The sequence below is a fragment of the Ralstonia sp. Ralssp110 genome (assembly GCF_047325135.1).
GTDB classification, from domain to species: Bacteria; Pseudomonadota; Gammaproteobacteria; order Burkholderiales; family Burkholderiaceae; genus Ralstonia; species Ralstonia mojiangensis.
Genome location: NZ_CP168610.1, coordinates 3,160,685 through 3,273,018, shown reverse-complemented (window position 1 = coordinate 3,273,018; position 112,334 = coordinate 3,160,685). Strand labels below are relative to the sequence as shown.

The 112,334-nt window shown below is 62.5% G+C and carries 112 protein-coding genes (2 of these 112 running past the window's edge); 65 read left to right on the top strand and 47 right to left on the bottom strand.

Annotation, left to right across the window (positions count from 1 at the left end; translation table 11 throughout):
- The 3 genes in view from ACEN9T_RS24315 to ACEN9T_RS24305 are tightly spaced (at most 7 nt apart) and all read left to right on the top strand, a layout consistent with a single transcriptional unit that may run on beyond the window.
- Positions 1-836 carry the 3' portion of an ABC transporter ATP-binding protein gene (locus ACEN9T_RS24315; protein WP_413707302.1) on the top strand. The gene continues 136 nt to the left of window position 1, outside the view, so 836 of the gene's 972 nt are visible here — the last part of the coding sequence; its start codon lies off the left edge, out of view; the stop codon is at positions 834-836.
- Complete coding sequence (locus ACEN9T_RS24310) at positions 833-1,999, top strand: ABC transporter permease (protein ID WP_413707301.1); 1,167 nt, start codon at positions 833-835, stop codon at positions 1,997-1,999. The genes ACEN9T_RS24315 and ACEN9T_RS24310 overlap by 4 nt, the downstream gene beginning before the upstream one ends.
- A 7-nt stretch (positions 2,000-2,006) precedes the next feature.
- The gene (locus ACEN9T_RS24305; protein ID WP_413707300.1) at positions 2,007-3,758 is read left to right on the top strand and encodes an efflux transporter outer membrane subunit; all 1,752 of its coding nucleotides are present in this window, start codon (positions 2,007-2,009) and stop codon (positions 3,756-3,758) included.
- A 281-nt stretch (positions 3,759-4,039) separates the two neighbouring features.
- On the opposite strand, the gene panE is transcribed toward ACEN9T_RS24305, so the two are convergent.
- Positions 4,040-4,993 carry a 2-dehydropantoate 2-reductase gene (gene panE, locus ACEN9T_RS24300; RefSeq protein WP_413708507.1) on the bottom strand — a complete coding sequence of 318 codons (954 nt, stop codon included), beginning with the start codon at positions 4,991-4,993 and terminating at the stop codon, positions 4,040-4,042.
- Positions 4,994-5,159: 166 nt separating this feature from the next.
- Here panE and ttcA point away from each other — a divergent pair, with 166 nt between their 5' ends.
- From ttcA to ACEN9T_RS24275, 5 genes are all read left to right on the top strand, one after another.
- Positions 5,160-6,107, top strand: a complete 948-nt coding sequence (gene ttcA, locus ACEN9T_RS24295) for a tRNA 2-thiocytidine(32) synthetase TtcA (RefSeq protein WP_413707299.1) — start codon at positions 5,160-5,162, stop codon at positions 6,105-6,107.
- Between the two features lie 339 nt (positions 6,108-6,446).
- Positions 6,447-7,814: a bifunctional UDP-N-acetylglucosamine diphosphorylase/glucosamine-1-phosphate N-acetyltransferase GlmU gene (gene glmU, locus ACEN9T_RS24290; protein WP_413707298.1), complete on the top strand. Its 1,368-nt coding sequence runs from the start codon at positions 6,447-6,449 to the stop codon at positions 7,812-7,814.
- A 116-nt stretch (positions 7,815-7,930) separates the two neighbouring features.
- Complete coding sequence (gene glmS / locus ACEN9T_RS24285) at positions 7,931-9,769, top strand: glutamine--fructose-6-phosphate transaminase (isomerizing) (protein WP_092974405.1); 1,839 nt, start codon at positions 7,931-7,933, stop codon at positions 9,767-9,769.
- A gap of 593 nt (positions 9,770-10,362) precedes the next feature.
- Positions 10,363-10,989: a hypothetical protein gene (locus tag ACEN9T_RS24280; protein WP_413707297.1), complete on the top strand. Its 627-nt coding sequence runs from the start codon at positions 10,363-10,365 to the stop codon at positions 10,987-10,989.
- Between the two features lie 2 nt (positions 10,990-10,991).
- Complete coding sequence (locus ACEN9T_RS24275; protein ID WP_413707296.1) at positions 10,992-12,125, top strand: hypothetical protein; 1,134 nt, start codon at positions 10,992-10,994, stop codon at positions 12,123-12,125.
- 101 nt (positions 12,126-12,226) lie between these two features.
- Here the strand turns inward: ACEN9T_RS24275 and ACEN9T_RS24270 are convergent, their stop codons facing one another.
- From ACEN9T_RS24270 to ACEN9T_RS24255, 4 genes are all read right to left on the bottom strand, one after another.
- A complete protein-coding gene (locus ACEN9T_RS24270; RefSeq protein ID WP_413707295.1) occupies positions 12,227-13,435 on the bottom strand; it encodes a hypothetical protein in 1,209 nt (402 codons plus the stop codon).
- A 74-nt stretch (positions 13,436-13,509) separates the two neighbouring features.
- Complete coding sequence (locus ACEN9T_RS24265; RefSeq protein WP_413707294.1) at positions 13,510-14,355, bottom strand: serine/threonine-protein kinase; 846 nt, start codon at positions 14,353-14,355, stop codon at positions 13,510-13,512.
- Positions 14,355-15,080: a hypothetical protein gene (locus ACEN9T_RS24260; RefSeq protein WP_413707293.1), complete on the bottom strand. Its 726-nt coding sequence runs from the start codon at positions 15,078-15,080 to the stop codon at positions 14,355-14,357. Before ACEN9T_RS24260 ends, ACEN9T_RS24265 begins: the two co-directional genes overlap by 1 nt.
- A 167-nt stretch (positions 15,081-15,247) precedes the next feature.
- The gene (locus ACEN9T_RS24255) at positions 15,248-15,568 is read right to left on the bottom strand and encodes a hypothetical protein (protein WP_413707292.1); all 321 of its coding nucleotides are present in this window, start codon (positions 15,566-15,568) and stop codon (positions 15,248-15,250) included.
- A 215-nt stretch (positions 15,569-15,783) separates the two neighbouring features.
- Between ACEN9T_RS24255 and ACEN9T_RS24250 the strand changes: the two genes are divergently transcribed.
- The 13 genes from ACEN9T_RS24250 to ACEN9T_RS24190 all read left to right on the top strand — a co-directional run bounded on the left by ACEN9T_RS24250 (position 15,784) and on the right by ACEN9T_RS24190 (position 25,138).
- Complete coding sequence (locus ACEN9T_RS24250) at positions 15,784-16,194, top strand: PHA-granule associated protein 4 (RefSeq protein ID WP_413708506.1); 411 nt, start codon at positions 15,784-15,786, stop codon at positions 16,192-16,194.
- A 112-nt stretch (positions 16,195-16,306) separates the two neighbouring features.
- On the top strand, positions 16,307-16,642 hold the full coding sequence (locus ACEN9T_RS24245) for a hypothetical protein (protein WP_413707291.1): 336 nt from the start codon (positions 16,307-16,309) through the stop codon (positions 16,640-16,642).
- A 32-nt stretch (positions 16,643-16,674) separates the two neighbouring features.
- A complete protein-coding gene (locus tag ACEN9T_RS24240; RefSeq protein ID WP_413707290.1) occupies positions 16,675-17,199 on the top strand; it encodes a DUF2314 domain-containing protein in 525 nt (174 codons plus the stop codon).
- Between the two features lie 2 nt (positions 17,200-17,201).
- Positions 17,202-17,645, top strand: coding sequence for an inner membrane-spanning protein YciB (locus ACEN9T_RS24235; protein ID WP_413707289.1), 444 nt, complete (start codon positions 17,202-17,204; stop codon positions 17,643-17,645).
- 14 nt (positions 17,646-17,659) lie between these two features.
- Positions 17,660-17,977, top strand: coding sequence for an SMI1/KNR4 family protein (locus tag ACEN9T_RS24230; RefSeq protein ID WP_413707288.1), 318 nt, complete (start codon positions 17,660-17,662; stop codon positions 17,975-17,977).
- 50 nt (positions 17,978-18,027) lie between these two features.
- Positions 18,028-18,699: a hypothetical protein gene (locus ACEN9T_RS24225; RefSeq protein ID WP_413707287.1), complete on the top strand. Its 672-nt coding sequence runs from the start codon at positions 18,028-18,030 to the stop codon at positions 18,697-18,699.
- A gap of 5 nt (positions 18,700-18,704) precedes the next feature.
- Entirely contained in the window at positions 18,705-19,316 is a 612-nt protein-coding gene (locus ACEN9T_RS24220) for a hypothetical protein (protein WP_413707286.1), read from the top strand.
- A gap of 118 nt (positions 19,317-19,434) precedes the next feature.
- Positions 19,435-19,869 carry a hypothetical protein gene (locus ACEN9T_RS24215; protein ID WP_413707285.1) on the top strand — a complete coding sequence of 145 codons (435 nt, stop codon included), beginning with the start codon at positions 19,435-19,437 and terminating at the stop codon, positions 19,867-19,869.
- Between the two features lie 4 nt (positions 19,870-19,873).
- Positions 19,874-20,386: a DUF2199 domain-containing protein gene (locus ACEN9T_RS24210; protein ID WP_413707284.1), complete on the top strand. Its 513-nt coding sequence runs from the start codon at positions 19,874-19,876 to the stop codon at positions 20,384-20,386.
- Between the two features lie 34 nt (positions 20,387-20,420).
- The gene (locus ACEN9T_RS24205; RefSeq protein ID WP_413707283.1) at positions 20,421-21,017 is read left to right on the top strand and encodes a hypothetical protein; all 597 of its coding nucleotides are present in this window, start codon (positions 20,421-20,423) and stop codon (positions 21,015-21,017) included.
- A 45-nt stretch (positions 21,018-21,062) separates the two neighbouring features.
- On the top strand, positions 21,063-21,674 hold the full coding sequence (locus ACEN9T_RS24200; RefSeq protein ID WP_413707282.1) for a DUF6985 domain-containing protein: 612 nt from the start codon (positions 21,063-21,065) through the stop codon (positions 21,672-21,674).
- 6 nt (positions 21,675-21,680) lie between these two features.
- Positions 21,681-24,200, top strand: coding sequence for a hypothetical protein (locus tag ACEN9T_RS24195; RefSeq protein ID WP_413707281.1), 2,520 nt, complete (start codon positions 21,681-21,683; stop codon positions 24,198-24,200).
- Positions 24,197-25,138: a hypothetical protein gene (locus ACEN9T_RS24190; protein ID WP_413707280.1), complete on the top strand. Its 942-nt coding sequence runs from the start codon at positions 24,197-24,199 to the stop codon at positions 25,136-25,138. Before ACEN9T_RS24195 ends, ACEN9T_RS24190 begins: the two co-directional genes overlap by 4 nt.
- Before the next feature lie 46 nt (positions 25,139-25,184).
- Here ACEN9T_RS24190 and ACEN9T_RS24185 read toward each other — a convergent pair whose 3' ends face one another.
- Genes ACEN9T_RS24185 through ACEN9T_RS24175 form a run of 3 tightly spaced genes read right to left on the bottom strand, consistent with a single transcriptional unit; the run spans position 25,185 to position 26,628 of the window.
- The gene (locus ACEN9T_RS24185; protein WP_413707279.1) at positions 25,185-25,466 is read right to left on the bottom strand and encodes a hypothetical protein; all 282 of its coding nucleotides are present in this window, start codon (positions 25,464-25,466) and stop codon (positions 25,185-25,187) included.
- Between the two features lie 11 nt (positions 25,467-25,477).
- A complete protein-coding gene (locus ACEN9T_RS24180; protein ID WP_413707278.1) occupies positions 25,478-26,170 on the bottom strand; it encodes a hypothetical protein in 693 nt (230 codons plus the stop codon).
- A complete protein-coding gene (locus ACEN9T_RS24175) occupies positions 26,167-26,628 on the bottom strand; it encodes a PAAR domain-containing protein (protein ID WP_413707277.1) in 462 nt (153 codons plus the stop codon). Before ACEN9T_RS24175 ends, ACEN9T_RS24180 begins: the two co-directional genes overlap by 4 nt.
- A 390-nt stretch (positions 26,629-27,018) precedes the next feature.
- Here ACEN9T_RS24175 and ACEN9T_RS24170 point away from each other — a divergent pair, with 390 nt between their 5' ends.
- Entirely contained in the window at positions 27,019-27,306 is a 288-nt protein-coding gene (locus tag ACEN9T_RS24170; RefSeq protein WP_103518842.1) for an H-NS family nucleoid-associated regulatory protein, read from the top strand.
- A 110-nt stretch (positions 27,307-27,416) separates the two neighbouring features.
- On the opposite strand, the gene ACEN9T_RS24165 is transcribed toward ACEN9T_RS24170, so the two are convergent.
- Positions 27,417-28,007, bottom strand: a complete 591-nt coding sequence (locus ACEN9T_RS24165) for a hypothetical protein (RefSeq protein WP_413707276.1) — start codon at positions 28,005-28,007, stop codon at positions 27,417-27,419.
- Between the two features lie 184 nt (positions 28,008-28,191).
- On the opposite strand from ACEN9T_RS24165, the gene ACEN9T_RS24160 reads away from it, so the two are divergent.
- From ACEN9T_RS24160 to ACEN9T_RS24115, 10 genes are all read left to right on the top strand, one after another.
- Entirely contained in the window at positions 28,192-28,617 is a 426-nt protein-coding gene (locus ACEN9T_RS24160; protein WP_413707275.1) for a hypothetical protein, read from the top strand.
- Between the two features lie 8 nt (positions 28,618-28,625).
- On the top strand, positions 28,626-29,015 hold the full coding sequence (locus ACEN9T_RS24155) for a hypothetical protein (RefSeq protein WP_413707274.1): 390 nt from the start codon (positions 28,626-28,628) through the stop codon (positions 29,013-29,015).
- A gap of 87 nt (positions 29,016-29,102) precedes the next feature.
- The gene (locus tag ACEN9T_RS24150; protein WP_413707273.1) at positions 29,103-29,699 is read left to right on the top strand and encodes a hypothetical protein; all 597 of its coding nucleotides are present in this window, start codon (positions 29,103-29,105) and stop codon (positions 29,697-29,699) included.
- 54 nt (positions 29,700-29,753) lie between these two features.
- Positions 29,754-30,080, top strand: coding sequence for a hypothetical protein (locus ACEN9T_RS24145; RefSeq protein WP_413707272.1), 327 nt, complete (start codon positions 29,754-29,756; stop codon positions 30,078-30,080).
- An 83-nt stretch (positions 30,081-30,163) separates the two neighbouring features.
- Positions 30,164-30,799, top strand: coding sequence for a HEAT repeat domain-containing protein (locus ACEN9T_RS24140; protein ID WP_366171664.1), 636 nt, complete (start codon positions 30,164-30,166; stop codon positions 30,797-30,799).
- Positions 30,800-30,830: 31 nt separating this feature from the next.
- Positions 30,831-31,061: a hypothetical protein gene (locus ACEN9T_RS24135; RefSeq protein WP_366171666.1), complete on the top strand. Its 231-nt coding sequence runs from the start codon at positions 30,831-30,833 to the stop codon at positions 31,059-31,061.
- Positions 31,062-31,524: 463 nt separating this feature from the next.
- Complete coding sequence (locus tag ACEN9T_RS24130) at positions 31,525-31,911, top strand: hypothetical protein (RefSeq protein WP_413707271.1); 387 nt, start codon at positions 31,525-31,527, stop codon at positions 31,909-31,911.
- Positions 31,912-31,953: 42 nt separating this feature from the next.
- Positions 31,954-32,487 (top strand): hypothetical protein, encoded by a 534-nt coding sequence (locus tag ACEN9T_RS24125; protein WP_413707270.1) that lies wholly within the window; start codon positions 31,954-31,956, stop codon positions 32,485-32,487.
- 132 nt (positions 32,488-32,619) lie between these two features.
- Entirely contained in the window at positions 32,620-32,952 is a 333-nt protein-coding gene (locus ACEN9T_RS24120) for a hypothetical protein (protein WP_413707269.1), read from the top strand.
- 198 nt (positions 32,953-33,150) lie between these two features.
- The gene (locus ACEN9T_RS24115; protein WP_413707268.1) at positions 33,151-33,537 is read left to right on the top strand and encodes a hypothetical protein; all 387 of its coding nucleotides are present in this window, start codon (positions 33,151-33,153) and stop codon (positions 33,535-33,537) included.
- Between the two features lie 101 nt (positions 33,538-33,638).
- On the opposite strand, the gene ACEN9T_RS24110 is transcribed toward ACEN9T_RS24115, so the two are convergent.
- The 3 genes from ACEN9T_RS24110 to ACEN9T_RS24100 form a co-directional block, all read right to left on the bottom strand.
- On the bottom strand, positions 33,639-33,836 hold the full coding sequence (locus ACEN9T_RS24110) for a hypothetical protein (protein ID WP_413707267.1): 198 nt from the start codon (positions 33,834-33,836) through the stop codon (positions 33,639-33,641).
- Positions 33,833-34,636, bottom strand: coding sequence for a Fic family protein (locus ACEN9T_RS24105; protein WP_413707266.1), 804 nt, complete (start codon positions 34,634-34,636; stop codon positions 33,833-33,835). Before ACEN9T_RS24105 ends, ACEN9T_RS24110 begins: the two co-directional genes overlap by 4 nt.
- Before the next feature lie 317 nt (positions 34,637-34,953).
- Positions 34,954-35,469: a DUF6471 domain-containing protein gene (locus tag ACEN9T_RS24100; RefSeq protein WP_413707265.1), complete on the bottom strand. Its 516-nt coding sequence runs from the start codon at positions 35,467-35,469 to the stop codon at positions 34,954-34,956.
- 1,488 nt (positions 35,470-36,957) lie between these two features.
- Here ACEN9T_RS24100 and ACEN9T_RS24095 point away from each other — a divergent pair.
- The 11 genes from ACEN9T_RS24095 (at position 36,958) to ACEN9T_RS24045 (ending at position 53,998) form a co-directional block, all read left to right on the top strand.
- Complete coding sequence (locus ACEN9T_RS24095; RefSeq protein ID WP_413707264.1) at positions 36,958-37,863, top strand: hypothetical protein; 906 nt, start codon at positions 36,958-36,960, stop codon at positions 37,861-37,863.
- Positions 37,860-39,314 (top strand): TnsD family Tn7-like transposition protein, encoded by a 1,455-nt coding sequence (locus ACEN9T_RS24090; protein WP_413707263.1) that lies wholly within the window; start codon positions 37,860-37,862, stop codon positions 39,312-39,314. Before ACEN9T_RS24095 ends, ACEN9T_RS24090 begins: the two co-directional genes overlap by 4 nt.
- A 554-nt stretch (positions 39,315-39,868) precedes the next feature.
- Entirely contained in the window at positions 39,869-40,753 is an 885-nt protein-coding gene (locus ACEN9T_RS24085; protein ID WP_413707262.1) for a hypothetical protein, read from the top strand.
- Between the two features lie 3 nt (positions 40,754-40,756).
- On the top strand, positions 40,757-41,611 hold the full coding sequence (locus ACEN9T_RS24080) for a TnsA endonuclease N-terminal domain-containing protein (protein WP_413707261.1): 855 nt from the start codon (positions 40,757-40,759) through the stop codon (positions 41,609-41,611).
- Complete coding sequence (locus tag ACEN9T_RS24075) at positions 41,602-43,986, top strand: hypothetical protein (protein ID WP_413707260.1); 2,385 nt, start codon at positions 41,602-41,604, stop codon at positions 43,984-43,986. Before ACEN9T_RS24080 ends, ACEN9T_RS24075 begins: the two co-directional genes overlap by 10 nt.
- A gap of 612 nt (positions 43,987-44,598) precedes the next feature.
- The gene (locus ACEN9T_RS24070) at positions 44,599-45,645 is read left to right on the top strand and encodes a hypothetical protein (RefSeq protein ID WP_413707259.1); all 1,047 of its coding nucleotides are present in this window, start codon (positions 44,599-44,601) and stop codon (positions 45,643-45,645) included.
- A gap of 507 nt (positions 45,646-46,152) precedes the next feature.
- Entirely contained in the window at positions 46,153-48,804 is a 2,652-nt protein-coding gene (locus tag ACEN9T_RS24065; protein WP_413707258.1) for a hypothetical protein, read from the top strand.
- Entirely contained in the window at positions 48,801-50,489 is a 1,689-nt protein-coding gene (locus ACEN9T_RS24060; protein ID WP_413707257.1) for a hypothetical protein, read from the top strand. Before ACEN9T_RS24065 ends, ACEN9T_RS24060 begins: the two co-directional genes overlap by 4 nt.
- 614 nt (positions 50,490-51,103) lie before the next feature.
- Positions 51,104-52,570, top strand: coding sequence for an FAD-dependent monooxygenase (locus tag ACEN9T_RS24055; protein ID WP_413707256.1), 1,467 nt, complete (start codon positions 51,104-51,106; stop codon positions 52,568-52,570).
- 127 nt (positions 52,571-52,697) lie between these two features.
- Positions 52,698-52,970, top strand: a complete 273-nt coding sequence (locus tag ACEN9T_RS24050; protein WP_413707255.1) for a DUF1145 domain-containing protein — start codon at positions 52,698-52,700, stop codon at positions 52,968-52,970.
- Between the two features lie 107 nt (positions 52,971-53,077).
- On the top strand, positions 53,078-53,998 hold the full coding sequence (locus ACEN9T_RS24045) for a patatin-like phospholipase family protein (protein ID WP_413707254.1): 921 nt from the start codon (positions 53,078-53,080) through the stop codon (positions 53,996-53,998).
- A gap of 100 nt (positions 53,999-54,098) precedes the next feature.
- Here the strand turns inward: ACEN9T_RS24045 and rtcR are convergent, their stop codons facing one another.
- Positions 54,099-55,697 carry an RNA repair transcriptional activator RtcR gene (rtcR, locus tag ACEN9T_RS24040; RefSeq protein WP_413707253.1) on the bottom strand — a complete coding sequence of 533 codons (1,599 nt, stop codon included), beginning with the start codon at positions 55,695-55,697 and terminating at the stop codon, positions 54,099-54,101.
- Between the two features lie 194 nt (positions 55,698-55,891).
- Between rtcR and ACEN9T_RS24035 the strand changes: the two genes are divergently transcribed.
- Genes ACEN9T_RS24035 through rtcA form a run of 5 tightly spaced genes read left to right on the top strand, consistent with a single transcriptional unit; the run spans position 55,892 to position 59,977 of the window.
- Complete coding sequence (locus ACEN9T_RS24035; RefSeq protein ID WP_413707252.1) at positions 55,892-56,305, top strand: zinc-ribbon domain-containing protein; 414 nt, start codon at positions 55,892-55,894, stop codon at positions 56,303-56,305.
- Positions 56,302-57,516: an RtcB family protein gene (locus tag ACEN9T_RS24030; RefSeq protein WP_413707251.1), complete on the top strand. Its 1,215-nt coding sequence runs from the start codon at positions 56,302-56,304 to the stop codon at positions 57,514-57,516. The genes ACEN9T_RS24035 and ACEN9T_RS24030 overlap by 4 nt, the downstream gene beginning before the upstream one ends.
- Positions 57,517-57,527: 11 nt before the next feature.
- Positions 57,528-58,043 carry a hypothetical protein gene (locus ACEN9T_RS24025; protein WP_413707250.1) on the top strand — a complete coding sequence of 172 codons (516 nt, stop codon included), beginning with the start codon at positions 57,528-57,530 and terminating at the stop codon, positions 58,041-58,043.
- Positions 58,044-58,063: 20 nt separating this feature from the next.
- On the top strand, positions 58,064-58,873 hold the full coding sequence (locus ACEN9T_RS24020) for a nucleotidyltransferase domain-containing protein (protein WP_413707249.1): 810 nt from the start codon (positions 58,064-58,066) through the stop codon (positions 58,871-58,873).
- Positions 58,874-58,918: 45 nt separating this feature from the next.
- Positions 58,919-59,977 carry an RNA 3'-terminal phosphate cyclase gene (gene rtcA / locus ACEN9T_RS24015; protein WP_413707248.1) on the top strand — a complete coding sequence of 353 codons (1,059 nt, stop codon included), beginning with the start codon at positions 58,919-58,921 and terminating at the stop codon, positions 59,975-59,977.
- Between the two features lie 23 nt (positions 59,978-60,000).
- On the opposite strand, the gene ACEN9T_RS24010 is transcribed toward rtcA, so the two are convergent.
- Together ACEN9T_RS24010 and ACEN9T_RS24005 are read right to left on the bottom strand one after the other, a co-directional pair.
- Positions 60,001-61,797 carry a thiamine pyrophosphate-requiring protein gene (locus ACEN9T_RS24010; RefSeq protein ID WP_413707247.1) on the bottom strand — a complete coding sequence of 599 codons (1,797 nt, stop codon included), beginning with the start codon at positions 61,795-61,797 and terminating at the stop codon, positions 60,001-60,003.
- 30 nt (positions 61,798-61,827) lie between these two features.
- On the bottom strand, positions 61,828-62,304 hold the full coding sequence (locus ACEN9T_RS24005) for a hemerythrin domain-containing protein (RefSeq protein ID WP_092974431.1): 477 nt from the start codon (positions 62,302-62,304) through the stop codon (positions 61,828-61,830).
- Between the two features lie 199 nt (positions 62,305-62,503).
- Here ACEN9T_RS24005 and ACEN9T_RS24000 point away from each other — a divergent pair, with 199 nt between their 5' ends.
- Both ACEN9T_RS24000 and ACEN9T_RS23995 read left to right on the top strand, forming a co-directional pair.
- The gene (locus ACEN9T_RS24000; protein WP_092974434.1) at positions 62,504-62,974 is read left to right on the top strand and encodes a PRC-barrel domain-containing protein; all 471 of its coding nucleotides are present in this window, start codon (positions 62,504-62,506) and stop codon (positions 62,972-62,974) included.
- A gap of 61 nt (positions 62,975-63,035) precedes the next feature.
- On the top strand, positions 63,036-63,224 hold the full coding sequence (locus ACEN9T_RS23995; RefSeq protein WP_092974437.1) for a hypothetical protein: 189 nt from the start codon (positions 63,036-63,038) through the stop codon (positions 63,222-63,224).
- A 71-nt stretch (positions 63,225-63,295) separates the two neighbouring features.
- Here the strand turns inward: ACEN9T_RS23995 and ACEN9T_RS23990 are convergent, their stop codons facing one another.
- The gene (locus ACEN9T_RS23990; protein WP_413707246.1) at positions 63,296-63,649 is read right to left on the bottom strand and encodes a glyoxalase superfamily protein; all 354 of its coding nucleotides are present in this window, start codon (positions 63,647-63,649) and stop codon (positions 63,296-63,298) included.
- 126 nt (positions 63,650-63,775) lie between these two features.
- Here ACEN9T_RS23990 and ACEN9T_RS23985 point away from each other — a divergent pair, with 126 nt between their 5' ends.
- Genes ACEN9T_RS23985 through ACEN9T_RS23970 form a run of 4 tightly spaced genes read left to right on the top strand, consistent with a single transcriptional unit; the run spans position 63,776 to position 66,181 of the window.
- A complete protein-coding gene (locus ACEN9T_RS23985; protein ID WP_413707245.1) occupies positions 63,776-64,984 on the top strand; it encodes a PLP-dependent aminotransferase family protein in 1,209 nt (402 codons plus the stop codon).
- 23 nt (positions 64,985-65,007) lie between these two features.
- Complete coding sequence (locus tag ACEN9T_RS23980; RefSeq protein WP_413707244.1) at positions 65,008-65,514, top strand: helix-turn-helix domain-containing protein; 507 nt, start codon at positions 65,008-65,010, stop codon at positions 65,512-65,514.
- Complete coding sequence (locus ACEN9T_RS23975) at positions 65,514-65,930, top strand: VOC family protein (protein ID WP_260784752.1); 417 nt, start codon at positions 65,514-65,516, stop codon at positions 65,928-65,930. The genes ACEN9T_RS23980 and ACEN9T_RS23975 overlap by 1 nt, the downstream gene beginning before the upstream one ends.
- Positions 65,927-66,181: a hypothetical protein gene (locus tag ACEN9T_RS23970; protein ID WP_413707243.1), complete on the top strand. Its 255-nt coding sequence runs from the start codon at positions 65,927-65,929 to the stop codon at positions 66,179-66,181. Before ACEN9T_RS23975 ends, ACEN9T_RS23970 begins: the two co-directional genes overlap by 4 nt.
- A 252-nt stretch (positions 66,182-66,433) precedes the next feature.
- Here ACEN9T_RS23970 and ACEN9T_RS23965 read toward each other — a convergent pair.
- The 10 genes from ACEN9T_RS23965 to ACEN9T_RS23920 form a co-directional block, all read right to left on the bottom strand.
- Positions 66,434-67,584 (bottom strand): IS3 family transposase gene (locus ACEN9T_RS23965; RefSeq protein ID WP_413706277.1). Its coding sequence is split into 2 segments (ribosomal slippage): positions 66,434-67,338 and positions 67,338-67,584, totalling 1,152 coding nucleotides; the frame shifts between segments, so codons are not numbered across the junction.
- A 222-nt stretch (positions 67,585-67,806) separates the two neighbouring features.
- Positions 67,807-69,003 (bottom strand): MFS transporter, encoded by a 1,197-nt coding sequence (locus tag ACEN9T_RS23960; RefSeq protein WP_413707242.1) that lies wholly within the window; start codon positions 69,001-69,003, stop codon positions 67,807-67,809.
- A gap of 61 nt (positions 69,004-69,064) precedes the next feature.
- Positions 69,065-69,772 (bottom strand): glutathione binding-like protein, encoded by a 708-nt coding sequence (locus tag ACEN9T_RS23955; RefSeq protein WP_413708505.1) that lies wholly within the window; start codon positions 69,770-69,772, stop codon positions 69,065-69,067.
- 94 nt (positions 69,773-69,866) lie between these two features.
- Positions 69,867-71,060: a low temperature requirement protein A gene (locus ACEN9T_RS23950; protein ID WP_092974461.1), complete on the bottom strand. Its 1,194-nt coding sequence runs from the start codon at positions 71,058-71,060 to the stop codon at positions 69,867-69,869.
- Between the two features lie 34 nt (positions 71,061-71,094).
- Complete coding sequence (locus ACEN9T_RS23945) at positions 71,095-71,742, bottom strand: LysE family translocator (protein ID WP_092974464.1); 648 nt, start codon at positions 71,740-71,742, stop codon at positions 71,095-71,097.
- Positions 71,743-72,384: 642 nt separating this feature from the next.
- Entirely contained in the window at positions 72,385-73,365 is a 981-nt protein-coding gene (locus ACEN9T_RS23940; protein WP_413707241.1) for a DMT family transporter, read from the bottom strand.
- A 116-nt stretch (positions 73,366-73,481) separates the two neighbouring features.
- The gene (locus ACEN9T_RS23935) at positions 73,482-74,204 is read right to left on the bottom strand and encodes a helix-turn-helix domain-containing protein (RefSeq protein ID WP_413707240.1); all 723 of its coding nucleotides are present in this window, start codon (positions 74,202-74,204) and stop codon (positions 73,482-73,484) included.
- A gap of 164 nt (positions 74,205-74,368) precedes the next feature.
- Positions 74,369-74,725 carry a DUF427 domain-containing protein gene (locus ACEN9T_RS23930; protein WP_045202279.1) on the bottom strand — a complete coding sequence of 119 codons (357 nt, stop codon included), beginning with the start codon at positions 74,723-74,725 and terminating at the stop codon, positions 74,369-74,371.
- A 79-nt stretch (positions 74,726-74,804) separates the two neighbouring features.
- The gene (locus tag ACEN9T_RS23925; protein WP_092973728.1) at positions 74,805-76,007 is read right to left on the bottom strand and encodes an ammonium transporter; all 1,203 of its coding nucleotides are present in this window, start codon (positions 76,005-76,007) and stop codon (positions 74,805-74,807) included.
- A 254-nt stretch (positions 76,008-76,261) separates the two neighbouring features.
- Complete coding sequence (locus ACEN9T_RS23920; protein WP_092973725.1) at positions 76,262-77,287, bottom strand: hypothetical protein; 1,026 nt, start codon at positions 77,285-77,287, stop codon at positions 76,262-76,264.
- A gap of 266 nt (positions 77,288-77,553) precedes the next feature.
- On the opposite strand from ACEN9T_RS23920, the gene icmF reads away from it, so the two are divergent.
- Positions 77,554-80,841, top strand: coding sequence for a fused isobutyryl-CoA mutase/GTPase IcmF (gene icmF / locus ACEN9T_RS23915; protein ID WP_413707239.1), 3,288 nt, complete (start codon positions 77,554-77,556; stop codon positions 80,839-80,841).
- Positions 80,842-80,853: 12 nt separating this feature from the next.
- Here the strand turns inward: icmF and ACEN9T_RS23910 are convergent, their stop codons facing one another.
- The 6 genes from ACEN9T_RS23910 to ACEN9T_RS23885 form a co-directional block, all read right to left on the bottom strand.
- Positions 80,854-81,576: an aspartate/glutamate racemase family protein gene (locus ACEN9T_RS23910; RefSeq protein WP_413707238.1), complete on the bottom strand. Its 723-nt coding sequence runs from the start codon at positions 81,574-81,576 to the stop codon at positions 80,854-80,856.
- 22 nt (positions 81,577-81,598) lie between these two features.
- Positions 81,599-82,495, bottom strand: coding sequence for an ABC transporter permease (locus tag ACEN9T_RS23905; RefSeq protein ID WP_413707237.1), 897 nt, complete (start codon positions 82,493-82,495; stop codon positions 81,599-81,601).
- A 1-nt stretch (position 82,496) separates the two neighbouring features.
- Complete coding sequence (locus ACEN9T_RS23900; protein ID WP_413707236.1) at positions 82,497-83,405, bottom strand: ABC transporter permease; 909 nt, start codon at positions 83,403-83,405, stop codon at positions 82,497-82,499.
- A 25-nt stretch (positions 83,406-83,430) separates the two neighbouring features.
- The gene (locus tag ACEN9T_RS23895; RefSeq protein WP_102064322.1) at positions 83,431-84,696 is read right to left on the bottom strand and encodes an ABC transporter substrate-binding protein; all 1,266 of its coding nucleotides are present in this window, start codon (positions 84,694-84,696) and stop codon (positions 83,431-83,433) included.
- 75 nt (positions 84,697-84,771) lie between these two features.
- On the bottom strand, positions 84,772-85,809 hold the full coding sequence (locus ACEN9T_RS23890; protein ID WP_413707235.1) for an ABC transporter ATP-binding protein: 1,038 nt from the start codon (positions 85,807-85,809) through the stop codon (positions 84,772-84,774).
- A 147-nt stretch (positions 85,810-85,956) separates the two neighbouring features.
- Positions 85,957-87,024: a porin gene (locus ACEN9T_RS23885; protein WP_175537165.1), complete on the bottom strand. Its 1,068-nt coding sequence runs from the start codon at positions 87,022-87,024 to the stop codon at positions 85,957-85,959.
- A 273-nt stretch (positions 87,025-87,297) separates the two neighbouring features.
- On the opposite strand from ACEN9T_RS23885, the gene ACEN9T_RS23880 reads away from it, so the two are divergent.
- The gene (locus ACEN9T_RS23880) at positions 87,298-88,020 is read left to right on the top strand and encodes a GntR family transcriptional regulator (protein WP_252691965.1); all 723 of its coding nucleotides are present in this window, start codon (positions 87,298-87,300) and stop codon (positions 88,018-88,020) included.
- A 12-nt stretch (positions 88,021-88,032) separates the two neighbouring features.
- On the opposite strand, the gene ACEN9T_RS23875 is transcribed toward ACEN9T_RS23880, so the two are convergent.
- The 7 genes from ACEN9T_RS23875 to ACEN9T_RS23845 form a co-directional block, all read right to left on the bottom strand.
- Positions 88,033-88,749 (bottom strand): YoaK family protein, encoded by a 717-nt coding sequence (locus ACEN9T_RS23875; protein ID WP_254775695.1) that lies wholly within the window; start codon positions 88,747-88,749, stop codon positions 88,033-88,035.
- Positions 88,739-90,577 carry an amidohydrolase gene (locus tag ACEN9T_RS23870; RefSeq protein ID WP_413707234.1) on the bottom strand — a complete coding sequence of 613 codons (1,839 nt, stop codon included), beginning with the start codon at positions 90,575-90,577 and terminating at the stop codon, positions 88,739-88,741. The genes ACEN9T_RS23875 and ACEN9T_RS23870 overlap by 11 nt, the downstream gene beginning before the upstream one ends.
- A gap of 4 nt (positions 90,578-90,581) precedes the next feature.
- On the bottom strand, positions 90,582-91,001 hold the full coding sequence (locus ACEN9T_RS23865; RefSeq protein ID WP_413707233.1) for a DoxX family protein: 420 nt from the start codon (positions 90,999-91,001) through the stop codon (positions 90,582-90,584).
- Positions 91,002-91,005: 4 nt separating this feature from the next.
- Entirely contained in the window at positions 91,006-91,323 is a 318-nt protein-coding gene (locus ACEN9T_RS23860; protein WP_413707232.1) for a XapX domain-containing protein, read from the bottom strand.
- A 57-nt stretch (positions 91,324-91,380) separates the two neighbouring features.
- Complete coding sequence (locus tag ACEN9T_RS23855) at positions 91,381-92,202, bottom strand: alpha/beta fold hydrolase (RefSeq protein WP_413707231.1); 822 nt, start codon at positions 92,200-92,202, stop codon at positions 91,381-91,383.
- A gap of 111 nt (positions 92,203-92,313) precedes the next feature.
- The gene (locus tag ACEN9T_RS23850; RefSeq protein ID WP_413707230.1) at positions 92,314-92,997 is read right to left on the bottom strand and encodes a hydrolase; all 684 of its coding nucleotides are present in this window, start codon (positions 92,995-92,997) and stop codon (positions 92,314-92,316) included.
- A 230-nt stretch (positions 92,998-93,227) separates the two neighbouring features.
- Complete coding sequence (locus ACEN9T_RS23845) at positions 93,228-94,160, bottom strand: LysR family transcriptional regulator (RefSeq protein WP_092973695.1); 933 nt, start codon at positions 94,158-94,160, stop codon at positions 93,228-93,230.
- Positions 94,161-94,336: 176 nt separating this feature from the next.
- Between ACEN9T_RS23845 and ACEN9T_RS23840 the strand changes: the two genes are divergently transcribed.
- Together ACEN9T_RS23840 and ACEN9T_RS23835 are read left to right on the top strand one after the other, a co-directional pair.
- Positions 94,337-95,191, top strand: coding sequence for a 3-hydroxybutyryl-CoA dehydrogenase (locus ACEN9T_RS23840; protein ID WP_413707229.1), 855 nt, complete (start codon positions 94,337-94,339; stop codon positions 95,189-95,191).
- 157 nt (positions 95,192-95,348) lie between these two features.
- The gene (locus ACEN9T_RS23835; protein ID WP_413707228.1) at positions 95,349-96,206 is read left to right on the top strand and encodes a PhzF family phenazine biosynthesis protein; all 858 of its coding nucleotides are present in this window, start codon (positions 95,349-95,351) and stop codon (positions 96,204-96,206) included.
- Positions 96,207-96,214: 8 nt separating this feature from the next.
- Here the strand turns inward: ACEN9T_RS23835 and ACEN9T_RS23830 are convergent, their stop codons facing one another.
- From ACEN9T_RS23830 to ACEN9T_RS23810, 5 genes are all read right to left on the bottom strand, one after another.
- Positions 96,215-96,763: a GNAT family N-acetyltransferase gene (locus ACEN9T_RS23830; protein ID WP_092973693.1), complete on the bottom strand. Its 549-nt coding sequence runs from the start codon at positions 96,761-96,763 to the stop codon at positions 96,215-96,217.
- Entirely contained in the window at positions 96,763-97,347 is a 585-nt protein-coding gene (locus ACEN9T_RS23825) for a helix-turn-helix domain-containing protein (RefSeq protein WP_413707227.1), read from the bottom strand. The genes ACEN9T_RS23830 and ACEN9T_RS23825 overlap by 1 nt, the downstream gene beginning before the upstream one ends.
- A gap of 126 nt (positions 97,348-97,473) precedes the next feature.
- Positions 97,474-98,949: a DUF1254 domain-containing protein gene (locus ACEN9T_RS23820; RefSeq protein ID WP_092973689.1), complete on the bottom strand. Its 1,476-nt coding sequence runs from the start codon at positions 98,947-98,949 to the stop codon at positions 97,474-97,476.
- 211 nt (positions 98,950-99,160) lie between these two features.
- Positions 99,161-100,144 carry an NAD(P)H-dependent flavin oxidoreductase gene (locus tag ACEN9T_RS23815; protein ID WP_092973687.1) on the bottom strand — a complete coding sequence of 328 codons (984 nt, stop codon included), beginning with the start codon at positions 100,142-100,144 and terminating at the stop codon, positions 99,161-99,163.
- 101 nt (positions 100,145-100,245) lie between these two features.
- A complete protein-coding gene (locus ACEN9T_RS23810) occupies positions 100,246-100,794 on the bottom strand; it encodes a type 1 glutamine amidotransferase domain-containing protein (protein WP_413707226.1) in 549 nt (182 codons plus the stop codon).
- 137 nt (positions 100,795-100,931) lie between these two features.
- Between ACEN9T_RS23810 and ACEN9T_RS23805 the strand changes: the two genes are divergently transcribed.
- A complete protein-coding gene (locus tag ACEN9T_RS23805; protein WP_413707225.1) occupies positions 100,932-101,858 on the top strand; it encodes an alpha/beta fold hydrolase in 927 nt (308 codons plus the stop codon).
- Positions 101,859-101,867: 9 nt separating this feature from the next.
- Here the strand turns inward: ACEN9T_RS23805 and ACEN9T_RS23800 are convergent, their stop codons facing one another.
- The 3 genes from ACEN9T_RS23800 to ACEN9T_RS23790 are packed head-to-tail and all read right to left on the bottom strand — an operon-like array spanning position 101,868 to position 105,591.
- On the bottom strand, positions 101,868-102,551 hold the full coding sequence (locus ACEN9T_RS23800) for a Fe2+-dependent dioxygenase (protein ID WP_413707224.1): 684 nt from the start codon (positions 102,549-102,551) through the stop codon (positions 101,868-101,870).
- A complete protein-coding gene (locus ACEN9T_RS23795) occupies positions 102,542-103,312 on the bottom strand; it encodes a tetratricopeptide repeat protein (protein WP_092973679.1) in 771 nt (256 codons plus the stop codon). The genes ACEN9T_RS23800 and ACEN9T_RS23795 overlap by 10 nt, the downstream gene beginning before the upstream one ends.
- Positions 103,312-105,591 carry a TonB-dependent receptor gene (locus ACEN9T_RS23790; protein WP_413707223.1) on the bottom strand — a complete coding sequence of 760 codons (2,280 nt, stop codon included), beginning with the start codon at positions 105,589-105,591 and terminating at the stop codon, positions 103,312-103,314. Before ACEN9T_RS23790 ends, ACEN9T_RS23795 begins: the two co-directional genes overlap by 1 nt.
- A 278-nt stretch (positions 105,592-105,869) precedes the next feature.
- Between ACEN9T_RS23790 and ACEN9T_RS23785 the strand changes: the two genes are divergently transcribed.
- The 6 genes in view from ACEN9T_RS23785 to ACEN9T_RS23760 are tightly spaced (at most 50 nt apart) and all read left to right on the top strand, a layout consistent with a single transcriptional unit that may run on beyond the window.
- Positions 105,870-106,643: an enoyl-CoA hydratase/isomerase family protein gene (locus tag ACEN9T_RS23785; protein ID WP_413708504.1), complete on the top strand. Its 774-nt coding sequence runs from the start codon at positions 105,870-105,872 to the stop codon at positions 106,641-106,643.
- A gap of 1 nt (position 106,644) precedes the next feature.
- Positions 106,645-108,417 (top strand): acyclic terpene utilization AtuA family protein, encoded by a 1,773-nt coding sequence (locus ACEN9T_RS23780; protein WP_413707222.1) that lies wholly within the window; start codon positions 106,645-106,647, stop codon positions 108,415-108,417.
- Between the two features lie 14 nt (positions 108,418-108,431).
- Positions 108,432-109,598, top strand: a complete 1,167-nt coding sequence (locus ACEN9T_RS23775) for an acyl-CoA dehydrogenase family protein (protein ID WP_092973801.1) — start codon at positions 108,432-108,434, stop codon at positions 109,596-109,598.
- Positions 109,599-109,629: 31 nt separating this feature from the next.
- Positions 109,630-110,517, top strand: coding sequence for an SDR family oxidoreductase (locus ACEN9T_RS23770; RefSeq protein WP_413707221.1), 888 nt, complete (start codon positions 109,630-109,632; stop codon positions 110,515-110,517).
- Complete coding sequence (locus ACEN9T_RS23765; protein WP_413707220.1) at positions 110,504-112,123, top strand: acyl-CoA carboxylase subunit beta; 1,620 nt, start codon at positions 110,504-110,506, stop codon at positions 112,121-112,123. The genes ACEN9T_RS23770 and ACEN9T_RS23765 overlap by 14 nt, the downstream gene beginning before the upstream one ends.
- 50 nt (positions 112,124-112,173) lie before the next feature.
- Positions 112,174-112,334: the beginning of an acyl-CoA dehydrogenase family protein gene (locus tag ACEN9T_RS23760; protein WP_065860218.1), read on the top strand. Its footprint extends 997 nt past the window's final position; only the first 161 of its 1,158 coding nucleotides appear in the window; the start codon lies at positions 112,174-112,176; its stop codon lies beyond the right edge, outside the window.

Below are 112,334 nucleotides of genomic sequence, written 5' to 3'. Positions count from 1 at the left end.
TCTTTGGGTTCCTCGGGCCCAACGGCAGCGGCAAGACCACGTCGATCCGCATGATGTGCGGACTGCTGACGCCCGACAGCGGCAGTGGCTCGTGCCTGGGTTACGACATCCTCAAGGAGTCCGCGCAGATCAAGCGGCGCGTTGGCTACATGACGCAGCGGTTCTCGTATTGGGATGATCTTTCCATTCGGGAGAACCTGGATTTCGTCGCGCGCTTGTACGAGATGCCGAATCGGCGCGAGGTGGTGGACCACGCGCTGGAGCATCTCGGACTGGCGTCGCGCGCCAAGCAACTGGCGGGCTCGCTGTCGGGCGGCTGGAAGCAACGTTTGGCGCTGGCCGCGTGCATGCTCCACAAGCCCGAACTGCTGCTGCTCGACGAACCCACCGCCGGCGTCGACCCGAAAGCGCGCCGAGATTTTTGGGAGGAGCTACACCGCTTGGCGGCGGAGGGCATCTCGGTGCTCGTCAGCACGCACTACATGGACGAGGCCGAGCGCTGCCACAAGCTCGCCTACATCGCGTATGGCGAGCTGCTCGCGCACGGCACCGCCGATGAAGTGATCGCCGGGCAGCACCTGTCGACGTGGTCGATCTCGGGCGGCAATCTGGTCGAGCTGGGCCGCAAGCTCGAAGGGCAACCGGGCGTGGATCAGACTGTCGCCTTTGGTTCGGTACTGCACGTAACGGGCGCGGATGCGCAAGCACTGGAAGGCACGCTGCGCAAGCTCACGGGAGAATCCGGCATGCACGCCGAGCCGATCAACACCGGCCTCGAAGACGTGTTCATCCACATGATGAAGCGCTCCTCCGACAACTACGGGGCGCAGCCATGAAACCAGACGGCAATCCCTTTTCGTTCGTGCGCTGGTGGAGCGTGGTGCTCAAGGAGTTTCTGCAACTGCGGCGCGACCGCGTGACGTTCGCCATGATGATCGGTATTCCGATCATGCAGCTGTTCCTGTTTGGCTTTGCCATCAACGCCGACCCGAAGCATCTGCTGACCGGCGTGATCGCGGCCGACCAGAGCGAGTTCACGCGCAGCTTCCTGGCCAGCATGCGCAACTCCGATTACTTCGACCTGACAACCACGCTGATCGACGAAACCGCCGGGCGCGAAGCGTTGGCCAAAGGCCAGCTTCAGTTTGTCGTATCAATCCCGTCGGACTTCACGCGCAAGCTCGTGCGTGGCGAGAAGCCCTCGCTGCTCGTGGAGGCCGATGCCACTGACCCCGCCGCGACCGGTCTGGCCGTGGCCTCGCTCTCGCAACTGGTGCAGGGCGTTGTCAGCAAGGATATGAAGGGCGCGTTGTCGCCGCTGGCAGGTGGCGCGGGCCGCTCTGCAAGTGCCGCGCCGCCATTCGATGTGCGCATCCACAAGCTCTACAACCCGGAGGGCATCACGCAGTACAACATCATCCCCGGCCTGATGGGCACCATCCTGACGATGACCATGGTGATGATGACGGGCCTGGCCATGACGCGGGAGCGCGAGCGCGGCACGATGGAAAACCTGCTCGCCACGCCGGTGCATCCGCTGGAGGTGATGACGGGCAAGATCGTTCCGTACATCTTCATCGGGCTGGTGCAGGTGACGATCATTCTGTTGATGGCGTTCTTCGTTTTCCACGTGCCGTTTGTCGGCAGCGTGTGGATGGTCTACGTATCGGCGTTGCTGTTTATCGTGGCGAGCCTGACGGTGGGGATCACGCTGTCGTCTCTCGCGCAGAACCAATTGCAGGCGACGCAGCTGACCTTCTTCTACTTCCTGCCGAACATCCTGCTCTCGGGTTTCATGTTTCCGTTCGTGGGCATGCCCAACTGGGCGCAGGCGATTGGCAACCTGCTGCCGATGACGTACTTCAACCGGCTCACGCGCGGCATCCTGCTCAAGGGTAACGGCTGGTTTGAGCTGTGGCCGAGCATCTGGCCGTTGATGGTGTTTACGGTGGTGGTGCTGGGGATTGCGTTGCGGTTTTATCGCAAGACGTTGGATTGAGGTGGCTATGTGGACGCTGTGGATTCGACGCGCTGACGGTGGTGATGGTGTTTGTGGTCCATCCCCTGTTTCGTCCCCTGCCGGGGCCGACTTACTTTCTTTGTCTTGCCAAAGAAAGGTAAGCAAAGAAAGGCGCGCCCGAGATGGCGACTTCTCCTTGAATTTATGTCGCAGAGAGGGGAAGGGAAAAACTCGCTTCGCTCAAACAGTTTCCCTTCCTCTTTCCTCTCTGCAACAGAAATTCAAGGCGCCATCTAGGGCAGGGACCGGCCAAACCATCTGGGAGCAGTTGTTGGCGTTGGGGCAAGCGTTGGTGGGTGGTGAGCGGTTGCTTGGTGTTGCGATTGTTGCCGCGTTGTCTCTAGGCGGCTGTGCGGTCGGTCCCGATTTCAAGACGCCAGGCGGGCCTGCGGCCGCCGGCTACTCGGCGCAGCCCGTGTCGCGGGAAACCGCATCCGCGCCTGTTGTGGGCGGCGAAGCGCAGCATCTCGTGGATGCCAACGTGCCGGCCGATTGGTGGCACCTGTTCCGATCGCCCGCGCTTGATGCGCTGGTGGACGAGGCGTTGCGTGCGAGCCCGTCTGTCGTGCAGGCCGAAGCGCGCTTGCGTCAGGCGCAGGCCGAAGCCGAGGCGCAGTTCGGCTATGTGATGCCGTCGGTGGATGGCACCGTGTCGGCGGTGCGTCAGCAGATCAACCCGGAGGCGTTCGGGTTCAACACGCCCAAGCCGGGGCCGTTCACGCTGTATTCGGCGTCGCTGTCGGTGTCGTATGCGCTGGATATTTTTGGCGGCGTGCGCCGGGCGCTGGAAGCATCGCAAGCGCAGGTCGATACGCAGCGTTATGAGCTTGAGGCGGCGCGGCTGTCCCTGGCGGGCAATGTGGTGACGGCGGCGGTGCGGATTGCGGCGCTGGATGCGCAGATCGCCACCACGCAGCGATTGGCGGCCGAGCAGCGCAAGCAGTTGGAGATCACCGAGCGGAGGTTGAGCGTGGGCGGCGTCGCGCAGGTCGATGCGTTCTCGCAGCGCACGCTCGTCGCGCAGACCGACGCCACGATGCCGCCGCTCATGCAGCAGGCTGCGCAGCAGCGGCATCGTCTATCGGTACTGTTGGGCCGCGAACCCGGTGCTGGGTTGCCGGACCTGCCGTCGCTCGACGCGCTGCATCTGCCCGACCCGCTGCCGGTGTCGCTGCCATCGACGCTCGCGCAGCGGCGCCCCGACATCCGCGCCGCCGAAGCGATGTGGCACGAAGCCAGCGCCAACGTGGGCGTGGCCACGGCCAACCTGTTCCCGCGCATCACCCTGTCCGCAGGGCTGGGTTCGGAAACCACCAGCTTCCGCAATCTGCTGGGCGCCGGATCAAGCATCTGGAACCTCGGCGCCGGGCTCACGCAGCCGATCTTCCACGGCGGCACCCTGCGGGCCAAAAAGCGCGAAGCCGAAGCTGCCTACGATGCAGCCGGCGCGGCCTACAAGCAAGCCGTATTGCAAGGTTTGCAGGAAGTGGCCGACGCCCTGCACGCCGTCAACAACGACGCCCAAACGCTGCAGTCCCGAGCGCTCGCAACCGACCAAGCGCAACAGACTCTGCGCGCCGCCCAAGCCCGCCACGCCGCCGGCGGCATCAGCACGCTAACGTTGCTGGACGCCCAGCGCCAGGTTGATCAGGCGACGTTGCAGCAGGTGCAGAGCCAAGCGGATCGGTTGCTGGATTCCGCTGCGCTTATGCAGGCGTTAGGAGGCGGCTGGCAATAGGCAAACGACAAAGCAGCCCAAGTCGGCAACACTAGCGGCCAGATGGTTTGGCCGTACCCTGCCCTAGATGGCGCCTTGAATTTCTGTTGCAGGGAGGAAAAAGGAAGGGAAACTGTCTGAGCGAAGCGAGTTTTTCCCTTCCCCTCTCTGCGACATAAATTCAAGGAATCTTTCGCCATCTCGGGCGCGCCTTTCTTTGCTTACTTTCTTTGGCAAGACAAAGAAAGTGAGTCAGCCCCGGCAGGGGATGAAACCGGGGATGAACCACAAACACAAAACAATCAAACAGCCGCCCGCAACAGCCGCTGCTGATAAGCCTGCAAATGCGCAAACGCCACCCGCAGCAACGAAACATCCGTCCCCAACGCCCGCCCACGGCGCAGCATGTCCCCCACGATGTGATCCGCCTCAACGCGCGCACCACTCTCCAGGTCCCGCAGCATCGATGCCGTCAGCGGCGACCCAGCCTGCGTCAGCACATTGAGCCCGCGTTCGCGCGCAGTCTGCCGATTCGGATACCCCGACGCCGCAGCCACGCGCTCGCACGCCATGAACATCGCCTCGTTCAACGCAGCGCCCTCGTCCGTGGCAACAATCTCGCCCACCGTCGCCCGCATCAGGCAAGTCATCGCGGCCAGCGAAGTGAGAAAGGTGAATTTCTCCCACATGTCCTGCATGACGTTTTCGGCCAGCACGGAATCAAAGTTGGCCGTGGCAAACACGTCGCGGATTGCCTCGGTGCGCTCGCGCGGTGCATGCGGCGTGCGCTCGCCGAACGTGATTGAGTGCACGGCGGGGCCTTGGCCGTTGCTCAGGTGCAGCACCGCCCCGTCCGGCGCGCTCGTCGCACTGATGTGGCACAGCCCACCGAGAACGCGTGATTCACCAAACGCGGCATCCAGCCGTTCCAGATGCGCCAGCCCGTTCAGCACCGGCAGCACCACCGTGCGCTCGCCCACCACGGGGCGGATCGCGGTGATGGCGTCTTCCAGGTCGTAGGCCTTGCAGCTCAGCAGCACCAAGTCTGCACGGCCCCAAGCCGCGGCCTGGTCTGCGGTGATGCTCTGCACGGGCAATTGCGCATCGCCGTGCGGGCTGCGAATCACGAGACCGTGTTCGCGCAACCGCGCCGCGCGTGCCGGCCGCACCAGGAAGGTCACGTCTGCGCCCGCCTGGGCGAGCCGGCCGCCGAAATAGCCGCCGGTGCCGCCGGCGCCAAGCACCAGAATCCGCATTGCTGTCGTCATGGGGTTCGTTTCCATCGAGCAGAAGATAGGCAAACGATTCTAGGCCTGTTCGTCCGACCCTGCAGGCGGCGCTCCGCGCGCGCTAAAATGCTGATTTTCCTCACGATTTGACGCCCGTCCGGCCATTATTCAGCGCTGGCGGGGTCGAGATGCCATGACGTTTTCCAATAATTTCCACCGCCTCGAAACCCGTCTGCAGTCGCAGGTCGGCCGTGCCATCGGCGACTTCAAGATGATCGAAGACGGCGACACCATCCTCGTGTGCCTGTCTGGCGGCAAGGATTCATACACGATGCTGTCGGTGCTGATGGCGCTGCAGAAGCGCGCCCCGGTCGACTTCAAGCTGATTGCGATGAACCTCGACCAGAAGCAGCCGGGCTTTCCGGAAGAGGTGCTGCCCAACTACCTGAAGAAGCTGGGCGTGGAATATGTGATCGTCGAGGCGGACACGTATTCGATCGTCAAGGAGAAGGTGCCCGAGGGCAAGACGACGTGCTCACTGTGCTCGCGCCTGCGCCGCGGCGTGATCTACCGCACGGCCAAGGAGCTGGGCGCCAACAAGATCGCGCTGGGCCATCACCGCGACGACATCGTCAACACGTTTTTCCTGAACATGTTCTTTGGCGGCAAGATGAAGTCGATGCCGCCCAAGCTGGCCACCGACAACGGCGAGCACATCGTCATCCGCCCGCTGGCCTACTGCGCAGAGAAGGAGATCGCCTCCTACGCCCGCGCGATGGAATTCCCGATCATCCCGTGCAACCTCTGCGGCTCGCAGGAAAACCTGCAACGCAAGAAGGTCAAGGAGATGCTGCTGGAGTGGGAGCGCCAGACGCCGGGCCGCATCGACAACATCTTCGCGGCGCTGCAGAACGTGGTCCCGTCGCACTTGGCCGATACCGATCTGTTCGACTTCAACGGCCTGACCACGGGCCTGGCGAAGATCGGCGAGGACGCGCTGTTCGGCCAGACCGCCTACGACCAGGCCCCGCTGGTGTTTGCCGGCTCGCATGACGATCGCATCGAGTTCGTGCGGTTTGAGCGCAAGCCGGGCGACAAGGCTGCCGACCAAGCCCTGCCCGGCGAGGTCGCCGCAAGCTGAGCGCGGCCCGCGTCACGCACGGGTGGCACACGTTGCCCACATGTGCGCGGCATGCCACGCCGAGTGTCCACCATCCGCCTGACCGGCCAGCGGGCTACCCGTCTCGGTCATGGCGCGATTGCAACAATTCCACCGTTTGACCGGTTCAGGGGGAGGGTGGGCCCCATGCTAGAATTTTCGCATCTGTGTCTTATACGCCGCAAAAGCGCCCCGCAGAAGGGTTTGCAGGCGGTCCGGCCATCCTGAGGGGAGGTGGCGGGCGGTGGATTTCAGGCAGCCGTTTCCGGCGCCGGCAACCCGTCGCAGGCTATCGCTTCGAGTCACTCTAGGAACCTCCTTGTGAATATCGTCATCCTGGCTGCGGGCATGGGCAAACGCATGCGCTCCGCCCTGCCGAAAGTGCTGCACCCCCTGGCCGGCAAACCGCTGCTGGCGCACGTCATTGAAACCGCCCGCACCATGTCGCCGACGCGGCTGGTGGTGGTCGTCGGTCATGGCGGTGATCGGGTGCGCGAGATGGTTGGCGCGCCCGACATCGCCTTCGCCACGCAAGACAAGCAACTTGGCACGGGCCACGCCGTCATGCAGGCCGTCGACCAGCTCGACGAGAGCGTGCCCACCCTGGTGCTCTACGGTGACGTGCCGCTCACCCGCGCCGAAACGCTGAGCGCCCTGGTGGGCGCCGCCGGCAATGACCACCTGGGCGTGCTGACCGTGCACCTGGGCGACCCCACCGGCTACGGCCGCATCGTGCGCGACGCCGCCGGCCGCATCACGCGCATCGTCGAGCAGAAAGACGCCAATGAAACGCAGCTCGCCATCCATGAGGTGAACACCGGCATCCTGGTGTGCCCGACGGCCAAGCTCAAGAACTGGCTGGCGACGCTGTCGAATGACAACGCGCAGGGCGAGTACTACCTGACCGACGTGATCGAGCGCGCTGCCAGCGAAGGCGTGCCCATTACCTCCGCGCATCCGCTGGCCGAGTGGGAAACGCTGGGCGTGAACAGCAAGGTGCAGTTGGCGGAGCTTGAGCGCATTCACCAGCGCAACCTCGCGCAGCAGTTGCTGGAAGACGGCGTGACGCTGATCGACCCCGCGCGCATCGACGTGCGCGGCAAGCTCACGTGCGGCCGCGACGTGGTGATCGACGTCAACTGCATCTTCGAGGGCGACGTCACGCTGGCGGATGGCGTACGCATCGGCGCCAATGCGGTGATCCGCGATGCGGTGATCGAGGCCGGCGCCGAGATCCTGCCGTTCTGCCATATCGAGCGCGCCAAGGTTGGCGCCGACTCGCGCATCGGCCCGTACGCGCGCCTGCGCCCGGGCACCGAGCTGGCAGAAGATGTGCACATCGGCAACTTTGTCGAGGTCAAGAACAGCCAGATCGCGGCACACAGCAAGGCCAACCACCTTGCCTACGTGGGCGACGCGACGGTGGGCTCGCGCGTCAACATCGGCGCGGGCACCATCACGTGCAATTACGATGGCGCGAACAAATTCCGCACCATCATCGAAGACGATGCCTTCATCGGCTCCGATACGCAGCTCGTGGCGCCGGTGCGCGTGGGCAAGGGCGCGACGCTGGGTGCCGGCACCACGCTGACCAAGGATGCGCCCGACGGCAAGCTGACGGTCTCGCGGGCGCGGCAGGTCACCATCGACAGCTGGCAGCGCCCGGTCAAGCAAAAGAAGGCAGGCTGACAGGGTTTCTCCTGCGCCGAACAGCGGATGCCGCTTTGGCGCACGAGCATCGATACTGAATTACCGAGTGCGGCGCACATTCAACTTGCTACCACACCCCAACTGGAGAAATCAACATGTGCGGTATCGTTGGCGCGGTTTCCACGCGCAATATCGTTCCCGTCCTGATCGAAGGCCTGCGCCGCCTGGAATACCGCGGCTATGACTCATGCGGCGTCGCCGTACAGCGTGACGGACAGCTCGAGCGCGCACGCACCGTGTCGCGCGTGGCCGATCTCGATGCCCAGGCACAGACCAGCCATCTCGATGGCGCCATCGGCATCGCGCACACGCGCTGGGCCACGCATGGCCGGCCGGACACGGTCAACGCTCATCCGCACTTCTCGGGCGACACCATCGCCCTAGTGCACAACGGCATCATCGAAAACTACGAGTCGCTGCGCGAAGAACTCAAGGCTGTCGGCTACGGCTTTGAATCGCAGACGGATACCGAAGTCGTCGCGCACCTGATCCACCAGGCCTACACGTACCCGAGCAGCGCCACGCGCGGGGACCTGTTCGCCTCGGTGCGTGCATCGGTCAAGCGCCTGCACGGTGCTTATGCGATTGCCGTGTTTGCCCGTGACAACCCCGACGTAGTGGTGGGTGCGCGCGCCGGCTCGCCGCTGGTGGTGGCGATTGGCGAGAACGAATCATTCCTGGCATCCGACGCGCTGGCCGTGGCCGGCACCGCCAGCCGCATGGCCTACCTGGAAGAAGGCGACGTGGTGGAAATCACCCGCGACGGCTTCACCGTGGCCGATGCCCACGACAAGATCGTCGAGCGCGAAGTGAAGGAAGTCGGCACCTACGCTGCCGCCGTGGAGCTTGGCCCGTTCCGCCACTTCATGCAGAAGGAGATCTTCGAGCAGCCGCGCGCCCTGGGCGACACGCTTGAAGGCGTGCAAGGCTTTGCACCGGACCTGTTCGGCCCCGAGGCAGCCCAGGTGTTGCCCAAGGTCGACAGCGTGCTGATCCTGGCCTGCGGCACGAGCTACTACTCGGGCTGCACGGCCAAGTACTGGCTTGAGTCGATCGCCAAGATCCCGACGCAGGTGGAAGTCGCGAGCGAATACCGCTACCGCGAGACGGTGCCCAATCCGAACGCGCTGGTCGTCGTGATCTCGCAATCGGGCGAAACCGCCGACACGCTGGCCGCGCTGCGCCACGCACGCGAACTGGGCCACACGCACACGCTGGCGATCTGCAACGTCGCGACCAGCGCCATGGTGCGCGAGACGCAGCTCAAGTTCCTCACGCGCGCGGGCACCGAGATTGGCGTGGCGTCCACCAAGGCGTTCACCACGCAACTGGCAGCGCTGTACATGCTGGCACTGACGTTTGCCAAGCTGCGCGGTCATCTGAACGCAGAGCAGGAAGAAGATGCGCTGCGCCATCTGCGCCATCTGCCGTCGGCGCTGAACGCCGTGCTGGCGCTGGAGCCGCAGATCATCGCGTGGTCGGAAGAGTTTGCTCGCCGCGAGAACGCACTGTTCCTCGGTCGCGGTCTGCACTACCCGATCGCCCTGGAAGGCGCGCTCAAGCTCAAGGAAATCTCGTACATCCACGCCGAGGCCTACCCGGCCGGCGAGCTTAAGCATGGCCCGCTGGCGCTGGTGACCGAGCAGATGCCGGTCGTGACCGTCGCCCCGAACGACGCGCTGCTCGAAAAGCTGAAGTCGAACATCCAGGAAGTGCGCGCGCGCGGCGGCAAGCTGTACGTGTTTGCTGACGCCGATACGCAGATCCAGTCGAGCGACGGCATCCAGGTGATCCGCATGCCGGAGCACTACGGCCAGCTCTCGCCGATCCTGCACGTGGTGCCGCTGCAGTTGCTGGCGTATCACACCGCCCTGGCGCGCGGCACCGACGTCGACAAGCCGCGTAACCTGGCGAAATCGGTGACTGTCGAATAAGTTTCGGCAGGCGCAGAAACAGAAATAGCGATTTGAAATAGTTATTGCGCCGCGTTTCCGGAGTTGTTGCGCCGTCCTCCTGATGTTCCTTGCGGGCATTAGGTTCCCGGGCGGCGCAACAACTAATTGAAACGCTGAGTTGTCTAGGCAAATGTCCGGGTTTGTGCCCGTCAGTTTTCCTCCCCGGAGCAGCTCGCTGTCCCTCTCCGTACCTCCCTCTGCGCCCCGACCGCACACTCAAGAGTAAGGCATATCTCAGCGCTTAAGCGCCGTGTGCTGTGTATATCTTGGAATGCGCACTACGTCGACGACCCGCCAGCATATTTTCGTTTGTGCTGTTGCTGTCGGGCGTCTTCCTCTGGCCCACGCCCCCTCGGCGCCGTCAAATCGAATCCTGCATGTCGGCTTCGACGGGGCAGACTTCATTCATTTGCGCCTCTCTAATTCTGATTACCCCTGACGTGGGGAGGTAGCCAAACATAGTGCCCCACATAATCGAGGCGCTATATCATCATCGCTCTGCTATTTGAGACCACTATTTTGTCCGGCGATAGCCGGACATAAAGAACAAGAACCTCTGGGGGCATTTCGTTTTGGAACATGAATATTCCGTACTTGGCGGCCTGAACAGGGCAGTCATCGGACGCTATTTGAGTATGGTGTCCGCAGTCGCGGCTTCGGGTATTGGCGTGTTCGTTCTGTGGGCAGTCGACCTGGCTAAGCGCCTTGGTTTTGCGGGCCACATACCGGGTCTGGTCTTGTGGCCTGTCACGGCAAGTCTCATCTATGCAGGGCTCTATTGGTTGTTCGACAAGCACGTTTGGAAGCTGGGTGTCATCGCTAACGTCTTGAAGGTACCAAACCTAGCGGGGAAGTGGCACTGCGACGGGCAGACCATCAACCCCGACAAAACTCCCGGCTACAAGTGGGAGGGTGAGGTCACGATTGTCCAAAGTTGGGACAAGCTCCGCGTGAGGCTCAAAACAACGCAATCGGCATCCAACAGCATTGCCGCTGCGCTGGTTTATGACCAGGCCGACGGATTCAGGCTTTTGTACAACTACAAAAACGAGCCGAAAATCGATGAACCGGAGTTGACGGCTCATCGTGGCTCGGCTGAGTTCACTTTCTCTCATGACCTGCAATCCGCTGATGGCGAATATTTCAATGGCCATGGCCGGTTCACGTTCGGCAACATGAAAATAACGCGGAAGAGCTGACGATGGCACGTGATATTCAAAAGCGGCTGAAATCCCTTGAGGCGCGCCGGCGAGGGACGGACCGTGGTGGGATGACGTTTGATGCCGCCGGCCAGGTCCTGGCCAAGAGCTTGGTCCAGGAGTCGTATCAAGTCCGTGGCGCCAACAAGGAGTTCACCAAGTACGCCCTTGGCTCAATGCAGGCGGTAGGCGAAGACTACACGCGCGTTGGCATTGAAGAAGCAACCAGGGTCGGGAAGCAGCTTGAGACCGGGCTCAAAAAAGTCGGCATAAACGTAGAGTTTCGTCTCCAGGGGTCGGTGCCGTGCGATATTCACATTCGCTGTGCTAGTGACGTCGATTTGCTGGTGCTTGAAGGCAGGTACATTCATTACGACCGAGAAGGTGCAAAAGCGCAACGTGGGGACTATCGGAACCCCGTGTCGTACGACACCTTGGAGGCGCTGACCAATCTGCGGAGATATTCTGAGCAGATACTGACAGACGCATATCCTGCCGCTACGGTCGACACCAACGGAGCCAAGGCCATTCAGTTGTCCGGCGGCTCTCTTCGTCGAGACGTGGACGTCGTTCCCTCAAACTGGTTCGACACGGCCGATTACCAACGGACGGGGCATGAAGTTGACCGCGGCGTAGACATCTTGGATAAGCACGCTTCGAAGCGCGTGAGGAACCTGCCGTTCCGGCACATTCAACGTATTACCGAACGCGACCGTGAATGTCTCGGTGGTCTGAAGAAAGCCATTCGTCTGTGCAAAAACGTCAAAGCCGATGCAAACGAAGAAGGCACAAGGATTGACCTATCTAGCTTCGACATCGCTTCGATGCTGTGGCATGCAGACATGCGTGCGCTTACGGTTGGAATAGCGAACGAGCTGGCCATTCTTGCAGAGGCGACGCGCTTTTTGGACTATTTGGTTCGCAATCCATCAGAGGCCAAGAAGCTCGTCGTGCCTGACGGTACGCGAACCGTGTTCAACACTGACGAGAAGCTGGAGGCGCTGACGTCGCTGTCTCTTGAACTGGATGACCTCTCACTGAAAGTGGCGCGCGAACAGCTCCGCCTTCTTGGAGAGGCTTCAATTCCATTGCAGCAAATTGGTGAGGCATTGCGCAAAGCGTACATTCCAGGCTGATGCGACGTATGCCCCCACCGGGAAACTGCCTGCGCCCAGGACTCTTCTATGCGCGGTGAATAGGCGGCAGAGCCGAGTACGGCCTGCCGCGGAGGCCATCGCTAGCCCAGGAGCGCTTTCCATTGGCGCCGCAGCCGAGGACCATGGTTCTGTTCTAGGACCTGAAGTGCCGCACGATTGGAGTCAAAGCACTCGGCGCCGTAGAAATCACGTTGCTGGCCACTGATGGACTTCTGGCGAAGGCCCTTGAGCGTGGTTTCTGCCACATCAAGTGCCTGTCGATAGGCGGCTATGGTTGCATCGAAGCTTGAATCGGCAAGATTCGCGGCCTGTGTTTTCATGCACTGCAGAAAGTGTCGAAACGCTTGTTGCTCAGCGAAGCCAGCAAGGCTTGGCTGAGGCGCCGAAAAAAGCGGCGCCGCGAAGTCGGACCCGAACTCGGGCGGAGTCTTCAGTTGGTCGAGCACTCCAATCTTCTTGGCGATGTCGAGCGTCGGAATCTTGAACTCGGTAAACAAGTGCGGTGCGTAGTACCACGTGGAGCGCTGCTTTATTTCGTCGTCGTCTTGAGACAAGAAGCGAGCTTGGGTGAAGGACCGGACGTTCATCCACGTTCCCGAGCATATCGCGTTGGCGCCCGCGCACGCCGCCATCAACATCTGCTGGTTCGAATACCCCAAAATTACCGCTTTGCCTGCGAGCCTGGCGCTTGCGATGATGTCGAGCACATTAGTCGTCCATGTGAGGTCGCCGACCAGGTACGCACCGGATGGCGGCTCCACGATGAGATAAATGGCTGACACCGCCCAGCTGTCCAGCGCCTCAACGAGCGATTCAATCTGACGGTCATCCCTCACGGCGTCCGCCATCAAGGCGACAGTGAGAATGGACTGGTCGGCTGAGATACCCATTCGGGAGGCCGCATCCAGGACCAACGCGGAGCCGTTAAGCCAGTTTGAATCGATGCGACTGGCCAGTACACCGGGCAGTATGATTTGTGCGGCCGCGCATTCTCGATTTCGAGCCAGCAAGGCTGTGAGGACCCGCGATAGTTCGGTTGTGCCGTGCAGCCCGGCACCGTTTGGCCAATGCTCATGACCGGTGAGCCGTTGATGATTTGCCTTGGGCAGATAGAGCTGCGGGTCAATGAGCACACGGCCGCCATTCTTCGCTACGTCCTGCGATAGCTGTGCCATCTGGGACTCGGTCATATCACGAGGACTCAGGACAACAGTCCCGCCTCCCCACGACCGAACAAGGAAGCGGCAATGCTCCATCATCCCGAAGCCGAACTGAAGACTCAGCTCCATTCGAAATCCTCCCCAGTTTTGTATTCTGTCCAGGCCGCCACGTCGCATTGGCCGGTGCAGATGAGCGTAGAGCCTCATTGGGCTCGTTGAGCTAGCAAATCATTGAGCCATTCCAGGGCGGCAGCAGCGGTGCGCGGGCGGTTGGTGCGACGCAGCTGCGTCAAAGCCGCAACCAAGTCAGTAAAGCCAGTCAATCCGTCTGGCTCTCGAGACAGCCTCGGAAGCTGAGTTGACTGCATACGCTGGAACACTTCTGTGTGACTGGTCGCGCCGTCCAGGTATGGGTTTCTTCGCTCGACACATGTGTACAACGTGACGCCCAGCGCAAACAGGTCGCTACGCACATCAATATCGCTGACCAGAGCATTGAACTGCTCGGGTGGGGCAAAGCCTGGCGTACAAGGGCCCATTGGGCCTACGGTAAGTGCCGTTCGGTCGAGATGCCGCACGATGCCAAAATCCAGTACCCAGATGGCGTTGGTGTCCGCATGCAGTAGCAGGTTGGCCGGCTTGATGTCTCGATGAACAATGCCCTTTTGCTCGGTGAGCGTGAGCACGGAGAGAACATCGTGGGCGAGCTGGATGATGTTGTGGTCTTGGAGGCTGCCTGCCTCAATGTGCTGCTGAATTGAGCCGCCCGGAACAAAGGGCTCAATGACATACGGCCCTTGCTGACCGTCCTTGCCAAGCATTCCCCACTCAAGGATTGCGGGGATGTTAGGGCTACCAAGCTGCTGTACGGCGCTAACTTCCCGCTCAAAGCGGGCTTTATCCGTGCCTGCTTGAAAGAGCTTCAGCACGATGCTGCCGTGCGTGTCGCAAGTGGCGCTGAAAACCTGTTTTTGGCCACCCGTCGCGAGGTACCGTACGTCTCGATAGTGAGAGAACTCTGGCGGCACAGCCGGGGGCGATTGATTCATCAGTGTTTTGCGATGGAGCTCGGGTAGCTACGCCAAACAGATTCGTTAAAGAGCCAGGATGCATGTGATAGCGGTAGCGCGCCGCACCTAGCGGGCAGCGGACAGCTTTCGAACGAGCTATCCGGCTGAAGCAGTCCTATGCCTAGTTCATTGGCGCGCTCGAACAAGCCATTCTTCTTGCCGAGCTGGTCGAGCAGCAGGTAGGACTCAGATGCAAACCACGTGTTCTGGAATGCCTGCTCAAGCCCGCGTCGCCAATTGCCAACCTTCGCCTCTACCGCAATCAACCGCTTAACGGCATAGACCTCAGCCAACGGTTTGCGGCGCAACTCATCGTGCACCGGCACGGCAACGTTGGCCGAAGCCAGGCGTTCCCAGGTATTCGCACCGCGCTTATTGCCCTGTCGTTGGCAAATGGTCTGCCGGTCAACCGCGCCGAGCTCGTTTATATAGTGCAACCAATAGGTGTCGCCAGCTTCAAGTTCCGCTCGGGCCGCGCACCACGTTTCACTTACTTCCGGGTCCCACTGCACGATAACCAAGTCAGGGAAACAACCGTGAATCTTGGGTTCAACGAAGACTGTTGTCGCCATATCACCCAGGGGACTGGCGCTTAGCTCTTCGCAAAATGACTGGACGACACGCAACTCTGGTCCATCCACCGGGTTTCGGAAGGAAGCCAGGGGATGCTGCTCAGCAGTTTTGATGGAAGCGTAAGAAAACATGCGGATTTATGCGCGGTGTATTGGGTCGCTGACCGCGCGGTATTGGTGGAGTGAATGCTATACGACTTTGGCCCCGACGCAATCCCGCGTGCCGTTCTTGGTGTCCTACTGTATAGATATTGCATCTCGCGCGGGCGCTCTTTGGTGAGCGTCGGTAAGCAGCCGACCTACCGCCGACCACGCGACAGGCGCTTCAACGCCTGTTCTTCTTCAGTCGACCAACTCAGTGGTCGCTCCCAAAGGGCGGGCTCCGCAAACAGCGCGGAATCCAACGCATTCAATCTCGTCAGGAACGGCTTATCGATGCCCCATATGCGAGCCAACGTGAGGACACCGTACGCCTGCCTGGCAACGTCTTGCAGGCGATAGACTTCCCAGAGCAGGTCGCGCACGTCGGGTGAGGGATTGCGCTGCCATACGGCGCGAAGCGCTGCTGAAGAGAGCTTCTTACGCTGGTTTGCGGAGGTGGGAACGTCATGTGCTGCCATGGCTAAACTACTGTATATTTATCCAGTATTTGCGACCAAAGACATCCTGTCAATGAGCGCCCGCTCGATGTGGCGGATGAGCCGCCAACAACGCGTGGCGAGCGCAGCTGACCTCTCGTCCAGGTGATGGCCATTAGCGGTCGGCTCGACCAAGGAGACAGCGCCCATCTGAGTGCGCTCGAACAAAAATGATGCAAACAGAACAAGGGGTACGCATGCCCTCGCGAATTTCGCGGAACGGCCATACGGCGACAGCCACGGCGCGTGCCGGTACCAAGGAGGAGGCTCTGCGGCTGGTGGGGTCTGGCGGTGTCGCAGTTGTTGAACTGGACTACGAGTCAGGTTGGCAAGACGCCGTTGAGCTTGGCCGGCTCGGGCGGGCTGTAGGCGTTCGTGTCGAGTTCCGAGGGCACGAGAGTATCGCGGTCAAATCGCCAGCAGCCCTGGTTGCGGGACTTGCGCGGGCGAAGCCGTCGTTCCGGCAACGGAATCTTTACTGCCAGTTCGATTTGGACTTATTGCCCACGGGCCAACTGGAACAGCTCGAGGTCAAGGCCACAGAGCTGGGCGACTACATTTTGGGTGGCCACCTGCTGCGTGAAGTCGACGCTGTCTGGTCCGAGTAGCTCAGTGCGTTGACCGCCCTTCATCTCACCGGCAACACCCCTCTTACCGTTGGTTGCCGAGGCACATCCGCTTGTGGCAGTGTGGCGTTCATTACACATACAGCCCAATCCGATGTACTTCCTCTTCGACACTGACCTAGCCGGCAACTTTAAGCGGCTGAACATCAGCTTCTGGACGGGAGTTCTCTGTCTGGCGCTGGTGGCTGGGAAGGTGATGTTGTCCTCAAACGGCTCTGAGCAGATTGGTCCGTTTGGACTCGTGCTTCTCTTCGGAGGCGCGGCTCTCTGCTACTACCTCTTCCTGCTGGACCATATCGCCTTCCGTCTCAAGAAGAACGGGAGCCTATGGGTTTTCGGCTCACTCGTATGCGGCCCGCTCGGTTTCCTGATTGGGTACATCAGAATCTGCATAGCTGTTCGCGCATATCGAGGGAACGGTCTTCGCTGATAGCCTTCTTTCCGATGTGAGAGGCAGCCTCAATGTTCTTGTTCTGGAGAAAGAAAAAAGCGGAAGCTCCTACGGCGTCGCCCGAAGAGCCGCTTTTCGTTAGGGTTCACGACCAAGACGAGGAGATGATGCACGCGCATGCGCGTGCATCGGCGTCGTTAGACCAATTCGTGACTCATCTTCAAAGACCAGGCAGTCATATATGTGCGGCAAAACTGAGGCTTAACGACCCGGCGTCTTCCGAGCGCCTAGGCGAACAACGCTTCGTCAACTTGTGGCTTGCGCCGATTCAACAAGACTCGCTGCGCAACGTCTTTCGCGGGCAATTTTTTGAAGTCCCCAAAGAGCTGGCCCAATGGTATCGAGTGGGACAAGTGAGACAGTTCACACGAGACGACATTGTCGATTGGTTTGTTAACGATGCTGGCCTCATGCACGGCGCGTTCACGTTGCGCGTAGTCAGAGAACGGCTAGCTGAGTCGAAGCGTGCCGAGTTTGACCGCCACACCGGCGTAGTTCAGTGGGCAGACGATGACGCCGGAAGCCGCACGAAATGACAATGCGTACCTTGTCCCTTTTCTTTGGTCTACTTTGGCGAACGTTTGCTCTTCAGCTCATCGTATCGCTGGCTATCCTGATTCTGATTGGCGTCACAGGCGCTGACGTCTTTCATCGAGACGCAAAGTACATTCTGCTGAAGCCAACACTCATTTACGGGGCATTTGCACTTGCGCTTCTTATTGGCTGGCTCGGCCCGCGAGTCAACCTCCTCCGAGCTATGTGGGGTAGGCGATTGGGTCTGTCTGTCCAGCAATGGCATCGCTGTGTTGTCGCACTTTCGGTGCTATTCGCAGGGCTTGCAGCTCTGAACCTTATCGTCGCTTTCACAGCGTCGCTGGATGTCTGGGTGAACTACAAGCTCTTCGGGACCTTGGCGATTTTCTGCGCTGGGATTTTTGGCATCACCTTATGGTTGCAGCGTAGCGCGGATGGCAGCGCCTGACGGAGTAAGAAAGCATGCTGCCACCTATCCCCCAACAGTATGTTGAGTACCTGCGTTCCCACGGCGTGTTTGAAGGGTTCACCCGCGGAGACGCGGAGCCTGGATACGTTGCGCTTTGGCCGCTCGACAAGTTGGCCGACTACAACGCCGATGTTGAAATCGAAGTCTATGCTCCGGGGTTTATTGCCTTCGGTGGGGACGGTGGCGGAGAGCTGCTTGCGTTTGATGTTTCCGGGGCGGTAGTCATGCTACCGATGATTGGTATGGAGCCTCGATATGCGACGCGCGTCGCCGACAGCTTTCAAGACCTGGCGGCGCGTTTCCAAACTTGAACGGTTGGCCGGCGAAATGGCCAGTCCCGTCCTCAGCCGAACTAATCACCATGAAAAAGCTACTCTCCACGCTGGTAGCGGCATTCGGGATACAGCCGCCAGCGCACGCAGAACCCTCAGCACAGATGGTGGACCCGAAAACCATCATGTTCTCGATGCCCACCGTGGCTGCCGACGACATCAAGTTCGTCGTTCCCACCAAGGAATCGTTTGAAGGCGCGCCACAGTTTCACGAGGACGAATGGTGTCAACTAGAGTTCTTCCCGCGCAGTCGACTCGCCGAAATTCAACGTCGACTGGTCGAGTACAAGGAATTCGAGATGAAGCACCGCGGTCAGCATGGCTGGAGCAACATTTATGCGCGACACATTCACCGCGAGGCAGTTGTACGCGGAGTTGATGCTGCGGGCGACATAGCTACATCAGTTGGCGCGGTGCCCCGCCCGTCACCAATTCTAACGACTATATCGCGCCCGCTCGGGCAAGTTAAGGACGGGTTCACTCTTGAGCTCGCTGGGTCCGTCTTGCTCTATGGGGTGAAGAACTCTGATGGGGTTAGCGCGTTGGGCGCAACGGTCGCTCGCGGCGGAGACGATGCACGGTTGACTCAGGCCTATATAACGTTGTCCGGGAAATATGGACTGCTATTCGTCGATTGGCGTGCGCAGCAACTCTTGCTCTCTGTGACCGAGCAGGGGGACATCAGCGTGTGGAGACCCTGAACCACATGGAGCCCAGCTTTCATCAATTGGAAAGGTTTGGAATGAGAAACTGCTTCGTATTAGCCAGCGTGTGCCTTGCAGTTGCCGGATGTGCAACTGACAAATCGACCACGGGGAACGTACCCGCCTACCTCTCGGCTCAAAATGGTTGTGCGGTGGTGGCCGGCGGAAGCCTCGGCAGCGATTTTGCTGACCCAAAAGTCGAAGGCTTCTGGCATGACGTCAACCGCCAAATTTCATCTAGCCTTTATGAGAAGCTGTCTGCGGACGGCTTCAAGGCTGTTCCTCTCACGGTTGCTCGCGGCGATAACGCGACACACGTCATCGCTATGGCAGCAGCGCGCAACCGCTGTAACCGAGTCATTCAGGTCGAACACACGGTCAGCGAGGACGCACAGGGAAAGTACTTCACCTATCAGGTTTCATTGATGCGATTCAGCGCCACTGGGAGAACCGCTGATGGGACCCAGGTCGTGACCGTTGGTGAGTACCAGCGGTCATATCGTTTTCCTCGGACAGCAGAGACGTTCCGCACGCTGACACCCGTCGGATTCGCCGGTACGGTATTCGCGGACCTCGAAGCCAGTGGAAAACTCCAGCCTTTACGGCAGCCATAAGGTAGTGCGAGCGCAACCAGGAGGCACAAGCATGGCTGGCGTAACCCGAGACATCCCCATGCAGCCGTAGGGACTCCAGGAAGCAATCGACCATTGACCGCCGGCTCTGGGAGGGGATATGCCGCGAAAATTCGGAATCTTACTTACAGCAGTGCTCTCTGTCGCGGCACACGCTGAAGAGGCTGACCAGCCAGCTTGGGGCGCCGCCCCGCAAGCGTATGCCACTGTCAGTAACATCTTCGCGGCGCGGGCACCATTCAACCGCGCGCTTGTTGTCGACCAAGTATTAGTTGAGGAGACCTCTGGCAAGGGCTTGCGTTTCTGGTTCCTTTTCTTTGGCCCCAACTACCGGATTTATTCTGAAGCCGGTGAAGCCAGCAAAGTCAAACAGGGAGAGTTCCTCTACAGCTCAAACGGCGACTCCACCTGCGATTTACTGTTCCGGTTGCGGCCTGAGCACACTCTACGCGTCGAGGGTCGAGCAAGGCATGATGGAAGCCAGGGTGGCGCACGATTCTGCCCCACTCCAATCACGCTGCCCTTCAAGCCTTAACCATATGAGCAAGTTTCGATTCCAGTGTGCCCAGTGCGACGAGTGGCATGAAAGTGAACCCAGCATCGGGTTCGAATTACCCGAGTATCTTCTCGGTATTCCTAAAGCTGAGCGAGATGCGCGTGCGTGGTGGTCCGAAGACCTGTGCGTTATCGACAACCAGTATTTCTACGTACGGGCTTGCATGGAGGTCCCTATCGTGGGAGCGGCGGAGCCGTTCCTTTGGGGCATCTGGGTGTCATTGAGCGAGCAGAGCTTTGCCGACTACACCGCAGGCTTGGAGTCTGGCGATGTGGGCGGGCCATACTTCAGCTGGCTCGGAAACATACTTCCGGGCTATCCATCTCCAGTTGGCCTGAAGTCGCAGACCTTTCCGCAACCAGGAAACGACAGGCCGCTGGTCAGGCTCGAAGTCTCGGACCACCCGCTCTCGCAGGATTTCCACAACGGGATGGCGGAGGAGCGCGCACGGGCGATTTTCGAGATGATTCTCCATCGCCAGAACACGCCTCATTGACGCTGGTGGCTCAATCAACTGACTCGAACCATATATGTGGCCCTTCAAAAAACGCGTGGCGGCCTCGCCAACACCCCCCGCCCCGCCATCAGAGAAGGTCGTGGAGGCTACGGCTGCTCCTGGTCCTCAGTCTTTCTGCTGCGTTGTATTCGAATCGAACGGCGAAAAGGCTTTACAGCGACTGACGGAATTCTTTGACCTCGTGAAAGCAGCGAAAGATAGCGATGAGCCTGCCGATGAGTCAAAACTGTCGGCGTATCTGACCGACGGTGAACGTTCCTATTTTTCGAACCTGACCGCGGAAGAAATGGCCGAGTGGAACGAGTATTGGTTCTCCACTCCGCTTCCGAAGCGACATTCCCCGGAGATGCCGACGCCGCAGTGGGACTTCGGTTCCATGCTCGATGCATTCTGGAATGGGGACTACGACCTCATCGCAATCCGGACGCGAGAAACGCGGCATGCGTTGGAGTTCGACCCGCATGGTTACCCATATGGCGGTACCGGCAGTCTTGTCGCGCTGGTTGAGTGTTTCGGCCATCGAGTCGTCGGCGTTGATGACGGAACGGGATATGAGAAATACGTGCCACGTACGAACATCTGGAAGCCGCGAGCCAGCCGTGTTGTTTGACGTCGCCTTGAGGGCGCACCGGATGGCTGCTTCGGAGCAAGCCGGATGAACACCTTGAGACGAGACAGAATCGAAGCCCCACTGACGTTGGCCACTGAGCACGGGGAACTACGTGGACGCATGGAGGTTGCCGTTCCATGCTACGGGCGCACGTTTCCGGTTGAAATCTGGCTGGCAGACGGTCGTGCCACTATTTCGGACAAGACGGTTGCCACACTGGATGACTTGACCACCTTGCCTCCGAGCGCTCGCGAACGCATTCAGGCCATGCTGTACCAAGACGCTTTGCGCGCGCGCAGCGAGGTCGAATTTGGGGACCCAGCCGCATCGACGGCGGCCCTTTCTTCTGGATTCTTCGCCCGATTGTTCAAACGACGTAGCCCATTCCATTTTGTGCCCTTGGCCGCAGATGACCCTAGGCATCCGTGCTATTTCGAAAATGGCGTCCGAGACGTAGAACAGAAGGTTGAATGGGTGGGGATTCGCATCAACGAGATTGAGAACGGCTACGTGGAAGGGCGGTTCGCTCTTCTTGATTGCCTACCTGCATGGGAAGAAGAGCACGGAGTCACGGTTGTCATCCGCAACGGTGAACCTGTTGGTCTTGGACACTACGATGTTGACGTGGGGAAGTACGAGGGAAGCTTCTCAATATAGAAGGCCATGAAGTCTTATCTGTTTCTTCGATTCGCCCAATACAGGGCATTCTGGAACGCGCGCCGGACCGTTGCGAAGGCCGAATTTCTGGTGACATCCCGGCTCTACCGAGCAAATCAATCACTCGAAGACGCTGGAAAAGCCGGCGTCTCCTTCGTTGGCATGGTCCGAGTGACCGTCAAGCCATGGTTTCTGGCCCTCATCGTCGCGGCGGCTCTGCAGTACAGCAATCCGTACCTCAGTCCATTCTTCGGAGGGCATGGGTTCAAGGTGCCCGATGATTCCGACTATGTGACCTTCCTCGCAGCAATCAGCAGCATTGGGGCCGTGTTCATCGGTCTCTACTACGCGGCCATCGCGACGGTCGGAGGCGCCATGTACGCGAAGGTGCCGAGCAACCTACGTGACTTGCTCGCTCAAGACAGATTCGGCATCGTCTACATGCGCTTCCTGTCTTTTCTGACCTACCTATGCCTCGTTCTCATCTGTTTGAGGCTCTCGAATTTCCAGCGAATTTACGTCGCGCCGCCACTTATTACCGTCGCTGCCGCCGTCGGCGTCTTCGCCTTCGTGAGGCTCGGTCAGCGGGTCTTCCATCTCTTCAACCCAACGGAGTTTTCTACCCCCATCTTTGAGGAGTTGGAGCGTCGGATGGTTGGAGTGACTGTCGCGAAGCTCCGGTGGCGGGATGAGTCCTTCCAGCATCACGCCTATAAGCAAGCCGAGAAGACCGTTGCGGTGTTGGAGACTTTGCGAGACCTTTTGCTCAAAGAGCAGCACCTCACCGGAACACCATTGCTGGAACTGTCGAGGCGCACCGCGCGGTTTCTCGTTCTTTACAGAAAGAAGAAGGCCCATATCCCGACCGGTAGTCGGTGGTATCAGCAGGTCTACCGCCACCGCGAGTGGTATCGAACCGATGACATGAGGCTGTCCATTGCTACTGAGACCGGCACGACCATTGACCCACAGACCGAAGCAAATCGTGACTGGCTTGAAGAAAGGCTAGTGCCCGTTTTGCTGGACTGTCTGGCTATCAACGTTCGCAACTCACAATGGGAAAATGCCTTCGCTGCGCTTGAGTGCATCGACAGATACGCCGCGACCTTAGCGGCGCACGGGCAGGCTGAATCCGCATTCATGGTCTTCCAGCAAGCGTGCGCGCGAACTATCGATGCAGTAAAGCTTCATTCAGACGCTTCGCAAGCCGAAACGCTTCAGAAGGTGGGGGTCGCTGAGCGCTTGGCCACGATACCCATCACCATGAGCCTTGCATTGCGACAACGATATGAATCGTTCCGGCGCGAGGACGTCATTGCCCGTATCGAAAGTATCAACTGGTCGAATCCGAACACCTACTACCGAGCTGGCTTCGGTGACCATGTATTAAGCCAGATTGAGTACTTAGCACCAAGACTGGCGTTCGAGCGTGCCGTGGAGGGGAAAGAAGTTTCACCTACTTGGTATCTGGCCGAACTTGTAATGCAGCCTGAAGCCAAGCATTTCGTCGAGAACATTGCAGTCCTGACTGAAAAGCTTCCCAAGGCATATGCGAGGCTCGAAGAGGCGTTCTCGGCGGCTGAGTTGCGCTGGATGAAGGCAGCGATGCTTAGCCGGCAGTGGGAGTACTGGCACAAGCTCCGTGGCCAGGCCGCTATCTGGGATAGCGCCTGGTCGGAGATGAGCGATGACCGCAAGATGGAGGAGCTCCCCTGGGCAAAGTTCGACCCGGAGTCGACGCGGGCTGCGTTGGGCGCAATGAAAACCACCCTGCTCAAGACTATGTCCGGTCTTCAAACGCAGCTCGGCGAGCTTGAGCGCCCACCGACTTTTCCGGACTATGCCGGCCAGTTTTTGCACTTCTCCGGTGAGGCGGTTCTCGACGCATTGATTGAGAACGATGTCGAGTTGCTGCAGGACATCTTTGCCCGCTATTTCGCAGGGTGTCTCACTCAGTTCACAAAGATGCAGTCAGAGGACGGGCCGGAGTGGCTAGTAACCCAGAATCTGAGAATCGCGTCCGCCCCTGTTTGGGACCTTATGGACGTTAGCGGTTATGCACTGCTGCTGTCCGAGCTTCATGAAAACAAGGTTCTATGGACCATCGTGCGGTCAACATGGGACAGGTATCTGACGGACAGTCGAAAAATCGGAGCGATTGTGGCTCTCGTGCGCTTCGTTGAAGCTGGTCTCAGCGGGAGCCCTCGTGACATTTTGAGAATCAGATGGCAGCGGCAAGTTGAAGGCAGACTCGCGCAGCTCCCTCGCAGGCCGGTCCAGGGTGATGCGTGGTACATGGCGAACGAGACGGAAGCTGTGCATGCGAGTCGCTTGGTGCAAGAAATTACATCGCGTGCTGGAGCACTGAGCTATGACGGGAACGACATCTTCGTCGCACTGTACTTAGCACGTAAACCTGGGGCGGAAGCACTACTGCAGCACTGGCGGCGAAAGGGCCTTGCAGACGAGCTCAACGACCAACAGTACGATTCTGACGCTTCTCTGCGCGAAGGAGGAAATCCATGACAGGCGCCCAACCTCGACCGAAGAAAGCTCCCCGCCTTGTCGGATTCCTTCCGAGCTTGCAACGGTCTGAAGAGGCCCTTGTTCAAAACGTCTTTATGTTCGTGGAGGATATTTCGCACCCGATGCCGTTCCGGCTCGGCGGAAAGAAAAAGAACTTTTCGGTCTGGCTAAGCGGGACGGAGACTGAGCAGCGGAAAGTTCTGCAAGTGCTGGATGGCCTCTCCGAGCATTCAGGTAGCACGTTAGAAGAAAAGCTGTGCCGCGCTGTCGATACTCTCGCGAAACGCATCGCATGGGAGGGGCGCGCACAGTTTGAACTTATCCCACAAGATGACGGGACAACTGTCTTTCACCCAGTAACTACAAAGCGGCTCTTTCGGTTCGTCGGTTTCGCAGTCCAATTTCTCGCTCCAGAGGACCGGAAATTATGGGAGAGCGCTGCATTGCGGTGGGTTCCGCTGTCGGCGTTGTGGCACGTCGACGTGCCTCGGGAGTTGGGCGGCAGACTGGGCTACCGTCGCCTTCTGTCAAATCTGAAAAAATTCGACAACTTGGGACCGCCCTTTTTGTCGTTCGATGTCCGGCGCGGAGGAAATCCGCGCAACTTCGACATCACCGAATATGCGCGAGCCAACAACATCTTTCGTTATAAGGCCGCGCAGGCGTGGGGCTGGGATTGTCGCGACTGGTCCACCGACCGAACCACGGAGTTCTACAACTTGTATCGCGGCGCCGCTGCGGAGAAGTCGAAGCGCATCTTTAGAGCCCACATCATGTCGCAGATAAACAAGCTGCTCGCACGGTTGGGAATTGATTGCGCCATCTCGGTCGAGGGGCTTCCCTCCGCGGCAGATGCGCAGCAGATGCAGGACGAGCTTGTCAGCGGTGAGCTGAGCTTCAAGGACTATCTGGACGCCAGATACGACCGCCAGTCATGAGGCCGGGCGAGGAAATAGGAACGCATTGCGCATCCCACCCCGGCGTTTACCGCTCTGGCATTCCACGTCGAATCCACTCCTCATATTCAACAAGGACGTTCGTTTCGACTGCCCAAACCACGAGCAATACGTTCGCCGCGGCCACCAGGACGACTGTCCAAAGCCACCTACGTTCGAGCCTGAACGTGAGTGCCAAGAGCACGGACACTACGGAGAAGATGTCCAGGAAATGCGGCGTCAGCCCAACGTGATTCACGCTCACGAAGGCGGCGCGATACAGCACGTACATGATGGACTGCAGCGCCGGCGCGGCGGCAACCAAGGCCAAGAGCTTGTTTCTCATTTCGCAGGTGTAAAGGTTTGGTCTGGCATCGCCTCTCCGTCGCCAAAGTACCCGTTCTTGCCCCACTTGTAGGGATGCAGGTACACCTCGGTCGAGTCATCAGAGATTCTGACGTGTTTGTCGCGGGACTTCGAGAAGTACGCGTACCCAGTCGTGCCGGTCGTCTGCACACCCTGAGCGTCTGCGAATGCTTGTGCTGGTGTCCAGCTGCGGCCTTCGCCGGCCCTCCCTGTATTGCAACCGTAGAGCACCAGCGAGCCGCCTTTGCGCCAGGGAAGCCTGTCCAACTGTGACACCTCTTCGCGCGTAATGGTGCCATCGCCGGTACCCGGGATAGCCGCGAACTCGAGTCCACCACGACCACCTTTGGGCTTGCTGGCGTGGGTGAACAAGTGTCCTTCTGCAACAACGTAACCCTCGTCCTTGGCCAATTTCATCATGCGAGCCCAGGCGGCACGGAAGTCCGCCTCGGTGCGCACCTCAGTGGCCACAAAAGTATCCTGTGCAGGATTCCAATCCGAACGGCGCTTTATCTCTCGCTCTTTGGTCTGCGAGGCTCGCTTGAAAGCGTTGTCAGCGGTGTAGTAATAGATAGAGAAATAGAGCTGCTTTGACGGGACGTGAACCTTAATGGCATTACGGTCCTCGACTGGTGTCAGAAGGAGCTGAGCGGAATGGACGGGGCTCATTTCTCTTCGTCCGTCAGGATATGAATCTCAGCGGTTTCCGCCTGGTCGCTGCGGACGGGCATCGTATGCCCGGATGCGCTCGTGATGCCCTCGATGGTGCCACCAGACCAAGTCATGCGATAACGCTTGCCAGGGATGGGCTGCTGCGTTTCCGCGTCCAGCAACTGTGCGCGCTGGTCAAACGCCTGTGCAGCAAACGCCATCAATCCCGCTGCTTCGCTGACGTTCCCAGTGCCGCTCGCACCATGCACCTCATCCGCCACCATATTCACCCCCGGAGCTATCAGCCGCGGCTTCTTCGGACACCTGCACAACACGAGGTCGTTGTGTCGAGCTACCGGAACACCGTTGACGGTCTGGATGGGAAAGGTTTCGCCGGTGATTTTCCCGGTCGATTTGCATGCAGGGCACGTAGCTATGTCGCCCCATAGCGCAGCGGCCTTGCCATCGATAGTCATGAACGAGCCGGCGCCGGCGGTGATTATCGTGCCTCCCGTCGTCGTCCTATCGCCCAGAACTGCACAAGCTCGCAATATCGACCCCCATCTCCGTAGCGCCAAAACCGTTGCCGTCTTGCGGAACGGCGGCCGACACTCTGGGCCAGCTCGAAGCGGATGACAATTGAATGTTGTTCAGACCTGCTCTTAACGCGCCCGAGAGTCAGCACGGTTGGCGTGACAGTCGCCACCGCATCGTTTCAACAGAGCCGAGAGCCTGTAGTACCCCGGACAGAATCGTCCAGCTCGCCTTCTGGAGTTGCCAACATGTCCACGTTCGGAGCAAATCTGCGCTCGTGCTCCTTTGTTATAGCGGTATCCTTCCCATTCCATACCACCTAGAGGAAAACCATGGCGACATACAAAGACCTGCTCGCTCAGAAAGCTAAGTTGGAAGAACAACTTGAGGCTGCGCGTGCGGCAGAAGTTGAAACGGCTATCGCGCAGGTGCGTCAAATCGTGCTCGAGTATGGATTGACGGCAGAAGACCTTGGTCTCGCCGCGAAGACGAAGAAGCGGAAGGGTTCTGTCGTGCAGCCCAAATATCAGGACCCGAAGTCAGGCTCGACTTGGACTGGCCGAGGCCGAGCACCGGCATGGATTGCGGGCAAGAACTATGAACGGTTCCTGATTAAGTAATCTCATTGCATCTTCGCGAGCCCTGCACCGGCGTGGGGTAAGGCTCGCGCCGCCGACTGCTCAACACGGCCACCTCGCCAGGGTTGATGAGTTACCAGGGCCAGTCCATATCAGCAGACATCCATAACATTGTTTGAGTGGCAGATGGCCGCGTTCTGCTTTGCCTCTACTTGTGAGACGGAACAATGCCGGTGCAGTTGACACCCGGTCTGCGGGAAAACCTGATGTTGCTCGCATTGAATTGGGAAGCAAAGCAACTCCAATATGTTTCCCCATTCAATGAGCGCTTTTATGCTGCCTTGCTCTCGATTCTTGACGGAAGCGCGACGCGTGCTGCGGTTGAGCTGGTCATCGACGGAACTCGTGGCAGAGCGGCGGACGGATACGCTCACTTGCTGGTCGTTGAGCCAGAGTGTGTGGCAAGTGACCCATTTGCTGCTCTTCGCATCCTTGGCGACATCTCGACGGGACTTGCGCAGGCTGTGAGTCCTGTGGATGAACATCCAGACCGACGGCGAGGGGATAGCGGTGAGCGCAGCTAGTAAGAATCTGCAGTTGGCAGTCTGCCAGCGATTCAATGCACAGTATTTCGGTTGCGACCACATGCTGAAGGTTGGCATCTCGCGCAACGTCAGGTCAGGACTGCGCCCCCTAAACGGCTTGCGACTCAAGCCAGAGGGGGAAACGTCGGGCTGGTACATCTGGGCGGGTGAGCAATTCTCAGAGGCACCGGATTTCTTCGTTCCTCTGCATGTTTCGCATCTGATTACATGGGCTCCACAGGCCATGCCATATTTGGGGTTGCCACCAGGGTGGCGATTCCTCGTCACTGACGGGTACGAGGATGTGTGGGAGGACCCATATTTACTCCGGAGCCCATAACAGATGAACTACTTCTTTCTTGAGCCGGAGGTAGCGGGGGCGTTGGGTGAGAACACTGTTCTCGACGCTAGCACGCATCCACCCAGGGTCGAAAAATTGCATTTCGAGTTCAGCGGCTGGCTAGGAGACGCCATATTGGAGAGCTTCCCCTGCGTGATTGCAACGCTGTCCGCCTCGGAGGCCCTTGAACAAAGCGGCGTAACTGGGATTCGGCTTGCGGAACTGGAGGTGCCGACGTCGGTTGGGTTCCGGGACATGTATCCGGCGCGCGAAATACCGAGCTTTCGATGGCTGATAGTGCAAGGAGAGGCCGGCAGGCATGATTTTGGTATTGCCGCAGACCTGCGTATTGTTGTCTCTGAGAAAGCCTTGGACGTGCTCCGACCGTTTGGAATCGAACATGCTGTGACAGAACCATTTTTGCAGTGACGCCAGCCATGAGGCTCGACGTCGAAGGTAAGGCCAGTGTCAGCAATCCGACACCAGCACAGATTGCTAGAGCGATTCAGTCGCTCAAAAGCTATGGGCGGGCTTCCTACGCCTCGTTGACGAATGAGTCAGGCAGCTACGTACAGGTCGCCGGGGGCGGTGTAAGTTGCATGGTCGAGCTATTCGACGCCTCAGCAGAGGTTCGCTCCAGGGCGTTCCACGACAAGCCGAACGCCGCACGCCCCGATGGAACATTGCTGGTATTCGGAGCAGGAAACCTCCCGATGCGCTCAGACGAGTGGTTCATCGCTACCCAGGTTGTCGAAATCTTTCTGGCCTTCCAGGCTAACGGACCATTTCCGGGCTACGTCCGCTGGCGGCCGGCGCCACCACTCTAGCTCCTGCCCACTATGAAAAAGCTATTTTCCTCGGTGTTAACGGCACTCGGAATGCAACCAGCGACGCATGCTGAGCCCCCAATACAGATGGTGGACGCCAAGACCATCATGTTTTCCATGCCGACCGTGGCTGCCGACGACATCGAGTTCGCAACGCCTACCGAGGAATCGTTCCAGGGCGCTCCACAGTTCCACGAAGATGAGTGGTGTCAACTGGAGTTCTTCCCGCGTAGTCGACTCGCCGAAATCCAAGGCCGCTTGGTCGAGTACAAGGCATTTGAAGAAAAGCACCGGGTTCAGCACGGTTGGAACAACATCTACGCCCGCAGAATTCCTCGGGAGAGCGTTGTGCAAGGAAGCGATGCCCCGTCCGCTGTCGCGGCGTCAGTTGGCGCGGTTACTCGCCCGTCACCGATTCTGACGACTAGCTCTCGACCTCTTGGGCAGGTCAAGGATGGGTTCACTCTGGAGCTTCCTGGGTCCGTGCTGCTCTATGGACTCACGTCCTCAGGGGGAATTAGCACGCTGGGCGCCACGGTTGCTCGCGGGGGAGACGATACACAGTTGACCCGGGCCTACATGACCTTGTCCGAGAAGTACGGGCTGTTGCTCGTCGACTGGCGCGCGCAACTTCTGTTGCAATCGGTCGATGAAAAGGGTGACATCAGCGTGTGGAGGCCGTGACGGCCATCCACGTCAATCCGAAACGAAGATGTTTGGGCCACCTCAAGAAATCGTATGTCCGATACCGGTTATGTTGCCGAGGCGTCCGCCTCGAAAGTAGTTGTTAAAGCTCCCCATGTTGGACTTCAGGATGCGCTTGTTGCTATGGGCTTCAAATATCGAAACGACGAGTCCGGCACATACTCGATAACCGTCAGAGGCGATGGCGAGAAAGCCGCGCTGTTCTATCAGCTGCGCGCACACGACTTCTGTTTCGCCGCAGGTCCGGGGTGGTCCCCAGCAAAAATTTTCGAACACTTTCGCGATGAAGGTTTGCTGCAAGGAACGTATCGACGAATCGCATGGCGCTCACCGGGTGGTCCGCTCGTCGAAGAATGCTGACGTCACTGTTCAGCTAGGAGCATTCGTCGGTACGAGGTGTCATAGTGACAAGCAATCCCGAAGTCCATAGAAGAAGCGGCTCCATGAACGCGTCAGATGCATTGCAAGAAGAAGTAGAGAAATTCAATGCGTGGGCGGCCTTGTTCCCGCCTCACCAGCGAACTGGCGAGTGGGAGTGTAGCTACGACCACTGGCAATCACTATGGGATGCCGCAGTTGCGGTATTGGAATCCGTTCCGCCGAACGCGTGGAGCGAAAGCTGCCGTGCAAACTTGCTCTATGCGATTGCCCGCGACAATGAGATGGAATGGATTTCCCGTCAACTTGCTGGCAAGCCTGACGCGCTTCTGGAACTCGCGCGGCTAGCAATCGACTCATCAGAGCCAGATGCAAAGTGGCAAGTGGCTGTGCAGCTCGGGGCGCTATCCACGAATAGAGAGGAAGGAGAATTACAGCTCCTTCGCTTAGTTGATGACGAGGATGAATACGTCAGCAGACGCGCCTTGCTCGCTCTTGGAGCATTGAAGTCGCCGCACGCCGAGCGTCTTGCGGAGAGGGCGTGGCGCACGGGGCACGAATACCAACGCATAGCTGCGTTGTGGGTTCTCAAAGATGTTGCCCCGAGCAAACTTATGCAATACGTGCGATTGGCCGACGAGGATGGTCGAAAATTTGTGGTCGAGAACGCGCATGATGCGCTACTTGCGCTGAAGAGGTAGTCGGGGTCCAAACAAGTCTACCGAGCAAGCTATGAGTGTGTTTTATAGCAGCGATATGATTGCAAGAGCGGCAGCGTTGATTAAGGACCGCTTCCACGTTGCAAGTGACCACTCAACGCGGCTAGCTATCGCCGCGCTCGATGGCATCGAATCACACGGACTTGACCCCAACGACTGGGATACGGTGGTCGAAACGGTGAATGTAGTTGTCGCCTCTTGGATAGGTGCTGGCACGTTGAGAGGAAAAGGCGACGACCCATAGCCACCGTCTGCCATCAGCCAACCTCTGTCGTTCGATATGATTGCCACAATCATCGAAAATCGGACGACTTCCTGCCCAAGCGAGATTCGACGGAGGCCCTCGTGCCGTGTCAAAAATGTGCAGACCTTTGTGTTCGCTACGCAATCCGACATCCCCGCGAGCTGGACAAAGCAGTGAGAGTTGCGGCACAGAACATCGCAGATGGGGTGCTTGTCGAAACCATTTCTGAGCCCCGAAACGCCTCCATCTCCTTCGAGGAACTCCTGAGAGGAGAAAAGTGGGATGACTACGTTGAATACCATTTTCGCTGCCTGCATTGCAGCGAAGAGTTCTGGCTGCACGCGGAAACGTATCACGGTAGCGGCGGCTACTGGGAGCCCAAAAATTCCAAGTCGATACGAGAAGACATATCGAATTGACCGTGCGGCCGCTCCCGGCACAAACAGACATTCAGGTATGAGAAATGAGTTGCTCTGAAGATGTCGCTGCACTTTGCGCAGCGTTGGACTCCTTGGCGGAAGACGACCGCTCGCGCGTACCCCTTTTGGTTGAACTACTGACCCTTGAAGGTCACGAGCGTCATGAGGACATCGTCTTCGACCTTGGGCTTTTCGGAGACCCTGTCGCTATTCCAGCGATTGCCGAAGCCGCGGAGAAGACTTTCCAGTACATGGTTCAATGGCAGAACCTTCATGAATTCCAGCGCAAGTGCACCTACGCACTCGCGCGAATCGGAACACCGGAATCTCGCGAGATTCTTCAGCACTTAGCCCAGCATGCAGACCCCCATTTGCGTGAGTACGGCAGGGAGGGCCTGAGCAAGTGGCCAATGCCTTTCGCCCGGTCCTGAGCGTCCGGTTTCCTTTCAAGTCTCGCCCACCAGCGTTCACATATGGCCGCCGCGTTTCCAGTAAATTGCCTACCGCTCGATAGCTCTCGCTGGACGGAGCTTGACCATGCATATGGGAAGGCGCATGACACTCCTGCGCTCCTTGAGCAGTTGGAGGCGTTTCCATCCTCTCTCGACAATGCGGAGCCTTGGTATTCGCTGTGGAGCTCGCTGGCACATCAAGGTGACGTCTACCCTGCAACCTTCGCGGCGGTTCCCCACGTTGTACGCGCACTGGCTATTGCGCCGTTGAGGGCCGATTTCGCCTACTTCCAATTTCCTGCAGTGGTGGAGGCTTGGCGCCAGCAGAACGGCGTGCAGGTCCCAGAGGACCTTCGCGTTGATTATTTCGCTGCGTTGGCGGCACTGCCTCGTCTCGTTGCATTGGCGGCTGACAGGGACTGGGATGGCGGATTCCTGGCGTGCGCATTGGCGTCAATCGCAGCGGCGAAAGGTTACGGCGCGGTGGCTGAAGCTGCTCTGGAGCTCACGCCCGACGTTGCGCCGGAGTTTCTCGACTGGTTCTACTCTCGGTAGAGTGGCTAGCTTTCAAGACGTGGCGATACGTTTCAGGACTTTAGCGGTTGGCCGCTGACGGCCAGAAGAGGACCTTCGAAGCTGCTGGTACGCTTTTGCTGTTGCACACGACCATGCCTGTAGGAAAAAACCATGATGGCGCCGGAATTGGTGCAGAAGGTCACGGCGATGAGCCGGGACGCCAACAAAATCGAGTTCATGGGTGCATGGATTTATCGGCGCGACGCGACGGTCTATCAGCTCTCCAGCACGGTTAACCACATTGTGGGCTGTTGGGTAAGCGAGAATTTCGAGCCGATACCTGTGCTTGTGTCTCGTGGTCGCAACCAAATACGCGAGTTTCTGCCAGGCGCCCCCAGGGCGGCGGCCTACTATGCGTTTGTGCCGCAGTACCTCGATGCAGTGGAAGCTGCATTGCGGTCGGGTGGGCTGTGGCCGGACTACTTATGTGACAACGCAAAATAAGATGTTGTCGGTCATAGGCGGCTCGAGTCGTCTAAGAGAAGAGGCAGCCTAGGAGCTGGAGACGGCTCGTCGACATCCGGCTAAGGCGGGATTAGATAGGCACCGTCCGCTTTCGGCCACAAAACGGCCATTCCACGATGCCTCGTAACATGTCTTCCTATGCACCCTGTTATCTCTGCAGCCTTGGACGCAATCTGCTTGGAGCGCGACGACAAAGAGTATTCGGTGTCCTTCGATGCCGCGGCTGCGGTAGTCAGAGAATTTGGTGAGCGGGATTTAGCCAATGTCCTCTTCTCCGAAATTCCGAGAACAGTGCCGTTCGAGCTTGTTGCGCAACTGTTCGACCTGCTTGCATGGCAAACAGACGACAATGGGGCGAACGTTACTCGGACTATCGAAGCCTGGCTGCGCGAGGGTCGGGACAATAGAAAGTTGCTAATCGCGCTCCACCTTGAGGTCTACCCTTTCATTGACGACGGAGAGATGGAACGGGTGCTTTCCCATCTCGCGGAGACAAACTTCCGCGTGGCTGCCCGTTGCAAGGAGCTTATGCGGTCTCGTCGAAGGGACGGCCACGCTGGCTAACCGCTCACTCGACGTGCAGAGGTGCAATAAGGCCAGCTATACGTCCACCAGGACCCGTTCGGAAACCGTCTCGTCGCCCAAGCATCTGCCGCTTACCGACATTACTTGCCACGCTTCGCGCGGCACTTTTCGAGCTCTTGCGAGAGTGCCTCAATTTCAGCCTCCATACTGGCTGCCCGCCGGAGCAACTGAGCAATCTGATGCCAATACTCGTAACCTAGGTCGCCATCTTCCAGCGCCAGTTCATGCAACTTGCGCAGTGCAATGTCCAGGTCGATTTGATTTTCGGAAGTCATCATCGCCCTGCCGCACATTTCGTCAGGAACCTCTGATATGTCCACGAAAGCAGGTCGGCGGCAAGCGTGGCATCCTGGAGCTCATATACGGCAAGCATCGCACTCGCATAGTCGCTTCTGGTGACATCCTGAAACGTCAGGGGAGCGCAGTTGTTAAGCACCAGCGGGATGTTTGCCACGAGCCGGCCGGTCAGTTCGTTGCCGTGGCAAAACGGTTGCAGATACGCAAGCTGTACCCACAGAAAGAGGGCAGCCTCGACTGGGTTCTCGATGCGGGCCGCTTTCTCCACGATTGATTCCACCATCGCCTCGATGACATCAGGCTCCTGCATTGGTGAGTAGAGCGTGCCGGCAATGCCTAACGGGCCCTGACGAATGGCGCCAAGCGAGCTGCTATCTGCAACCAGGTCCTGCATGAGAATCGCGTGCACGTTCCGCAGGACTAGGGCTGAAAGGCCTTCCTGAGAAACACTGTCAGCAAGGAATTCAACAGCCGCTTTGTGATTGAGCAGCATCACAGTGTCGGCGTCACAGCGGAGCGGACCACCGTTGAGCAGTTTCGCCGCCGCGTCCAAGCTGTAGCGGTTGCCTTCCAGTCGACCTGAGTTCCAGGACAGGTCGACGAGCGATTCCGTGAGGGGTTGGCCTGCATAGGCGCCTGCCCACTGACTGCCCGCGCGATAGAGTTCTGCTGCTACTCCGCGCGGCATCAACTGCGATTGGTTCGGTGTGTACCGTTGGACGAAATCACGTTGGTATGTGACAGGACCTCGAGCCGCCATTGGAACGTCGAGCTGACGCATAAGCTTAACTGCCGCTGCCGACCAAATTGGATGCGTTGCGCTTTCAGTCTCGGAGTCCACAGCCGTAGTCGCCAAAGAAACGTCCCAGGTTTGTGAAAAGGGCGGCCCGTCTCACTGGAGCTTTATCGAGGCGTGGCCATCTCCGTTTTAGACCACGAGCATGCTTTTTCCAATGTCTCCTTCAATAGACGTCGAGCTTGTGAGTAGTAGGCGTGCCGCCCTTATTGTTCTTGCGTTTTTCTCGAACGACTCTATATTCATGGTGTGGAATATTCCACACCATGAATATAGGGGAATGCCTGGTGTGGTTCGCAAATCTAGGTGGAAAGATGCTGCTTGCTTTCCGCTGCGGCTGCTGCAATGTCGCTGTGGTCGACGAAACGCTCCAAGCCCGTGATGCTTGAGAGGCTTGAGAGTTGCAGCAATAGGGTGAAGGGGAAGCTACCGGTTTCAATCAGCGCCGTCAGTGCTTCTGGCGTGATGTCTGCGCTGACCTTTGCAAGGTGTTTTGCAAACCTTGTCAGGTCTACGCTTTGCTTCTTCAGCTCTAGGAGGAAGATATGTGTCGCACATTCTTCCCAGTCATTGCATCGGTCCAGGACTCTCGTCCAGTGAGCAGGGCTTTCAGATTCAACAGCGGCGAGAACCTGCAAAAAGAACGCCAGCGAGTATGTCCCGCGTGTGGCCTTGCCCTCAACACTTCGGGTCGACTCACTCCCTCCGCCGTTGCGCAGCCGTTCCGCTGCGGTCGCATAGGTTTCGCCCTTCCGAATGAGCAACCCTCGCAGTGTACGAGAGGCCAGTCGCGTCCATGGCGTTTCCACGTGACTCACGATTGCGTTCCCTGACGGTGTTCCCTTGTTGGTGCGCTGACGTCTACCGCTGTATTGCTTAGCGATGACTTGACCGGATAGTGTACCGCTGAATATGTTGCGTCACGACCACGCATCGACGCGAGAGAGTGTCAGTTAGGTGATTTCGCAAATGCGAGGCGCTCGCTGCAGATGTTAACTCCATCGCGGAGCGCTCTATTCATATATAACGTTTAAATATTAAAAACGGGTAAGTTAACTTCGGAAGTTAACAGGCTGCGAAGCCAATACGCGCAATGTTTTCCGAGAAAATCGCATGATTGCGACTGGATTTTTTGTTATACGGATTGCGCGAATGGACGAGTCTATTGGTAGTTAAATTTACTGCTCTTTTTTGAAAAGTTGATTGCGGCGTAGGGTTGTTTTCGCGCTCTCCAATCATTAACATTTCGCCCGGCTGAAAGTGCAAGTTTTATATCAAGCACCTCAGTCAAAGATGTCCGGCACTTGTCTTTGCGTTTTGGCTTTCAGTACCCGCCAAAAAGTAAGGGCAAGTGCCGGATGAACCGGCCTTGCCCTTGGGGCGCTCCCGTTACCGGGAACGCATGAGATTGCGAACCTCGCGCGTATCCTGCCACAACGTCTCCCTTTGGTCAAGTGCCTTCGTCCGCCCGGCGACGGGCGGCTAACCGACGTGGAGAAAATTGTGGCTACCCCTACATCCCCATCCTTCCGCGGAGCAACTGCTCCGTTCCCCTCCTCACATCCTGCCGACAACTCGTTGCCGGTCCCCGCGCGTGCTCGTTTGCGGCCACCGCTGTGTGCGGTTGCGCCAGGCAGCTCAGCTGCCTGACCACGCCTCAGGACCGAGCTCACCGAGACGCTAACGCATAGCTCTTCGCCGCCGGGCTGCACCGCCGTTTGACCCGGCGGATGGCTAGCTGCGCGCGTGCTTTCGCAAGCGCGCTGGCGGTGTTGCGCCCGCTCGTCTTCAGTAAGCCCGGACACCATCAATGTATCGCGCCGTTTGCGAGGCCCCAGCTCGCCCGGAAACGGCGTAACCCATCCGGTTTTTCAGCAATGAACCATAAAAACGAAAACACGACCGTCGTAGATGTCCTGCCGGCCGACCGGGACAACCCCTGTGTCAACAACCTCCCGGCGGTGCCGAAGGGGAACGCGGCAGCAACGATATTTCTCCGCGACTGGCATCCCGACGCGCCTGTGCCAGCGAATCGAGCTGTGCGCCGCAGTCGGATTGGGCAAGACGAGGAGCAACCGTTGGTTCCGTTTCCCGAACACACCCGCCTGCTTGCGCAGGTGACCGCCTTGGTACGAAGAGGCTATGCTCACCGGAATCCCCTGTCCCCCGCATTCCACGCCACGGCCCATTCGGCCTTGTCTGCCGCCGCTCAGGGGAGCGACAGGCACGGCCATCTCTGGTTGAGGCCTGAGCTGAATGTTCCGGGGGCCCGACCGCGTGGCTTGCTCTTTGTCACACCAGCGCGAATGGGGCGCCGTGTCATTGCCGAGCGCATCGCGAGCTTCCTCGGGGAAGAACCGATTCCTCTGCACGCGCCCACGCCGACAGGGAGCGTGCACTACATCCAAATTCCGGTGTTGCGGGTGCTGTGGCCTGACGGCGGCGCTCCGACACAGTTCGTGACGAACTTCTTAGGCGCGTTCGACAGAGCACTCGGCTCGCATTACTCCGCGGCTATTCGACCGTCGCGCTTCCGGCTCCATGAAGAAGCGCTCTCAATCCTCAGCGGTTTCAGCATTGCTGCGAACGTTGGCCTCATTATCGTGGAGCGCATCAATTGTCGGGATTCAGGGACCGAGGCGGCAAATGGGCTGTGGAACCTGCTGGGCCAGTTCACTCGGACCACCGGGATTCCCATCTTAATGATGGCAAGCACCGCGGCGGCTTCGCATCTGATGCGCAAAACCAGCGCAGCTAGCGAGCTGACTGCCGGAGGCGTGCTGTGCATGGACCCGCCATCGGCGACCTCGCAGGCTTACGCTGACCTCTGCACCTTGGCATTCCAGAAGACGATGAAGGGCCAGGGTCCCGCACCGAGCTGGCTTGTCGAGACCCTGGCAAAGAAGACGCATTGCCGACTCGCCCTGGTCCAGAAGGTCTGTTTTGCACTGGCGCGCTCTGTCGGCAAAGGCGACGTGTCGAAGGCACCACACAACCTCCCCACTCTGATTGACGAGGCCCTCTACATCGAAAGGCCTGCGTTGCAGACGCTCAAAACCATTGGGGATGGCCGAGGCTTCACAGTGGATGGCTTGCGTCGGTTCAGCGACTGGTTGCCAACTGGCCACGCACCGTTGCTCGTTCCCATGCCCGAACGCATGCCGGTGACGTCACGAGCGGGTCTGCAGTTCCAAAAGGAGGACCCGAAATGAATCATCTTCCTCTGAACACACTGGCCGGAGAGTCGGCCACCAGCATCCTGGTATCCGATGCTGCTGTATCGGTCGAGCCCGCGACAAAACGGCTTGCCAATCTTAGTTTTCGACGGGGTGGTGCGTTCCTCTATAGCGTGCCTTGCCGGCTTCAGACATGGCAACAGACACTGGGAGACCTGTACGGGTCGCCGTGGGACATCTTGACGGAGCACTCATGCTTTCCCGCTTTTGCTGCGGGGATGGCTCCAGAGTGCGCGGCACGTGGTGTTGCTCAACTCCAATTCGGAACACGGAGCCGGACGGTGTTTCCCCGGCTCCCGGCACTTCTGGAACCAGGAAACCGATATGGGCTGCGTTGCCCAGTCTGCAAGGCAGAGGCGATGCTAGTCATCGGGAGGCAGCCCTCTTTCGTATGCCATTGCCTACCCTTCATCTCCAGGTGTGGAGACCATGGCGAACTGCTCCATCTGGAGGATGAGTCCAGTACCTATGAAGCCGGGATGTTCATGCTCGGCCGGCCAGGGGCTCGTCGCAACAGTGAGTTGTACGCGGCGTGCGCCCGTGCGCTTTTGTTGAAGCAAAGCCCTGAGGACCTCCGCGCGAACGCCCTGGCAAAGCTGACTGCTTGTGGCTACCGGCGCGCGGGCGGCCGCTGGAACATATCTCATCTTACGAGCGATTGGACTCTGGTTGCCCGAGAGGGATTCGAAGATTGTCGGCTCACTACGGTCACAACATTCGAGGGCTTCGCTGCTTGGTTGCTGCGCGCCGCAGAGCGCGAAGAACGTCCCATGCACCCGGCCTGGTTGGCGCTGTTGAATTGGTTCATCGCGCGCCAGGGAGGGTCCTGCTGTATAGCGCCAGCCAAGCCTGCTGTGCGGACGGTACCGTCTCGGCAAGCCGGTGCGGCATATCGACCATCACGTGCCGACATCAAGACTCACCGTCAGCAGTGGCTCGCCCACAAGGCAGCACATCCCGATGCGGGAAGGACGGCGCTCAGACGTGGACTCTACGCGGTTTGGGCATGGCTCTATCGCAATGACCGCGCTTGGTTGCTCTGTCATCAACCGCCCAACGCAACCAGACGAGGTGGAAGACGTAGTTCGAAGTTGGAAGCGTTGCTCGCGCCGTGTGTCCGTGTCCCAGCGGTCCCGCGGCAGGACCGCCGCGGCTTGCTCCATCTCGGCACGGCATACCAAGTTCGGGTGCGGCTCGGCGTGACGGACTACGCCTATGGCCGGCTGTCTGCCATTGACGCTGGCGTGTCTCGGCAATGTATTTCCCGCGCGGAGCTGGCGCACGCGCGTGTCGCCTCTCTACAGGATGCCCTCGAGCCTGACCCACATGCCGCAGCCCTTTCCGTGCTGGCGCGGCGAGTGAGTCTTCGCGAGTCCACCCTCAATCGCGCTCTGCACGCAGTCGACCGCGAGGAGCAAGCACGATGACACGCCTGCACTATTTGCAGATGAGCGGATTGGCGCCCGGTGAGTGGTGGCCGGGACACTATGCTCGGCACGAAGTAACCGCAACGGCGTGCCCGGACTTCAAATCGTGGTGTTTTCCAAGCCGCATTGCTCAACGCGCTCGTCCATTCGAGAGCGTCATCGGACCGGCCGATTACGTTGTCGACCGTCACACACTCTACCCGTTGTATAGCCGCATGCTGCCACCGGAGGATGCAACCAAGGTTCGCTCGCATCTGCTGGGGGAGCCGGTTCATGGTTTGCCAGCGATGATTGGCGCCGGCGGACCGCACAGTGGCTGGGCAACGTTCCAGCCCGCGTATTGCGACGATTGCGTGCGACATGACATCGCTCCTACCGGAGTGCCGTTTTGGCGTATCGAGCATCAAATCCCTGGGGGGTTGTTCTGTGCAAAGCACGCAAAGCCGCTCCTTGCACCGTGTAGGGCGTGTACTCCGAACAATTGGGCTTCCCTCATACCGCTTCCAGGCCACCGATGCGACTGCCCTCTGATTCCTTTGGTCGGTAAGGGGGCTTTGAGCCTCGGTTCAATTGCCTTTGAGATTGAGGTGGCTCACGCGGCTAGCAAGCTGCTTGATTGCAGCTACCTCCCGCAACTCGACGCACGCTCCATTGGCTCGTTGGTTCGGCTCGGTGCAGACCGAATCGGAATCCCGCGGCGAGAGGAAGGACGGCAGAAGGCCTGGCTCGCTTTCATACAGGAGGCGCGGCTGCGCGAATCGTTCGAACGCATGAGCTTTCACACCATTCCGTTCGCTCGCGTCGGAAATGTGCTGAGGGGACGCGCTGTCCTGCGCCACCCACTTCGAACCATCGCTTTGCTGCTCGGCCTCTGGGGAACCTGGGACGCCGTCGAGCGCGCGGCACACGGAGCTCGCTGGCCGGCGAGCCGGGCCATGCGCCGGTATGGGGCGTTTGTGGCGGGAAGTGACCTGCAGGTCGACCATCGCCGCAAGAAGACCCGTCAAGTGCCAACGAGGAATGACGCCACTACGCTATTGGCAGTTTACAAGCAGCTTCGCCATGAGCGACCTGGCGCTCACAGGGCGACGCTGCTCCTGCAATTGCCTGAAGGCGCTCGCGAGCTGCTCACGCGGGATGAGCTTGATGCGGCCGACGTGGAGGTACTCGGCGATGTTGCCGAACTCGATTCCTCAATTGTGGAGCACATCTATGCGCGCTCCGAAGCCCTGGTAGCCGCCGGCCATCCTGGGCGAATCAGTTCCAAGCAACTGCTGGACGGACATCCGATGGGGCCGGCATGGTTCCGCATCCGCCATTTGCTGCCGAAAGCCGCTCAAGCGCTGAAGCGCTGCGCGGAGACCAAAACCGAATATCTGGCGCGCATGCGTGTGCTGCCATATCTCGTCGAATCAGCGGCACCTGCTGCCGGCATCTAAGTCATGAAAATTTTTGAATTGAATGCTCCCTTCGTTACACCAAGGGACATCGCACTCACGCCTTTGGACCCCTACGGCATGCACCAGGGGCCGCTCTACGCTGCGTTTCACAAGGCGCGGCCACCAAGGAACAGTACACGTACGACGCTCGCCGACCTCAAGTTCGACCGGCGCCTGGAGGCACTGTCGACGAATGAGACACGCGTACTGTACGCGCTGATGTTCCATCCGTATGTCATCGATATTCGCGAGCAATATCCGTTCTGTGACGACGATACGCTTCTCCTTGCACAACAGCAGGGTCGGCGGGTACGCCGTACAGAGATGACGACATTGGACGTCGTCGTCACGTACGTCACGCCGACTTGCCTGGTGCCGCGCTACCACGCTATCTCAGTCAAGAGTCCTTTCCATGTACCGACAGACCAAGACGCGAGACGCGAAGAACGCGAGCGAGCCTATCTCGCGAAGCTCGGCTGGTCATGGGAGCTGGTCAAAGGCGATGTAGTCACAGACGAGCACTACACCAACTGCCGACTTCTTTATCACACGGTGCGTGATACGGACATATGGTCGCTCTACGACCTGGCCGGAACGTTCTCGCAAGCGCTTCTGAAGGGCAGCCGAAGAGGCTCAGCAAACGCAGTCCGACGGCGTGCCGCGCGCACGCTCGGGTTAGTGCCTGACGCCAGCGAGTATCTCTTTGCAACCGCAGTGGCCTTCGGTTTCCTACGGCTAGACCGCAATGTTCTGTTTGACCCGGAAAGGCCCATCGTCTTCGCGGGGGAGAGCGGCGGTGCAAAGCGGAGAACACCCGCTACACCGACGGAAATGCTGAGGAGTTGGGCATGGATTTGACCGTAGAAGCACCCCAGCCGGTGCACGCTACAGCGCCCTGGAGCGATATTTTGCCCGTGGCCCCACAAAAGGCCGACCACGAACTCGCTGTGTGGCTCCGAGAGGTCCATGCCTCAACGTGGCCAGGAGGGCTATGTCGATTTGCGTCCTTCTCCAGGCGTCGTGACGGGAAGGGGAAAAGGTATCGAGCTGTAGCCTGGAATCCTGCGACGCGCGAACTGTTCGTTCTGGAGCTAAGCGACGCGGTGTCGCTTAGTGGGCCCGGTCGTTGGCATACGTGGTCGCTCGAGAAAGAGCCGGGAGCGCTCGATGACGTTGAGGTCACGACTTTCCAGAACCCAGTGCAAAAAAAGAGTGAATCGGCCCAGGCCAATGTTTCAAGGAACAAGGCCCTTGTTCGGGCAATGCTGTGCGTGACTCATGACATTGCTACGTGGACGGACCGCGAACCTATCAACGATGCGGTTCTCATGAGCAAGGAGGCACTTCAGCAGTCAGTGCGGCGCATTTGCCTCGCGCTAGGAAAGAACCGCAGCTATCAAAAGAAGCTGAAGCTGTTGTTGCATCGGTACTTCTATTTCGGTGGAGAGGAAGACGCGTACCTTGATTTGACTGATTTGCGGGGCGGACGTGGAAAGACGCGAGTCGGCAAGAATCGAAGAAAGCCGGGGAGGAAAAACGTCTCCGAGCGCCAAAGCAGAAACAGGGCTGCAGTCGAGCCCGACCGAGTGGCCCAACAGCAGGCACCTGTGCGACAGATTGACTTGCGTAAGATGCTGTTAGCGCTTGAGCGTTGGTACGTTGATAAGAAACTCGACATCGCTCTTACATACCAGCATATGTGCGTCGAGCTGTACTCAAAGGTGAGCAAATTCCTGACGCCCACGGTCCACAGCTTCCGGTATCACGCGAAGAGGTTGATTGCCGAAAATGACCTGAAGAGGAAGCGCAATGGCCAACGGCTGCACCAGATGTACGATGCAGCCAGGATAGGGAGGGCAACAGACCCCACAGGCGGTGCCATCGAGATACTGGACGTCGACGGCTTCCAGGCGAAAGTCTTCATCAGACATCCCAACGGGAGACGGAAAACGCCATTCCAGATTTGGGTCATCTTTGCGGTGTCCCGACTCTCATCGGCGGTGGTCGGATATTCGCTTTCTCTGAAAAGGGAGAACGCACGCGCTTACAAGGAGTGCTTGGCTTCGGTTCACATACCGAAGTGTGGCGAAGATTCGAGAGCAGCAGAGCTGGGCTTGGGAGAGCTGCGTGGGCTCGTGCATGGCAACTACGATGAGATATACGTAGACCATGGCCCGGGCTCCTCCGAGTCTGTCCTGCGCGCCATCGTTGACAGGCTGAGGCTTGCGAGAAGTATTCCGCCGCCACGACGCCCAGAATTGAGGGCAATCGGTGAGTCGCTCAACAATCTGATTTTGCGGTTCTACCAAAATGCCGATGCAGGCTACAGTCGGGCACGTGACCCGCTCTCGCAGGAGAAGCGGCGAGCAGCTAAGAAGGCCCCGCCAGTGTCAGTTGAGCAGTTCGAGCGTTTTCTATTGCTCGCTATCAACCACATCAATCTGTACTACGCGAAGCGCCGCAAGCTGACTGACGAGCTGCGAAGGAAGGAAATCAACAGCACGCCAGCACGCCTTTTCACGGCTTACCAGGCGGCCCGCGAAGGAGATAGAAAACGGAAGTTGTCGCCTGTGGAGGTCTGGGAGAAATACAGCGATTGGGAGAAGTATTCGTGTTGGCGTGGAAACATGACGCGAGACGACCTGACGTATTCCTCCGAGGAGTTGAGGGAATACTATGACCACAAGCTTCGGTGGGAGGACGGAAAATCCATCCCCATCCAGGTGCAGCGCACTCGGGACCCTCACTTCATGTATTGGCGCAAGGAGGACGGCTCCGTAAGCCTGCTTCAGGTCAGCAAAGAGGATGCACGTCGGCTGCAAGACAGAATGACCTGGTTTGAGTGGGAGCTGCGTCTGGAAGCCGACCGCGCCTCAAAGGCCAAAAAGGCCCAAGAGGCCGATGATGACGCCGTTGCACTCCACAAGGCTCAACAAGAAGAACCTGTGGAGGCCGCTACGCCGCGGAAGAAGTCCTCTACAGGCGAGGTGATGGTGTCGCAACAGTGCATGCTTGATGAGGCCTTCGCGAACCGCGTATTCACGGACGACCTGCTCGAAAGCACCAAACCGACGCCGACCAGGAAGAAGGCTGGACGGGGCAAAACGGAGCCCGGCACCGCTCGCGCTGAGGGGCAGCGGGATGCCCCGGAGCCGCTGGCGTCCACGTCAGCCTCGGAATGGACGGCCGACTTCGACGCCGATGTGGAGGAGAGTCTTGCGGACCTGATGTGACTGCTCAGGGCACTGTGTCTTCAAAGCTATGTGTCGCGTCCCGCGCGGACGCGACCCTTCCGTTCAGTCCCCCGCCGGAGAACACTGATGGGCAACCAGGCGGATGGGCTCTATCCATCGTGTACGTCAACGTGTAAGCCGCTACCCAAGCGGCTTTTTTTTTTGCGCTCTATTTTTCCCTGCAACGTACGTCTGTCTCGTGTCAGGAATTCACAACAGCGGTCTATCGTTGCGCACCCCGCTTAAGGGGTAACCCCGCGGAGTGGTTTCATGTGAAATCGCTTTCCGTCAAGGCTCCGCGCGGCTCACCGACGGGGCTTAGAACTGCTGTGAACAACATTGAATTGCTGACTGTGTCCGTCGGCTTCACATTTGCGCCGCCGTTCATTGGGGGGCGGCCAAGCAGGTACGGCCCACTTTTCGTGGCGTCCACTCAGACGCAGGAGGTGCCAGGCCTGCTTGCGAACAAGCCACACACAATCAGTAGACATGTATCGCAATCGAACCTCGTCGACGCTTCCCCGTCGCACGCAACTTCATCGAAATCATCGGCCGACGAAACGTGAGGCCTGGTCCGCGATGACGTCCAGAGTGAGTCTCGTCAAAGACAGCATGGACGTCATTCTGAAGTCGTTCATCCTCTCGCTGTTCGTATCAGCTACGCTGCTGTGGAGCTACTTGTACAGCATTAACGCGAAAGGTCTCTTCCTGGATGCCATCTCGTCGAAAGAAGGGCTCGCTGCGGTGCTCTTTGTGGCGGTGCTGATGTTAGTGGCGTACTTTTTCCAGATGTGGATGCCATCTCTCGTCGTTGTAGCAGCGTCGTCCATGGCAAACGGGAAACTCGATGAAGCGACAGACCGTCCAGCACGCTACTTTCTTTACGTGTTTGCTATATGGCTCGCGCTGTTGGTCGCTATGTCAATGAGCTTCGAAGGCGGATGGGTCATCTTCGCCGTTCTAGGCGGGACATACGTCACGGCGACAGTGCTGTTTCTGGTCCGACAGAGGAAAAATGAGCAGCGATGGAATGTGTTTTCCATCGGGATGCCCGCAGCGGCGACATTCGCGGCGATGGTAACCGCCTTGCCGATGAGCATGTTCGGCAACGTTCTCGGACCGAACGCCCATACAGGCGACCAAGCCATCGAGTTTTTCTTCACCATCGCGGTATCCTCCTGCGGTTATTTGCCAAGCCTGTTCTATCTCAACGCTCAGCGTTGGGCAAAGAAGCCTCATCAGCCGGCGCTGTACCTTCTCCTCGGAGCGGCTGTGTCCATCATCGTCTTGGTGATGTATCTCGCCATCATCCCTCGAGGTTTCTCTACGTTGGTCATGGAGGTTATGGGCGCTCGCTCCAATCAGGCCAGCACGTTTGAACTCACCCGACCGGAGCTAGCCGATGCGGCTCAACTGGCTGGCATCCCCGTGAAACGCGGTGCAAGCACCGCGATAGCCATCAAGGCATATCCACGCTTCGTGTTCGGTGACGTGAGGCTGTTGTGTCGCGACTCTTATGACCCGAGCGTCATAGGCGACCACGCCAAAGGGTTCTTTTCTGACGACACCGAAAAAAAGCAAGTCGCCGAAACACGGAAACGCGCGTCTGAAGCATGTGTCGTCTATCGAAAGGACGATATTCGGCCGTTCAATCTGTAAGTACGAAATTTACCGGTGGGCCGCAGGGCTCCCGTGGCTTCGGGTGGGGCCTGGGCTAGTGCGGACTCATTTGTGGTCGCTAGGGGTATGTTCACTGTATCGCCAGTCCTGGTTAACCGTTGTCAGGGCAAGGCTGGTTGTCACTTCCTGCGCGCCTCAGCGAACGCGAGGTGCACTTCCAGTTTCGGCACCAGGTACCGCGCTCGCGTACCGGTGCCACCTATCGGCCTCCCGCGCCGGGACAGTTGCCAACCGCATGGTACGCATGAACGTGGGGGCCGGGACGAAAACGCGCCGCCTGGCAAAAAGCCATACGGCGAAAATGGGCTCGAATTCGGATGGTCCCCAACGTACGTGAGTGCGATGATGGCCTGGCATTGGAGGACTCATTGTGATGCCTCGGCGCAAGCGTTTTACAGTCGCGCTGGGCTCTTTGTCGGGGCGGGGCTCACCGATATTATTGAGCCTAATAACAAGACGAAATGGCGCCTTGCACAAGGGGGGGTAATGACAACGCTCTACGAGATTCTCCAAGAGGTAGCCCCAAAGCGGGCATTGTTCACTTCGTACACTTATTCGGCCGTTTGGTTTGAGGCGGCGCCATATCCTCTATTGCACAAAGGGGACTGTGAGCAAATCACTGTCATGCTGGATGCGCGCGAGGCTCGGGCAAGCGTGGATAACACGACGAGTCGCTTCGGTGGCAGCCGCTATCGCGTCGTCAGCACCACACCAACGAATGAGGGTAAAGGCGGGGGCATTTTTCATCCCAAGATTGCGTACCTTGAATCTGACGATGGTGATGTGTTCGTGGTCAGTAGCGCCAACCTGACGACGCAGGGGCAAAGTCGGTCGCTTGAGGTAGTCGATGCAGTCATGGCAACTACGGACCCAATGGTCTTTGGCGAGATTGCCGACTTCCTAGAGCTGCTGCCGGCCCGTCTGAATCTGTTGTCTGGTGACGACGAGGAAATCCTGGCCAAGTTCGCTCGAAGAGCGCGAGCGCAGCGAGACCACTATGCGGCCAACGCAGTGGGGCCGCGGAAGACCTGGTTGGTGACTACATTGGCGGATGCGGCAGGCCCTCAGTTTGTTGACTTGGCACGGCAACACTTGGCGAGCCCCAAATCGCTGACTGTACTGTCTCCATATTTCGATAAAGACGTTGGGGCGGTTGTCCGCCTTCGTGACAAGCTGGGCGTGAAGCAAGTCCGATATGGCCTGGCCCGCAAGAATGATGAATTGATTGCCCCCTTCCTGGAGAATGTTTCCGAGGGGAGCAAGCCCGACCAGTTTGTCGAACCCCCGGATAACGGTCGCCTTTTGCATGCCAAGTGGTTCGAGGTGGTAGATGCTAACGGCGAAGCGCTTGTGATGACCGGCTCGGTCAATGCGACGCAGCAGAGCCTATGGAGTACCAAGAACATCGAAGTTTCTCTGGTTCGTCATGTTGTTCAATCGACCACTGCGACCTGGGCGCAGACCGACGAGGTCCCGCGTTATATCCCTTGCGAATATCCTGCGCCGTTGGCATCCGATGACACAGTGAATGCCGTCGCTCATATCACGCGCCATCACGTGCTTGAGGTGTGTTGTTCTCCGGTGCCAGTATCACAGGAGGTGCTGCTTGATTTGCACCATAGCGAAGCTCATTTGCCGTGCTTAACGTCAAGGCTTGATGGTGAAGGGCGAGCCACTATGAGGGTGAGCGAAAATCTGGTTCGGGACTTGCCGGACAGGGCGCTGTGGTTGACTGTGAGGGGAGCAGATTTCGAGGCGACCACATGGGTCAATGTTGAGCCGCAACTCAGTGCAAAGCCAAAGCAGGTTGACCTATCCAAGTCGATTGGTCGCATTGAGGATGACGTCTATGACGACGATGACGCCTATCTGCTGTTGAACGCTGCGCACTTGCTGCTAACCCAGCGCAAGTTGAACAGCAAGGGGCGGCCACAGAGTAAGGAAGCTGAGCCGGGGGAAACCGAATCAGAAGACCCGTTGGTCACTGAAGCTCAATGGCTCGCGGGACAGGGTGCGGGCACGAAGAAAAGTGACCAGCCCAGTGCGGAAGCCCTTCGTATCTTTAAGGCGCTAGGCAAGTTGCTCGAGATGAGCGATGAGGAGGTCGAGAAAGCTCTGTTGCCAGATGCGGACGACGAGGATGGCGAATTGGAGGAAGCCGAAGCCGATAGTGATGCCGAATCGGAGGAGGATGAGGGCGTTTCCACAGAAGAACGGCGTGCAATCAAGAAGCGGCAACAGCGCAGAGAATCTGTGGCCCAAGCTCGAATCGCCGTCCAGGTTGCCATCGATAAGCGCTTGGCGGGACCGATGCCAGACGCGCTAGCTATCTTGGCCGTCCCGCAGAAAATTCGCACCAACCTGAGGGCGTTCATGCCGGCGGAGCTTCGCGAGGTGGATACGGGTCGAGTACCGCCTACCGACGTGGTACCCACCCACCTGTCTTCTCAGATGATGGGGCTCTTGTCGACGTTGATGCATCAGCGGTTTGGTCCGACTGCGGTCGACAATCTCTTGCCGATGGTCGCCAGCGTTGGTGCCATTACGGCGCTGTGTCACGAGCGTCGGCAGCAGCCCGTGAGCTATGACCAAATCCGTTCAGCAATCGAGATGTTCGCTGGCCGGCAACTCTCTGGGGCAGACTATCAGGGTCTGATGGAGTCCGAATGGAATGAGGGACGTATTCCCTTGATGGTCAAGTGTTTTGCAATCCCGGATTTATTTACACAAGCCGTGCGTATTGCCAGCGCGCCGCGCGTTGAGGACCGCATCGATAGCGTGCTGGCCCTGGCATTCGAGGATTCGAAGCGTTCAGTTTCTGATGAACAGCAGGACATCGCATATGTGGTTCAAGCATTGCGACAGTCCCCTGGCCGCAGTTATAAGCTCTACGCTGTTCTTGTGATTGATATTCAGCAGGAAATTTCAGGGTGTCCTCAGTGCTTCGAGCGGCTAGACGAAAGGGAACTCAAAAAGCTGAAGACTGTTCACATGGCGGTCTGCAGGGCCCGGTGCAAGCGGCCGATTTTTCTCAGAATTGGTTCTGCTGCAATTCGACGACACCTGCGGGAGGACGAGGCGTGCATCCGCGATATGCGGCCTAGAGCCCCGCAAGTTGACGAGAAGGAGTCGCTATGATTCCAGCCGGACCGACTTTTACGACAGTGCCACCGCGCTCAAGCGCAGGCGACTTCCTTGGTATGGGGGCGGTCGGTGAACGCCTGTATGGCGGCGTATTTCCGGGGTTGAATAACGCAGCACGGCATATTCGTCCCTATGCTGCCATTTGCTGGATGGTGGATACATTGCACCAACGGGCATTCGCTGACGGCAGAGGAGACATTGGGAAGCTGCGCAAAGAGACGAAATTGGGTATCTGGAAAATTCAACTCCTGCTCAATTGGGTCGCGAAGCTTGATGGTCTGCAAGGCTACCCCGGTACGGACCGTTTCGAAGGCGACCCAGACGAGGAGGAATTGCGCAAGGAGACTTGGCCGAACATCAAGGTATCGTTTTGGGACACGGCCTGGTACAAGCCTAGCTTGCTGAATGGCTTGCGCTTTCTCAACGAGGGTACGAAATCACATCGGGGAACCTACTCTTGCACAGAGGCGGGAGCTGCATTGGCCACAGCTTATGCGGAAGAGGTGGGAAAACTGGAACCCACTTTAGCTAGCTGGTTGGCAGACCCGAATGAGCTGACGTGCTCGAAGAGGCTTCTGCATAAGCTGCGGCCGGTGCTTGTTCTCGAGACGCCGTCACGCGGAGAGCAGAACGCCTTTATGCGGCAGTATTTTGAAGCGGCGTTCGGCGCGCTTTCGGAGGGAGGCAAGAGTCGGCGAAAAGGCTTGATGCTTGCACTCAGAACGCTGGATGCGCTCGAACGGGAAGAAGCCAGCACGACCGTGGAAGACATCCGGCATGCCATGGCAGCTGGATGCACTCCGGGAGGCACCTTCGTTGACGACTCGGGGCTGGAAAGGACTCGGCTGCAATGGGCCGTTCTCCAGGTACGAGCACTGCAGCGATTAGCGATGGAAACTCTGCTGGCATTGGCTGAGCGACAAATTCTTCTCGCAGAGCAAACGGCCGCACCTAGGCAGAAAGAAGATATTGCCGATGTGATTGGGGCTTACCTAAAGCCCGCCAAGGAAAACCACGTCTTCGAATCCATCCAGGCGAATTACGACTGGGCGAAGGAAGCGCAAGGTGCGTACGCAACGTTGCAGGCCGCGGGACTGGTCTACGACAACGAGCACCTTGCCCTTGCGGACCTGAAGGCTAAACTTCGAGGAACCGTCGGCCATGACGAGAAACGCTGGAAGGACGCTGCAAGGCAGGCCATTTGGACTCTGATTGTCTGTGCGATGGAAGCAGAGAATCTGGCGGCTGAGAATGGCGCTAAGCAGTTCTTGGAGTGGGATGCGGGAAAGCTTTCCCTCGAGGGCCTGCGCCAAGCATTGAACGCCCACAAACATGACTCCACCGAGAACTTTGCTCGACACATCGTGCTGCGCTTCGTGCTGGTTCAACACTTGAACGTGGCAACAGAGCGGTCTGTCGCCGGTCTGGATGAGAAACAGCGATTTGTGTTCTCTCCTGAGCAGGAAGGGCTGACTCGGTTTGCCGAGGTCGGTGCGGCGAGATTTGTGGATGCGCAGGAATCGGGAGACATTCTGTTCCATGCACTGCTTCTGCTAAGGAATTGCGGCAAGCTGCAATACATCCCTGTAGGGGCGGACCGGCCAGCCTATCTCAACCGATTTGAGGGAGCATTCACCCTGAAACCGGCTGGGCGAAAGCTGTTGGCGCAGGCGATTTGATGTGCTCTGTACCTAGCTGGGAAAACATGATGGGGCGAACGGTTCGGCAAAGCTAGGCACTCGAGCGAAGGGCTTGGGTCTGGGAGCACCCTTACGTTGTGCATCACCCAGTGCGCACAAGGCAAGCTATCGCGGTTGTTCCCCCGCCACCGCATGGACGACAGTAAGAGGAGTGCAGTCTGCCGGCTAGCCAACACCTGGATGTCGCAACAATTATTGCGAATCCAGGAGGCAGCGCTGGAGCCCGCACGATTCCGGACTTTCTGGGCCTCGCTTTCGTGCGTGAGGATTTTTTGAAAACCACGCCCGGACTACATTTGCGGCCTCCGGCGCAACAACTAAGAGAGCGCGGCGCAACAACTATTTCAAACCGCTAGAAAAGGCCGTCCTTCGGGACGGCCTTTTTTCGTGGTGTGCGCTTCGCCAGACAAGCATTCGCTCCACCGTTGCCTCAAGTATACCGCGGCCCCTGGGGCTTGCGGGAAGCCCCGGCGGCCGCAGTAGCATCGCCACCCATCTTGAAACCGACCGAAAGGAGGGTGAGACATGCGTGTGATGTTTTCGACGTTCGGAGCACGGGGCCGTGCCGTGGTGGCGCCGACAGGAGGTGCGAAATGAGCGCGCATGCGGTGGTGATTGCCGGCGGCGGACCCACGGGGCTCATGCTGGCGGCTGAACTGGCGCTGGCCGGCATTGACGTCGCTATTGTCGAGCGCCGTGCCAATCAAGATGTGGTTGGCGTGCGCGCACTCGGGCTGCACGCGCGCTCCATCGAGGTGCTCGACCAGCGCGGTGTGGCCGAGCGATTTGTCTCGCAGGGCAAGACCTATCCCGTTGTGCATTTCGGCGAGAACCCGCTGGACATCAGCGACTTCCCCACCCGGCACAACTACGTGCTCGGCCTGTGGCAGCACCACACCGAGCGCCTCCTCGCGCAGTGGGTCGGCGAGCTTGGCGTGCCGTTCTATCGCGAGCGCGAGGTGGCCGGCTTCTTGCAGGATGACACCGGGGTCGACGTCACGCTGTCCGACGGCGGGGTGCTGCGGGCGCAATACCTCGTTGGATGCGACGGCGGACGCAGCGCTGTTCGCAAGGCGGCCGGCATTGAGTTTGCCGGCTGGGACGCAACGACGAGTTGGCTGATCGCCGAGGTGCACACCACGCAGACGCCTCCGCCCTTTGGCTTCAAATACGACGCCATCGGCAGGCACGCCGTCGCGCCCATGGAAGATGGAAAATGTGTGCGCGTGGTGCTGACGGAGCGGCAACTCGGCACCGACAACGCGCCCACGCTGGCAGACCTGAGCGAGGCGCTGATCGCCGTCTATGGCACCGACTTTGGCGCGCATCGCCCGAACTGGATTTCGCGCTTTTCCGATATGGCCCGCCAGGCCGTGGCCTACCGCGATAAACGTGTGCTGCTGGCAGGCGACGCCGCGCACGTGCATCCGCCCATGGGCGGCCAGGGCCTGAACATGGGCATGCAGGATGCCGTGAATCTCGGGTGGAAGCTGGCTGCGGTCATCAAACGGACGGCGCCCGAAAGCCTGCTCGACAGCTACCACGCGGAGCGCCATCCCGTTGCCGCCCGCACGTTGCGCAATACGCTCGCGCAGGTGGTGTTGCTCCGCCAGGACGAGCGTTCCAAGGCGCTCAGCGAGATTACGTCCGAGCTGTTTCGCATGGACGAACCACGCAGGCGGCTCGTCGGGATGATCTCCGCGCTCGACGTTCACTACGACATGGGCGATGGCCATCCGCTGCTCGGCCGCCGTATGCCCGATCTTGACCTGGACACCGCTGATGGCCCGGTGCGCGTTTTCCACTTGCTGCACGAGGCCCGCGCGGTGCTGCTCAACTTCGGCCCGAATGAGGCATTCGACATTGCGCCATGGGGTGATCGCGTGCGACGTGTCGATGTCCGCTATGCAGGAACCTGGTCGCTGCCGGTAATCGGCACGGTGCCCGCACCCGCAGCGGTGCTGATCCGGCCCGACGGCCATGTGGCGTGGGTCGGTGACGGAACGGCGCAAGGGCTGCAGGAAGCGTTGCAGCGGTGGTTCGGCCCGGCGGCAGGCTGACAGATGCCTCGCTGCCGACATGGCCGGGTGGAGGGCGGCGTCTATCCAGGTGTTTGAAGCGGCTGGCGTGATCGGGGTGGCCGGTATGCTGCATGGCAACTCAATCACCGACTCTTTGGAGACCTGCATGTTCACTGTCCTCTGCAAGCTCGCCCTGCTCGCCGTGTATGGCGTTGCGCTGGCCAGCTATGCCACGCCGCTGCCGCTGTCCGCCGATGCCATCGGCTGGTTGCGCATTGCGGCCTTGGTGTTGCTGGCGGTGCATGCGTTGGAGGTGGTGTTTTGCTTCCGGAAGGTGTCGCTGCACAAGGGCCCGTTGCTCGACAGCGTGTTGCTGACGTTGCTGTTCGGTTTTCTGCACTGGAAGCCCCTGGCCGACGCCGCGCGGCAAGCCCGCTGATCGCCGCTGATCGGCCGACTAGCCGCAACGGCGGAGCAGGCCTACTCTAGTTCCAGTCGTCCCTTGATTGACCAGTTGGGACTTCTTGCTGCAACGCGGCATTGATCATGGACAGAGTGGAACGAACGGCGTTTGTCTTTGCTGGCGGCGGCAGTCTTGGGGCCATCGAGGCCGGCATGCTGCGCGAGCTGGTGGCCTCCGGCGTGGTCCCGGACATGGTGGTGGGCGCCTCGGCGGGTGCCATCAACGCAGCCTTTTTTGCGTGCAATCCGCACGCGGCGGGCACGGCCCAGCTCGAGGCGCTGTGGCGCGGTGTGCGGCGCGCCGACGTGATGCCGTGGTCCTGGAGGGCGATGTTCAGCATGCTCGGGCTCCTGGGCGGGCAACGGGAGCACCTAGTCGATGCATCCGGCCTGCAGCGCCTGCTGACGCGGCATTTCGGGCAGACCCTGCTGGAGGCGGCCACGCTCCCCCTTCACGTTGTGGCCACCGACATGCAAACTGGCGCCGAGGTGGTGCTGTCTTCCGGCGCCATCGTGCCAGCGGTGCTCGCCAGCGCCGCCATTCCGGGCGTGTTTCCGCCGGTGCGCATTGGTGATCGCCTGTTGATCGACGGGGGCGTCGCCAACAACACGCCAATCTCCGCCGCCATCCGGCTGGGCGCCACACGTGTCGTCGTATTGCCAGCGGGGTTTGCCTGTGCCGACCGTCGCGCCCCGCGAAGCGCCATCGAGCACGCGCTGAACGCCTTGTCACTGCTGGTTGCGCGTCAGCTTGTGCAAGACCTGGAGCGCTGGGCCGGGCAGGTGCCCATTGCCGTGGTGCCACCGCTGTGCCCCCTCGATGTGTCGCCCTACGACTACGCCCGCTGCGGAGAACTCATCGACCGCGCCGCTGCCGCCACCGCGGCATGGCTGGCGGCCGATGGCCTGGCTGGTACCGGCATACCGGGCGCACTGCGTGAGCACGACCACAACGACGATCACCCGAACTGCAGCGCAGACCTCCACGGCACGCCTGCGGCTTGATGTGGGCAGGGCGGGGTTTTCTGTCTGGCGCGTCCAACCGGATGGTTGCGCTTGTAGTTGCGGGCGCAATGCGAAGGAGGGAAGGCATCTTGCCGAGCGCTTAGCCCGCGCGCACGGTCGCCCAATCGAGTCCGAACCGTGCGAGGTACTTGCGCAGCCGGTCGGCATCGTTCACCTTGGCCTTCTCGGTGCGTGACACGTCGAAGAGCCGGCGCCCGGCGTCCGACAGCGATGCCGATTCGCGGCACACGGCAATCACGTTCTCCAGTTGCATGCGGTCGAAAAGATCGATCGACGCAACGTCATCGCCGATCAGGCCAGCGAGGGAGTCTCCTTTGCCCGCCGAATCAGGTTCGGCCCACGTATGTTGCAGCCGGGCGACTTCATCCGTGACATCGGCCTCCGTGATACGCCCGCCCTCGGCCAGCGTTGCCAGGCGCGTGACGCTGGCCGACAGCTCGCGGAAGTTCCCCGTCCAGCGTGCCTGCGGCGAGGTGACGAACTTCAGGTAGATGCGACGCGCTTCGGTATGGAAGCGCACCTGCTCGCCGTGCTCGCGGGCAAAGCGGGCCAGTTCGAAATCGAGGTTCGGTTCCAGATCTTCAGGGCGATCGGCAAGACCGGGCAGGTCGAACGTCCACAGATTGATCCGCGCGTATAAGTCTTCGCGAAAGCGGCCCTCGGCCACCCATTGCCGCAGGTCGCGCACGGTGCCGGCGATGAGCTGAAAATCGCTTTCGACTTCGCGGTCGCTGCCGAACGGCAGGAAGCGCTTCTCTTCGATGGCCTTGAGCAGCATGGCTTGTTCGTCCAGGCCAAGTTCTCCGATCTCATCGAGAAACAGCAGACCGCCGTCCGCGCTGCGCAGCAGGCCCGCGCGCTCGGTCTGTGCGCCGGTGAAGGCGCCTTTCACGTGGCCGAAGAGCGCCGACATGGCGCTGTCGCCGCGCAGCGTGGCGCAGTTCACTTCGACAAAACGGCCTGCCAGCTGGTGCCGCGCTTTCTTCATCTCGTACACCCGGCGCGCGAGGAACGACTTGCCGGCGCCTGTCGGCCCGAACAGCAGCATCGGCGACTTGGAACGCGAAGCCACGCGCTCGATCTGCTCGATCATCCGGTTGAACGCCGGGTTACGCGTGGCAATGCCGGACTTCAGCAGCGATACCGTGTCTTCGCGCTCGCGCGCAAAACGCGTGGCGATCTTGTCGTAGCGCGAGAGGTCCAGGTCGATGACGCTGTAGCTGCCGGACGTGTTGCCGAGTTCCTTCTTGCGCGGCGGCGCGGTCTGGATCAACTGAGCCGGCAGATACCGCGCCTCGGCCAGCAGGAACCAGCAGATCTGCGCAACGTGCGTGCCGGTGGTGATGTGGATGAGGTAGTCCTCGGCCTCGGTGTCGAAGGCATAGCTGCGGGTGAAGTCGTGCAGCGTGCTGTAGACCTCTTCAAAGTCCCACGGGTCGCGCAGCGTGACTTCCACGCTGCGCACCTCGGTCTCGGGCGATACGGAGGCGATGTCCGCGCGCAGCCGTTCGAACAGGCCGCGGCTGCGGGCGTCGTGCAGCAGCTCCAGGCGGTGGATGACGAGGTCGTCCTGCTGGCACAGGCCGACGGTCGGTCGCCACCGTTCCCAGCGCTGCGCGCCCTTGCCCACGTAGTCGAGCGTGGTACCGACGAAACCGATGGCGACGTTTTTGCGCATCCCGCGTGTTTATCTAGAAAGATAAACCAATATATCGATAGATCGATATTTCGGGAAGTTTAGCGTGCCTACATCTGCGTTGGATGCTTGTAAATCCAATGAAATCAAGGGGTTGCGAAGTTGGTCGCTCCATGGGAAGTGACCTGGCATACCCATTGCACTAGAGAATGTGTCCAACTCAGCAGGAGCGCAGCATGATCAGCGGTAAACAGAAGCGCGCCGCCATCATGGCGCGGCGCCACGAGCGGCGAGAACAGGCAAAGATTGCCTGCCTGCGGGCACCAGCGCCGGTGTCACCTCCACCTCCGCCTCCACCGCGAGGCAGCTTGCCGGTGGATGTGTCGCAACTGGCGCCGCACAACAGTTGGGGATCCGGGCTGCCCCGCTTCGCACAACACGGTTACTACGTCGATCAGTGGTACGCCTGTGTCGATTGCGGAAAGCACGAGGTCTGGACCGCTGCACAGCAGAAATGGTGGTATGAAACCGCCAAGGGCTATATCGACTCGATCGCCATCCGCTGCAAACCGTGCCGAGTGGCGCGACGCGGCGGCCGTATGGTCAGCAAGAAGAACAACGACAACAACAAAGGAAGCAACGCATCATGAGCAACTACAACACCCTCCACGTCGACAACGGCGCCGACATCAAGCTGTGGACCAACGGCGTGCCGGTGGAAGACGATGCCCGCAAGCAGTTGATGAACACGGCCAAGATGCCGTTCATCTTCAAGCACCTGGCGGTGATGCCGGACGTGCATTTGGGTAAGGGTTCGACCATCGGGAGCGTGATCCCGACCGAGGGCGCGATCATTCCGGCCGCCGTGGGTGTGGATATCGGCTGCGGCATGATAGCCGCGCGTACGACGCTCACGGCGGCTGATTTGCCGGACAACCTGCATGGCCTGCGCAGCGCCATTGAAGCGGCGGTGCCGCACGGCCGTACGCCGGGCCCGCGCGACAAGGGGGCTTGGAACACGCCGCCGGAAACCGTCGACGCCATGTGGGGTGAACTGGCCGATGGTTTCAAGCGCATCACCGACAAGTACCCGAAGTTGAAGAACACCAACAACTACAAGCACCTGGGAACGCTGGGTACAGGTAACCACTTCATCGAGGTCTGCCTGGACGAGGCGCAGCGCGTCTGGTTCATGCTGCATTCCGGTTCGCGCGGCGTGGGTAACGCGATCGGCAACCTGTTCATTGAACTGGCACAGGCCGATATGCGCCAGCACATCGCCAACCTGCCGGACCGCGACCTGGCGTACTTCGAAGAAGGTAGCCAGCACTTTGACGATTACGTTGAAGCCGTCGGTTGGGCGCAGGACTACGCGCGCCGCAACCGCGCCACGATGATGCAGAACGTGATTGCGGCAGCGCGCAAGGTCATCACCAAGCCGTTTGCGGCCGACGTGGAAGCGGTGAACTGTCACCACAACTATGTGCAGCGTGAAACCCACTTCGGCCGCGAGGTGCTGGTGACGCGCAAGGGCGCGGTGTCGGCACAGAAGGGGCAGCTCGGCATCATCCCGGGTTCGATGGGCGCAAAGAGCTTCATCGTGCGCGGGCTCGGTAACGAAGAGGCGTTCTGTTCGTGCAGCCACGGCGCAGGCCGCACCATGAGCCGCACGCAGGCCAAGAAGCGCTTCACGGTCGATGACCAGATCCGCGCCACGGCCCACGTGGAATGCCGCAAGGACGCCGACGTGATCGACGAGATCCCGATGGCCTACAAGGACATCGACCACGTGATGGCCGCGCAGGCGGATCTGGTGGAGATCGTCCACACGCTGCGCCAGGTGGTGTGTGTGAAGGGTTAGGAGGATGGAGCATGCTGACGCGTGTTGAGGGTCCAGAGCTTGAAGCGATGCGCCAGCACTTGGCGCAAGCCGGCTGCGTCTTCGACTTCGTGCTGTATCGCGTTGAGGGGCCGGATGCGCCAGGCATAAAGATTCACCGCCAGGCGCTTGCCGGCTTGTTCGCGCAACTCGAATGGCCGGCCCAAGACGTCGATCTGGACCGCGCTTGCCCAAGGAGCCTCGGCGCGTCTGAAGTTCGGGCGCTGATGGAAGAAGGCGGGGTGTTGGAACGCGCTTTCCTTGATCCGCCTTATGGGGCGAAGCTCGGCGCGAAAGACTTCCGGGATTGGCTCGTGATGCTGTGCCTTCTACCGGATGACGAACTCGACGTGGCCGACTGGGTAGGCAACCCTGACGAAGCGCCCGAGCGCAGCGCGTGGAGTGACTACTTTGATGCGGGAAAGGAATGGTGGGGCATCTGGTGCCTGACCGCTTACAACCCGCGATGCCGCACGCTGTGTGTGCTGGCAGCAAGCACGACCGATTAAGACAAGAACCACGAATCGCTATGACTTTCCTCTACTCCCACCCCGTCTCTGACGCCATTCGCGAACGCGTGCTGACGGAGCTGACGCACATCGAGCAGCAGCATGATGTGCGCGTGCTTTTCGCGTGCGAATCCGGCAGCCGTGGCTGGGGTTTTGCCTCGCCCGACAGCGACTACGACGTGCGCTTCGTCTACGTGCATCAGCCGGAGTGGTATCTGCGCGTCGAGCCGCAGCGCGACGTGATCGAATTGCCGATCAGTGATGAACTCGACATCTCGGGCTGGGAGCTGCGCAAGGCGCTGCAGCTCATGCACCGCTCCAACCCGACGCTGCTGGAGTGGCTCGCGTCCCCGGTTGTGTATCGACAGGACACAGTGCTGGCCGCGCGCATGCGCACACTGGCGCCCACGTTCTTCTCCGAGCGCAAGGGGCGCTGGCATTACGTGTCGATGGCGGCGAAGAACTTTCGCGGCTATCTGCAGGGCGAGACTGTGCGCATGAAGAAGTACCTGTACGTGCTGCGCCCGCTGCTCGCAGCACAGTGGATCGACGAAGGGCGGGGCATCCCGCCGATGCGCTTTGCCGATCTGGCCGACACAATGGTCAGAGATGCCGCGTTGCGAGACGAGATCAACCAACTGCTGGCGATCAAGATGGAATCTGGCGAAGCGGAATACGGTGCACGCTTTCCGCGTATCCATGCCTTCATTGAAGAGGCGCTGGCGCAGGAAGATGTGCCTAGCGATTTCCGTCAGGCTACTGGCGACCCGGCTGCGCTGGATGAGTTTCTTCATGACACCGTGCTGGCGCGCGCACCCTGTACAACCTGACGCGCATTCCGTTGCGGGGTGCGCAAAGCAACAAAAGAACAAACCATGAACACCCAATTACAACAAGCACGGCAAGCGCGACCCGCAGACTGCATCGAACTCGACGGCGCACAGGGTGAAGGGGGCGGCCAGATCCTGCGCACGGCGCTCACGCTGTCCATGCTGACCGGCACGCCGTTCGAGATCACGAACATTCGCGCCAAGCGTTCCAAGCCGGGTTTGCTGCGCCAGCATCTGACGGCTGTGCAGGCCGCCATGCAGATCAGCGGCGCGACCGTGGAGGGCGCAGAAGCAGGATCGCAGACGTTGCGGTTTGCGCCGGGCAAGATTCGCGGCGGCGATTACCGATTTGCAATCGGTACGGCCGGCAGCTGCACGCTGGTGCTGCAGACCATCCTGCCCGCGCTTTGGTTTGCCGATGCGCCGAGTACCGTGACGGTCAGTGGCGGCACGCACAACCGCGCTGCGCCACCGGTCGATTTCCTGATCCGGGCATGGCTGCCGCTGGTGGCGCGCATGGGCGTGACGCAGACGCTTGCGCTCCTGCGTCACGGCTTCTACCCCGCTGGCGGCGGCGAGGTGATCGCGACGGCAGCACCATGCGCCGGCACGCTGACTGCGCTGCATCTGACCGAGCGTGGCGCCCTGCGGGCGCTGCGTGCGGAAGGCATTGTTGCCGGGGTGCGCGGCAGCGTGGCGCGGCGCGAGTTGGACACGTTGAGTCGTCTCGTTCCGGGCATTGAGGGCACCGTGCGCGATCTCGGCAATGCTGAAGGCCCCGGCAACGCATTGGTCCTCGATATCGAATACGAGCACGTGACCGAGGTCTTTACGGGCTTTGGCGAGCGTGGCGTGACGGCGGAGACAATCGGCAAGGAAGTCGCCGGTGCCGCGCAGCGCTATCTGCAAAGCACCGCAGCGGTGGACGAATACCTCGCCGATCAGCTTGTGCTGCCGCTAGCCCTTGCAGGTGCGGGCAGTTTCACGGTGGTCACGGCGTCATCGCATCTGCTGACCAACATCGGCGTGATCGAGAAGTTCCTGCCGGTGGAGGTGGCGGTGCGCCCGCTGGAATCAGGCGTCGTCCACGTCGAGGTGGCCTGACCGCGCGACCTCCACTTTCCGTGTCACTCCTTCTCCTTATGCACCGGAAACAACGCCGACAACACCTGTCGCGCCGTCCCGCGCAGCACGCCGCTCGCATCCGGGTCGCCATAAGCCAGTGCCGTCGCAAAGTTGCGTGCCTGCTGCAGCGTGACGTGCGGCGGCAGCGGCGGCACATCGGGGTCGGTCTTCACTTCCAGCACCACGGGCCGGTCTGCGTTGAGTGCTTCGTCCCACGCGCCGGCCAGTTCGTCGGGGTTGTCCACGTAGATGCCCTTCATGCCGATCAACTCGGCAAAGCGGTGATACGGCACGTCAGGGATGTCCTGTGAGGCCGGGAACTTCGGGTCGCCTTCCATCACGCGCTGCTCCCAGGTGACTTCGTTCAAGTCCTGGTTGTTGAGCACCATGCAGATCCACTTGGGAGACTTCCAGCGCTTCCAATATTTCGACACGGTGATGAGTTCGGCCATGTTGTTCATCTGCATGGCGCCGTCGCCCACGAATGCAATGACGGGTCTCTCCGGGTGCGCAAACTTGGCGGCAATTGCATACGGCACGGCTGCCCCCATCGATGCCAGCCCGCCCGACAGCGAGCCCATCATGCCGGGCTTGAACTTGAGATCGCGCGCATACCAGTTGGCACACGTGCCGGAATCGCTGGTGACGATCACGTTGTCCGGCAGCTTGGGTGACAGTTCCCAGAACACGCGCTGCGGGTTGACGGGGTAGGCCGGTTGCAGCGCGCGGTCTTCCAGCGTCTTCCACCAGCTTTCATTCCAGCGGGCAATGCGTTCGGGCCAATAGCGATCGGTCTTGCGCTGGAGCAGCGGCAGCAGTGCTCGCAGCGTCTGTGCGCTGTCGCCCACGAGATTGACTTCCATCGGATACCGCAGCCCGAGCATGCCGGGGTCCAGGTCGATCTGCACACCGCGCGCCTGGCCTTCCTTGGGCAGGAACTCCGCATAAGGAAAGCCGGAGCCGATCATCAGCAGCGTGTCGCAATGGTTCATCAGCTCCCAGCTTGGCTCGGTGCCCAGCAGCCCGATGGCGCCTGTCACATAGGGCAATTCGTCGGGCAGGACGGCCTTGCCAAGCAGCGCCTTGGCAACGCCCGCGCCCAGCGTTTCCGCCACCGCTGCCACTTCTGCACTGGCCCCGAGTGCGCCCGCGCCTACGAGCATCGCCACCCGCCGGCCGCTGTTGAGGATGTCCGCCGCGCGTTCCAGATCGGCGGCTTGCGGGATCACGCTCGGCGCGCTGTAGCCCACGCCCGAGTGCACCGTGCCGTGCGCCCGCGGCGGTTCGGTGTAGGGCATTTCCTGCAGATCGTTCGGCAGCACGAGCGCCGTCACCCGGCGTTGCCCGATGGCGATGCGCACCGCGCGGTCCAGCAGATGCCGCACCTGCGCCGGCATGCTGGCCTGGTGGACGAACGCGCCCGCCACGTCGCGGAACATCGCCGCCAGATCCACCTCCTGCTGGTAATGCCCGCCGACCGCCGTGCGCGCCTGCTGGCCGGTAATCGCCAGCACCGGCATGTGGTCGAGCCGCGCGTCGTACAGCCCCGTGATGAGGTGCGTGGCACCCGGCCCGGACGTTGCCATGCACACGCCCAACTCACCCGTGAACTTGGCGTGTGCAGAGGCCATGAAGGCGGCCATTTCTTCATGCCGCACCTGCACGAACTCGATCTTGCCGCCGGCCCGCTGCAGCGCACCGAACATGCCGTTGATGCCGTCCCCGGGGTAGCCAAAGATGCGCCGCACGCCCCAGTCATACAGGCGGGCGACGAGGAAGTCGCTGACGGTGGCTTGCATGGTTTCTGTCCAGTATCAGGTGGTGGGTCGTCAGCTCGTGGTCTCGGCGAGCAGCGCTTCCTTTCGCGCGGTCATGGGCTCCTGCAGCGGCGTCAGGTCGACGTGCTGACGGACCAGCTTGGGAAAGAGTTCGGTCTCTTCTTCCTCCACGTGGTGTGAAACGTACTCGGCCAGCACCGTGAATTTGGCCGCGAACAGATCGTCGCCCGCGTGCATGCCGCTCAACTGCTTGATCAGGTCCTTCGCGGTGGCGTGCTCCACCACGGCTTCGTCTACGAGATCCTTGAACGCTTCGCCGCCGTTGTCACGCACGAACGGGTAGAACACTTCTTCTTCAAGCTGCGTGTGCACGGTCAACTTTTCACATGCTTCGCGCACGATTTGCTCGCAGGTGGCTTTGTCTTTCTCCTGCTGGAACGTCTTGAACAGTTTTTTTACCTCGCGGTGATCGTCCAGCAGCATCGACAGCACGGCGCGTTGCGCCACAGGAATTTCAGCCTTGTTCATGGGGCTCTCCGGTAAGGGGTTCTTGTTTGAATCCGTCGGACCGTCGAGCAAGCGCCATGCCGCACGCGCGCCTTTGCGGGCGACGTGCCGCAGGCAAGCTTCGTGCTGACACAGGTGATTGCGTGCGACAGACGCCGCGCAGATGCGTGGCCGCCGCACATCATCCTGAACGTCAACTGATTGATGGGAGGTAACTGCTATGCAAACCACGACAACCGGCACCACGCTGGGCACCGCCACTGGCACCGGTGTAGGAACCACCGCGGGTGTACGCATGCGCATCATTGGGCGTGCCGATACCGATTCGGCCGGCCCAGGCCCGGAGTTGATGGCCGCCGATACGCTGGAGGGCGATCGCGTCGTCAATCTCAACGGAGAAGACCTTGGCAAGATCACCGACATCATGCTCGACGTGCAGCGTGGCCGGATCGCCTACGCGGTGATGTCAGTGGGCGGCTTCCTGGGTATTGGCGACAAGCTCTTTGCAGTGCCGTGGAGCGCCATGTCACTGGACGTTGACCGCAAGTGCTTCGTGCTTGACGCCAACAAGGACCGCTTGGAGGCTGCCCCCGGCTTCGACAAGGACAGCTGGCCCACGATGGCTGACCCGACGTGGGCCCAGTCCGTGCATGAGTACTACGGCTCGCGTCCGTACTGGGAAGAGTACTGAGCGCCCGCAGGCACGCCATTCGCTTGCGTGTCGTCAGCCACGCTTGAAACAGGAGGGCGCCATGGAGAAAGGCAAGAAAGAGAAGCATCCGCACGCACACAAGCGTGAGGAGCTGGTAGAAAAGGCTGTGGAAGATACTTTTCCGGCCAGTGACCCGCCCGCCACAGGCGGTATCACCCGGGTTGTCGACAAGGATAAGGACGCGAACGCGCACCAAGACAAGCGCACCCACAACGGCAACCACCGGTAGACGTCAGCCGGCAAAGCGCGCCCGCATCGCCCCTTCGGCATGCGGGCGTTTTTGTTCTGCCGCCCGTGTTGTCAACGGTGCGCCAGGATGTTGACCACGTTGCCGAATGGATCGCGCACGTAAAAGCGGCGCACGCCCCAGGGCTCGTCAACAAGCGGATAGACGATTTCCAGGCCCAGCGATACGGCCCGCGCATGCACCGCATCCACATCGTCCACTTCCACTGACAGCGCCGGCACCGGCGTACCGTTTCCGCCTTCGCTGGCGATGCTGACCTGCGGCGTCATCGTGTTGGCCGTATCGGCAAAGGTGAGGATCCAGCCGTGGTCCATCACCACTTCCAGATCGAACAGTTCGGCATAAAACGCGCGGGCGCTTGCCGGGTCGGCGGCATGCAGATTGGGGACGATGCGTCGGACGGCCATGCAGGGGCTCCTTTTTACCGATTCGGTGACGGAATTCTAGTCACGGCTGTGACGCCGTGTTGGCATGCGCACGGGGCGCACATCACGTAAAGTGGCGGGCACTCGAACTACAGAGACACGCACGCCATGGAATTCCTGCAATCGCTGCTGGCACCCCGCCTGCAAAACGTTGAAACCTCCGCCATCCGTGAGCTGTTCAAGGTGCTCGGCAAGCCGGGCCTGATCTCGTTTGCCGGCGGCTTTCCTGATTCGGCCCTGTTTGACGTGGAAGGCCTGAAGGCCGCGGCCGACAGCGCGCTCACCACCGACGCCGCCCGCGCGCTGCAATATGGCGCCACCGAAGGCTTCGAGCCGCTGCGCGAGGCCATCGTCACGCTGATGAAGGCACGCAGCGCCAACGTCGCCAACACCGACATCCTCGTCACCACCGGTTCGCAGCAGGGGCTGGATCTGCTGGGCAAGGTGCTGATCGGCGAAGGCGATACGGTGCTGACTGAAGCCCCCACCTTCCTGGCGGCCATTCAAGCGTTCAAGCTGTACGGCGCCAAGGTGGCCGGCGTGCCGACCGACGGCGACGGCCTGGACGTTGACGCGCTGGAAAAGGTGCTTTCGACCGCGCGCCCCAAGTTCCTCTACGTGATCCCCAACTTCGGCAACCCGAGCGGCGCGCTGATGAGCCTGGAGCGCCGCAAGCGCCTGTTGGACGTGGCCGTGCGCCACAACCTGCTGATCGTGGAAGACGACCCTTACGGCGATCTGTATTTCGACGCAGCCCCGCCGCCGTCGCTGTATGCGCTCTCGCAGCAGACCGACGGCGCGCAAGGGCGTGTGATCTACCTGGGCAGCCTGTCGAAGGTGGTGGCCCCAGGCCTGCGTGTGGGTTGGATGATCGCCTCCCAGCCGGTGCTGGGCAATGCGGTGATGGTCAAGCAGTTTGCCGATGCGCACACCTCCACGTTTGCGCAGGCCACGGCCGCCGCCTACCTGCGCAGCAATCGCCTGGACACCGTGCTGCCGCGCACGCGCGCCGCCTATGCCGAACGTGCCCACGCCATGGCCAACGGCCTGCGTGCGCTGCTGCCTGAAACCGAACTGACCTTCAATCGCCCGCGCGGCGGCATGTTCCTGTGGTGCGCCTTGCCGGGCCGCAATGCCGCTGATGTGGCCAAGGTGGCCATCGAGCGTGGTGTGGCCTTCGTGCCAGGCGCGGCGTTCTACCCCGTCGACCCGGATCGCTCGACGCTGCGTCTGTCGTATGCCACCTCGTCGCTGGCGCAGGTGGAAGAGGGCGTGCGCAAGCTCGCACACGCCATCGGCGAGTTCAAGCTGGGCTGACCCTGCTGCTGGAGCAGGCCACGGTGGCACGGGCACACACCGACGCGCAGCAAGACCCCGCGCTGCTGCGCCGCCTGCTTCGCGCCAAAGACCGCATGGACGCCGCCTCGCACGAGGCGTGGCCCGTCAAGCGGCTGGCCGAGGTGAGTGGCGTGTCGGCGGCGCATTTTGCGCGTTCGTTCAAGCAGGCCTTTGGCATTCCGCCGCACCGCTACCTGCTCACGCGCCGCATCGAGCAGGCCACCACCCTGCTGCGCGACACCGACCTGCCCATCATCGAAATCGCCTACGCCACGGGCTGGGAAAGCCTGGGCACCTTCGGCCGCATCTTTCGCGACATCACCGGGCAGAGCCCGAGCGCGCTGCGCCGCCACGCCCAGGCCACCGCGCCGCAGCAGCAACTCGACCGCGTGCCCGCCTGTGTGCTGAAAGCGGCGCAGCGGCCCGACCTTGTCACAGCAGTTTCGGAGAAGCGCCGCCAACTGGCGGACGGTACAAATCCGTCACCTACCAACAACAAGGAGCGGTGATGAGCCAAGGGATCAATGTCGTCGGGCTGTATGTGGATGATCAGGACGCGGCGCTGGCGTTCTATGTCGACAAGCTCGGGTTTCGCGTGCATACCGACGTGCGCAACGGCCCGTATCGGTGGCTGACGGTGCAGCATCCGGAGCAGCCGTCGTTTCAGCTCGGCCTGTTCCAGCCCGGCCCGCCGATTCACGACGAGGCCACCGCGCAGACGCTGCGCGCCATGGTTGCCAAAGGCGCGATGCCGCCGCTGGTGCTGACCGTTGCCGATTGCCGGGCGGCCTATGCGCAACTGCGCGAGCGCGGCGTCGAGTTCACGCAGGAGCCGGTCGAACGCTTCGGCAGTGTCGATGCTGGCTTTCGCGACCCCGCCGGCAACGGCTGGAAGATGATCCAGGCTGCTGGGGGTGCAAAGTGAGCGCCCGCAACGCAATCCGCCAGTTCCATCGCTGGGTGTCGATGGCCTTCACGCTCACGGTCATCGCCAACTTTGTCGCCATGGGTGTGGGCAAGGGCGCCCAGCCGCCCGCGTGGATCACCTATGCGCCGCTGCTGCCGCTGGCGCTGTTGCTGTTCACGGGGCTCTACATGTTTGCGCTGCCGTACCTGGATCGGCGCGGCGGGCGACGTTCGACCGACAACCGGAACGCGCCCACTGCGGCGGTCTGAGCGCGTCGCGTGAGGCTCTGAGGCTCGATTGCCGGGCTCAGAGGGCCGAGCGCGAGGGGTCTGAGGCCGGACGCCGAGCCTCTGAGGCTCAAGCGTCAACCTCGAAGCCCGGAGCGCGACTGTTTGAGGTCGAAAATCTCGAGCTCAAAGCGTGGAGCACGAGGGTTTGAAGGTCGAGCGCCGAGGTCCAGGGTCGGAACGCGAGGGTTTGAGCGTCAAGCGCCGAGGTCCAGGTGAATCGCCCCGACTTTCCTAGACACCCGCGAGCCGTTGGGAATGGCGTTGTTCGAACTCTACCGGTGATAGACCGTTGGCGCTCGAATGGCGCCGTGTTGGGTTGTAAAACATCTCGATGTAGTTGAAGACATCGGACTTGGCCTCCTGCCGGGTGGCATAGATCTGCCGGCGCACCCGCTCGCGTTTGAGTAACTGGAAGAAGCTCTCCGCCACTGCGTTGTCGTGGCAGTTGCCGCGCCGGCTCATGCTGCACAGCAGGTTGTGCTCGCGCAGGAAGCTTTGCCAGGTGTGGCCGGTGAACTGGCACCCCTGATCGGAGTGAATCAGAACCTGCTGGTGCGGGCGCCGCCGCCATAGCGCCATCAGCAAGGCATCCAACGCCAACTGGGTATCGATGCGCTGCCCCATGGACCAGCCCACGACCATGCGCGACCAGAGATCGATGACCACGCTCAGATACAGCCAGCCTTCGTGTGTGCGGATATAGGTGATATCGGTCACCCAGGACTGATTCGGGCCGTCGACCGTGAATCGCCGTTGCAAGTGGTTGGGCGCGACCACCGCCGGCTTGCCGGCCCACCTCGCCGGACGCCGCCGGTAGCCCGATTGCGAACGCAGCCCCTCGGCCTTGAGCAGCCTCGCCACGCGGTGCTTGCCGCAGCGCTCACCCAAGTCGCGCATGTCCAGGGTGAGCTTGCGATAGCCATAGACCCCGCCGCTCTCGAACCACGCCTGCTTGAGCAGGCCAAGCAGGCGCTGGTCGTCCCTCGCACGCGGGCTCAAGGGCTGCGCCTGCCAGGCGTAATAACCGCTGGGATGCACCGCCATCGCTTTGCACAGACGGCGCACGCTGTATTGACCCGCGTGCGCCTTGATGAAGGCGTACCTCACCCGGATTGCTTGGCAAAGTACGCTGCGGCCTTTTTTAGGATGTCGCGCTCCTCGGTCACCCGCTTGAGTTCAGCCTTGAGCCGGCGCACCTCCTCGGATTGCGATACCTGCCCTTGCGGCTCTGCCACGGGCTGGCGTCGCTGTTTGATCCACTGGTACAGGCTGTGCTGGCTCACGCCTAACCGCTGCGCGACCTCGGCCACGCTGTGGCCTCTATCCACGACCTGATTGACCGCCTCGACCCTGAATTCTTCGGTGTATCTCTGTGCACTCATCGCACCTCCTGTCTAACCTCTAGTTTGAGGCTCACAGGTGTCTACTGGGGCCGGGGCGATTCAAGGCTCGGAACGCGAGGGTTTGAGGCTCGAGCGCCGAGGTCCAAGCTCGGAACGCGAGGGTTTGAGGCTCGACCGCCGCGGTCCAGGGTCGGAACGTGAGGGTTTGACGTCCGATCGCCGGGTTCAGAACCCGGCGCGTCGCGTTCCGCGCTTCGGCTTTCAATGGGCGACCGACGTGGCTGCAGGTTCATCAGCCGGCGCTGCCTCATGCCGGCCGCCCATCCGCCACAGCACCACCGCCACCACATGGCACGTGGCGGCGGCCCAGCCCAGCATGCCCGGCCCGCCATGGGCCAGCGCCAGTGCGCCAACGCTCGACCCCAGCGCGATCCCCACATACACCGCAGACGCATGCAGCGACAGCGTGATCGGCGACACATCGGGGGCGAGGCGGATCAAGCGCGTCGCCTGCGCCGGGCCAAATCCCCAGCCGGCCATGCCCCATAGCACGACCGCGCCGATGGCGACGGCGCCGGCCACCGTGCCGTGCAGCACCTGCGCCGACAGCGACAGCACCGAGAAGGCCAGCACGATGCCCGCACTGCTCACCGCCAGCACGCGCGCCACGCCTGCGCGGTCGGTCATGTGGCCGCCCAGGCCCGTGCCCAGCGCCGCAAAGCTGCCGACCAGGAACAGCACGATGCCCACATGCTGTGGCGCGAACCCCAGCCCCTGCACAAAGAACGGTGCGACGTAGGTGTAGAACGTAAAGCCGCCTGCCGCCCACAACGCGGACACCGCCAGCGCACCCAGCATGCCGGGCCGGCGCGCCACGGAGAGGCGTTGCGCCAGCGTGGTCACGCTGTGCGGCAGGGCGCGCGGCAGGCCGAAGGCTAGGCCCGCCGTGGCCAGTGCCGACAGCACACCGCATGCGATGAACGTCGAGCGCCAGTCGCCCTGCGCCGCAATCCAGGCGCCCAGCGGCACGCCGAGCGCCACCGCCACCGTGCCGCCGCCCGTGATGATGGCGAGCGCCGAGCCGCTGCGCGAGGCGGGCACCAGCGAGGTCGCCACCGCATTGGCCGTCGGCAGAAAGACGCCGGCCGCCAGCGCGAGCAGCACGCGCGCCGCCATCAACTGCCCGAAGCCGTGCGCGGTGGCCGCCAGCAAGTTGCCTGCCGCAAAGATGGCCAGCGCGCCGATCAGCACGCGTCGGCGGTCGACATTGCCCAGCAGCGTCGCCATCACCGGCGAGCCCACGGCATACGTGACGGCAAACACGGTGACGAGCTGCCCGGCTGCCGGCACGCTCACGCCCAGGTCTGCGGCCAGGACCGGCAGCAGGCCGGCGATCATGAAACCTTCAGTGCCGATGGCGAACGCGCCCAGGCACAACCACCACAGCGATGCCGGCATGGTCGGCTCCTGTCAGAAGAAGAAAGCGGAATGGAGGCGGAGCGCGGAGACTCCGCGAGGATCAGCGCGCGGCGGTGCTGGCGGTCTGACCGAACAACACGCTGCGCTCGTCGTCGGAGATGTCTTCGCGGCGGCGCGAGTAGGCGCGCTCCACCCCGGCATAAGCGCGCTGCGTGGCAGAGCGTGCGCCAACGGCTTCGAACCAGCGCTGCAGATTCGGAAAGTCGTTCAAGTCCTGGCCGTGCCCGGCGTGCGGCACGATCCACGGATAAGCCGCGATGTCGGCGATCGTGTAGTCGTTGCCGGCAATGTAGGGCCGATCGGCCAGGCGGCGGTCGAGCACGCCGTACAGGCGGTTCGTTTCCTTGGTGTAGCGCTCGATGGCGTAGGGCACGCGCTCGGGGGCGTACACGTTGAAGTGGCCGATCTGCCCGGCCATCGGGCCCAGGCCGCCCACCTGCCAGAACAGCCACTTGAGCACTTCCATGCGGCCGTGCAGGTCGGCGGGCATCAACTGGCCGGTCTTCTCTGCCAGATAAAGCAGCATGGCGCCCGATTCGAACAGCACCACGGGTTCGCTGCCTTCGGCCGGGTCATGATCGACCATGGCCGGAATCTTGTTGTTGGGCGAAATGGCCAGGAACTCGGGCTTGAACTGGTCACCCCGGCTGATATCGACGGGGATGACGCGGTGCGGCAAGCCGGTTTCGGCAAAGAACAGCGCCATCTTCAGGCCGTTGGGCGTGGCGCAGTAGTAGAGGTCGATCATGGCGGGGCCCTCGTGTTCTGTCATGTTGGTTGACAGATTATGTGGGCGAGTGGCCTTTTGTAATGTCCAAAAAATGGAATTTTCAGGTGACCACTCACTGGCTGTGCACCTGTGCGGGCTCCGCTGTTTCGCAAGCGCGTGCGTACCATTCCCAGGCCGCGGTGCCGCACAGCACGCCCGTCGCCAGCGCCGACACGGCCAGCGCCGGAAGCTCAACCGCTGGTAGCCATGCGCCACCCAACACCACTAGGCCGACCACATGTGCCGGACGCAACCGCCCGAAGATCGCCCACTTGAACAGCAGGTTGCCCAGCAGGTATAGCGCCGCACTGCCCAGCACCGCCAGCGTTGTCCCTTCATGGGCGTGGCCCACCGGATGCGCCAGCACAAATTCATCGGCCACGGCCCCGACGATGATGCCGGCCACCAGCACGACGTGGATGTAGGTGTAGGCCAGGCGTGCGAGCCGCCCCGGATCAGCCGAATGCGAGATGGTGCGCGCACCGCGCTCGGCAATCGTGTCGAAGTACAGCCACCACATCGCCAGGCTGCCGACGAACGACAGCGCCATCGCCGCGATGTTTTCTGCGTTCCAGTCGAGCCCGGCAAACGTGGAGCCCGTCACCAGCACCGATTCGCCCAGCGCGATGATGATGAACAGCGAGCAGCGCTCGGCCATGTGGCCGCCTTCCACGTTCCAGTCGTTGGTGGTGGAGCGGCCGAGGCCCGGCGTGTAGAAGCCCATCGATGGCCCGAGCCATTCGATGGTCAGCGCGACGATCCAGCAGGCCCAGCGCACGGAACCGTCCGACAGGCCGCCCGCCAGCCACAGCACGGCAGAGATGCCGAGCCACGTGGCGATGCGCTGGAAGTTGCGCCGCATGGGCAGCGATTCACCACGCACGGCCCACAGGAAGAACACCGTGCGCCCGAACTGCATGAACACATAGGCCAGCGCAAACGCCAGCCCGCGCGAGCCGAACGCCTGCGGCAGCGATGCCGAGAGCAGCAGCCCGCCCGTCATCAGCACGAGCATCAGCATGCGGATGGCGAGCTTGTCCGGATCGAGCCAGTTCGTCACCCACGACGTGAAGATCCACACCCACCACACCGCCAGCATCAGCAGCAGCGCCTGCGCGCCGCCCTGCAGCGTGAAGTTGCCGATCAGCAGATGCGAGAGCTGCGTCACCGCAAACACGAACACCAGATCGAAGAACAACTCGATGTTGGTGACGCGGTGGTGGCCGTGGGCCCCTTCAGGCGCGGGGCGGAGATAACTGCGGGGCATCGGGTGTCCTCGGTGCAAGACTCGGCGGGGGCGATCAGGCCGACTGCATGCCGAGCGTGAGCGTGCCTGCGCCCACCATCACCGCACCGCCCGTGTAGCCGAAGCGGCGCTGTGCGGCCACGCTGGTCAAACGCTTGGCGAGCAGCTTGGCGGCCAGCGCGTACATCGACGCATTGGCGGCAGCCAGGATGACGAAGGTCGGCAGCAGGATCGCGCTCTGCGACAGGAAGGTCTGCTCGGCCGACATGAACTGCGGCACGAAGGCGACGAAGAAGACGATGCTCTTGGGGTTCAGCGCGGTGACCGTCCAGGCCGACAGGAAGCGGCGGCCGGCGGACTTTTGCTGCACGGGGATGGTGGCCTCCGGCGCGTCCGCCTGTACGTCATCCTGCAGGCGGCGCGCGCTGAGGATGGACTTGATGCCCAGATAGACGAGGTACGAACCGCCAATGAGCTTGAGCGCCGTGAAGGCCGCGGCCGATGCGGCGAGCAGTGCGCCCGCACCGGCAAGGGACACGGCCATGGCGGTGGTGTCGCCTGCCGCCACGCCGGCAACGGTGCTCCACGCCGAGCGGCCACGGTTGGCCAGCGAATCACCAATCACCAAAAGGATGGTCGGGCCGGGGATGAGCAGGATGATGATGCTGGCGCCGATGAAGGCCAGCCAGGTTTGGAGGGTCATGGGGCGGCTCGCTGTGTTGTGGGGGGAAGGGGACACAGTTATCCATGAAAAAATTGGGGCGTCAAATGGGGGCGGGTGTTTTCTTTGTTCTTGGTTTGGACGTTGTTGGTCCATCCCTCTTTCGTTCCCTGCCGGGACCGACTTACTTTTCTTTGTCTTGCCAAAGAAAAGTAAGCAAAAGAAAGGCGCGCCCGAGATGGCGAAAGACTCCTTGAATTTGTGTGACCGTGCGGGGAAGGAGGCAAACTCGCTGCGCTCAGACAAGCCTCCTTCCTTGATCCGCCCGCTCACACAAATTCAAGGCGCCATCAAGGGCTCAACGTCAAAAGAAAAAGGCCAACCCGTCGCGAGGTTGGCTTTGTCGTTTGGGCTGGCGCTGAGATGGTTTGGCCTTTGACTTTCCTGCCCTTGATGGCGCCTTCAATTTTCGTAAGCGGGCGGAAAAAAGGCGGGGAACTGTTTGAGCGCAGCGAGTTTTCCCCGCCTCCGCCCGGTTACGGAAATTGAAGGAATCTTTCGCCATCTCGGGCGCGCATTTCTTTGCTTACTTTCTTTGGGCAAGACCAAAGAAAGTGAGTCAGCCCCGGCAGGGGATGAAACAGGGGATGGACCACCACGTCCAAAACAGCCCAAACAAAAAACCTACCCGTGCCTCCGCGCCGCCAACCCCACCCCACTCACCAACAAAACCGCAGCCGCCACCTCAAGCCCATGAGGCCATCGAGCCTCATAGATAAACCCATACACCAACGCAAACACCGTCTCAAACACAATCAACTGACCCGACAGCGTCAACGGCAACTTGCGGCTGGCCGCATTCCACAGGCTGTTCCCCAGCACCGACGCCCCCAGCGCCACGCCCATATTCACCAGCCAGAACATCCCCCACGCCGATGGGGGCTGCGCAGAAGCCGTCGCCATGCCGGGCATGAAAAACGCAGGCACGGCCAGTGCCAGTGACAACACCCCAGTCGCAACGCCCGTCAACAGCGACCACTCGCGACTGGTGAACTGCGGCCGCGCGCGCAGGTACCGCGCATTGCACACCGCGTACACCGTCCAGCACGCCAGCGCGCCCGCGGCCATCAGAAGACCGATGAAATAGGTTCTCCCGCCCGCACTCGAATGCACGTCGGGCGCATCCAGATAGATGCACACCACACCCGCCACGGCCATCAGCAGTGGCAGGGCCAGGCGGCGCATGGGCAGGCTGCCCCGTTCTGCTGCGCCGGCCAGCGTGACCGTCACCGGCAGCAGGCCGACGATGAGCGACACCGGCGCCACGCCCGCGCGCTGCACGCCGCCCGCCACGCACAGGTAGTAAAGGATGTTGCCCGGCAGCGATAACAGCAGCAGCGCCAGCCAATCGCGCCGGGTCGGTTTGCGCCACAGAGTGCGCCACACCGGTAGCGCGAGTGCCAGCGACAACACGCCATACAACACATACCGCGCCGCTGAAAGCGCCAGCGGAGAGAACTGCGGCAGCATCTTCGGCGCGACGAAGATGACGCCCCACAGCGCCCCGGCCGCGACGCCGTAGCCGATGCCCGTGAGCCGGTCACGCCGTGCGTCGTGCTGCGTGTGATGAAGATGCGTTGCAGTGGAGGTGTCGCCAACAGCCATGGAGCGCCTGTCCGGAAAGATCAATCGAACCGGCACTCTGCGCGCGCGCGCGCCGCGCGTCTTGGCGAAGACGGCTGCGCTTTGGCAAAAACGGAAACGGAAACTGAGACCGGGGGCTAGCGCCGCACGGCTGCGGGCGTGATGCCGTGTGCGGCCTTGAGGTGGCGCGTGAGGGCGCTTTGGTCGTAGTAGCCGGTGCGCGCGGCAACCTCGGCGATGGGCAGGGCGGTGGTTTCCAGCAGCGTCAGCGCATGCCGCAGCCGTACCTCGGCCAGATGCGCGTGCAGCGTGGTGCCGTAGGCCGCACGGAACAGCGTGGCAAGGCGGCGCGCGCTCACGCCGACTTCTGCGGCGAGCGCATCGACGGTGAGCGGCTCGGCGTAGCGGTGTTCGATCGCGTGCCATACGCGCTCGGCACGTGCATCGGCGCGTGCGCGTATTTGCGTGGATTGGTTGGCCGGATGCGCGGCCAGCGTCGCCAGCGCGAGTGACGACCACGCATTGGCCAACACTGCGTCGACGATGGGCGCGTCTTGCAGCCACGTCGTCAGCGCGCGCAGGCCCGGCGTGAGCGGAAAGAACACGCGATCGGCCAGGCCGCCCAGGCCGGGGGCGTCAGCGGCCTGCCCGGGAATGTCGAACACGATGAAGCGGTTGGCGCCCGTGGCTTCAAACGCATGCGTGGCGCCGGCCGGAATGAGCGCAGCGTGGTGCGTGTCGACGCGGCCGCCGCGGCCGTCCACGTCCATCTCCAGGATGCCGCGTGCGGGCATCACGACTTGCATGAAGTCGTGCGAGTGCGGAGGGGCGGCGAGGCCGTAAGTGCGGAAGTCCAGCATGGTGCCGCCGAGAATAGCACCGGCATCCGCCCAAAAAAATACCCGGCCACAGATCATGCTGCGCCGGGTCTCGGAACTTTCACGGAAAGAGGCTCCGTGAGAAGAGGAACACGCATATCGTGCGCTGCGTGCATGACAGCGGCATGTCAGCCGCGCCTGCGCACTCATTCCTCCTGGATCGTCACCTTGTCCGGATAGAACGCGAGATAGCCCGCCACTTCACGCGCGACGGGTTTGGGCTGCTCGTACGTCCAGACGGCGTTGTCGACGCGCACATCGCCGGCCACGATGGTGTAGTACGACGCATCGCCCTTGTACGGGCAATGCGTGTGATGCTGCGTGCGCTCCAGCAGATTCATCTGCACATCGTCGCGCGGGATGTACTGCACCGGCGGGTACGACGCCTCGCGCAGCGTGCGCGCCAGATGCGTGCTGGCGATGGTGAAGCCGTTGAGGGTCACCGTCACGCGGCGCGGGTTCGACTCCACGGTAATGGGGTGATTCGGATCGATATCGGGCATACGGCACTCCTGCAGTTGGGCGAGGGAAGACGCTTTCACTGTAGCAAGCGCCGCGCGCGCCTTCTTTTGCCCCCGCTGCTTACCAGTGGGTTTCCGATTCCGGCGTGGACGAGACGCGATGGATCGCCAGGTCGGCGCCCATGAATTCGGCCTCGCGATCAAGCCTCAGCCCCACGAGCTTGCGCAGGGTGCCGTACACGACCGTGCCGCCGATCAGCGCAATGACAATGCCGCCCGCCGTGCCCGCCACCTGCGCCCAGAACGACACGCCGCCCAGGCCGCCCAGCGCCTTCAGGCCGAAGATGCCGGCCGCGATGCCGCCCCACGCGCCGCATAGACCATGCAGCGGCCACACGCCGAGCACGTCGTCGATGCGCCAGACGTTTTGCACGCGCGTGAACATCCAGACAAACAGCACGCCCGCAATGCCGCCGACGGCAAGCGCCCCCAGCGGGTGCATCACGTCGGAGCCGGCGCACACGGCTACCAGGCCGGCCAGCGGGCCGTTGTACGAAAAGCCCGGGTCGTTCTTGCCCATCCACCACGCGGTGAGCGTGCCGCCCACCATGGCCATCAGCGAGTTGATGGCGACCAGGCCGCTCATCTTGTCGAGCGTCTGCGCGCTCATCACGTTGAAGCCGAACCAGCCCACCGCCAGCACCCAGGCGCCGGCGGCCAGGAACGGGATGTTCGACGGCGGATGCGCGGCGATGCGGCCGTCGTCTTTGTAGCGGCCGTGGCGCGCGCCGAGCAGCAGCACCGCCGGCAGCGCGATCCAGCCGCCCACGGCGTGCACGACCACCGAGCCGGCAAAGTCGTGGAACTCCGCGCCCGTCACGCTCTGCAGCCAGTGCTGGATGCCGAAGCGCTCGTTCCAGGCGATGCCTTCAAAGAACGGGTAGACGAAGCCCACCAGCACGAAGGTTGCCGCCAGTTGCGGCTCGAAGCGCGAGCGCTCGGCAATGCCGCCCGAGATGATGGCCGGGATGGCCGCCGCGAAGGTCAGCAGGAAGAAGAACTTCACCAGCTCATAGCCGTTCTGCTGGGCGAGCACGTCGGCGCCGGTAAAGAAATTGACGCCGTACGCGATCGAATAGCCGATGAAGAAGTACGCGATGGTCGACACGGCAAAGTCGACCAGGATCTTGACCAGCGCATTGACCTGGTTCTTCTTGCGGACGGTGCCCAGCTCAAGGAACGCGAAGCCGGCATGCATGGCCAGCACCATGATCGCGCCCAACAGGATGAAGAGCGCGTCGCCCCCGGTTTTGATGGAGTTCATTGCGGTTGTCGTGCGGGTTGAGGGTCAGCGCCATCCGGGTGCAGTGCATGCCCACAAATGACGCAAAAAGCGCCGACAGATGCAAAAGTTGTTCCAACCGTGTGCAAAAAGGTGACATGGCGCACCAGGGCCGTGCGCGCGCCGTCGTTCTCGGGCGTCGGGTTTGGGGTGGCCCGAAATCGGTGCGTAATTGCCTTGAATTGGTGCGGTTGAGGTGGTTTATGCGCCGTAGTGGTGCGCGTGGGCGCGGAAGGTTACGGCTTGGCGCCCGACACGCTGAACGATGCCGCCACGGCGTTCCACAGCGGCTCGTACCGCAAGCGCACGGCGCTGGCCTGCTCGGGCGAGGTGGCGGGGGACTGCATGTGCAGCATCAGCAGCGCGCCGTCAGTTGGCACCATGAAGACGCGGCCGACCAGCGTGTTGCCCGTGGCGCGCGGGATATGCGGGCCGGGCGATTCGCCGATGTAGCTGGCCCACACCCCGGTGCGTCCGCCGAACGACTGCGTGCCCCAGCCGAGCAGCCGGCAAGGGGCCGCCACGGCTTGCTTGACGGCATCGCGCATCCAGCGCGGTTCGCGGCTGTCAGGAACGGTTTCGAGGTCGCCTTCGGTGGGGCGCACGATCAGTTCCATGCGTGACAGCCCCGAGCCGCCCTGGTTGGCCCACGCGCCGATCGCCACCCGCGCCGGGTCGGGCTTGCGCGGCGGCGTGGGCGGCACGCGCTCCCAGGAGAACGGCAGCCGCAGGCCGAGGCTCGCGCCGCGCGCATTCGGCCAGTCAGACAACGTCACGGTCTGGGTGAAGCGGCTGCTCAGTTCATCGGCGGGGCGGTCGTCGTAGACCACCGCCAGCAGCGTCTGCAGGGTGGCGCGGTCCTGGTTGCCCTGCGCACGCGCAACCACGCGTTCGGCCAGCGCGTGCGCCGTCTGGGCAGTCTGGGTGGCGGTCGTCACGCTGGGCTGGTGGATATCGAGTGCGCGCTCGATCAGGAGTTGCCGCTCGTCGTCGGATAGCGGAATGCCGGCGATCAGGCGGCGCGTGCGGGCCAGCGCCTGCGGGAAAGTGTTGTCGAACTGCGTACGGGCGCGGATCAGCTCTTCACGCTGACCGGGAAAGCGTTGAATGGCGCGATCAAGCGCCTGCGTCTGCACGGTCAGGAAACCAAGCACGCTGATCAGCCCCGGGATGGCGCCGGGCGTGTAGTCCCACGCCAGGGCGTGGCCGGACCACGCCAACAAGGCAGTCAGACACCAGCGCATCGTTGCGCGGCTTGGCATTGGAAGTTCCCCCTGTGGCCGGACCCGTCTCCGGCCAAAATCTGACTCTAACGATTTGTATCGATTGTGTGCAAGCTGGGTGTTGCACCGAGATCGGACCGTTCCGGCCCCACTGTTTGCGCAAACAATGCCGGCGCCCGCGCGGCCGGTTGACGAGGGCGTCAACCCCGAAAATACTGTCTGTTCGACCCGTCGACCGGCACACCGCGCCTTGTGCGCTGTACAACACCTACAATGCCGGCGCCCACTTTATCGAAGGTGGAGACATGACCGATCTTTCCGCTGCCCGCGCGGCCGATCCCACGCCTGCCAGCGAAGCTGCGCCGGTGCGCAATAAGGTGCGCTTCGTGACGGCCGCATCGTTGTTCGACGGGCATGACGCGTCGATCAACATCATGCGGCGCATCCTGCAGTCGATGGGCTGCGAAGTGATCCATCTTGGGCACAACCGCTCGGTGGACGAGGTGGTGAACGCGGCGCTGCAGGAAGACGTGCAGGGCATTGCCGTGTCCAGCTACCAGGGCGGCCACGTCGAATACTTCAAGTACATGATCGACGCGCTGCGCGCACGCGGCGGCGAGCACATCCAGGTGTTCGGCGGCGGTGGCGGCGTGATCGTGCCGACGGAGATCCGCGAGTTGCAGGACTACGGCGTCGCGCGCATCTACAGCCCCGAAGACGGCCAGCGCATGGGCCTCGCCGGCATGATTGCCGACATGGTGCAGCGCTGCGATATTGATCTCTCCATCTACGCGCCGGCCACGCTGGAGCCCGTCGCCAATGGCGACCGCCGCGCCCTGGCGCAATTGATCACCGCACTGGAATCGGGCCGCATCGATCCGGCATTGCGCGAGGCCGTGCACGCGGCTGCGATGGCCACGCCGACGCCGGTGCTCGGCATCACGGGCACAGGCGGCGCAGGCAAGTCGTCGCTCACCGATGAGCTGATCCGCCGCTTCCGCCTTGACCAGCGAGACACGCTGCGCATCGCTGTCATCTCGATCGATCCGTCGCGGCGCAAGTCGGGCGGTGCGTTGCTGGGCGACCGCATTCGCATGAACGCGATCAACCATCCGAACATCTTCGTGCGCTCGCTGGCCACGCGGGAGGCCAGCCGCGAGATCTCCGACGCGCTGCCCGACGTGATTGCCGCATGCCGCGCTGGCGGGTTCGATTTCATCATCGTCGAGACCTCCGGCATCGGGCAGGGCGATGCGGCCATCGTGCCGCACGTCGATCTGTCGCTGTATGTGATGACGCCCGAGTTTGGCGCCGCCAGCCAGCTGGAGAAGATCGACATGCTGGACTTTGCCGATCTGGTAGCGATCAACAAATTCGACCGCAAGGGCGCGCAGGACGCGTGGCGCGACGTCGCCAAGCAGGTGCAGCGCAACCGCGAGCAATGGCACGCCCGGCCTGAAGACATGCCGGTGTTCGGCACGCAGGCCTCGCACTTCAATGACGACGGCGTGACGGCGCTGTATCACATGCTGGCCGATCGGCTGAGCGAGCGCGGCATGGCGCTGGCTGAACGCACGCTGCCGCGCCCGGCCGGCAAATGCTCCACCAGCCACGACGCCATCGTGCCGCCCGCGCGCGTGCGCTACCTGGCGGAGCTGGCCGATACGGTGCGCGGCTACCACCGCCGCGTCGACGCGCAAAGCCGCCTCGCGCGGGAGCGCCAGCAGTTGCGGGCCAGCCACCGCATGCTGGAGCAGGCCGGCGCCACGGTGCAGACGCTGTCCGCGCTCGACAAGCAAGCCACCGAGCGCGACGCGCAGCTCGGCGCTGTTGAGCGCAAGCTGCTCGCCATGTGGCCCGACCTGCGCCGCGCGTATTCCGGCGACGAATACGTTGTCAAGATTCGCGACAAGGAAATCCGCACGCAGCTCACGCACACCACGCTCTCGGGCACGACCATCCGCAAGGTCGTCCTGCCGCCGTATGAAGACGATGGCGAGGTGCTGCGCTGGCTGATGCGCGAGAACGTGCCGGGCAGTTTTCCGTACACCGCCGGCGTGTTCGCCTTCAAGCGTGAGAACGAAGACCCGACGCGCATGTTCGCGGGCGAGGGCGATGCCTTCCGCACCAACCGGCGCTTCAAGCTCGTCTCCGAAGGCATGGAGGCCAAGCGGCTCTCCACCGCGTTCGACTCCGTCACGCTCTACGGCGAAGATCCGGCGCTGCGCCCGGACATCTACGGCAAGGTGGGCAACTCCGGCGTGTCGATCGCCACGCTCGACGACATGGAAGTGCTGTACGACAGCTTTGACCTGACTAGCCCCGCCACGTCGGTGTCCATGACGATCAACGGGCCCGCGCCGACGATCCTGGCGATGTTCATGAATACCGCCATCGACCAGAATCTCGCCCGGTTCCGCGCGGACAACCAGCGCGAGCCGACGCAGGACGAGGAAGCGAAGATCCGCGCGTGGGTGCTGCAGAACGTGCGCGGCACGGTGCAGGCCGACATCCTCAAGGAAGACCAGGGCCAGAACACCTGCATCTTCTCGACCGAGTTTTCGCTCAAGGTGATGGGCGATATCCAGGAATATTTCGTGCACCACCAGGTGCGCAATTTCTACTCGGTGTCGATCTCGGGCTACCACATAGCCGAGGCGGGCGCGAACCCGATCTCGCAACTCGCATTCACGCTGGCCAACGGCTTCACGTATGTGGAGGCGTACCTCGCGCGCGGCATGCATATCGACGATTTCGCGCCGAACCTGTCGTTCTTCTTCTCCAACGGCATGGACCCCGAGTACAACGTGCTGGGCCGCGTCGCGCGTCGCATCTGGGCGGTGACCCTGCGAGACAAGTACGGCGCGAACGAGCGCAGCCAGAAGCTGAAGTACCACGTGCAGACGTCGGGCCGGTCATTGCACGCGCAGGAAATCGCCTTCAACGATATCCGCACTACGCTGCAGGCGCTGATCGCCATCTACGACAACTGCAACAGCCTGCACACGAATGCCTACGATGAGGCGATCACCACGCCGACGGCCGAATCCGTGCGGCGCGCCCTGGCGATTCAGCTCATCATCAACCGCGAGTGGGGCCTCGCCAAGTGCGAGAACCCGAACCAGGGCAGCTTCGTCATCGATGAACTGACGGACCTGGTGGAAGAAGCCGTGCTGCAGGAGTTCGAGCGCATTGCCGAGCGCGGCGGTGTGCTCGGCGCGATGGAAACCGGCTACCAGCGCGGCAAGATTCAGGAAGAGTCGATGCTGTACGAGCAGCGCAAGCACGATGGCTCGCTGCCCATCATCGGTGTGAATACGTTCCGCAATCCCGACGCCGAGAGTGTGGTGCCGCCGCACATCGAACTGGCACGCTCCAGCGAAGAAGAGAAGCAGAGCCAACTCGCGCGGCTGCAGGATTTTCATGCACGGCATGCCGGGGAAGCGCCCGCCATGCTGCAGCGCCTGCAGCGCGCCGTGATCGACGATCAGAACGTGTTCGCGGTGCTGATGGACGCCGTGCGCGTCTGCTCGCTCGGGCAGATCACGCACGCGTTGTTCGAGGTGGGCGGGCAGTACCGGCGCAACATGTAGCCCGCACCCCGTTCAAGCGTGCGTGGCGGGCGCAATCCATGCCGGCAGCGCGCCATGCCCACCGCGCGGAGCGTGCCAGACCTGGCGCGCGGCTGCTGTCACGCTGTCGATGAGGGGTACGGGCACGTGCGCCTGCAGCTTCTGCGCAAGGCCCGCCAATCCCGCGCCGCCCAGCACGATTGCGTCGACGGGCTGGCGCCGCAGGACGGTCGTGCAGGCGCCAATCAAGATCTGTTCTGCCGCATCCGGCGCGGCGTATAGCGCGGCCCCGTCTAGTTCGACGGTATGGATATCGCGCACGGTGTGGCCGCCTTCAAGCGTGGGCAGCAAGCGCTCCAAAATCGGCCCCCACGCATGGCCTCCCGTGATGACTGCGCAAGTGCCGTACGTTGCCGCTTCCATCAACGCGGCCTCCGCCAGGCCGGTGACGGGGCACGGCGCCACCTCGCGCAGCGCGAAGAGCCCGGGGTCGCCAAAACAGCCGATGATGGCGGCGTTGATGGCTGGCTGCTGTGCCCGCGTCCATGCGTCGAGCGCGGCGTGCGCGGCCACCGCGTAGCCGACTTCGGTGGCGATGTACGGCGCACCAAACCGCGCGGTAACCGCTTCCACAACGACATCGCAGGGCAATGCAGCCTGCACGAAGCGCGTGATGGTCTGTGTGAGCGCGCTCGTGGTATTCGGGTTGATCAGTAGCAGCCGGCGCGGCCCGGCCGATTCCGTAGCGAGGGTCATTGGCGCGCGTTCAGTCAATGGTTCAGTCAACCCGCCCGGCGCTCTGGCGGCGGCGCAGTCGAACAATGGCCAGCATCGTCAGCCCCATCACCACGAACGACACGACGGTGGTGAGCGTGCCCAGCGCGTAGATGGACGGCGTCGTCACGGTGGTGGTCAATCCTTGCAGTTCGAGCGGCAGCGTGTTGACGTCGCCGATTGCCTGCGAGGTGCGCGCGATCTCGTCCCAGCTCAGCGTGAAGCCGAACATGCCCACACCGATGAGCGACGGCGCGATCAACGGCAGCACGACGTGCCGGAACGTCTGCCAGGGCGTGGCCCCCAGGTCGCGCGCGGCTTCTTCGTAGGCTGGGTTGAAGCGGTTGAAGACGGCGAACATGATGAGCAGGCCGAACGGCAGCGTCCACGTGAGGTGCGCGCCGAGGGCGGATGTCCAGAGGCCCAGCGACGATCCAAAGCTGTCGGCCTGATCGCCCATGCCCAACGCGGTGAGCAACGCCTTGATGCCCGTGTCGATCAGCCGGAACTGCAGGCCGATGCCGAGCGACACCACGATCGACGGCATGATTAGGCTGGCCACCGTGACGTAGAACAGTGCACCACCGCCACGCAGCCGCTTCCGGAAAGCCAATGCCGCCAGCAGCGAGAGCCCCATGGTCAGCGCCATCACGGCCGCGCCCAGCGCGAGTGAGCGCCGGAATGCCGCGCCGATGTCGACCACGCCCAGGCCTTCGGCAAGCTGGCGATACCAATGCAGCGAGAGCCCATTCATCGGAAATGTCAGGCCGCCTTCCGGGCCCTGGAAGCTGAGCGCGAAGATCGTCAGCATCGGCCCGTACAGGAACAGCACAAACAGCGCGAAGAGGCATGCCAGCGGCCAGAAGCCGGGGGCATGGGGTTCGCGAAAGCGCGCTTGCATGTCAAAGCTCCTTGCGGATGTCGACCACGCGGGTCAGGCCCCAGATGATCATCAGCACCGTCAGCAGCAGCACCACGGCGTTGGCGGCCGCCAGCGGAAATTGCAGGTACGACGTCTGCACCTGGATCATCTTGCCGACCGAGGCGATCTGCTGGCCGCCCATCACGCCCACGGTCACGAAATCGCCCATGACGATGGTCAGGATGAAGATGGAGCCGATCAGGATGCCGCTGCGCGACAGCGGCACGATCACGTGCCACAGCGTTTGCCAGGCGCTGGCGCCTGCATCGCGCGCGGCTTCGAGCAACGCGCGGTCGATGCGCATCATCGAATTGAAGATCGGCACGATCATGAACATGGTGTAGAGGTGCACGTAGGCCAGCAGCACCGAGAAGTTCGAATACAGCAGCCAGTCCTGCGGCTGCTCGGTCAGGTGCATGGCCTGCAGCGTCTGGTTGACGAGGCCGTTGCGGCCCAGCAACGGGATCCACGAAATCATGCGGATCACGTTGGACGTCCAGAACGGCACCGTGCAGATCACGAACAGCAGCGTCTGCACCGCAGCCGAGCGCACGTGGAACGCCAGGAAGTACGCCAGCGCAAAACCCAGCACCAGCGTCAGCGCCCAGGTGCCCAGCGCAAAGCGCAGCGTCGACAGGTACGTCGACGCCGTCACGCACAGATCGCCGTATTCATTGAGATGGCCGCAGCCTTCCCACAGCTTGGCGTAGTTGCGCAAGGTGAAGGTCGGCAGCAGCGCGTACTCGTTGAAATCCCAGAAGCTGACCATTGCGACCAGCCCCAGCGGGATCAGAAAGAACACGACAAACACCGCCGCAAACGGCAGCGCCTGCAAGCCCGGACGCAGGGCGCCGGCGGCGGGTGGAGTAGACGGCGTAGAGGGTGTCATGACGATGGCGACGTGCTGAGGGGCGTCAAGCGGCGACAAACTCGTTCCACTTGCGGACCATGTATTCGTTTTCGTCCATGACTGCGTTCCAGCAGGCGATGCCGCCCATGCGCTGTTCGTAGCTGCCGCCGTCGCGCACGCTGCCGGCCTTGGCCAGCACATCGCCGTGCGGGCTCTTGATGTCCTTGGCAGCGGGTTTGCCTTCCATCCAGTAGGCCCACTCGTACGGTTCCATCTTGGCCTTGGCCGTTTCCAGCACGGCGCTGTAGTAGCCCTGGCGGTTCAGGTACGCACCGGCCCAGCCGTCGAGGAACCAGTTGATGAATTCATACGCCGCGTCGAGCTTCTTGCCCGATACCGTCTTCGGAATGCCAAAGCCGGCGGCCCACGCGCGATAGCCTTCCTTGAGCGGCTGGAACGTGCAGTCGATGCCCTTGCTGCGCACGGCGGTCACCGCCGGGCTCCACATCGACTGGATCACCACTTCGCCCGAAGACATCAAATTCACGCTTTCGTTGAAGTCCTTCCACAGCGCGCGGAACTGACCTGCCTTCTTGGCTTCGATCAGCGTCTTGATGGTCAGGTCGATTTCGGCGCGGGTCATGTTGCCCTTGTCGGCGTACTTGTGCAGGCCCTTGGCTTCCACCACCATCGCCGCGTCCATGATGCCGATCGACGGAATGTTCAGGATCGACGCACGCCCCTTGAACTCGGGGTTCAGCAGCTCGGCCCACGAGTTGATGGGGCGCTTGATGAGGTCGGGACGGATGCCCAGCGTGTCGGCGTTGTACACGGTCGGGATCAGCGTCATGAACTGCGTGGGCGAAGTCGCGAACGTGGTCGCATTGGCGCCCGGCAGATACATGACCTTCTTGGGCGCGGTGCCCTGGTCGCCCACCTTCTTGCCGGCCACCTCGCCCTTGGTGAACAGCGACGTGATCTTGTCCGCGTTCTTGATGCGGCGCGCGTCGATGCCCAGCAGGTTGCCGGTCGGCACGATCTTCTTGAGCGAGAAATACTCCGTGTCGATGAGGTCGAAGCTGCTCGGCGCGGTCACGGCGCGCTTGGTGATCTCATCGGTCGTCACCGCCACGTACTGCACGCGGATGCCGGTGTCGGCTTCGAATTTCTCGGCGATCAGTTTGTCCTGGTTGACCGCCGTGCCGAGGTAGCGCAGCGTCAGTTTTTCCTGCGCGTGGATCGCGGGTACGACGCCGGTGGCCAGAATGGCGGCCATGCCCTTGAGTGCGGTGCGGCGGCCGGCCTTGAAATCGTTGGAATCGTCAGACATGTTGCAACCCCTGATAGGAAGGTGAAGGCAGCGCCTGAAGCCGTCAGGCTGCGGATTGGAATGGTTGAGCCGGTTTCAGGCCGCTGGCGGGCCCGGTAAGCGGTGGGCCTGTGCGGCATCCCACGAGGCCCAGATGGGTTGATGCAGTGCGAGGTGTGCGATGGTGGCGTCGGTCTCGGGCAGGCTCACCGTTACGCGTTGCGAGGGCGAGAGCGCCACGCCTTCCACGCTCACCAGCACATGTGTGCCCTGGTATTCGATGTCGCAGATGCGGCCGCGCACGCGGGGGCGATCTCCGGCTGTGGATTCATCAGCATGCAAGGCCATGCGATCGATGCGCACCGCTACGGGCCCATGCGCGTCTTCCAGCAGGTTGTGTCCGCCGATGAAGGTCGCAACAAACGCGCTGGCTGGCTGGTTGTAGATCTCGCGCGGGCTGCCGGCCTGTTCGATGCGGCCGTGGTTCATCACCACCATCTGGTCGGCCAGGGCCATCGCTTCTTCCTGCGAGTGCGTGACGTGCACGAAGGTCAAGCCCAGTTCCTGCTGCCAGCGTCGCAATTCGGCACGCATCTGTGTGCGCAGGAACGGGTCCAGCGCAGAGAGTGGTTCGTCCAGCAGCAGCACGCGCGGCTCCATGATCAGCGCACGCGCCAGCGCCACGCGTTGCTGCTGGCCGCCTGACAACTCGCCAGGCCGACGCTGCGCCAGGTGGCCCATCGCCACGCGCTCCAGCAGCGCCTGCGCGCGCTGGCGCCGTTCGCGTGCGTTGATACCGCGCATCTTCAGGCTGAAGGCCACGTTCTCGAGCGCGCTCAAGTGGGGAAACAGCGCGTAGCTCTGGAACATCATGGCCGTGCCGCGCGAGGCCGCCGGCAGGTTGGTGATGTTGCGGTGGCCCAGCAGGATGTCGCCGTCGCTCACATGTTCGTGGCCGGCAATCATGCGCAGCGTTGACGATTTGCCGCAGCCCGACGGCCCCAGCAAGCAGCAATAGCTGCCGGCCGGCACGCGCAGGTTGATGGCGTCGACGGCCACGGCGTCATGTGCGTAACGCTTGGTCAGCGCAACGAGTTCGAGGGAGTCGGCGGGGGCGGTGGGTGCGCGGGTCATGTCGGGTTGGTGCAATAGGTGTGCCTGTCTGCGCGCGGAAATTTCGGCGCGAGCGCGCTTGGCATGCGTCGTTCTGGTGCGCGTGGCCGCATCTGCGGGCAGCCGCGCCACATACCGGGGCAAGTGGCGCGGCCGGCTTCGCGCGGGTCAGAAGGTGTGACGCACGCCCAGCGCCACCGAGGTCTGGCTCGTGCCCGGCACGCCGCCGCCGATGGCGCCCGACGTGGTGTTGACCAGCGCTTCCGTCGCGCTCGACGAGTTCTTCAGATACGCCACGTTGGCCACCAGCGTGGTGCGCTTCGACAGGCTGTACAGGCCCAGCAGCCGGTAGACCATCGAGCTGTTCGACAGCGTCGAGTTGCGGCGGTACAGCACATCGGCCGAGCCGGTAAAGGCCGTGGTGAAGGCGTAATCGACGCCGCCTTCCACCGCGTACGCCTTGCGCGCCGACATGCTGGGAATCGACTGGAACGCGCCCGTGCCGCCCACATCGGCGCGCGCCGCGCCCAGCCGCAGCTTGGTCGCCCCAAACGTGTAGCTGCCGCCCACGGTGATCAGCTTGTAGAGCGAGCCGGTGCCGCTGCCATCGCGCTCCTGGTCGTAGCTGGCGGCCAGGTACAGCGGGCCGGCGCTATAGCGCCCCGCCAGGTTGAACAGCGAGCCCTGCGAGATGGAGCCGGCCGCTTCGCCAAAGCCGTACATCGCGCCGAACTGCGCACCGCCCAGGTCGGGCGACACGTACTTGACCGTGTTGTTGTAGATCTCGCTCACGGCGTCGAACTCGCTGAACTTGAAGATCGAGCCCGAGTTGTAGCCGCCCTTGAAGACGCTGCCCACCAGCCAGTCGTCGTTGAAGTTCCATTGCTTGCCGGCCGTGAGCGTGCCCGACGACGAACTCAGCCCGACATACGAATTGCGCGAGAACAGCGTGCCGTTGGAAGACATGCGCCCGTTGCTCGGGTTGAAGCCGGCCTGCAGGTTGAACAGCGCATTCACCCCGCCGCCCAGGTCTTCCTTGCCGCTCAGCCCGAAGTTGGACACGCCCAGGATGCTGTCCGACACGCCGGTCAGACTTTGCGAGCCGTTGCCGGCATGGTTGGTCCAGCTCACGCCGGTATCGATGACGCCCGACAGCGTCACGCTCGACTGCGCCGCAGCGAAGCCCGACAGCCCGAATGCCAGGGCGGCAGCGCCCAGCTTGGTGGTGGTGCTCATGACAGGTGATCCCCCTAAATGAATTGGCGCGACCGCGTGACCGCTCCCGGCATTGCGTTCTAAGTTGAGTACAAGCTTCGTTTGGATTGTGCACAATCACGCTTGTCTGCATGCAGTAACCGTGCCAAGCAAAATGGGCGGATTTCGCTTGCTTCTGGTGCAAGAACGCCAAAAACATGGGGGGATTTCTTGAGGATGTCGCACCAACGCCGCCCGAATTGGCATCGGTTTTGTGCACAATCCAAGCGGTGTTTGCTCGATTAGAATGGCGAGATGCCAGAGCCCACGACCCCTCCGACCTCCCAGCCACGCCGCAACAACGCCGAAGTCGACGCCCGCATTTCGGACGCGGTGTACGACGCCATCCTCGAACAGAAGCTGCCGCCCGGCACCCGTCTGGTCGAGGCGCAGCTATGCAAGGCCTTTGGAATTACGCGGGGGACATTGCGCCGGGTGCTGGTGAAACTGGCGCATGAGGGCGTGGTGGAGCTGCAGCCCAATCGCGGCGCGACCATCGCCGTGCACGACGCGACGGAAGCTCGCCAGGTCTTTGGTGCGCGGTTGATTCTGGAAACCGGCTCGGTACGCGAACTGGCGCAGCACGCGACGGCGGAGCAACTCACCGAGCTGCGTGCGCTGGCGGCTGCTGAACACGCCAGCCGTGAATCCGGCAACTGGCGCGATTGGATCCGCCTCTCGGGCGACTTCCATATCCAACTGGCCGAGGCGAACGGCAACCCCATCATCACGGCGATGCTGCGCACGCTGGTGGCGCGTACCTCGCTGCTGATCGGGCTCTATGAATCCCCCGCGCGGCCGAGTTGCGGCCACGACGAACACTTGGCCATTCTCGATGCGGTGGAGCGCCGCGACGGCGAGCGCGCCGCGCGGCTGATGGGCGAACACTTGGGCGAATACATCGCTGCGCTGGAGCTTGAGCCCCGGCAGGTGGAGTCGATCGATTTCTCCAAGCTGTTTCGCCGCGTCAAGGTCTGACCGAGCGCTGGCCTAGCGTTGCATGACGGCCAGGGCCACGAGGATGCCCGCGGGCGGCAACACGCACCAGAACGACAGCGTTGCAAACGCCAACGCCCCCAGCACCGCGCCCGTGGCGAACCCGGCCAGCGGCGGCACCATCTTGCGCAATCGCGTGCGTGCAACATCCTTCTGCGTACCACCCGGCGACAGCAACTCCACCACGTCGATCACGATCTGCGTCGTGTTGCCGGTCATGATCGTGGTGGGTGCATGTTCCGACAGCACGATGCGCGCCTTGGCGTTCTGTACGCCCATCGCCGCGACGCCGAGCAGCCCGACAACAATCGTGGCCGGAGCATCGGGCGATTGAATTGGCAGCGCCAGCAGCCCCGCCGCCATGAAGGCCAGCAGCAGAACGGCCTGCACAAGCAGCAGCGGCCGCAGCGGCGCCACACCGCGCCGCGTGAGCGCCGTCACGGCGAGTTTGGTCGCTGCCACGGCCACCACGAACATCGGCAGCGCCAGCAGCTTGGCGAGCACGCCTTGGCCGGAGCCCGCCAGCTCCAGGCCGATCATCACAAAGTTGCCGGTCACGTGCGCGGTGAACAGCCCAAACAACGCCGCAAAGCCGACCACATCCACATAGCCCGCGACGAACGCCAGCAGCGTTCCCTGTGCGATCAGGAAACGTGCTGACGCCGGTGTGGCCGTTGCAGCCGTCGCCGCCGTCGCCGCTTCAGAAGGCAAAGCACGAACACCCGAAGGCGCCCCAGAAACCGCGGAAGTCGGTGGTCGGCACATTGGCCGTGCGCGCTTTCTGGTGCGCGTGGCCGTGCACCGAACACGAACCGACGCACTGATGCACCTGCTGCTGCATGGGCGCAGCCGGCCGCCAGTGCCCCGGCACGCGCGCCACGGGCGACCACTCCGGCAGCACCGGAATGGGCGGCGGGCCGAATTCGGCAAACTCCGCTGCGCCGTAGACGATGCGTCCACCCACCACCGTCAGCACCGATTCGATGGTCTTGATATCGGCCTCGGGCACGCTGAAGAAATCCGCCGACAATGCCGCCAGATCAGCGAGTTGCCCGACCTTGATCTGCCCCTTGTTGCCCTGGTCTGCCGAGAACCACGCGCTGCCGTGCGTGTACAGCTCGAGCGCCACTTCGCGCGGCAACCCTTCCGGATACAGCGCCATGCCGCCCACGGTGCGCCCGCTTGCCAGCCAATACAGCGACGTCCACGGGTTGTAACTCGACACGCGCGTGGCGTCGGTGCCTGCGCCCACCGGCACGCCTTCGGCCAGCATGCGCTTGATGGGCGGCGTTTGTTCTGCGGCGGCGGCGCCGTAGCGGTCGACAAAGTATTCGCCCTGGAAGGCCATGCGATCCTGGATGGCGATGCCGCCGCCCAGTGCGCGCACGCGCTCGATGTTCTTCGGCGAAATCGTCTCGGCATGGTCGAAGAACCAGGGCAGGCCGTTGAAGGGAATGTCGCGGTTCACCCGCTCGAACACGTCGAGCATGCGCGAGATCGATTCGTCGTAGGTCGCGTGCAGCCGGAACGGCCAGCGCTGCGCGACGAGGTGGCGCACCACGGTTTCCAGCTCCTGCTCCATCGTCTCGGGCAGGTCGGGGCGCGGTTGCAGGAAGTCTTCGAAGTCGGCTGCGGAGAAGACGAGCATTTCGCCCGCGCCGTTGTGGCGGAAGAAGTCATCGCCCTGGCGGTATCGCACGCTGCCAGTCCAGTTCTTGAAGTCGGCCAGCTCCTCTTTCGGCTTCTGCGTGAAGAGGTTGTAAGCGATGCGGATGGTGAGCTGGTTCTGCGCGGATAGCTCGCGGATGATTTCGTAGTCTTCCGGATAGTTCTGGAAGCCGCCGCCTGCGTCGATGGCGCTTGTCACGCCCAGGCGGTTCAGCTCGCGCATGAACTGGCGCGTGGAGTTGACCTGGTATTCGGGCGGCAGCTTCGGCCCCTTGGCGAGCGTCGCGTACAGGATCATCGCGTTCGGCTTGGCGATCAGCATGCCGGTGGGCTCGCCGGACGCGTCGCGCTGGATCTCGCCGCCCGGCGGGTTCGGCGTGTCCTTGGTGTAGCCGACCTGGCGCAGCGCCGCGCGGTTGAGCAGCGCGCGGTCGTACAGGTGCAGCACGAACACGGGCGTATCGGGCGCGGCCTGGTTCAGCTCTTCGAGCGTGGGCATGCGGCGCTCGGCAAACTGGAATTCCGTCCACCCGCCCACCACGCGCACCCATTGCGGCGACGGCGTGCGCGCGGCCTGCTCCTTGAGCATGCGCATCGCGTCGGCCAGGGAGGGCACGCCTTCCCATCGCAGCTCCAGGTTGTAGTTCAGCCCGCCCCGGATCAGGTGCAGGTGCGAATCGTTCAGGCCGGGAATGACGGTGCGCCCGCGCAGGTCGATGACCTGGGTGGCGGCGCCGCGCTGGGCCATCACGGCGGCATCGTCGCCCACGGCAACAAAGCGGCCATCACGCACGGCAACGGCGCTGGCGGTGGGGCGTTCGCGGTCGACCGTGTGGATGCGGCCGTTGTGCAGGATGAGATCGGCGGTCATTGCGTCAGTATTTGGGGAAGATCGAAAAACGTCCGGGTCCGGCAATCAGGACCGTGGTGAAGATGATCAGCAGCATCCACCCGAACTGTCCATCGGCAAGCGACCAGTCCGGATGCACCACCAGCATGGCCACCAGCAACGTGGCGATGATGGGCAGACACGCCAGGCGCGTCAGCACGCCAAGCGCAATCAATAGCGGGCACAGCGTTTCCGACAGGATCGCCAGCAGCAGTGTGGGGGCGGCGCCCATGTGGAACGGGTCTTCAATGCGCGTCAGTTCCTGGCTGTAGTGCAGCACCTTGGGCAGCCCATGCACGGCGATCAGCAGGGCGCTGCCGGTCAGGCGCAGGAACAGCAGGCCAACGTGCAGGGCGGTATCGGCAGGGGCCGCAGCGTGGGAGGGTTCGAGCGACAGGTGTGTCATGGCGTCAGCTCGGGTTGCGCGGCGTGGTGCCGCTGGTGCTGCCGGAGCCGCCAGTGGCGGCCAGGTTTGTTGGTTGCGCCGCGGGTGGCACTTGGGGCGGTGCGCCGGTGATCTTCGGCACGCACTCGTGGCGGAACCACGCCATGGTGATGGGCTCGCCGGCCAGCAGGCGCTGCGCAGCCGGCACGATCTGTTCGCCGATCAGCATGCCGAGCAGCCCGACCAGCGCGATCGCCGGTGGCGCCGGTGAGCGAACGTGCAGCAGCGCGTAGATGATGCCAACCAGCATGCCGACGGCAATGGAGATGAGGTAGGGCTTCACGAGGAGGGCTCCAGGATGCCAAGGGGCGGCGCGCGCAAACGGCGCCGCCCGTGCCGGTCAGGTGCTGAGGAAGGCCAGCAGGTCCGCGTTGACCTTGTCCGCCTCGGTCACGCACATGCCATGCGAGCCGCCCGGATAGACCTTCAGCGTCCCGTCCTTCACCACTTCCACGCCCAGCTTGGCCGAATTGTCGATCGGCACGATCTGGTCGTCGTCGCCATGCAGGAACAGCACCGGCACGTCGATCTTCTTCAGGTCTTCGGTGTAGTCGACCTCCGAGAATTCCTTGATGCACAGATACTGGCCGTGAATGCCGCCGGTCATGCCCTGCGCCCAGAAGGCATCGATGGTGCCCTGCGAGACCTTCGCGCCCGGCCGGTTGAAACCGAAGAACGGTGTGGCGAGATCGCGGTAGAACTGCGAGCGGTTGTCGGCGACGCCCTTGCGGATGCCGTCGAACACGTCCATCGGCAAGCCGTGCGGATTGGAGGCCGTCTTGAGCATGATGGGCGGCACCGCGCCGATCAGCACCGCGCGGGCGACGCGCTTGGTGCCATGACGGCCGATGTAGTGCGCGACTTCGCCGCCGCCGGTGGAATGACCGACCAGCGTGGCGCCCTGGATGTCGAGCGCATCGAGCAGCGCTGCCAGGTCGTCAGCATAGGTATCCATGTCGTTGCCCTGCGACGGCTGGTCGGAGCGGCCGTGGCCGCGCCGATCATGCGCGATGACACGAAAGCCCTTCTGCACGAGGAACAGCATCTGCGCGTCCCACGCGTCGGCATTGAGCGGCCAGCCGTGCGAGAAGACGACGGGCTTGCCGTTGCCCCAGTCCTTGTAAAAGATGCGCGTACCGTCTTGGGTGGTAATCGTTTGCATGGGAATGAGAGAGAGGGTGGTGGCTGGTTGAATGGACGACGGGGCGACGCATGCGGTTGCACATGCGTCGCCCGGCCGGAGCAGCGTCTTCTTTTGTATGGGGCAGCGCGATCAGTTGGCCGCCACGGGTGCCAGCGCCTCGTGCGGCGTGGCCGTGCGTTGCGGGGCCTCGTGCACCATCGTGTAGGCGTAGTCCACGCCCATGCCGTAGGCGCCGGAGTGTTCCTTCACCAGCTTCATGACGGCGTCGTACGTGTCGCGGTGGGCCCAGTCACGTTGCCATTCCAGCAGCACCTGTTGCCACGTCACGGGCACTACGCCGGCCTGGACCATGCGCTGCATGGCGTAGTCGTGCGCGTCCTTTGACGTACCACCCGAAGCGTCGGCGACCATGTAGATCTCGTAGTCGGCATCGTGCATGGCCGACAGCGCGAAGGTGCAGTTGCACACCTCCGTCCACAGGCCCGAGACGACCACCTTCTTGCGGCCGTTCTTTGCCAAGGCATCGCGCACCTTCTGGTCGTCCCAGGAGTTCATCGAGGTGCGTTCGAGCAGTTCCTGATCCGGAAACACATCGAGCAATTCCGGATAGGTGTAGCCCGAGAAGCTCTGCGACTCGACGGTCGTAATGGTGGTGGGGATGTTGAAGATCTTCGCGGCCTTGGCGAGGCCGACGGTGTTGTTCTTCAGAACCTGACGATCGATCGACTGCACGCCGAAGGCCATTTGCGGCTGGTGGTCGATGAAGATCAGTTGACAGTTTTGCGGGGTAAGGACTTCCAGCTTGGGATTCATGGCCGTATCCGGTTCCGATAGGAGATGCGAGGGGGGCGCTGCAGATCTGACGCCGCATCGGCGCGGCGCGATCAACGGCCCATCCATGATAGGAAGTTGCGCACCGGGCGCAACGCCTCAATCGGCGAGTGCAGTTTTTGCGATTGCCGAACAATCGCCGCGACTTCCCGAAATATTCCATTGGTACCCTGGACCCGCGCGCCGGTCGTGGGATTCGGCGCGCGTGGCCATTAGCGGATCCAGCCGCGCTCGAGCAAAGGCGTGTCCCATGCCGGCTCGCCAGCGTGGTGGCTGGCCAGGCAATCGATCAGTGCACACACCTTGACGGCCTGACGCTGCGTTGCCGGATACACGGCGGAGAAGTGCAGCGGTGTCAGGTCGTAGTCGACAAGCACCGGCACGAGGCGGCCGGCGACCAGATCGTCGCTGATGACGAGGGTGGGCAGGCAGGCAATGCCGGCGCTGGTGAGGGCGTAGTCGCGCAGCAGATGCACGGAATTCGAACGCACTTGCTCGGGCAGGTCCATTGCAACGCCGGCCTCGCCGTTGCGCGAGAACACCCAGCGCTTGCGGGTCGGGTAACCGGAGTACAGCGCCAGCGAATGCTGCAGCAGATCGGCCGGCTGCTGCGGCATGCCGTATTCCTCGATGTACGCGGGGGTGGCGCAGAACATGCGCCGCAGCGGGAACAGGCGCCGCTCGATCAGCGAATCGTTGATCGGCGGGAAGATCTGAAACGCCACGTCGAACCCCTCGGCAATCGGGTCGACCACGCTGTCGTCGACCACCACGTCGAGCTGGATATCGGGGTACTGCGCCCCGAACCTGGCCAGCGGCTCGGCAAAGTGGCTGAGCGCGTACCCGGGCAGCATGCGGATACGCAGCTTGCCGGCGGGCGTGGCGCGCAGGCCGCGCATCTGGTCGGTCAGGTCCGTCAGCATGCAGACGGCTTCGGCGCATTGCTTGTAGTAGGTTTCGCCCACTTCGGAAAGACGCACGTGCCGCGTGCTGCGGTGAAACAGCGGCGCTTCAATAAAGCGCTCCAGTTGCTGCACGCGGTGGGTGACCACCGAGTTGGTCACGCCTAACTGGCGGGCGGCCTCGGCAAAGCTGCGCGTTTCTGCCACGCGCACGAAGGCTTCAATACTGAGAAAACGGTCCATTTCCAGCGTCCTTGCGCCAACGAGGAAAGAGCGGCGCGACGCCGGCCATCATACGGCGATCCGGTGGAATGTGACGTTACCGTCAGCAAGGCTTTTCTGTGCATCGCCGCGTCGTTTATCCTCTGCAATCTGTTTCATTTCCATCTCGCATTCCAATACCAAACGAGGAGCAGTTCATGGCAATTCAAGTCGTCGGCATCGTCGGTGCCGGAACAATGGGCAACGGCATTGCGCAAGCGTGCGCCGTGGTTGGGCTGGATGTGGTGATGGTGGACATCAGCGATGCCGCCGTCCAGAAAGGCATTGCCACGGTGGCAGGCAGCCTGGACCGCCTCATCAAGAAGGAAAAGCTGACCGAAGCCGACAAGGCTGCCGCGCTCGCACGCATCCACGGTTCGACCAGCTATGACGACCTCAAGCGCGCCGACCTCGTGATCGAAGCCGCCACCGAGAACTTCGACCTGAAGGTGAAAATCCTCAAGCAGCTCGAGGCTGCGGCTGCACCGCACGCGATCGTGGCGTCGAACACGTCGTCCATCTCGATCACCAAGCTGGCCGCTGTGCTGCAAGACGCCAGCCGCTTCATCGGCATGCACTTCTTCAACCCGGTGCCGATGATGGCGCTGGTGGAAGTCATCCGCGGCCTACAGACGAGCGATGCCACGCACGCGGCGGTGGAAGCGCTGGCCAAGCAGCTCGGCAAGACGCCCATCACGGTCAAGAACAGCCCGGGCTTTGTCGTCAACCGGATTCTGTGTCCGATGATCAACGAGGCGTTCTGCGTGCTGGGCGAGGGTCTGGCTTCGCCGGAGGAGATCGACGAGGGCATGAAGCTCGGCTGCAATCACCCGATCGGGCCGCTGGCGCTGGCCGACATGATCGGCCTGGACACCATGCTGGCCGTGATGGAAGTGCTGTACACCGAATTCGGTGATCCGAAATACCGCCCCGCCATGCTGATGCGCGAAATGGTGGCCGCCGGCTACCTGGGCCGCAAGACCGGCCGCGGCGTGTACGACTATCGCAAGTGAGTTAGGCGCGGTCCTTCACGGCGTTTGCGCTGTCCGCCAACTGTCAGGCCGGATTCGCGTGAACTGTCTGCAAGTGTGCATGGAGACGGTGTGGCGGTGCGTTGAAGATGACGCATCGCCACACCGTTTTTTTCTTCCCCACACTCCGGACGCCATCATGCCGCGCTACGCCTTCCGCCTGCTCAACGTCTTTGCCGAATCCACGTTCGGCGGCAACCAGCTCGCCGTCTTTGAAGACGGGCGAGGCCTGGACGACGCCACCATGCAGGCTATCGGACGCCAGTTCAACCTGTCAGAGATCACCTTCATCTTCCCCGACGACACGGATGGCGCCACGGCGCGTTTCCGCATCTTCACGCCCGATTACGAGATGCCGTTTGCCGGTCACCCATCGCTTGGGACCGCGCAGGTGGTGCGCGAACTGTACGGCCCCGGCAATGAGCTGACGCTGCGTTGCCAGTCGGGCATCGTGTCGCTGACGGCGCAGGACGAGGGGTGGTCGCTCGTGCCGCCGCGCTCGGGGGCGCTGAATACGCGCGAAGCCGATCCCGCCATCGCCAAGATGCTTGGGCTGGACGCCGATGCGCTGGCGGGCCCGCCGCTGTGGGTTGACGCAGGTATCGAGCAACTGATGGTGCCGGTCAAGACACGCGCTGACGTCGACCGCGCCCGCCCCGATCTGTCGGTGTTCGACGCGTGGCCGCGCAGCCGCAACGACGGACGCAATGCGTACGTCTTCACCATGCCGAAGCCCGCCAGCAATGATCCGGTGGTGTCGCGCTTCTTCTTCGAATACGGCACCGGCATGCTCGAAGACCCGGGCACCGGCTCGGCGTGTGCCAACCTCGGCGGCTGGCTGCGCGCGACGGGCCATGCGTTGCCGGCCAGTTACCGCATCGAGCAGGGCGCTGCGGTGGGACGACCCTGCCACCTCACGCTGCGGGTGGATGCCGACGGCACGATCCACGTCGGTGGCCGCGTGATCGAAATCGGCCGCGGCACGTTGACGATTTGATCGGTCGACTAGGCCGCGCCGGCTGGCGGTGTGAGCTGCTTGCAGAAGAACGTCGTTCCGCAGAATGCGCCGTTGGGCATCAGCGCGTAGTTGGGCACCACGCCCACGCGCTGCCAGCCGGCGCGTGCGTATAGCCGCTCGGCGTCGCCGCCTGTCACCGTGTCGAGCACGAGCACCGTCTTGCCCTCGGTGCGCGCTTCCTCTTCGATGGCGGCCATCAACTGCTGCGCCACGCCCTTCCTACGCGCGCGGCGGTGCACGAGCATCTTTGCAACGTCGGCGCGGTGCGGCTGGTTTTCCGGCTGTGCGAGCACCAGTTGCACGGTGCCGTGGATGGCGCCCGCTTCATCTTCGGCAATCAGCAGGGCGCGCTCGCCGCGCGCCACGCCTTCGGCAACGTTGCGCCAGAACGCCTGCGCCTTGTCGCGAGACAACGGCCACATGAAGCTCACCGACGCGCCGCCTTCCACGCAATCGATCAGAACATCGGCCAACGCGTCGACGCTCGCGCTTGCCTCGTTGGCGCCCACGCGCCGAATGGTCAGGGTGTCGATCATCAGGGCCTCCAGTGGGCAGCGGACACGGTTGTCAGTGCGACGAGGTAGCGGGCAGGCCGCCGCGTGGGGTTGTGATAGACGATCGGGCAGTCCAGCCGCATGGTCAGGCAATCGCCTGCATTGAGGCGCCAGTGTGTGTCGCCCACGGTCATTTCCATCGAGCCTTCGATCACCCACACCTGCTGGTGGATTTCGGCATCGCGCACGCCGGTGTCGTAGGCCACGCGCTCGCCGGCCGGAAAGTGCACCTCAACGAGCTGCAAGGGCGAACGCGCCGCCGGCGACAGGTTGCGGCGCACGTAGCCGGAGGCAGGGTCGGTCCACTCGGGCTGATCTGCCGCGCGTGATACCGGCGACGGTTCCACGGCCGGCGCGGGACTGTCTTCGAACAGCGAGGCAAGCGTCACGCCGAGCGCGGAGCTGAGCCGATCCAGCACCGCAGCGGTCGGGCTGCTCTGGGCGCGCTCGATGAGGGAGATGGCCGAACGGCTGACCTGGCTGCGTTCTGCCAGCGCGTCGAGCGAGAGACCCTGGGCGTCGCGCAGTTCGCGCAAGCGGTGGGCGATACGTTGGTGGATGTCCATGCAATCCAGTTTAATGGAAATTTTTATCTAGTAAACTGGAATTTGCGGCACGGCCAGATCGCCCTTGCTCCGGCTCATGCCTTGCGCGGGTGGCCGAGGCCTGACCGCGCGCTCGGCCGCTCTTGGCTATTGGGTTGCAGCGTCCCGGCGCTGTACGGCGGGCGGCTGCCACGAGGCGTCGAGTGCCGCTTCCTTGGGCCAGGTCAGTTGCATGCGCAGCAGGAACGGGCCGGTGGGCGGCGGCAGCCAATTGTTGCGCATGCCCTTGGGCGGAGCGCGCTGGATCAGGATGTCGAGCGAGCCATCGCGGTTCAGGCGTGGGCGATCGGCTTCGCTCAGCACGTTGCGCAGGCCCGGGCGTTCGGATGCGCGGCGCGGTTGCCCAGCCGCGGACAAGGCGGCGACGGCCCAGCCGGCATTCTCGGGCGGGAGTTGGTTGCGCTCGAAATGCAGGACGTAGCGGTGCGTGCTGTCCAGCGCCATGCCGTTTGCGTCGGTCGTGGCTGTGGCGATGAGCATGTCCTGTGGCAGGTCGGTGCCGCCGCCGTTCCATGCCACGATGGCGCGCTGCGCGTAATCCAGCCCGTACGCGCCGACCATGCGCGGGATGAACCAGCCATTCTGCGTGACAGACGGTTGCTTGACGGCCAGCGCCAGCGTTTCGCGCGCGGCCGCTACCCCACCCTCCATCACCTTCAGGTTGGCGGCGCTTACGGCTTTGGCGTCGAACGGCGCACCAGGCACGATGCCCAGATCACGCAGCGATTGCAGCATCGTGGAGTCGGCCGCGTGCGGCGGATTGTCCTTGAGCAGTTCAGCAAAGCGCGTGAAGTAGCTGTTGGCGTCCAGTGCGGTGACACGGCGGCGCGCGGCATCCAGGCTGACGTCGAGGTCGGTGGCCTTGTCCGTGTTGACCTTGGTTTCGGCTTCGGCCTCGCGCAGGGTGCTCTTGCTGAAGGCCTCCAGCGGGGTGATGCGGTAGCGGTCCTGTAGGCGGCGTGCGGCGGTCAGGTCGCGCGGGCCGGCCACCTGCGTTCGTGCCACCACCCAGACGAGGCTGGTCGGCGCGGCAATCTGCTTGACGCCCGTGGGCAGCGTGCCCTCCCAACCCGGCGGCGTGATGGCGTAGTGCGCGGCACGTGCCCCGGTGGTGCGGTTGCCGAGCGATTCGAACACGTCGTTCCACCCGTCGTGCAGCGCCACCCAGAGGTGTCGGCGCCCGGCGTCGGGCAGGCTCAGGACGACCGGGCCGTTACGCAAATCGACGAACGCGCTGCTGGCGAGCACGTCCACGCGGGCGCGCACGCCGGTGGGCAGGGCTTCGTCGTCTAGCGTGCGCTGGTGCATGAACGTACCGGCAGGCGCCAGCGCAGACGTCGTCTGCACCAGCGCGTCGGACATCATCAACGGAAACGCGTAGACATAGGCCGCGCGCACGAGCGCTTCGTTCGGCTGCGGCAGACGCTGTTCGATGGGGGCCGTGGTCGCGGCGTTCTGGGTGGAGCAGCCGGTCAGGCTCAGGGTAAGCGCCGAGGCCGCCACGCTCAGCGCCACGGCCGCCAGCTTGGTAAGCGGGCGCGCGGGCGCAGGGCAGTGCGTCATCTTGTTCTCCTTTTGTCGTCGGTGCGCGCAACAGGAAAGCAGACGCCTGTCGGACATCCCCCCAAGGATGCTTGCGCATACGCTTACGCGGTAGCCGATCCCGTGGCTCCGCGCATGTCGTATCTTGAATCTTTGGAATGTAGAAGCGCTGACAGCGCAAGTCAATTGAAGTGCTGCGCGGCACGCACGCCTAGTTGGAGGCGGGCAGAGTCTAGAGGCGCAGGTGCAGCGCAAGACGCAACTTGGCCGCGTCGTATTCGGCCTTCAGGCGCGCCACGATTTCGGCTGCGGGCGGCAGATCGGCAATCTGCCCGACACCCTGGCCGGCACCCCAGATGTCTTTCCAGGCCTTGGCGCGCGAGCTGCCATCGCCAAAGTTCATCTTGGATTTGTCGGCCTCGGGCAAGGCGGCCGGGTCCAGGCCTGCGAGTTCGATGCTTTCGCGGATGTAGTTGCCGTGCACGCCCGTAAAAAGGTTGGTGTAGACGATGTCCGATGCGGCTGCGCGCAAGATGGCTTGCTTATAGCTTTCGGCGGCGTGGGCCTCCTGACTGGCGATAAAACGTGTGCCGATGTAGGCGAGGTCCGCGCCCATGGCCTGCGCGGCCAGGATGGCATCGCCTGTGGCAATGGCGCCCGACAGCGCGATCGGCCCGTCGAAGATGCGCCGCACCTCACCCACCAGCGCGAACGGCGACAGCGTGCCGGCATGCCCGCCCGCACCCGCTGCCACCAAGATCAGGCCGTCGACACCGGCTTCCAGCGCCTTTTCGGCATGGCGCAAATTGATCACGTCGTGCAGAACGATGCCGCCGTAGCTATGCACGGCATCCAGGATTTCCTTGACCGGCGCGCGCAGCGAGGTGATGAAGATCGGCACCTTGTGTTTGACGCAGGTGGCCACGTCCTGCTCCAGCCGCGCGTTCGAGTGGTGCACGATTTGATTGACGGCGATCGGCCCAACCACTTCTTGCGGATGCGCGGTGCGGTACGCCGCCAGATCCTCGTTCATCTGCGTGAGCCAGTCGTCCAGCACCTCGGCTGGGCGCGCATTGAGCGCGGGAAACGCTCCAACGATGCCGGCCTTGCATTGCGCCAACACCAACTCCGGATAACTGACGATGAACATGGGCGAACCGATCACGGGCAGCGTCAGATGCTGCAGCATGGGCGGGAGGTGCTTGGCGGCGGGCATGGCGTCTCCTGGTTGGGCGAACCGGCACGACAGGGGCAGAACACGTCGTTCGATTATAGGAACGATCCCGCACCCCGCCGTGCGCCGTCTACCCGCCGGGCTCAGACATGGGCGTGCTGCGTCAGCAGTTCGATGAAGGTGCGGTTGAAGGCGGGCAGGTCATCGGGTTTGCGGCTGCTGACCCAGTTGCGGTCGGTCACCACCTCACGGTCGACCCACAGTCCGCCGGCATTGCGGATGTCGTCCTGCAGCGTCGGCCAGCTCGTCAGCGTGCGCCCTCGCACCAGTCCGGCAGACACCATCAGCCACGGCCCGTGGCAGATCACGGCGATGGGCTTTTGCGCGCGCTCGAACGCTTTCACGAATGCCTGTGCGGCCGGCACGACGCGCAGTGCGTCGGCGTTGAAGACGCCGCCGGGCAGCACCAGGCCGTCGAAGTCGTCTGCCTTGGCCTGGTCCAGCGTCAGGTCCACTTTGAACGTATCGCCCTTGTCGGCGTGGTTCAGGCCCGTCACGCTGGGGCCTTTCGGCGCAATGATGCTGACCGTGGCACCGGCGCCTTCCAACGCCTGCTTGGGGCTGGCCAGCTCGGCCTGCTCGAACAGGTCGTCGACGAGAATGGCGATGCGCAAGTCATGCAATGGGGTCATGGCGAACTCCTTGTCAGGGGAAATCCAAAGAAGGGAACGGCAGGGGATGGTTCCGCAACGCGCGTGCCCGCTCTGCGCTAGCATGCGGAGCATTCGCCACGCATCACTTCACCCAAGACTGATCACCGGAGACTTGCATGACCACGCCGCTTTCCATCGATGCCGCCACCGCTGCTGCAGACGCCGCGCTGTTTCCCGGCTTCCGTCCGTTCCGCCAGATGGCCAACGGGGTGGAGATCGCGGGGGTGATCGGCGGGAGCGGGCCGCCGCTGCTGTTGCTGCATGGCCATCCGCAAAGCCATGTGATCTGGCATAAGGTGGCGCGCGAGCTGGCGCACGATTACACGGTCGTTGCGACCGATCTGCGCGGCTATGGCGCCTCGTCCAAGCCGGCCGGCAGCGCCCGGCATGCGGAATACAGCAAGCGCACCATGGCGCAGGACCAGGTGGAGGTGATGCGCGCGCTCGGCTTCGGCCGCTTCCGGCTGTGTGCGCATGACCGCGGGGCGCGGGTGGCGCATCGCCTGTGTGTCGATCATCCCTTGCACGTCGAGCGGGCCATGCTGCTCGACATCGCCCCCACGCTGGCGATGTACGAGCACACCGACATGGCGTTTGCATCCGCCTACTGGCATTGGTTCTTCCTGATCCAGCCGTCGCCGTTTCCTGAGACGCTCATCAACGCCACGCCCGATTTCTACATCGGCAAACTGATGGGCCTGCGCCACGCGGGGCTCGAACCGTTCGCCCCGGAGGCGATGGCGACCTACGCTGCCGCCATGCGCGAGCCCGCCAGCGTGCACGCCATGTGCGAGGACTATCGCGCCGCCGCCACCATCGACCTTGAACATGATCGCGCCGACCGCGACGCAGGCAAGCGCGTGAGCGTGCCGCTGCGTGTGCTGTGGGGCGAGCACGGCGTGATCCAACGCTGCTTCAAGCCGCTGGAACTGTGGCGTGCCGTGGCGGACGACGTGAGCGGTGGCACCGTGCCGTGCGGGCATTATGTGCCGGAAGAGGCGCCGGAAGCGCTGCTCAAGGAGATGCGGGCGTACTTTGCGTGAGGCAGCCGTCTAGGCGTCGGCCCATTCGCGCAGCAGGTTGTGATACGTCCCCGTCAAGGCGATGACTGACGGGTCGTCCTGCCCCAGCAATCCCATCAACCGCTGCAGTTCCGTATCCATCTGGAACAGCAGCGTGCGATGCGCGTCGCCGCGCACCATGCTCTGCAGCCAGAAGAATGAACAGACGCGAGCGCCGCGTGTGACAGGCGTCACGCGGTGCAGGCTGCTGCTGGGGTAGAGCACCATGTCACCCGCTGCAAGCCTGACGCGGTGCTCGCCGAAGGTGTCGTCGATGATGAGTTCGCCGCCGTCGTAGTCTTCAGGTTCGGTCAGGAACAGCGTGCAGGAGAGGTCGCTGCGGATACGGAAATCCGTGCCGCGCAGATGCCGCACGGCGTTGTCGACGTGGTTGCCGAAGGTCTGGCCGCCCGCGTAGCGGTTGAACAGCGGCGGGAACACCTTGAGCGGCAACGCGGCGGAGAAGAACAGCGTATTGGTCGAAAGCGCATCCTGGATGAGGGTGCCGACCTCGCGCGCAGCCGGCGAGCCTTCGGGCAACTGCATGTTGTGCTTCACCTGGCCTGACTGCGCGCCGGCGGTGACCTTGCCGTCCACCCACTCGGCGGCACCGATGATGGCGCGGCACCGCGCAACCTGTTCCTTGGTCAAGACGTTGGGAATCTTCAGCAACATGATGGTTCGGTTTCCAGCGCGATGGCCAGCACGCGCAGGCGCGCATCGGGATGGCCGGCGAGAAAGTCATGCGCCTTCGCGAGGAAGGCGGGTGTGGCGGTGCGCGTGACGGCGTGCATCCAGGTGACGGCGTCGTTTGCGCGGTTGGCGAGTGCGAGCAGGCGCGCGGCGTTGAACTGGCCGCGAAAGTCGCCGCCCTCTGCGGCGCGCAGGTAGCAGCGCAGGGCCATCGCCGTGTCCGCCTCGACTTCCCAGCCGTCTTCATAGAAGCCGCCGAGCACGTTGATCGACTTGGCGTGGCCTTGCGCGGCCGCAGCCTGAAAGAGCGCGAATGCGCGAGCGCGGTCCGCCGGGATGCCGCGCCCCAGTTGCAACTGCGTCGCGTAGTTGTACTGACCCCAGTCGAGGCCGGCATCGGCCGCGCGGGCGTACCAGTGCGTGGCGGTCTTGTCGCAGGCGGGCGCACCCCAGCCGTGCTCATAGCAGCGGCCCAGCATGTTGGCGGCCATCGCATGGCCCGATAGCGCGGCCGTCTTGAACCAGAACAGCGCTTCGCCCGGATCGCGTTCGACGCCGCGGCCATCGAGCAGCCATTGGCCGAAGATGGCCTGCGCTTCGGTGTGCCCGCGCCGGGCGGCAGCCGCCAGCCAGCGTGCGGCGCGCTCAGCAGGGCCGGTCAGCACGGCGTGGATCGCATCGACCACCGCCGGATCGGCTGTGGGGCCGACAGCCGCTGCGGCGGTTGCAGCGTCAGCCGGCATCAGTAGCGAATGCCCAGCGTCAGGATGGCTGTGCGGCCCGGTGCCAGCGATGCGTAATGCGATGCATACGCCTGGTTGAAGTACACCTTGTCGAACACGTTCTGCACGTTCAGCTGCAGGGTGGTGTGCTTGTCGACGCGGTATGCGGCCATGGCGTCAAAGCGCCAGTAGGCCGGCACCCACTTCGGGTTGGCGGGGTTGGTGCTGCCCCACACCTTCGAGACGTAATACGCGCCGCCGCCCAGCGTGAGTTTCGGCATCGGCTGATACGTCGTCCACAGGCTGAAGCTGTTCTTCGGCGTGTTGGGGAAGGCCGTACCGTTGGTGCCGCCAAAGGCAGCGCCCGCGCCGCCGTTGTTGCGCAGCTCGCTCTTCAGATACGTGTAACCGCCGAACACCTGCCAGCGGTTGGTCAGCGCGCCCGACCAGCCCAGCTCGAAGCCATCGACGCGCTTGTTGCCCGCCATGGCGGCGGTGCCGTCCTGCTGCACGATGCGGGCGTTGGTCGTCTCGATCCGGAAGATCGCGGCCGTCAGTGCCAGCTTGCTGTCGAGCACGTTCCACTTGGTGCCGAGTTCGTAGGCGCGGTTCTTTTCCGGAGCGAGCACGTCGCCGCGATTGCCCGAGCGGTCCGGCGTGAGCGCGCTTGTATCAGCGCCCTGGCCCGCCACCGAGCCCGACGGCGTGGAAGACGTGCCGTACGCCACGTAGATGCTGCCGTTCTGCGCAGGCTTGAACACCACGCCGAGCTGGTAGTTCAGCAGATTGTCATCGCGCGAGAAGCTCGAACGCATGCCTTGCGCACTGGCCGACGTGGTGGCCGATGCCGAATAGCGATCAAAGCGCAGCCCGCCGTTGACCTGCCAGCGCGGCGACAGCTCGATCGTGTCGAACACGTAGGCCGATTGCGTGCGCACCGTCGTCTCGGCGGGATTGTTGTTGAGCTTGATGCTGCCCGCCCAGGGGTCGTTCGGGTTCGGGTTGAAGAGATCGGTGCAGTTGTAGCCGCCGGCCGCGCCGATGCCGCTCGGGCAGCGGTTGCTGCCGGTCGCCACCGCGTATGTGTCATTGCGGCTGCGCTCGCGCGAGAACTCCAGGCCCGCCACATAGCTGTGCTGGAGACCGCCGGTGTCGAACTTTCCGGTCGCTTCCGTCTGGTTGGCGACGGTGTTGGCCACCGAATAGCGCGAATTGGTGCGGCGCCAGACCATGCCGTAGTAGATGTTGCCCTGGCTGTCGTCGGGCTGCGTCCAAATGGTGTCCTGGCTTGTGCGGGCGATGCGCGTGGTGTTGCGCAGCTTCAGCGCGCTCGACACATCGTGCTCCAGCGTGAAGGTGCCCATGTCAGCGCGGTCGCGGCGGAAGTCGCGCGACAGGCCGTAGTAGACATTGCGGTCGACATGCACGGGCGCGCCGTCGCCGGGGCCGAACAGCTGCGGGCGGCCGTCGGTGCGGCGGTTGAACGTGCCGTTGTTGTACGGAATGCCGGTGTCGGGCGTGTCGTTCGATTGCAGGTGGTAGTACGACAGCGTCGCCCGTGTGGGCGTGCCCAGCCCAAAGGCGATGGACGGTGCAATGCCCCAACGGCTGAAGCTCGTCACGTCGCGCCCCGCAACGGCGGCGTCGTGGGCCATCGCGTTGAGGCGGAAGGCGGCGTGCTCGCCGATCTGGTAGTTGCCGTCGGCCGTGACACGTTTGTACGCCGCGTTGCCGACTGACAGCGTGCCCTCGGTGAAGTGCTCCAGCTTGGGCGTCTTCGTGACGATGTTGACCGCGCCGCCTGCCGCGCCGCGGCCTTCATACGCACCCGACGGCCCTTTGATGACCTCCACCGATTCCACGTTGAACATCTCGCGCGATTGCGCACCGATGTCGCGTAGCCCGTCGAGGAAGGTGCTGGCCTGCGCGTCGTAGCCGCGGATGAACGGGCGATCGCCGACGGGGTTGCCGCCTTCGCCGGCGCCAAACGCAATGCCCGGCACCGTGCGCAGCGCCTCGGTGAGCGTGACGGAGCCGGTGTCCTGCAGCACCTCAGCCGGAATGACTGTGACGGACTTGGGCGTATCGAGCAGCGGCGCGGTGAATTTGCCGCCGGACGCGGTATCCGTCTTGAAGCCGCTGCTGCCGGTTACGGTCTGCTCGGGCAGGGTGGCGGATACGGCGTCTTTTTTCGTGTCGGCCAGCGCCGGCGCTGAAGCCACGGCAAAGCTCATTGCGCCGGTTAGATATCCCACGACCGAATGTTCGGTGCGCTTGCGTTCCGTCTGTGCTGCGTACATGGCGTGCTGCCTCTCCCCAAAAGTTCTCATTACATGTGTGATGCAAATGAGAATTGTTATCGTTTACATGTGAGCGAGTCAACGCATCGGCAAGCGAATTCCTTACGAACATGCAGGCTTCGTCATATAAATCAGGGGGTTATGACGTTCCCGGGCCGCCGTAGAAAATTGTTGAGAGCCGCGATGCCCAAACGCTTCCATTTTTTCAATCAAATGATTTAGTATTACCGGGCAGGTTGTCCAACCGAATTCCCTTTCAAGGCGAGCGTCGCGTGAGCATGGACCCGGAACTCCTCATCGAGCGGCGCGGCCAAGCGCTGTGGCTGACCATTCAGCGCGAAGACCGCCGCAACGCGATCAACGCCGCCGTGCTCGAAGCGCTGACTGCCGCGCTGGCCGACGCCGACCGTGACGCCGCCGTGCGCGCCGTGGTGCTGACCGGCGCCGGTACGCGCGCCTTCTGTGCGGGGGCCGATCTGCAAAGCGGCCAATCGTTCCGCTTCGACTATTCCGAGCCGCACCAGGCGCTGGCCGATCTGTTTCGCGCGGCGCGTCGCTGCATCGTGCCGCTCGTCGCCCGCGTGAACGGCGCGTGCATGGCGGGCGGCATGGGCTTGCTGGCGATGTGCGATCTGGCGGTGGCCAGTCGCAGCGCCACGTTCGGGTTGCCGGAAGTGAAGGTCGGCCTGTTTCCGGCGCAGGTGCTGGCCGTGCTGCAGCACCAGTTGCCGCGCCGCGTACTCAATGAACTCTGCCTGACGGGCGAACCGATGAACGCAGACCGCGCGCTCGCCGCCGGCCTCGTCAACGAAGTCGCCGAGCCTGAAGCGCTGGATGCTGCAGTCGACGCATTGCTCGCGCGGCTGGTCGACAAATCGCCGTCGGCCATCCGGCGCGGCCTGTACACGCTCAAGCAGGTGGAATCGCTCAGCTTCGAGCAGGCCATGGCGTTTACCGAAAGCCAGATCGGCTTGTTTGCCCTGACCGAAGATGCGCAGGAAGGGCAAGCCGCCTTTCGCGAAAAGCGCGCTCCTAACTGGACGGGCCGCTGACATGCGCAAGGACACCGTTTCCATTGGCGGGGCCAGCGGTTTCTGGGGCGACAGCATCACGGGCCCGATGCAACTGGTCGCCTCGGGCCGCATCGACTTTCTTGTCTTCGATTACCTGGCCGAGCTGACCATGTCGCTGCTGGCCAGCGCGCGCATGAAGAACGCCGAGCTGGGTTACGCCACCGACTTTGTGAGCGTGGCGATGCGCGCGGTGCTCAAGGATGCGCTGGCGCAGAACATCCGCATCATCGCCAACGCGGGCGGCGTGAATCCGCGCGGATGCGCAACGGCGCTGCAGGCGTTGGCCGATGAACTGGGCGTGAGCGTGCGCATTGCGGTGGTGGAAGGCGACGATGTCACACCGTTGCTGCCCGCGCTGCGCGACGAAGGCGTGCGCGAACTGCAAAGCGGCCGCCCCTTGCCCGACAAGGTGGTCAGTGCCAACGCGTATCTCGGCGCATTGCCGATCAAGGCAGCGCTGGATGCTGGCGCGCAGGTCGTCATCACAGGGCGATGCGTCGACAGCGCCGTCACGCTTGGCGCGTTGATGCACCACTTCAGCTGGGCGATCGATGATTACGATCGACTCGCCGCCGGCAGCCTCGCCGGGCACATCCTTGAATGCGGCTGCCAAGGCGCGGGCGGCCTGCACACCGATTGGGAAGCCGTGCCCGACTGGGCGCACAGCGGCTACCCGATCGCTGAATGCCGGGCCGACGGCAGCTTCATCGTCACCAAGCCCGACGGCACGGGCGGGCTGGTGACGCCCGCGACCGTGGGCGAACAACTGCTCTACGAAATCGGCGACCCCGCGCGCTACGTGCTGCCTGACGTCGTCTGCGACTTCACACACGTGACGATGACGCAGGCCGGCGAGCACCGCGTCGAAGTGCGCGGCGCACGCGGTCGCGCGCCGACGCCCGATTACAAGGTGAGCGCAACGTATGCCGACGGCTATCGCGCGACGGGTCAGCTCACCGTTGTCGGCATCGATGCCGATCGCAAGGCGCGCCGCACAGCCCAGGCGATTCTGGAGCGCACGCGCGGCCTGTTCCGCCAGCTCGGTCTGCCGGATTACAGCGCAACGCATATCGAGACGCTCGGTTCGGCGTTCCTCTTCGGGCCGCATCAGCCGAACGTGCCACGATTTGAATCGGTGATGTGGCTGGCGGTGACGCATCCGAACAAGCAGGCGTTGGAACTGTTCGCGCGCGAAATCGCCCCGGCCGGCACGTCGTGGGCGCCGGGCACGACCGGCGCCGGCGGGCGGCCAAGCGTGGTGCCGGCCATCAAGCAATACGCCTTCCTGATCGACAAGGCGCGCGTGCAGGCGCGCGTGACGTTGCTGGGCGAGGAAAGCTTCGACATCGCCGTGCCGGCGGTTGGCGCCGCGTTGGAAGCATCCGCTGTTGCGCCGGCATCGGATGCATTGCCGCCCGGCCCGACACGCGAAGTTCCGCTCATCGAACTCGCGTATGCCCGCAGCGGCGACAAGGGCGACACCTCCAATATCGGCGTCATCGCGCGTCGGCCTGAAGACCTGCCGTTGCTGCGCGCGCAATTGACGGAAGACGCCGTTGCCGCTTACCTAGCGCACGTCGTGAAGGGGCGCGTCACGCGCTACGACTTGCCCGGCATCCACGCCCTCAACTTCGTGTGCGAACAGGCGCTGGGCGGTGGCGGCATGGCGTCGCTGCGCAACGACCCGCTCGGCAAGGGCATGGCGCAGGTGCTGCTGACGATGCCCGTGCGCGTGCCGGTCGACCACCCTTGATTGACGAGGCGATCATGCTCTCAGGCCTGCTGCCGTCTGCCCGCTTCGACGCCGATCACGACGCCGATCACGATACGTTTCGCGAGACCGTTCGCCGCTTTGTCGACAAGGCCGTGCTGCCGCACATCGATGCATGGGAAGAGGCCGAGACGTTTCCGCGTGCGCTGTATCGCGAGGCGGCCGACCTTGGCTTGCTCGGCATCGGTTTCCCCGAGGAATACGGTGGCACGCCGGGTGATTTGTTTCTTGAACTGGCGATGATCGAAGAACTGACGCGGGCGGCCAGTGGTGGTCTGCTCGCATCGCTGTTCAGCCACACGATCGGCGCGCCACCCATCGTGGCGGGCGGATCGGCAGAACTGAAGGCGCGTGTGTTGCCGCAAATCCTGGCGGGCGAGAAGATCAGCGCGCTTGCCATCACGGAGCCTTCGGGCGGCTCGGACGTCGCCAACCTCACCACGCGCGCGGTGCGCGACGGCGATTACTACATCGTCAACGGCAGCAAGATCTTCATCACCTCCGGCATGCGCGCCGATTACATCACCGTGGCCGTGCGTACCGGCGGGGCGGGCGCGGGCGGCATCTCCGTGCTGCTGGTGGAGGGCAACACGCGGGGCCTGACGCGCACGCCGCTTAAGAAGATGGGCTGGTGGTGCTCCGACACCGCTCAACTGCATTTCGATGATTGCCGCGTGCCTGTCACCAACCTGCTCGGCGCGGAAAACCGCGGCTTCGAGCTAATCATGCGCAACTTCAACCACGAACGCCTGGCGCTGGCGATGCAGGCCTACGGTCTGGCGCGCACGTGCCTGACCGAAGCCGTGGAATGGGCCACCCAGCGCGAAACCTTCGGCAAGCGTCTCGTGCAGCATCAAGTCGCGCGGCAGAAGCTGGTGGCGATGGCCACGCGCATCGAAGCGACGCGGGCATTACTTGAAGACCTGATGCGGCGCATGCAGGCCGGCGACTCTCCGGTCGCGCAGCTGTGCATGCTGAAGAACTTCGCCACGCAGAGCCTGCAGTTCTGCGCCGACACGGCCGTGCAACTGCTCGGCGGCATGGGCTTCATGCGCGGCACGAAGTCGGAGCGCATCTATCGTGAAGTAAAGGTCTACATGATCGGCGGCGGCGCGGAGGAAGTCCTCAGCGATCTTGCCGCGCGTCAGCTCGGCTGGGCCTAAGGGCCTAACGCGCGCATTCAGGGAGAGAACCATGTATCGCTCAGTCTTTCGACCGGGGCTGTTTCAGGGGCAAGTGGCCGTGGTGACGGGCGGCGGCAGCGGCATCGGCCGGTGCACGGCGCATGAGCTGGCATCGCTGGGCGCGGCCGTTGCGCTGGTGGGGCGCAATGCAGAGAAGCTCGCCGCCGTGCGCACGGAGATCGTCGAAGCCGGCGGCACCGCGCACACCTACGCTTGCAACATCCGCGACGAGGCCGCTGCGCAAGCCACCGTCGCGCAAATCTACGGCGAGCACGGCCGCATCGACGCGCTGGTCAACAACGCCGGCGGCCAGTTTCCGGCGCCGCTCAAGGACATCTCCGCCAAGGGCTGGGAAGCGGTGGTGCAGACGAACCTGACCGGCGGCTTCCTGATGGCGCGCGAGTGCCTGAATCAGGCGATGCAGCAGCACGGCGGTGCCATCGTCAACATCGTGGCCGACATGTGGGGCGGCATGCCGAACATGGGCCACTCCGGCGCAGCGCGCGCGGGCATGGTCAACTTTACGGAGACGGCGGCGTTCGAATGGGCGCAGTACGGCGTACGCGTGAACGCGGTGGCGCCGGGCTACGTGGCATCGTCGGGCATGGATGCGTATCCGCCGTGGATGGCCGAGACCATCCGCAGCATGCCTTCGACCGTGCCGCTCGGTCGCTTTGCAACCGAGGCAGAAGTGTCGTCGGCAATCGTGTACCTGCTGTCGGAAGCCGCCGCGTTTATCACCGGCACGACGCTGCGCGTGGACGGCGGCCGCCCGAACGTGCGGCCCGGGTTGCCCATGCCGGCACCGCGTCATGGCGCCGAGCCGTTCAACGGCTTCCACCTGGCCGTGACGCCCAAGGTGCTGCAAGACGAGGAGGGCCGCAATGCCGGCGCTTGAATCGCGCATCGTGCCGCAGAGCGATGCATATCGGCAGAACCATGCCGCGCTTACAGAGCGCGTGGGCCAGTTGCGGACGCTGGAGAACCGCACGCGCGACAAGTCCGAGGCTTCGCGCGCGCGCTTCGAACAACGCGGGCAACTGCTGCCGCGCGACCGGCTGGGCCGTCTGCTCGACGCCGGCGCGCCGTTTCTGGAGCTGTCGACGCTGGCAGGCTTCTGCCTCGATCACGCTGACCCGGCGCGCTCCATTCCTGGCGGCGGCTTCATCGCGGGCATCGGCTGGGTGAGCGGCGTGCGGGCGATGATCATCGTCGACGACGCGGGCATCGACGCCGGGGCCGTGCAGCCGATGGGCATCGAGAAGTTCCAGCGCGCTCAGGCCATTGCGCTGGAGCAGAAGCTGCCGTTCATCCACCTTGTCGAATCGGCCGGCGCCAACCTGCTGACCTATCGCGTGGAGACCTTCATCCACGGCGGTAGCGGCTTCTACTGGCTCGCGCGGCTGTCGGCGGCGGGCATTCCGGTGATCAGCGTGGTGCACGGGTCGAGCACCGCGGGTGGTGCCTACATGCCGGGCCTGTCGGACTACGTGGTGATGGTGCGTGATCGCGCGCGCGCGTTCCTTGCTGGTCCGCCGTTGCTGAAAGCGGCCACGGGCGAGATCGCCACTGAAGAAGAACTGGGCGGCGCACAGATGCACGCCAGCACGTCGGGCCTTGCCGAATACCTTGCCGAAGACGATGCCGATGCACTGCGCATCGCACGCGAACTTGTTGCTGCGCTCGACTGGAACCGCGATGTACCGGCAGCGGATCGCCCTTATGCGCCGCCGCGCTTTGATGCGGAAGAATTGCTCGGCATTGCGCTGACCGATCATCGCAAACCGCTCGACATGCGCGAGGTGATTGCACGCATTGCCGACGGGTCGGACTTCCTGGAGTTCAAGCCTGACTACGGCCCGGGCACCGTCACCGGGCACGCGGCCATCTGCGGCATGCGCGTTGGGGTCATCACGAACAACGGGCCGCTGGACCCGGCGGGCGCCACCAAGGTGGTGCACTTCATCCAGGTGTGCTGCCAGTCTGATACGCCGCTGCTGTACCTGCAAAACACCACCGGCTTCATCGTCGGCAAGGCGTCGGAGCAGGCCGGCATGATCAAGCACGGCTCGAAGATGATCCAGGCCATGGCCAACGCCACCGTGCCGCGCATCACCGTGCATTGCGGTGCGTCGTTCGGGGCGGGCAATTACGGCATGTCGGGGCGTGGCTTCTTTCCGGATTTCTGCTTCAGCTGGCCCAACGCCAAGACGGCCGTGATGGGCGCCGAGCAGGCCGCCGGCACGATGGCGACGGTCATGGCCACGAGCATGCAACGCAAGACCCAGACCGTCGACCACGACGCCATTGAAGCGATGCGCGCCAAGGTCATCGACACGTTCGAGCGGCAGTCCGACGCGTTCACCGTTTCGGGCCGATTGCTGGACGACGGCGTGATCGACCCGCGCGATACGCGCAAGGTGCTGGCTTGCGTGCTGGGCGTGTGCGAGGAAGCGCGCCGCCGCACCCTGCATCCGATCCAGTTTGGCGTTGCGCGCCCGTAGCCATCCCGAACCCATACACGAACAGCCCAGGACAACCGGAGCGAGACACCATGCACTTCACCCACGAACACCAGGAACTGCAGCGCAACCTGAAACGCTTCATCGACAGCGACATCAACCCATACGTGGATGAATGGGAAGCGGCGGAGATGTTTCCCGCCAAGCAGCTCTTCAAGAAGATGGGCGAGCTGGGCTTTCTCGGCATCGCCAA

Bases quoted from the DNA above. Each gene is read 5' to 3' on its own strand.
- ACEN9T_RS24215 (WP_413707285.1), top strand. From the start codon at position 19,435: ATGCCGCGAAAATTCGGAATCTTACTTACAGCAGTGCTCTCTGTCGCG.
- ACEN9T_RS24220 (WP_413707286.1), top strand. From the start codon at position 18,705: ATGGAGCCCAGCTTTCATCAATTGGAAAGGTTTGGAATGAGAAACTGC.
- ACEN9T_RS24170 (WP_103518842.1), top strand. From the start codon at position 27,019: ATGGCGACATACAAAGACCTGCTCGCTCAGAAAGCTAAGTTGGAAGAA.
- ACEN9T_RS23835 (WP_413707228.1), top strand. From the start codon at position 95,349: ATGCCGCGCTACGCCTTCCGCCTGCTCAACGTCTTTGCCGAATCCACG.
- ACEN9T_RS24105 (WP_413707266.1), bottom strand. From the start codon at position 34,636: ATGCGTCAGCTCGACGTTCCAATGGCGGCTCGAGGTCCTGTCACATAC.
- ttcA (WP_413707299.1), top strand. From the start codon at position 5,160: ATGACGTTTTCCAATAATTTCCACCGCCTCGAAACCCGTCTGCAGTCG.
- ACEN9T_RS23865 (WP_413707233.1), bottom strand. From the start codon at position 91,001: ATGACACACCTGTCGCTCGAACCCTCCCACGCTGCGGCCCCTGCCGAT.
- ACEN9T_RS23950 (WP_092974461.1), bottom strand. From the start codon at position 71,060: ATGCCCCGCAGTTATCTCCGCCCCGCGCCTGAAGGGGCCCACGGCCAC.
- ACEN9T_RS23795 (WP_092973679.1), bottom strand. From the start codon at position 103,312: ATGCCGGCTGACGCTGCAACCGCCGCAGCGGCTGTCGGCCCCACAGCC.
- rtcR (WP_413707253.1), bottom strand. From the start codon at position 55,697: ATGCGCAAAAACGTCGCCATCGGTTTCGTCGGTACCACGCTCGACTAC.
- icmF (WP_413707239.1), top strand. From the start codon at position 77,554: ATGACCGATCTTTCCGCTGCCCGCGCGGCCGATCCCACGCCTGCCAGC.
- rtcA (WP_413707248.1), top strand. From the start codon at position 58,919: ATGAACACCCAATTACAACAAGCACGGCAAGCGCGACCCGCAGACTGC.
- ACEN9T_RS23780 (WP_413707222.1), top strand. From the start codon at position 106,645: ATGCGCAAGGACACCGTTTCCATTGGCGGGGCCAGCGGTTTCTGGGGC.
- ACEN9T_RS24065 (WP_413707258.1), top strand. From the start codon at position 46,153: ATGACAACGCTCTACGAGATTCTCCAAGAGGTAGCCCCAAAGCGGGCA.
- ACEN9T_RS23995 (WP_092974437.1), top strand. From the start codon at position 63,036: ATGGAGAAAGGCAAGAAAGAGAAGCATCCGCACGCACACAAGCGTGAG.
- ACEN9T_RS24135 (WP_366171666.1), top strand. From the start codon at position 30,831: ATGAGTGTGTTTTATAGCAGCGATATGATTGCAAGAGCGGCAGCGTTG.
- ACEN9T_RS23885 (WP_175537165.1), bottom strand. From the start codon at position 87,024: ATGAGCACCACCACCAAGCTGGGCGCTGCCGCCCTGGCATTCGGGCTG.
- ACEN9T_RS23905 (WP_413707237.1), bottom strand. From the start codon at position 82,495: ATGCAAGCGCGCTTTCGCGAACCCCATGCCCCCGGCTTCTGGCCGCTG.
- ACEN9T_RS24305 (WP_413707300.1), top strand. From the start codon at position 2,007: ATGTGGACGCTGTGGATTCGACGCGCTGACGGTGGTGATGGTGTTTGT.
- ACEN9T_RS24180 (WP_413707278.1), bottom strand. From the start codon at position 26,170: ATGAGCCCCGTCCATTCCGCTCAGCTCCTTCTGACACCAGTCGAGGAC.
- ACEN9T_RS24010 (WP_413707247.1), bottom strand. From the start codon at position 61,797: ATGCAAGCCACCGTCAGCGACTTCCTCGTCGCCCGCCTGTATGACTGG.
- ACEN9T_RS24225 (WP_413707287.1), top strand. From the start codon at position 18,028: ATGAAAAAGCTACTCTCCACGCTGGTAGCGGCATTCGGGATACAGCCG.
- ACEN9T_RS24245 (WP_413707291.1), top strand. From the start codon at position 16,307: ATGTACTTCCTCTTCGACACTGACCTAGCCGGCAACTTTAAGCGGCTG.
- panE (WP_413708507.1), bottom strand. From the start codon at position 4,993: ATGCGGATTCTGGTGCTTGGCGCCGGCGGCACCGGCGGCTATTTCGGC.
- ACEN9T_RS23790 (WP_413707223.1), bottom strand. From the start codon at position 105,591: ATGTACGCAGCACAGACGGAACGCAAGCGCACCGAACATTCGGTCGTG.
- ACEN9T_RS23785 (WP_413708504.1), top strand. From the start codon at position 105,870: ATGGACCCGGAACTCCTCATCGAGCGGCGCGGCCAAGCGCTGTGGCTG.
- ACEN9T_RS24130 (WP_413707271.1), top strand. From the start codon at position 31,525: ATGAGTTGCTCTGAAGATGTCGCTGCACTTTGCGCAGCGTTGGACTCC.
- ACEN9T_RS24110 (WP_413707267.1), bottom strand. From the start codon at position 33,836: ATGATGACTTCCGAAAATCAAATCGACCTGGACATTGCACTGCGCAAG.
- ACEN9T_RS24230 (WP_413707288.1), top strand. From the start codon at position 17,660: ATGCTGCCACCTATCCCCCAACAGTATGTTGAGTACCTGCGTTCCCAC.
- ACEN9T_RS24140 (WP_366171664.1), top strand. From the start codon at position 30,164: ATGAACGCGTCAGATGCATTGCAAGAAGAAGTAGAGAAATTCAATGCG.
- ACEN9T_RS24150 (WP_413707273.1), top strand. From the start codon at position 29,103: ATGGTGGACGCCAAGACCATCATGTTTTCCATGCCGACCGTGGCTGCC.
- ACEN9T_RS23820 (WP_092973689.1), bottom strand. From the start codon at position 98,949: ATGACGCACTGCCCTGCGCCCGCGCGCCCGCTTACCAAGCTGGCGGCC.
- ACEN9T_RS23975 (WP_260784752.1), top strand. From the start codon at position 65,514: ATGAGCCAAGGGATCAATGTCGTCGGGCTGTATGTGGATGATCAGGAC.
- ACEN9T_RS23765 (WP_413707220.1), top strand. From the start codon at position 110,504: ATGCCGGCGCTTGAATCGCGCATCGTGCCGCAGAGCGATGCATATCGG.
- ACEN9T_RS24265 (WP_413707294.1), bottom strand. From the start codon at position 14,355: ATGAATCAATCGCCCCCGGCTGTGCCGCCAGAGTTCTCTCACTATCGA.
- ACEN9T_RS24210 (WP_413707284.1), top strand. From the start codon at position 19,874: ATGAGCAAGTTTCGATTCCAGTGTGCCCAGTGCGACGAGTGGCATGAA.
- ACEN9T_RS23850 (WP_413707230.1), bottom strand. From the start codon at position 92,997: ATGAATCCCAAGCTGGAAGTCCTTACCCCGCAAAACTGTCAACTGATC.
- ACEN9T_RS23910 (WP_413707238.1), bottom strand. From the start codon at position 81,576: ATGACCCTCGCTACGGAATCGGCCGGGCCGCGCCGGCTGCTACTGATC.
- ACEN9T_RS24200 (WP_413707282.1), top strand. From the start codon at position 21,063: ATGAACACCTTGAGACGAGACAGAATCGAAGCCCCACTGACGTTGGCC.
- ACEN9T_RS24055 (WP_413707256.1), top strand. From the start codon at position 51,104: ATGAGCGCGCATGCGGTGGTGATTGCCGGCGGCGGACCCACGGGGCTC.
- ACEN9T_RS24045 (WP_413707254.1), top strand. From the start codon at position 53,078: ATGGACAGAGTGGAACGAACGGCGTTTGTCTTTGCTGGCGGCGGCAGT.
- ACEN9T_RS24155 (WP_413707274.1), top strand. From the start codon at position 28,626: ATGAGGCTCGACGTCGAAGGTAAGGCCAGTGTCAGCAATCCGACACCA.
- ACEN9T_RS24165 (WP_413707276.1), bottom strand. From the start codon at position 28,007: ATGTACCAGCCCGACGTTTCCCCCTCTGGCTTGAGTCGCAAGCCGTTT.
- ACEN9T_RS23880 (WP_252691965.1), top strand. From the start codon at position 87,298: ATGCCAGAGCCCACGACCCCTCCGACCTCCCAGCCACGCCGCAACAAC.
- ACEN9T_RS23805 (WP_413707225.1), top strand. From the start codon at position 100,932: ATGACCACGCCGCTTTCCATCGATGCCGCCACCGCTGCTGCAGACGCC.
- ACEN9T_RS24050 (WP_413707255.1), top strand. From the start codon at position 52,698: ATGTTCACTGTCCTCTGCAAGCTCGCCCTGCTCGCCGTGTATGGCGTT.
- ACEN9T_RS24310 (WP_413707301.1), top strand. From the start codon at position 833: ATGAAACCAGACGGCAATCCCTTTTCGTTCGTGCGCTGGTGGAGCGTG.
- ACEN9T_RS23930 (WP_045202279.1), bottom strand. From the start codon at position 74,725: ATGCCCGATATCGATCCGAATCACCCCATTACCGTGGAGTCGAACCCG.
- ACEN9T_RS23890 (WP_413707235.1), bottom strand. From the start codon at position 85,809: ATGACCCGCGCACCCACCGCCCCCGCCGACTCCCTCGAACTCGTTGCG.
- ACEN9T_RS24030 (WP_413707251.1), top strand. From the start codon at position 56,302: ATGAGCAACTACAACACCCTCCACGTCGACAACGGCGCCGACATCAAG.
- ACEN9T_RS24060 (WP_413707257.1), top strand. From the start codon at position 48,801: ATGATTCCAGCCGGACCGACTTTTACGACAGTGCCACCGCGCTCAAGC.
- ACEN9T_RS23770 (WP_413707221.1), top strand. From the start codon at position 109,630: ATGTATCGCTCAGTCTTTCGACCGGGGCTGTTTCAGGGGCAAGTGGCC.
- ACEN9T_RS23895 (WP_102064322.1), bottom strand. From the start codon at position 84,696: ATGTCTGACGATTCCAACGATTTCAAGGCCGGCCGCCGCACCGCACTC.
- ACEN9T_RS23815 (WP_092973687.1), bottom strand. From the start codon at position 100,144: ATGCCCGCCGCCAAGCACCTCCCGCCCATGCTGCAGCATCTGACGCTG.
- ACEN9T_RS23985 (WP_413707245.1), top strand. From the start codon at position 63,776: ATGGAATTCCTGCAATCGCTGCTGGCACCCCGCCTGCAAAACGTTGAA.
- ACEN9T_RS23900 (WP_413707236.1), bottom strand. From the start codon at position 83,405: ATGACACCCTCTACGCCGTCTACTCCACCCGCCGCCGGCGCCCTGCGT.
- ACEN9T_RS23775 (WP_092973801.1), top strand. From the start codon at position 108,432: ATGCTCTCAGGCCTGCTGCCGTCTGCCCGCTTCGACGCCGATCACGAC.
- ACEN9T_RS24125 (WP_413707270.1), top strand. From the start codon at position 31,954: ATGGCCGCCGCGTTTCCAGTAAATTGCCTACCGCTCGATAGCTCTCGC.
- ACEN9T_RS23830 (WP_092973693.1), bottom strand. From the start codon at position 96,763: ATGATCGACACCCTGACCATTCGGCGCGTGGGCGCCAACGAGGCAAGC.
- ACEN9T_RS24145 (WP_413707272.1), top strand. From the start codon at position 29,754: ATGTCCGATACCGGTTATGTTGCCGAGGCGTCCGCCTCGAAAGTAGTT.
- ACEN9T_RS23845 (WP_092973695.1), bottom strand. From the start codon at position 94,160: ATGGACCGTTTTCTCAGTATTGAAGCCTTCGTGCGCGTGGCAGAAACG.
- ACEN9T_RS24255 (WP_413707292.1), bottom strand. From the start codon at position 15,568: ATGGCAGCACATGACGTTCCCACCTCCGCAAACCAGCGTAAGAAGCTC.
- ACEN9T_RS24095 (WP_413707264.1), top strand. From the start codon at position 36,958: ATGGGGCGCCGTGTCATTGCCGAGCGCATCGCGAGCTTCCTCGGGGAA.
- ACEN9T_RS24190 (WP_413707280.1), top strand. From the start codon at position 24,197: ATGACAGGCGCCCAACCTCGACCGAAGAAAGCTCCCCGCCTTGTCGGA.
- ACEN9T_RS24025 (WP_413707250.1), top strand. From the start codon at position 57,528: ATGCTGACGCGTGTTGAGGGTCCAGAGCTTGAAGCGATGCGCCAGCAC.
- ACEN9T_RS24005 (WP_092974431.1), bottom strand. From the start codon at position 62,304: ATGAACAAGGCTGAAATTCCTGTGGCGCAACGCGCCGTGCTGTCGATG.
- ACEN9T_RS24160 (WP_413707275.1), top strand. From the start codon at position 28,192: ATGAACTACTTCTTTCTTGAGCCGGAGGTAGCGGGGGCGTTGGGTGAG.
- ACEN9T_RS24070 (WP_413707259.1), top strand. From the start codon at position 44,599: ATGGACGTCATTCTGAAGTCGTTCATCCTCTCGCTGTTCGTATCAGCT.
- ACEN9T_RS23855 (WP_413707231.1), bottom strand. From the start codon at position 92,202: ATGCAAACGATTACCACCCAAGACGGTACGCGCATCTTTTACAAGGAC.
- ACEN9T_RS23935 (WP_413707240.1), bottom strand. From the start codon at position 74,204: ATGCTGGACTTCCGCACTTACGGCCTCGCCGCCCCTCCGCACTCGCAC.
- ACEN9T_RS23800 (WP_413707224.1), bottom strand. From the start codon at position 102,551: ATGTTGCTGAAGATTCCCAACGTCTTGACCAAGGAACAGGTTGCGCGG.
- ACEN9T_RS24250 (WP_413708506.1), top strand. From the start codon at position 15,784: ATGCCCTCGCGAATTTCGCGGAACGGCCATACGGCGACAGCCACGGCG.
- ACEN9T_RS23920 (WP_092973725.1), bottom strand. From the start codon at position 77,287: ATGCCAAGCCGCGCAACGATGCGCTGGTGTCTGACTGCCTTGTTGGCG.
- ACEN9T_RS23810 (WP_413707226.1), bottom strand. From the start codon at position 100,794: ATGACCCCATTGCATGACTTGCGCATCGCCATTCTCGTCGACGACCTG.
- ACEN9T_RS23960 (WP_413707242.1), bottom strand. From the start codon at position 69,003: ATGCCGGCATCGCTGTGGTGGTTGTGCCTGGGCGCGTTCGCCATCGGC.
- ACEN9T_RS24175 (WP_413707277.1), bottom strand. From the start codon at position 26,628: ATGACTATCGATGGCAAGGCCGCTGCGCTATGGGGCGACATAGCTACG.
- ACEN9T_RS24275 (WP_413707296.1), top strand. From the start codon at position 10,992: ATGGCACGTGATATTCAAAAGCGGCTGAAATCCCTTGAGGCGCGCCGG.
- glmS (WP_092974405.1), top strand. From the start codon at position 7,931: ATGTGCGGTATCGTTGGCGCGGTTTCCACGCGCAATATCGTTCCCGTC.
- ACEN9T_RS24260 (WP_413707293.1), bottom strand. From the start codon at position 15,080: ATGTTTTCTTACGCTTCCATCAAAACTGCTGAGCAGCATCCCCTGGCT.
- ACEN9T_RS23940 (WP_413707241.1), bottom strand. From the start codon at position 73,365: ATGGCTGTTGGCGACACCTCCACTGCAACGCATCTTCATCACACGCAG.
- ACEN9T_RS23870 (WP_413707234.1), bottom strand. From the start codon at position 90,577: ATGACCGCCGATCTCATCCTGCACAACGGCCGCATCCACACGGTCGAC.
- ACEN9T_RS24075 (WP_413707260.1), top strand. From the start codon at position 41,602: ATGGATTTGACCGTAGAAGCACCCCAGCCGGTGCACGCTACAGCGCCC.
- ACEN9T_RS24090 (WP_413707263.1), top strand. From the start codon at position 37,860: ATGAATCATCTTCCTCTGAACACACTGGCCGGAGAGTCGGCCACCAGC.
- ACEN9T_RS24120 (WP_413707269.1), top strand. From the start codon at position 32,620: ATGATGGCGCCGGAATTGGTGCAGAAGGTCACGGCGATGAGCCGGGAC.
- ACEN9T_RS23840 (WP_413707229.1), top strand. From the start codon at position 94,337: ATGGCAATTCAAGTCGTCGGCATCGTCGGTGCCGGAACAATGGGCAAC.
- ACEN9T_RS24270 (WP_413707295.1), bottom strand. From the start codon at position 13,435: ATGGAGCTGAGTCTTCAGTTCGGCTTCGGGATGATGGAGCATTGCCGC.
- ACEN9T_RS24080 (WP_413707261.1), top strand. From the start codon at position 40,757: ATGAAAATTTTTGAATTGAATGCTCCCTTCGTTACACCAAGGGACATC.
- ACEN9T_RS23945 (WP_092974464.1), bottom strand. From the start codon at position 71,742: ATGACCCTCCAAACCTGGCTGGCCTTCATCGGCGCCAGCATCATCATC.
- ACEN9T_RS24240 (WP_413707290.1), top strand. From the start codon at position 16,675: ATGTTCTTGTTCTGGAGAAAGAAAAAAGCGGAAGCTCCTACGGCGTCG.
- ACEN9T_RS24035 (WP_413707252.1), top strand. From the start codon at position 55,892: ATGATCAGCGGTAAACAGAAGCGCGCCGCCATCATGGCGCGGCGCCAC.
- ACEN9T_RS24195 (WP_413707281.1), top strand. From the start codon at position 21,681: ATGAAGTCTTATCTGTTTCTTCGATTCGCCCAATACAGGGCATTCTGG.
- ACEN9T_RS23825 (WP_413707227.1), bottom strand. From the start codon at position 97,347: ATGGACATCCACCAACGTATCGCCCACCGCTTGCGCGAACTGCGCGAC.
- ACEN9T_RS24000 (WP_092974434.1), top strand. From the start codon at position 62,504: ATGCAAACCACGACAACCGGCACCACGCTGGGCACCGCCACTGGCACC.
- ACEN9T_RS23990 (WP_413707246.1), bottom strand. From the start codon at position 63,649: ATGGCCGTCCGACGCATCGTCCCCAATCTGCATGCCGCCGACCCGGCA.
- ACEN9T_RS24020 (WP_413707249.1), top strand. From the start codon at position 58,064: ATGACTTTCCTCTACTCCCACCCCGTCTCTGACGCCATTCGCGAACGC.
- ACEN9T_RS23925 (WP_092973728.1), bottom strand. From the start codon at position 76,007: ATGAACTCCATCAAAACCGGGGGCGACGCGCTCTTCATCCTGTTGGGC.
- ACEN9T_RS24205 (WP_413707283.1), top strand. From the start codon at position 20,421: ATGTGGCCCTTCAAAAAACGCGTGGCGGCCTCGCCAACACCCCCCGCC.
- ACEN9T_RS24235 (WP_413707289.1), top strand. From the start codon at position 17,202: ATGCGTACCTTGTCCCTTTTCTTTGGTCTACTTTGGCGAACGTTTGCT.
- ACEN9T_RS23955 (WP_413708505.1), bottom strand. From the start codon at position 69,772: ATGATCGACCTCTACTACTGCGCCACGCCCAACGGCCTGAAGATGGCG.